The organism is Serratia proteamaculans (genome assembly GCF_013337185.1).
In the GTDB taxonomy this organism is placed as follows: domain Bacteria; phylum Pseudomonadota; class Gammaproteobacteria; order Enterobacterales; family Enterobacteriaceae; genus Serratia; species Serratia proteamaculans_D.
Genome location: NZ_SWDE01000003.1, coordinates 344591 through 459933, shown reverse-complemented (window position 1 = coordinate 459933; position 115343 = coordinate 344591). Strand labels below are relative to the sequence as shown.

Genomic DNA, 115343 nt, shown 5'->3' with positions numbered 1-115343 from the left:
GCTGCCTACCGGCAGAGTACCGATTTCCGCCCGGAAGGATGCAAAGCTGGAGATGGCTTTACCGTTCATGGTAACAATCACGTCACCGGCCTTGATACCCGCCTTGGCGGCAGAAGATTTCGGCATCACCTGGCTGACAAAGGCCCCACGCTGCGCGTCCACTTTCATCGCTTTCGCCAGCTCAGAATTCAGCTCGGTCCCCATAATGCCCAATTCGCCGCGTTTCACCTGGCCATATTCGACCATCTGCGCCGTCAGGTTTTTCACCATGTTGCTCGGAATGGCAAAGCCGATACCGATGTTGCCGCCGTCCGGTGCCAAAATGGCGGTGTTAATGCCGATCAGTTCGCCGTTCAGGTTAACCAACGCGCCGCCGGAGTTACCGCGGTTAATCGCTGCATCGGTCTGGATAAAGTTCTCGTAATTTTCGATATTCAGCCCGCTACGACCCAGCGCAGAAACAATGCCTGAGGTAGCGGTCTCACCCAACCCATACGGGTTACCAATCGCAACGGTGTAATCGCCGACGCGCAGTTGTTCGGAGTCCGCCATCTTGATCGCCGTCAGATTTTTAAAGTCTTTCAGCTGGATCAACGCGATATCGGAACGCGGATCCTTACCGATTACCTTGGCGTCAAATTTACGGCCATCGCTCAGTTGGACCTGAATTTTGTTGGCGTTCTCCACCACGTGGTTGTTGGTCACCACGTAGCCTTTCGCGGCATCAATCACCACCCCGGCACCCAGCGCCTGGAATTTCTGCTGAGTCCCCTGGCCTGGTGCACCCGGCTCACCGCCAGGCCCGCCGCCCTGGCACATCGGCGAAGCCTGGAATGGCGAACCGTCCTGGCAGAACGGCGAGTCTTCACCGAAGAACTGTTGGAACTGCGGTGGCATCTTCGCCGTGTTGACCGTGGTGCTGCCTTCAACATTAATGCTCACCACGGAAGGCATCACTTTTTCCAGCATCGGTGCCAGACTTGGCAATTGCTGAGTGCTGGAAGAAGCGCTTTCTGCGGCGCTGGCCGTCATCGGGCCCATCGCCATACCAATACTGAATGCCAATGCGCTCAGAACTAATGCGGTTTTTTTCATCTGTGTGTCTCTTATAAAAGTCGTTCAGAAAATATTAGGGTCTTTGTGCATAATCAGAACCTATTAATACCGCTAAGTTCCGGCGCAGGTTATTGGTAATAGTAAACAAATATTGTCCGTCTTTACAAAACTCGAAATAGATCCTGCGCCGCCAGGCAAAATGCTTAAAATAATATTTATTAGCTGAATGAATTATTCCGCTGCCATTAATCGTCGGTATTCGTCATAGGCATAAAGGTCGGTCATGCCGCTGATATAATCCTGCAGTAAACGCGCACGGAAATAATACTCGCGGATCGCCAACTGCTCTGATGACAGATGCTGCAGGCCCTCAATCGCTTCGATATAGGCCAACCGATGTTTGGTTGAAAGCTTATGAAACAGACGCGTTTCGATCGGATAGGCACGATGGCTGTCTTCCTGCACCAGCAGGGTAAAGTCCGCCAGCGGCATCGCCAACAGTGGGCTGTATATATCCAGCAGGCCGCTGATAACCCGGTAGCCCTGCAGCTCAAGCTGTTCCACTTCCGGGTGATTGAACACGTGTTTGAATGCGACATTTTTGAAGATTTTCAGCAATTTGTAAGCCGGGCTGGAGTCCTCCAGCAGCGCCTGATTAAAGTTTCCCTGATAGACCGCCTCCAGGTTATCAATAAAACGCTGCGCCGCATGCGGGACCAACCGCGCCACGGTAAATACCCGTAAATACATGAAGAACTGATCTTCACTACTGCGCCGCGCGCCACCGCGATCGATTTTACGAAATGCGCTGGCCACGGTTTTATCAAACAAATCACCCGGCGTAACCTCGCCCCATTCCTGAGTTAAATGCTGGTAAAGCTGCTCGACGGTGAAAATATTTTTTTCCACCGCATCTTCCAAATCGGCCACGCAGTACGAAATATCATCAGCCGCCTCCATAATATAGGTCAATGGGAAGCGGTCGAACTCGCCCATATTCAACTCGCGACGCAGTCGATCGACAAACGCCTCTTCTGCCAGATAAAAGCCCGGTTTTTTCATCAGGTAGTTATGGCTGGCAGGAATAGCGCTGGCCCAATAGGCCGGGCGGGTATATTTCAGGATACAGCCCACCTGCGCGTAGGTCAGGTTAAGCTTCAGCAGCGTGTGCACCAACCGGATAGCCTGGGCATTGCCTTCAAAATGGCTGAGATCCTGACGGATACGGCTACGCAGGCGGTTAAGATCGCTCTCGCCTTCATGCAGCCGCAGTGCACTGACCTGGCAACGATCGTTGCTGGCCGGCTCGCTGCCACAGCTGGCGGGATCGAGGCGCTGGGAAAACCAGTTGTTGATCGCCGACTCGCCAAAGTGCCCGAAAGGCGGGTTGCCGATGTCATGCATCAGGCAGGCCATCTCGACAATGCTCTCAAAGGGATCCAGCAGTTTGGTCAGGCCGAGTTCGTCGACTCGCCCGTCTTGTTTAAAACGATTGAGGATCTCTTTGGCGATATGCCTTCCGACCTGTTGCACCTCCATCGAGTGCGTCAGGCGACTGCGCACCGCGGCATTACGCTCGAGAGGAAACACCTGGGTTTTTTGCTGCAGACGGCGAATGGCGGCGGAATTGACTATGCGTCCGCGATCGCTCTCGAACTGCCGGACAATGTCGTACTCTTCCTCAGCTTCAATTGGCTTGCTGAATGGCCGCTGGAAGCTGATTTTCTGCTTAAAGTCGATCCCGGACATCTGTTTCTCCGCCGTTGCACCCTGCCTCCGTGATAACAATTCCCGGCGGCATATGCAACGGATTATCTCTCTATGAGAGCCATGATAGACTATGGCGAAATTCCCACAGCCAATCAGTGAGTGTTATTTATGAAAGTAGGCATCATCGGCGCAATGGAGCAGGAAGTCACCCTGCTGCGCGATCAAATTGAAAACCGTCAAACCCTTCAACGCGCGGGCTGTGAAATCTACACCGGCCAAATCGGTGGCGTTGACGTGGCGCTGCTCAAATCCGGCATCGGTAAAGTTTCTGCCGCAATGGGCACCACCCTGCTGCTGGAACACTGCAAGCCGGATCTGGTGATCAATACCGGTTCCGCCGGTGGCCTGGCCAGCACGCTGAAGGTAGGCGATATCGTGGTATCTGAAGAAGTGCGCTATCACGATGCCGACGTGACCGCCTTTGGTTACGAGCCAGGCCAGATGGCCGGCTGCCCGGCGGCATTTGTGGCCGACGACGCGCTGATTGCCCTGGCGGAAGACTGTATCAAACAGCTGGGCTTGAACGCGGTGCGCGGTCTGATCTGCAGCGGTGATGCATTCATTAATGGTGCCGAGCCACTGGCACGCATCCGCGCTACCTTCCCAAGCGTGGCAGCGGTGGAAATGGAAGCAGCGGCAGTCGGGCACGTCTGCCACCTGTTCGGTACGCCGTTTGTGGTAGTGCGCGCTATCTCTGACGTTGCCGACAGCGAATCGCACATGAGTTTTGAAGAGTTCCTTACCGTGGCGGCCAAGCAATCTACGCTGATGGTCAACGCCATGCTACAAACCCTGGCTAAGCGCGGTTGATGTGACGCGACGCTTTTCAGCCCTGCTGTGGCTGCTGGCATTAGGGATGGCGCTGCCTGTCGGCGCCGCCCAACGGGTGATCAGCCTGGCACCCAACACCACCGAGCTGGCCTATGCTGCCGGTATGGGCGATACCCTGCTGGCAGTGAGCGCTTATTCCGACTATCCCCCGGCGGCCAAGAAGCTCGAGCAAGTCGCCTCCTGGCAAGGCATCAACCTGGAGCGGGTGCTGGCGCTGAAGCCGGATCTGATCCTGGCCTGGCGCGGCGGCAATCCGCAACGGGTGCTGGATCAGCTCGCCGCTTTTGGTATCCCGATCTTTTATGCCGATGCCACCACCATCGATGACATCGCGCAGCGGCTGGATGACCTGGCGCAATACAGCCCGCATCCTGAACAAGCACACCAGGCAGCGGAGGCGATCCGTCAGCAAATTGCCGCGCTGAAAGCAAAATATCCCCATAGCCAACCGCGACGGGTGTTGCTGCAATTCGGCACCCAGCCGCTGTTCACCAGTTCCGGAGCCACCTTGCAAAGTCAGGTGCTGTCACTGTGTGGCGCTGAGAACATCTTTGCCGACAGCCGCATGCCGTGGCCGCAAATCAGCCGCGAACAGGTACTGGCTCGCCAACCACAGGCCATCGTCATTACCGGTGACCAAAAAGAAATCGCCAGCGTGAAAGCCTTCTGGGCTCCGCAATTAGAAGTGCCGGTACTGGCAGTGAATGGGGACTGGTTCAACCGCGCCGGTCCGCGCATCATGCTGGCGGCGCAGCAACTGTGCAGTCAACTGGCGGAGATTCATTAATGCTGGTGTTTTGGCTGGATATTCTCGGCACTGCGGTTTTCGCCATCTCCGGGGTATTGCTGGCGGGCAAGCTACGGATGGATCCGTTCGGCGTGCTGGTGCTGGGCGTGGTCACGGCGGTCGGCGGCGGTACAATTCGCGATATGGCACTAGCCAACGGGCCGGTATTTTGGGTGAAGGATCCCACCGATCTGGTGGTCGCCATGATCACCTGCGTGCTGACGCTGCTGCTGGTACGCCAGCCGCGCCGCCTGCCCAAGTGGATCTTGCCGGTACTGGACGCCGTTGGGCTGGCGGTATTCGTCGGCATTGGGGTCAATAAAGCCTTCGCTGCCGACGCCAGTCCGCTGGTGGCAATCTGCATGGGAGTGATCACCGGGGTGGGTGGCGGTATTATCCGCGACGTCCTGGCGCGAGAGATTCCGATGATCCTGAGAACCGAAATTTACGCCACCGCCTGCATCATCGGCGGCATTGTGCATGCTACGGCCTATGCGACCTTCGGTATGCCGCTGCAACAGGCAATGATGCTCGGCATGGGCATCACGCTGGCGATCCGCCTGGCGGCCATTCGCTGGCACCTGAAACTTCCCGCCTTTATCCTCGAACGCTAACTCCTCCGCCTGTCTCTACGGGCGGAGTCTTATCTGCCCGTCACATTTCAAAACAGAATTTTCGACTAATTAATGAGCAAAGTGTTATTATCAACGCCTGAAAAGCTCAGGGAAAACAATGTAATAAACTTTTTAACCCCAGGTTAATTATTATCCCACCCTGTTAAATCTTATTAACTTTTTGCCGATAAGCCATTATGTGATTGCTTACGGATGGCTATTCCCCAAATGATGAAAAACATTCTCTTTTTATTCAGTGTAATACTGTTCAGTCCTTTCGTTTACGCCGGTGCCACCAGCGGACAAATCGGTGTCAGCCTGACTATTACCCCAAAGTGCAGCGTGCATATCGATGACTCGGTGCCTCAGGTAAAGTGCGGTGCAACCGATAATCAGCCTAAAGTCACCCGCAGCCGGTTGCTGGCCGAAGGTGAAAACGAGCCTAATCAGGAACTGGTCACCGTGGAATGGTAGCAATAAAAAAACCCGCAAACCGGTGAGGTTGGCGGGTTTAATACTACGGCAGGCAGGATCAGACGCTGAACGAAGACCCGCAGCCGCAGGTGGTTTTGGCGTTCGGGTTGGTCACCACGAAGCGTGAGCCTTCCAGCCCTTCGGTGTAATCGACCGAGCCGCCGACCAGGTATTGCAGGCTCATTGGGTCAACCACCAGCGCAACACCCTGCTTCTCGATGGTCATGTCGCCATCGTTGACCTTATCGTCAAAAGTGAAGCCGTACTGGAATCCGCTGCAGCCGCCACCGGTAATATAAACCCGCAACTTCAGATCCGGATTTTCTTCATCAGCAATCAGGACTTTAACCTTGCTTGCTGCTGCCTCGGTAAATTGCAGGGGCAGTGCTGTTTCATCACTCATACTCTTTACTCCCAACATTGTTCTGCATCAGGCCGCTACAATGGCGACCGGATTAATGTTATTGATTATCTAATACCTGAGTGTTGCGTTCAAGTATTCACCGCATTTGTTGTATCTTCTTTACCTGTTTTATCTGCCGCTTCGCGCGCCTGCCGTGCTTCCTGCCGCTGTAAGGTTCGGGCCAATATGGAGGAATACAACGGCTTACCTCCAAGGAACTGTGCCACCAGGGTAGCGCCCAGGCAGGTAATAATCATTGGCAGTATCAGCTGGTAGTTATCGGTCATTTCCAACACCAGCACGATGCCGGTCAGGGGCGCACGCACCGTGGCAGCAAACAGGGCACCCATGCCGGCAATGGCAAAGGTACCGGCCTCGATGCCGTACGCGGGGAACAAATGGGCACCGGCCAGACCAAAGGCGGTACCAAACAGCGTGCCCAACGCCAGCATTGGCGCAAAAATCCCGCCCGGTGCGCCGGAGCCGAAACATAACAGCGTGGTGATCACCCGGGTAATAAAAATAAACATCAGCATGCCGACGCTATAGTTACCGGCAGCGGCGATCGGGATCAGCCCAAACCCCCCGCCTGCGGCTTCCGGCTGGATCAGCCCCAAAATGCCGCAGATACCGCCGAGCAAACCGCCTATCAGCAAAACCTTGCGCATTTTGCCGCCGTGCAGACGAGCGAACATGTCCTGGGTACGGAAAATCAGCGCGTTGAACATGACCCCCACCGCACCAAAGATCGCCCCGAGCACCAGATACAGCCAAAGGGTATTAATCGGTGCCGAAGAAAGCTTGCCCACCGCAATCACCGACCCTTCACCGTTGAACAGCTGGAACACCACGCTCGACATAATGACGCCGATAAACACCGCTTTAATTGAGATCAGGTTATAGCGGAACTGCGGACGCATCTCTTCAATGATAAACAGAATGCCTGCCAACGGCGCATTAAAGGCGGCGGAAAGGCCGGCTGCCGCACCGGTAGCCAACAACGAATGGCGCGCCTCTGCGCCGCGCAGGCGGAAAATATCCAGCACCATGCGCCCGACGTTGCCGCCCATTTGCACCGTAGGCCCTTCGCGGCCCAGCACCATGCCCGCCCCCAGCGTCCCCATGCCACCGATAAACTTCACCGGGATCACTCGCCACCAGCGCACCGGGCGCAGCTCTTCCAGCGCTCCTTCGATCTCCGGGATACCCGAGCCACCTGCCTCCGGGGCAAAGCGGTGTACCAGGTAGTATCCCAATACTGCCAGTAAGGCGGAAAGAATAAAGGCCAGCGGCCAAACCAGGATCCAATAATCGGCGACCTGTGCCAGCCCGGATAAACGCTGCTGCTGCACCCAATCTACCGCTTTATCGAACGCCACGCCGAGCAAACCCGCCAGGGCTCCCACCACTGCCGCCATGAGCAGGATCACCACCGGCGTTTTATCACGGCGCATAAGCTGACGTACCGCATCACTGCGTTTCAGGCGTGGGGCCCGCGCTAGCGGCGGCTGTTGCTGTAATTCAGTCATAATGGGTTATTCATTAATGGAATTAAATGTAATACAAATAGGTCAGCCGATTATTCTAGCCTACCTGCCAACTGACCGCCCCTCAAAATAGGTATCTGTCTGTGATCGTTTCATATCGACGAACACTTCACTAGAATAGCGCGGTCAAATCATTCAAACAGAATCCAGGAGCCGATTTATGAGCTTACACAGCAAGTCCGAAAGTCTGTATGCCCAGGCAAAACAGGTAATCCCAGGCGGGGTTAACTCTCCGGTGCGTGCATTCAACGGCGTTGGCGGTGTGCCACTGTTTATCGAACGAGCGGACGGGGCTTACCTGTTCGACGTCGACGGCAAAGCCTATATCGACTACGTCGGTTCCTGGGGCCCAATGGTACTGGGGCACAACCACCCGGCGATCCGCGACGCGGTCATTGAAGCGGCACAGCGCGGTCTGAGCTTTGGCGCCCCTACCGAAATGGAAGTCAAAATGGCGGAACTGGTCACCGAACTGGTGCCGACCATGGATATGGTACGCATGGTGAACTCGGGGACCGAAGCCACCATGAGTGCCATTCGCCTGGCGCGCGGCTATACCAACCGCGATAAAATCATCAAGTTTGAGGGCTGCTACCACGGCCACGCCGACTGCCTGCTGGTGAAAGCCGGCTCCGGCGCGCTCACTCTGGGCCAGCCAAACTCGCCGGGCGTACCGGCCGACTTCGCCAAGCACACCCTGACCTGCACCTTTAACGATCTGGACTCGGTACGCACCGCATTCGAGCAGTACCCTTCCGAGATCGCCTGCATCATCGTCGAACCGGTCGCCGGTAACATGAACTGCGTACCACCGCTGCCGGAATTCCTGCCGGGCCTGCGCGCGCTGTGCGACAAGTACGGTGCGTTGCTGATTATCGATGAAGTCATGACCGGCTTCCGCGTGGCGCTGGCCGGAGCACAGGCCTATTACGATGTGGTGCCTGATCTCACCTGCCTGGGTAAAATCATCGGTGGCGGCATGCCTGTCGGCGCGTTTGGCGGCCGTCGTGAAGTGATGGCCGCGCTGGCCCCTACCGGCCCGGTCTATCAGGCGGGCACGCTGTCCGGTAACCCGATTGCGATGGCGGCCGGCTTTGCCTGCCTGACCGAAGTTTCGCAGGTGGGTGTCCACCAGACGCTGACCGAACTGACCGATATGCTGGCCAGCGGCCTGCTGCACGCGGCTAAAGAAGAAAACATCGCACTGGTGGTGAACCACGTTGGCGGTATGTTCGGCCTGTTCTTTACCGATGCGCCGTCAGTCACCAGCTATCAGGACGTGATGCAGTGCGATGTAGAGCGCTTTAAGCGTTTCTTCCATCTGATGCTGGAGGAAGGGGTTTATCTGGCACCTTCGGCCTTCGAGGCCGGCTTTATGTCCATTGCTCACAGCAAAGAAGACATTCAGCGCACTATCGATGCCGCGCGTCGCTGCTTCGCCAAGCTGTAAGTTTTGGCTAGCCAATAAAAACGGGCGCTAAGCGCCCGTTTTTATTTTCAAACTTTGCCGTCAGAGCAAAGTGCCGTAAATCGTCAGCAGCGCCACCACCACCACGATAATCATCGTCACCTTACGTGCCAGGGTTACCGCCGCCCGCGGGGTCTGCACCGGGTCCATATGGGGGTCACGTGCCAGTGAGAACTGCGCCAGTCGCGTCAGCACCTGATACTGCGAAGAATGGAGATCGCCTAGCGACGCAAACCATGCCGGCAGCGCTCTCTCACCATGTCCAAACAGGGCATAAGCCACACCGGCCAGACGCACCGGGATCCAGTCCAGCCAGTTCAACAGATGATCGATACCCGACTGCGAACGCTCCAGCGGGGTATTATGGCGCGCCAACCAGGTCTGGTAAGCACGCAGGAAAGAGTAGCCTGCCAGCGCGATCGGCCCGTAAGGCCCACAGACCACGAACCAGAACAGCGGTGCCAGATAATAACGAAAGTTAATCCACAGCAACGCATTTTGCAATTCACGCAGGCGCAGCTCTTCACTGCAATCCACCGGCAAACCGTGGATCAGTGCCAGTTCCTCCGCCATCTGGTCGCTGGCATGAACATCCCCCTGCCGCGCCGCTTTCAGATAGGCACGATAGTGTTTGCGCTTGATGCCCGCACCCACACACAGCAAATCAATAACGATCCACAGCAACAGCGTCACTACGCCGAAAAACAGCCCTTGAGCCAGCCACAGAATGCCCCCAACCACCACCATCCAGGCCAGGGTCATCAGCAACGTCTGCGCCAGCGAGAACCGGTGTAACCGATGAAAAACCACCTCCAGGCGATGGTCCAACTGCCAATGCTCACCCAGCTTGAACAAACGTTCCCACGCCAGAACCAGTAACAGCGTAAACAGCGTCATTAGCGACTCCTCTCCCTTTCCATTGTTCCAAGCATAGCGTCATCGGGCTTGCCGGGTTGTTCCAGAGATGCCAGATTAAACCCCGACCAAATATCTACCCTGGATCGGATTAATGCCAGATTAGCGGCGCAACCACCGCGCTGCGGTGGTACAGATTGTTAACAAGCCTCATTCCGTTACAGAACGTGTAGAGATCGAAAAACAAATAACCAGAAAAATCAATTTATTGATTTTTGGCTGATCACCACAAAGCAGGAAAAACCACGTTTTTTCCTGCTTTGTCAGCAATCGAAACCACCGCGCTGCAGTGGTACTTATCATGGCAACAGAGTAGCATGTTCCCCCTACGATCTTACCGTCCATTTCGGAGTTTTCTATGCCGACACGCCGCTACAGTGCTGACAGTCGCCGCACCGAGCTTCTTGAACGAATTGAAAGCGATATCCCCTATGCCGTTGCCCAGGCGCTGCGTGAAGACCTGGGTGGTGAAGTCAATGCCGAACGCGATATTACCGCGCAATTATTACCGGCCGACACCCAAGCCGAAGCCACCATTATTACCCGCGAGCCCGGCATCTTCTGCGGCCAGCGCTGGCTGAATGAAGTCTTCATTCAACTGGGTAACCAGGTGAAAGTGGAATGGCAGGTGGAAGACGGCGATAGCCTGGTTCCAGACCAGCCACTCTGCAAACTGACCGGCCCGGCGCGGATATTGTTGACCGGTGAGCGCACCGCACTGAATTTTGTCCAGATGCTTTCCGGCGTAGCGACCGAAGTCAGCCGCTACGTGGCGCTGTTACAGGGCACGCAAACCCGCCTGCTGGACACCCGCAAGACCCTGCCAGGGCTGCGCACCGCGCTGAAATATGCCGTGCTGTGCGGCGGCGGCAGTAACCATCGTCTGGGGCTTTCCGATGCCTTCCTGATCAAGGAAAATCACATCATTGCCTCCGGCTCAATTAAAAAGGCGGTCGAGAAGGCATTCTGGCTGCATGCCGACGTGCCGGTCGAGGTGGAAGTCGAATCGCTGGACGAACTGCAGCAGGCATTGGATGCCGGTGCCGACATCATCATGCTGGATAATTTCAGCGTTGAGATGATGCGTAGCGCCGTGGCGCAAACTCAGGGGCGTGCCCAACTGGAAGTTTCAGGTAACGTGACCAGTGAAACCCTGCGCACCTTCGCCGAAACCGGCGTGGACTACATCTCTGTTGGTGCCCTGACCAAACACGTGACCGCGCTCGATCTGTCAATGCGCTTTAAATAAACTCCGTCATCCCTGCCTCCCTGTCTATCAGGGAGGTATTTTCTCGTCAGAATTGCGAAGCCCGCCCCATCCTTTTTCCTTCTGTTGCAATGCTGATAAATTGCTGTGGAACTGCGCCCCAAAACAGCCATAACCCGCTCGAAGCCCACGCCCTGTACGCTTACCTTTGCTTCCACATTCACACGGAGGCAACAACAGATGGAAACACAGCGCGGTTTTACCCTGATTGAACTGATGGTGGTGATCGCCATTATCGCCATCCTGAGCGCCATAGGCATTCCCGCCTACCAGCGCTATATCCAAAAAGCAGCGATGACCGACATGCTGCAAACCATGACACCGTACAAGCTGGCCGTTGAGCTATGCGTGCTCGACAGCGGTGCGCCCACTGGCTGTAATGCCGGCAGCAAAGGTATCCCTGCCGGTGACGCCTCACGTTACGTCAGCGCGGTTCAGGTAGACCAAGGGGTGATCTCATTGACCGGTACGCAAACGCTGCAAGGGCTGACGGTCGCTCTGACCCCGACCCAAAACGCCAGCGGACTGACACGCTGGACACGTCAGTGCACCAGCAGCAACGCCAATCTGCAGGAAACCTGTCAGGAAGTTTTCCGTTTTGACACTACCGCCACGGCGCCAACGCCATGAGTACGGCAATCAGCGACGAAATCCATGCATTGTGCCGGCGTTACCAGGCGCTGGCGCTCAGCGAAGATCAGTACTGCCTGAATGTGGCTCTGACAGCGGAGGCGCCACAGGCGCTGCTGTCGGCGCTGCGTTTCGCCACCGGCAAGCGTATTCATCTGGAACAGTGGCCGGCAGCCCGGCTGGAAATGGAACTGAACCAACGGCAAATACAAGGCGATCGACTCCCGCAAGCAGCGCCGGAGACACAGCCTGACGCGGCCTCGTTAAACGACGACAGTGACGCCCCCGTTGTGCAGTTTATCAATCAGACGCTGCGTATCGCCATTCAACGGCGTGCCTCGGATATTCATTTCGAGCCTTACCAACAGACGCTGCGTATCCGGCTACGTATCGATGGGGTACTGCAGGCGATAACCTCACCGCCGTTCACGCTCGCCGCCCGTCTCACCGCCCGACTGAAGATCATGGGGCAATTGGACATTGCTGAACGTCGCCTACCGCAGGATGGCCAGCTCAGCGTGCAATTGGATAACGCCAGTTACTCAATGCGCATCGCCACTCTGCCCACACTGCACGGCGAAAAAGTGGTGCTGCGAGTCCTGCAAACCGAACGCCAGGAGCTGCCGCTGGATCGGCTGGGAATGGATCCGGCGGCATTGGCGGAGTTTGCCGCGGCATTATCCTGCCCACAGGGTATGATCCTGGTCACCGGCCCGACCGGTAGCGGTAAAACCGTCACCCTGTACAGCGGCCTGCGCCAGTTGAATGATGCGCAAAGTAATTTATGCAGCGTAGAGGATCCGATCGAGATCCCGCTGTTCGGCGTTAACCAGACGCAAATTAATGCCAAAACCGATCTGGATTTTTCCCGCGTTTTACGCGCCTTGCTGCGACAAGATCCGGACGTGATCATGATCGGTGAAATCCGCGACAGGGAAACGGCAGAGATAGCGGTTAAAGCCGCGCAAACCGGTCATCTGGTGTTGTCCACATTACACACCAACTCCACCAGCGAAACCCTGACGCGCCTGACCCATATGGGTATTCCCGGCTATCTGATTGCCGCCTGCCTGAAGCTGGTGATCGCCCAGCGGCTGGTGCGCAAACTTTGCAGCCACTGCCGCTATCAGCAAAGCCAAGCGGTTCGGTTCCCCGCCGCAATTTGGGCTATACCCTTGTTGCCCTGGCAAGCCGACGGCTGCGAGCACTGCTTTGGCGGCTACTACGGCCGCATTGGGGTGTATGAATTGCTCACGATCACCCCAGAGGTGCAGGCCGGTCTGTTACAGGGCGCAGCTCCTGGTCAACTGGCGGACATCGCCCAACAGCAAGGGCAGACAACGCTGCTGCAAGCCGGGTTAACACTGGTTTCGCAAGGTATCACCTCGCTGGAAGAGGTGTATCGCATTGTCGGTATCATTGCCAGTGAGGAGGCACCGTGAAAGCGCTGCGCCTTTTCCTCTGGCAGGCGGTTGATCCACAGGGCCAACTGCGCGAGGGCGAGCTGATGAGCAGCGAAAAAAATTTGGTCAGCCACTGGCTGATTGAACAAGGGCTACAGCCCTGCCAGATTAACCGCGGGAAACGTATTGCTCCCAGTCAGTGGCGCGGGGAACCCTTAATCGAGTTCACCCGTCAACTTGCCACCTTGCTGCAGGCCGGGCTGCCGCTGGTCAGCGGGTTGGAATTGCTGGCGACAGAACACCCGTCTACCGCCTGGCGCTGCCTGCTGCGAGACATCAGCGAACAGGTGCGACAAGGCCAACCCTTTTCCGAGGTTATCGCCGGACAACATGCCATCTTTCCTCTGATCTACCGCCAGTTGATCGCCATTGGGGAACTGACTGGTCACCTGGATGAGTGCTGTCGACAACTGGCCCAACAACAGGAAGCGCAGCAAAAATTGCAAAAGAAAGTGGTTAAGGCGCTGCGTTATCCCTTGTTTATCTGCGCAGTCGCGCTGTTGGTGAGCATTCTGATGTTGGTGATGGTGCTGCCGGAATTTGCCGGCGTCTATCAGTCCTTCAATGCGCCACTACCCTGGTTTACTCAGGGGCTGCTTAATCTTTCCAACGGGTTAATCCACAGCGGCCCCTGGCTGGCGCTGGCTCTGGGCTGCACGATATTGGCTTATTTTCGAAGACTGCATCCGCAGCCACACTGGCGCAGACGCGAACAGGCAGTATTACTGCGCCTGCCGTTGATTGCCCAGCTGATCAAAGGCGGTTGCCTGAGCCAAATATTCCGCATTCTGGCCATGACCCAACAGGCCGGGCTCACGCTGGTGGAAGGATTGAACGCCGCAGCGCTGTCGGTGGACAACCTGTTTTACCGCCAGGCGATGGAGAAAGTGCAGCAACAAATAGCGCAGGGCCAGACTTTCCACAGCGCGTTGGGGGAGCAGGCACTTTTCCCCGCGCTTTGTCAGCAGTTAGTCCGGGTGGGCGAAGAATCAGGTTCGTTAGATACGCTATTGGGCAAACTGGCGCTGTGGCATGAACAGCAAACTTTTGAGTTGGCTGATACGCTGGCGCAAACGCTGGAACCGATCTTGATGCTGGTGGTGGGCGGGATCGTCGGCACGCTGGTGATCGCCATGTATTTGCCGATATTCCAGTTGGGGAATGTTTTGGGATAACGCTGGAGAACCCTGGGCACAGCATCAATAAGCTGCACCCGAGGTTTGGTCAGGCTAAATCAGTTACTGCCGAACACGCGGTTTTCCTGCTCCGCTACGCGGATGAAGGTGGTGCGTTTAGTCAGCTCTTTCAAACGCTCTGCACCGACATAAGTACAGGCGGAGCGCAGGCCACCCAGGATGTCACGGACGGTAAACTCAACCTCGCCACGCAATGGCAGTTTGACGGTTTTGCCTTCAGCCGCACGGTACTGGGCAACACCACCGACGTGGCGTTTCATCGCCGACTCGGAACTCATACCGTAGAACAGCATGAATTTCTCGCCGTTTTCTTCCACTACGGTGCCTTCACACTCGTCATGACCGGCCAGCATGCCACCCAACATGACAAAATCTGCGCCGCCACCAAAGGCTTTCGCTACATCACCCGGCACCGAACAACCGCCATCACTGACGATCTGACCGCCAAGGCCGTGTGCCGCATCGGCGCACTCGATCACCGCAGACAGCTGCGGGTAACCTACGCCGGTTTTCACTCGAGTGGTGCAGACTGACCCAGGACCAATACCCACTTTGACGATATCGGCACCGGACAGGATCAACTCTTCTACCATTTCACCAGTGACTACGTTACCGGCACAGATTACGTGGTTCGGACAGGCTTCACGCGCTTTCTGCAAGAAGGCGACAAAATGCTCTGAGTAACCGTTGGCGACGTCGATGCAGATAAACTTCAACCCCGGCGACAGGGCCAGAATTTGCTGCATCTTCACAAAATCAGCTTCTGAAGTGCCGGTTGAGACCATAACGTGGCGCAGCACCGATGCCGGTACGCGCTGCACAAATGCGGCCCATTGTTCAAGGGTGTAGTGTTTGTGTACGGCGGTGAGTACGTCGAAGGAAGCCAGGGCCTCTGCCATGCTGAAGGTACCGACCGAGTCCATGTTGGCGGCGATAATCGGCACGCCGGACCAGCTCAAGCCAGAATGTTTGAAGGTAAACTGGCGCTCCAGTTCAACTTCTGAACGGCTTTTCAGCGTGGAGCGCTTAGGGCGAATCAGCACATCTTTAAAGCCTAACTTCAAATCTTCTTCAATACGCATGACTTATGATTTCCTGGTTTATGGCGACGGATCGCAGGGTTGTGATCGAACGTTGTTTGTGCCAGTTCCAGTGACGCTATCATACTCGCTAAAAATCGCCGGACAAGACTGCGAATTCTCCTTTATTTACGCTACAATCCGACAAATTTACCTGCGAATGCGCAGTGTGACCGCCCGCTCATTTTCTCTTTCCGACTGCGTTTTTTATCACCGGACAGCGCAAGCTGCCAGACAAGCGCTGCCTGCTGACTTGCACTTCTGCGCGATCGCTTTATGATTCGTCTATTATTTTTTTATGAACATCAGGTGTATTCCCTACCATGGCCTACATTGTTGCGTTGACAGGGGGTATCGGCAGCGGTAAGTCGACCGTGGCAGACGCCTTTGCCCGCCATGGCGTGACTGTGGTCGATGCAGACGTTATCGCCCGGCAAGTTGTCGAGCCTGGCACCCCAGCGTTGGCGGCTATCGCCAAACGTTTTGGTAATGAAATGTTGCAGCCTGATGGCACGTTAAACCGCGCCGCACTCCGTCAGCGTATCTTCAGTAACGCTGATGAAAAGAGCTGGCTGAACCAACTGCTGCACCCGCTGATTCATCAGGAAACCCAACGCCAACTGGCGCAAGTGACCAGTCCTTATGCACTGTGGGTGGTTCCCTTGTTGGTTGAAAACAACCTGCAGGCACGCGCCGATCGCGTCCTGGTGGTCGACGTTGACGGTGAAACTCAGTTGGCCAGAACCATCGCCCGCGACGGCATCAGCCGTCAGCAGGCACAGAACATACTGTCCGCGCAGGTCACGCGTGAGCAGCGCCTGGCCGCTGCAGATGACATAATTGATAATAGCGGCACCGCTCAGGGGATAGAGCCATTGGTTGCCGCACTGCATCGCCGTTACCTTGAGCTGGCGGCATCAGCGACCCGACAGGATGAAACTGAATGAGTGATGTTTCCCCAAGCGTTCTTTTTGAACACCCGTTGAATGAAAAAATGCGCACCTGGTTGCGTATGGAGTTTTTACTGCAGCAATTGCACGGCCAGCGGGCATTGAGCGAAACCGCCATCGCCCTGACCTTCTTCCGTACCGTCGCCGATCTGCTCGACGTGCTGGAACGCGGCGAAGTGCGCACAGAGTTACTGAAAGAGCTGGAACGGCAACAGCAAAAGCTGTTGGCCTGGGCCGATGTGCCAGGTGTCGATATGTCGCTGGTAGATCAGTTGCGTAGCCAGTTGAAACAGCGCGGGTCAGCATTGATGTCTGCTCCGCGTCTTGGCCAGTCGCTGCGTGAAGATCGGCTGATCAGCCTGGTGCGTCAACGCCTGAGCATCCCCGGCGGGTGTTGCAGTTTTGACTTGCCGACGCTGCACATGTGGATGCATGCGCCCCAGCAAGAACGGGATGATGACGTAGCCAAATGGCAGCAAACGCTGGAGCCATTGAACCAGGCGCTGACCATGGTGCTGGACCTGATCCGCCAGTCCGGGCAGTTTCGCAATCAGATCAGTTTGAACGGTTTCTTCCAGGATAACGCAGAAGGCGCCGATCTGTTGCGCTTGCGCATCAATCTGGCACACCAACTTTATCCGCAGATTTCCGGCCATAAGACGCGCTATGCGATCCGCTTCCTGCCGCTGGACAGTGAGCTTGGCGTGGTGCCGGAACGATTAACCTTTGAGTTGGCCTGTTGCTAACCCAATGACATAAAAACCTTTCACCTGTTGGAAGGGAGTAAGGAACAGATATGACGACCGTAGTGAAATGCCCAACCTGTGGCAAAGGTGTAGTTTGGGGTGAAGTGAGCCCGTTCCGTCCGTTTTGCAGCAAACGCTGTCAGTTAATCGATTTGGGCGAGTGGGCCGATGAAGAGAAGCGCATTCCCAGCAACAGCGATCTGTCGGAAAGCGAAGAATGGAGTGAAGAGGACGATCGCTGATCTCCTCTGTAGCCCGGCTTACGCCGGGCCTTTTGCCTGACTACTGTGCAGCGTTCGCCTGTGCCACCAGCAGCTTGATAATACTAACATTGGCCTCCGGGAATTCCTCTTCCCGTAAATCAGCCTGTTTCACCCAGCGCATTGGCTGACCTTCACGGCCAAAGGGTTCGCCCGCCCAACCTTCCACCAGATAAAAATTCAGCGTCACGATACGATCGCTAAAACGGTGCTCAAGCACTTCCAGTAACTCTGCACGCTCGGTTTCAATACCGGTTTCTTCCTGCAACTCACGGCTAAGTGCCTGCTCCGGTGTCTCGCCCGGCTCAATCTTGCCGCCAGGGAACTCCCAGAAACCAGCCATATGCGAATCGGCGGCGCGTCGGGTAATAAAGATTTCCTGCTGGGCGTTTCGAATGATGCCAACGGCGATGTTCAGATGTTTCATCGCATCCTCCTGATTGATCCATCGGGGCACGGGCTTCACCCCAAAAAAACAGGGGCTCAGCACGCTGAACCCCTGGGTTTTATTGATTAAACATTGCCGGGCTTAGTTCTGCAGACGGCCGTGGCACTGTTTGTATTTTTTACCGGAACCGCATGGGCAAGGATCGTTACGCCCTACTTTGCGTTCTGCCGTTGCCGGCGCATTCGGATCTTCGGTAACCAGCGCATTTTCTTCATAGTGGCTCAGCTGTTGCTGCTTGGCCAGGCGCTCGGCTTCTTCACGACGCTGCAGCTCCAGCGCTTCAACCTCTTCCGGCATCCGCACCTGTACCTTGCTCAGTACGCTGATCACTTCATGCTTCAGCGATTCCAGCATGGTGGCAAACATGTTGAAGGACTCGCGCTTGTACTCCTGCTTAGGATCTTTCTGCGCATAACCACGCAGATGGATGCCCTGACGCAGGTAGTCCATCGCCGCCAGATGCTCTTTCCACAGGGAATCCAATGTCTGCAGCATCACGCCTTTCTCGAAGTTGCGCATCATCTCGACGCCAACCACTTCTTCTTTACGCTGGTACTCTTCTTTAGCCTTTTCCAGAATACGCTCACGCAGAGTTTCTTCGTGCAGCTCAGGCTCTTTGTCCAGCCATTCGGCGATTGGCATATCCAGATCGAAGTCGTTTTTCAGGCGCTCTGTCAGCCCCTGAATATCCCACTCTTCTTCCAGCGACTGTGGCTGAATGTAGCCGTCGATAGTGGTCTTGAACACGTCTTCACGGATGCTGGTGATGGTTTCGCTAACGTCAGACACGTCCAACAGTTCGTTACGCTGGCTGTAGATAGCGCGACGTTGATCGTTGGCCACGTCATCGTATTCCAGCAGTTGCTTACGAATGTCAAAGTTGCGGCTTTCCACTTTGCGCTGTGCATTGGCAATCGCCTTGGTGACCCACGGGTGCTCAATGGCCTCACCTTCTTTCATGCCCAATTTACGCATCATGCTGGAAACGCGATCCGAGGCGAAAATACGCATCAGGGCATCTTCCATCGACAGGTAGAAGCGGGATGAACCGGCGTCACCCTGACGACCTGAACGGCCACGCAGCTGGTTATCGATACGGCGTGATTCATGGCGCTCGGTACCAATGATGTGCAGACCACCTGCGGCCAGTACCGCATCATGGCGGATTTTCCAGGCTGCCTTAATTTCGGCAATTTGCTCTTCAGTCGGATCTTCCAACTGTTCAATCTCGGCCTGCCAGCTGCCGCCCAGCACGATATCGGTACCACGACCCGCCATGTTGGTGGCGATAGTGACCGCACGGCTTTGGCCTGCCTGAGCTACGATGTCCGCTTCCATGGCGTGGAATTTGGCGTTCAGTACCTTATGCTCGATGCCGGCTTTGGTCAGCTCGCGAGAAACCACTTCGGATTTTTCAATCGAGATAGTCCCCACCAACACCGGTTGCCCGTTGACGGTACGTTCACGGATATCTTCAATGATGGCACCAATCTTCTCCAGCTCGGTCATGTAGACCAGATCCGGCATGTCCTTACGGATCATCGGACGGTTAGTCGGCACCACTATGGTATCGAGCTTGTAGATAGAGCTGAATTCAAAGGCTTCGGTGTCGGCGGTACCGGTCATCCCCGCCAGCTTCTCGTACAGACGGAAGTAGTTCTGGAAGGTGATGGAGGCCAGCGTCTGGTTCTCGTTCTGGATTTCCACGCCTTCTTTGGCTTCCACCGCCTGATGCAGACCATCAGACCAGCGACGTCCTTGCATGGTACGGCCGGTGTGTTCGTCAACGATGATAACCTCACCGTCTTTTACAATGTAGTCAACGTCACGGGTAAACAGCACGTGGGCACGCAGTGCGGCGGTCACATGGTGCATCAGCATGATGTTGGTCGGGGAATACAGTGACTCGCCTTCATCCATGATGCCGGCTTCCATCAACATTTCTTCGATCAGGATCAGACCGCGTTCGGTCAGGTGCACCTGACGCGCTTTCTCGTCAACCGAGAAGTGGCCTTCGCCCTGGAAGGAATCGGAATCTTCTTTTTCCTGACGGATCAGCTTAGGGATCAGCTTGTTGACCCTGATGTACATCTCGGAGCTGTCTTCAGCCGGGCCGGAGATGATCAACGGGGTACGCGCTTCATCGATCAGGATGGAGTCAACCTCATCCACCAATGCATAGTGCAGCTTGCGCTGAACTCGCTCTTCCGGACTGAACGCCATGTTGTCGCGCAGGTAGTCGAAGCCGTATTCGTTGTTGGTACCGTAGGTAATGTCGGCGGCATAGGCTTCACGCTTGGCCGGTGCCGGCATACCTGGCAGGTTGATACCGATGCTCAGGCCGAGGAACTCGAACAGTGGGCGGTTATTTTCGGCGTCACGCTGTGCCAGATAGTCGTTCACTGTAACCACGTGCACGCCACGACCGCTCAGGGCGTTCAGATAGGCCGGCAGGGTTGCGGTCAGGGTTTTACCTTCACCGGTACGCATCTCTGCGATACAGCGATCGTTCAGTACCATACCGCCCAACAGCTGCACGTCGAAGTGACGCATGCCAAACACGCGCTTGCTCGACTCGCGCACTACAGCGAAGGCTTCCGGCAGCAGGTTTTCCAGCACTTCACCCTTTTCCAGGCGCGCACGGAACTCGTTGGTCTTGGCTTTCAGTTCGTCATCGGACAGTTTTTCCATGTCCGGTTCCATCTGATTGATCTGCTCAACCGCTTTACGCATGCGGCGCAGTGTACGATCGTTACGGCTACCAAAAACTTTGGTCAATAATTTCACTAACATGATGTTTGATATCTCTGTCATGACAGCCAATACAGACCGTCAACTTGCTGTTATTTTTAGGTTTTTTTGTCGCCCGACGGGCAAGAAATCAGCTTAAGGCTACGGGTCCGGCGCGAATGCCCTGCACCTGTGCCAGCCACAGCCCCGTCTGATGCTGCGCAAAGGCAGGCAGTACGGCATGGTGGGTATTACGAATGATGGTCGGCGGCTTCGACTCATGCGTCAGCAGCGCGTTGAGAGTAGAAAGCAGCGCCAGTTGCGCTACCTGTAATGGGGGTTCGGTCGCTTCCGCTTCTCTTTCCTGCCCCCGAGCGAAAACCGCCTGCGGTGCAAGAGCAAAAGAAAGGTGACGAATGACGGTGCGAAGCGCATGCTGGTGCCAATAATCGACACTAAAGGTCGGGCGGCGGTGCGCTTCCTGCAACAATGCCAGGCTATTAAAGGCACCGCTGACGGAATTTTGCCGGTTAAGGCTGGACGAAGTGCTCGGCAGAGCGGCTTGATCGGGCGTGCCGGACAGATTTGTAGGTACGCCAAGCGTGGCCGCGACCATCCCTAACAGGAGATGGGGCCAGAAATAACGTCTGCCAAATTGTCGCCAACGATTTAGAATACCGATCACGAGTTTATTATCCGCCGGAGCCCATTATGCGCGATAGCCGTCCACAATTATTAGATTCCCTGTTTGACGACGCTAACACAGAAGACAAAGGCCCGCTGCATAACGTCCAGCAACGCGCAGTGGCGCTGCTTAAGCTTAACCGTGCAGTGAAAGGCGTGTTGCCGGTTCAACTGCATCCCTGGTGCCGCGTCGCAAATTTCCGACAGGGTATTTTAGTGCTAGAAACGGCAAATGCCAGCTGGATGATGCGTCTACGCTACGAACAACCGGCTTTATTATCTGCACTACGAGCGCAAATTCTACCATCATTGTCGTCGATCGACATCAGGATTAATCCGGCCTTGATGGCAAAAGGGAGCAACCTTGTGCAGAACGCCGCAAAAACCGCAGGAAATACGCAGGCGAAGGTGCCTATGCGTCATCTGAGTCAGGAAAGTGCTGAGGAATTAAGGGGATTGGCGAGCCGTAGCCCAGAAAAACTGCGCAAAATATTGGAACGACTGGCATCGCTGGCCGGAGAAGGTGCCAACGCTACCAGTCGTGATAAGTAATCAGCGGTATCAGCTTATGCCAATACGGTGGACGGGGCTTTGAATGCCAGTGGCATTTCGGCTTCGTCCTGGAAGGTGACAAATTCCCACGCTTCCTGTTTCGCCAGAACCGCTTGCAGCAGTTTGTTGTTCAGCGCATGACCAGACTTGTACGCGGTGAACGCGCCAATGATGTTATGGCCGCACATGAACAGGTCGCCGATGGCGTCCAGCATTTTGTGGCGTACGAATTCGTCTTCAAAGCGCAGGCCGTCTTCGTTCAGAACGCGGTAATCATCCACCACGATAGCGCAGTCAAAGCTGCCACCCAGCGCCAGGCCACGTGACTGTAAATACTCGATGTCACGCATAAAACCGAAGGTACGCGCACGGCTGATTTGACGCACGAACGAGTCGGCAGAGAAATCAAGGCGGTAGCGTTGCGTACTGGCATCGATAGCCGGGTGGTTGAAGTCGATGGTGAAGTCCAGGCGGAACCCGTTATGCGGGGACAACTCGGCCCACTTGTCGCCATCTTCAACACGCACGGTGTCTTTCAGACGCAGGAATTTCTTCGCAGAGTTCAGTTCTTCAATGCCGGCATCCAGCAACAGGAAGACGAACGGGCTGGCACTGCCGTCCATGATAGGAATTTCGGCGGCGTCAACTTCGATAACGATGTTGTCGATACCCAAGCCAGCCAGCGCGGCATTAAGATGCTCAACGGTAGAAATACGCACGTCATGCTCGTTCACCAGGCAGGTGCACAGCATGGTATCACGCACGGATTTTGCATCAGCCGGAAAATCAACCGGGGGATTCAAGTCAGTGCGACGATAGATGACCCCGGTATTAGCCGCCGCGGGGCGCATTGTCAGCGTGACTTTCTTGCCGGTATGCAAACCGACACCAGTCGCCTGAACAATACGTTTTAATGTCCGTTGTTTGATCATCGTTTTATCTCGCAATGTTATCAATCCTACCGACCAAGCATACAGCATGGCCGGCGGGACAGTTTAGCACAAAGAGCGGAGATTCCAAATTCTCAGGATATTCTTAGTCTGCCTGCTTGCGCAGGAAGGCAGGAATATCGAGATAGTCGGGCTCTTTATTAGGCTGCGCAGTCGGATCGTTAACTACCTTGGCGGCAGGTTTCACTTCCTGCGGCAACGGCGACATGCCGTGCTGCTGGTAGCGATGATCCATCACTGGCTGGCTGGCCTGTTTGTTGGTCACCAGAGTGATTTCCGGACGTTTGTCCATGCCGATACCGGTCGCAACCACGGTCACGCGCAGTTCGTCGTTCATTTCCGGATCCAGCGAGGTACCGATAACTACGGTCGCATTGTCGGAAGCGAAAGCACGAATGGTGTTACCCACGGTTTCGAACTCATCCAAACGCAGGTCGAAACCGGCGGTGATGTTGACCAGAACGCCGCGAGCGCCGGACAGGTCGATGTCTTCCAGCAGTGGGCTGGAGATCGCCATTTCCGCTGCTTCTTCAGCACGGTCTTCACCACAGGCAACGCCGGAACCCATCATCGCGTAGCCCATTTCGGACATTACGGTGCGCACGTCGGCGAAGTCGACGTTCATCAGGCCCGGACGGGTGATCAGTTCGGCAATACCCTGCACCGCGCCTTTGAGCACGTCGTTAGCCGCGCCGAACGCGTCCAGCAGAGAAATACCGCGACCCAGAACTTTCAACAGCTTGTCGTTCGGGATAGTGATCAGTGAGTCCACATGTTTGGACAACTCTGCAATACCCTGCTCAGCGAACGCCATGCGTTTCTTGCCTTCGAAATTGAAAGGCTTGGTAACCACGGCCACTGTCAGAATACCCAGATCTTTAGCAACTTCTGCGACGACTGGCGCTGCACCGGTACCGGTACCGCCGCCCATGCCGGCTGCAATGAAGACCATGTCTGCACCATCGAGTGCGGCACGCAAGGCTTCACGGTCTTCTTCCGCTGAATTGCGACCCACTTCAGGGTTCGCGCCCGCACCCAGACCTTTGGTAATACCGCTACCGATCTGGATGGTTTGGCCAACTGCCGTTTTACGAAGCGCCTGAGCGTCTGTATTAACGGCGAAGAATTCAACACCTTCGATGCGCTCGCGCACCATGTGCTCAACGGCGTTGCCACCGCCACCGCCGACGCCGATGACTTTAATCACCGCGTCATTGGTTAGTTCCATTGGTTCAAACATAGTTTCTCTCCGTTTTGTGCCTGTCGCTGCGAGATCATAAAAAGATTACTCAGCATGATCTCTTTGTTGAAACATTAAAACTCTTTTCTCAGCCAGCTATTGATACGTTTAAACCAATTGCCCACCGAGGCGCGTTTTTCTACTTCTGCCTCACCACTCAGGTGAGACTCTTTTCCATAGTGCAGCAGACCTACCGCCGTAGAGTAGTAAGGCTCCTGCGCATAATCCGTCAGACCCGTGATGTTCAAGGGTTGGCCGATGCGTACCTGGGTATGGAACACCCGTTGCGCACAAGCTGCCAGGCCATCAATCTGGGCGGCGCCACCGGTCAGCACAATACCCGCTGCCAGATGATGCTTCACCCCTTGCTGACGCAGTTGCTCCTGCAATTGCAATATTTCATCGTTAACCAGATTCAACAGTTCGGTGTAGCGTGGCTCAATAACTTCAGCCAGTGTCTGTCTTTGCAGACTACGAGGAGGACGCCCCCCAACGCTTGGCACCTCTACACTTTCATCCTTGCTAACAATCGACCCAAGCGCACAGCCGTGTCGAACCTTGATCGCTTCCGCATCGGTCGGCGGTGTGCCGAAGGCGTAGGCGATATCGCTGGTGACCACGTTCCCGGCGTAAGGGATCACTTTGGTGTGGCGCAGAGCACCGCCGGTGTACACCGCCATATCCATGGTGCCGCCGCCGATATCCACCACACAAACGCCGAGTTCGCGCTCATCTTCGGTCAGTACCGCATAGCTGGCGGCCAGACCGGCGAAAATAAGTTGGTCTACTTTCAGACCGCAACGTTCTACTGCCTTGACGATGTTCTTTGCCATATCGTTATGACAGGTGATCAGGTGCACCTTGGCTTGCATACGCACGCCGGACAACCCAACCGGGTTTTTGATGCCTTCCTGATAATCGATGGCGTATTCCTGAGGGATGACGTGCAGGATGCGGTGTTCATCACGTACGCGTACCGATTTGGCGGTATGCACCACGTTCTCCACATCTTCCTGTGTCACTTCCTCTTCGGAAATAGGAACCATCCCTATTTCGTTCTGGCAACTGATGTGTTTACCCGATAATGCGAGGTAAACCGAAGAAATCTGACAATCAGCCATCAGTTCGGCCTGATCGATAGCGCGCTGTACGCACTTCACTACCGACTCCAGGTCGTTAACGCCACCCTTATCCATACCGCGAGACGGGCAGCTGCCCACCCCGATAATGTTGACCATGCCATCGGGCAGAACTTCCCCTACCAATGCGGAGACTTTTGCAGTACCGATCTCCAGTCCAACTACCAGTTTTCTGTCCGTCGACTTGATCATTGTTGTTTTGCCTGTGCCTGATTCTGTTGCTGATTACTGTTTTGCTGATCGCCTGCTGCCTGCGGGTCGATTAACACTGGGGCCCAACCTACCGATGCACCGGCCTCATAGCGTAAGTCGACATAGCTGACTCGCTTGCTTTCTGCCTGCCCCTGCTGCTGCAATACCGGATAAAGCTCGATAAAGCGCTGCAGGCGTCCGGTGCGATCGTCGCGTCCCAGCTCCAGCCGAACATCATTATCCAAAGCCAGCTGCCAGGAATGGCGAGCACTCATGGCTGCCATTTTCAGCGTATATTTGCTGGCCGCTAACATGCTGCTCATGGTCCGATATCCGTCCAGAACATCCTGTTCGCTCCCTTCCGGGCCATAAAGCAACGGCAACTTCTGTTTGCCAATTCGTTCTGCCGGCACGCTGAAGGATTTGCCTTCGGCGTCCACCATGTGCAAATCATTCCAGCGCGCCACCGGGACATATTCCACCAGGTGGATTTTCAGCTCGTCCGGCCACTGCTTGCGTACGCTGGCCTGCTTGATCCACGGCAGGCGTTCAATCTGTTGCTGGATGATATCCACATCCTGCGTCATGAAAGTACCCGGCGATCCCAGCGCCAGGATCGCCTGGCGAATATCGTCGTTGGTGGTGTAATGGCGTTCACCGGTCACCACCAGTCGTGACAGCGGCAGGCGGCTGGCGTCTTTCATCCAGCCAATCACCGCCCAGCCACTCCACAGGACCGTTCCCAATACCATCAGCAGGAAAACCATTCCCGCCAACTGGGTTCCATTGCTGCGGCGCGGGTTGTTATCCACCTCGCGTTCACGCGCATTCAGGGCAGCTTGCGACATATCAGTCGGCCAACTCCAAAATTCTCGCTACCAGCTGCGAGAAGCTTAAACCAGACTGGCGCGCTGCCATCGGCACCAGACTATGACTGGTCATGCCCGGCGAGGTATTCACCTCAAGCAGATAGAAGCTGCCATCGCTATCCTGCATTACATCCACGCGGCCCCAGCCGCTGCAGTCCAGCCCACGGTAGGCGCGTAACGCTAGGGCAGCCATCTCGGCTTCCTGCTGCGCACCCAGGCCACTCGGACAGAAATACTGGGTATCGTCCGAAATGTACTTGGCCTGATAGTCATAAAATACGCCGGCCGGTTGAATGCGGATCGAAGGCAATACCTGGTCGCCCAACATCGCTACCGTATATTCCGGGCCGCTCAGCCACTTTTCGACCAGCACGTCGTCGTCATGGCGGAAACCTTCTTCCAAAGCTGCTTCGAGCGCGTCACGCTCGGTGACCTTGCTCATGCCGACGCTGGAACCTTCACGGCTCGGCTTGACGATTAACGGCAGGCCAAGGGCCTCGACGCGAGCAATCAGCGCCGCCTTCTCTGCACCGGCATACTGCTTGCGGTTCAGCGCTACATAAGGCGCTACCGGCAAGCCCATCGACTGCCACACCATCTTGGTGCGCCATTTGTCCATGGTCAGCGCCGAAGCCATCACGCCGCTGCCGGTGTATGGCAGCTCGAGGAACTCCAGCATCCCTTGCAGGGTGCCGTCTTCGCCACCGCGACCGTGCAGCGCGATAAAGACTTTGGTAAACCCGTGTTCTTTCAACTGGGTTACCGGGAAGTCACGGATATCAATGCCGTGGGCATCGATACCGGCTTCACGCAGCCCGGCCAGCACGGCGGCGCCGGATTGCAATGACACTTCACGTTCAGCAGAGGTGCCACCCAGCAGTACGGCAACTTTATCGGCCATGGTGTTCCTCCTCTTTTTTCTGTGGCTGCAGCTTCAGCTCAGCCAGTTTGCGGGCAACTTTGCCCACGTTGCCGGCGCCTTGCACCAGCACTAAATCGTCGGCCTGCAGCAACTGCGCCAGGGTTTCCGGCACGGTATCCGCATCGGAAACCAGAATCGGATCCAGCTTGCCGCGGCTGCGGATAGTCCGGCACAGTGAGCGACTGTCCGCCCCTGGGATCGCCGTTTCACCCGCCGAATACACGTCCAGCATCAGCAGCACGTCCACCTGCGACAGTACGTTGGCGAAGTCGTCATACAGATCGCGCGTACGGGTGTAACGGTGCGGCTGGAAGATCATCACCAGACGCTTGTCCGGCCAACCGGCACGCGCCGCTTTCAGCGTTGCGTCAACCTCGGTCGGGTGGTGACCATAGTCGTCCACCAGCATCGCACTGCCAGTTTTGCCGTTGACCGGCTCCAGCGGGAATTCGCCGAGGAAATCAAAGCGGCGACCGGTACCCTGGAAGCCGGCCAGCGCACGCAGGATATCTGCGTCTTCAATGCCTTCCTCTGTTGCCACTGCCACTGCCGCCGCGGCGTTCAACGCATTGTGACGGCCCGGCGCGTTCAGGGTGACCGTCATTAACGGTTTGTCCTGACGGCTCAGCGTAAAGTGGCCCTGCGGCCCAACCTGGCGATAGTTCTCGATGCGTACGTCGGCATCGTCACTGAAACCGTAGGTGGTGATATGGCGGCCCACGCGTGGCAGCAGTTCGCGCACCACCGGGTCATCGACACACATTACCGCACGGCCGTAGAACGGCAGGTTGTGCAAAAAGTTAATAAACGTCTGCTTCAGATTTTCGAAGTCGCCCTGGTAGGTCTCCATATGGTCGGCTTCGATATTGGTGACAATCGCCACCATCGGCTGCAAATGCAGGAACGACGCATCGCTCTCATCCGCTTCCGCAATCAGGTAACGGCTGGAACCCAGACGCGCATGGGTACCCGCCGCCTTCACCAGCCCGCCGTTGACAAAGGTCGGGTCCAGGCCGGCTTCGGCATAAATGCTCGACACCATCGCCGTGGTGGTGGTCTTGCCGTGCGTACCGGCAACGGCGATACCGTGGCGGAAGCGCATCAGTTCGGCCAGCATCTCTGCGCGGCGGATCACCGGGATACGCGCCTCACGGGCGGCGACGAGCTCCGGGTTGTCGGCGGAAATGGCGGTAGAAACCACCACTACGCTGGCATCCAGCACGTTTTCCGGGCGGTGATGGAAGTAAATCGTCGCCCCGAGCGCACTCAACTGTTGGGTTACCGGATTCGGTGCCAGATCGGAACCGCTGATTTGATAACCTTCGTTAGCCAACACTTCGGCGATACCACCCATGCCGGCGCCACCGATGCCGACAAAGTGAATGTGCCGGACGCGTCGCATCTCGGGCACGATAGTACGTAGTTTCGCCAGTTGTTGTGTATTCATCACTCTCTCTAATCCGGGTCCGGCATACCGGGCCCCTGTATGACATTCTTTAATTCAGGCCCGGCGTACCGAACCCCTGCAAATTATTTGGCGACCCGCACCAGCTCCGCCGCCACGCGCTCGGTGGCATCCGGAATGGCTACTGCGCGCGCCTTTTCAGCCATCGCCAACAGCGTTGGACGATCCCAGCCGGCCAGCAGTTCTGCCACCACATCAGCGTTAAACTGCGGTTGTTCGATAATCTTCGCCGCGCCGGCTTCTTCCAGCGGGCGAGCATTCCAATATTGCTGACGGTCTTTGTGCTGGAATGGCACAAAGATCGCCGGCAGGCCCGCGGCAGCAATCTCGCTGACGGTCAACGCACCGGAGCGGCACACCACCACATCAGCCCAGGCGTAGGCGGCAGCCATGTCATCAATAAACTCGGTCACCTTGTGCTGTGTCTGCCCTACCCTCTCGTAGTCGCGCAACACGTTTTCCAGCGCACCTTTACCTACCTGATGCCAGAGCGTTATTTTATCGCCCAATCTCGCCGCGACTTCAGGAACTGTCTGATTCAGTACCCGCGCCCCCTGACTTCCGCCAATCACCAGTACGCGGATTGGCCCTTCACGACCCATCAAGCGTTCTGCCGGCAGCGGTAACGCCAGTACGTCGGTACGAACCGGGTTACCCACCACCTCGGCGTTCGGGAACGCACCTGGGAATGCCTGCAGCACGGTTTTGGCAATACGCGCCAGCCAGCGGTTGGTCAGCCCGGCAATACCGTTTTGCTCGTGCAATACCACCGGGACACCGCACAGCCATGCCGCCAAACCGCCAGGGCCAGAAACATAACCGCCCATGCCCAGCACCACGTCCGGCTGGTAGTTGCGCATTATCGCTTTTGCCTGGCGTACCGCATGCCAGATCCGCAGCGGTGCGCTCAACTGAGCCTTCAGCCCTTTGCCGCGCAGGCCGGAAATACGGATGAAATCAATCTCGATCCCGTGCTTTGGCACCAGATCGGCTTCCATTCGGTCTGCGGTTCCAAGCCAGCGCACCTGCCAGCCCTGCGCCATCAGATGATGTGCGACCGCCAGTCCCGGGAACACGTGTCCGCCGGTACCGCCTGCCATCACCATTAAACGCTTAGGTTTCCCGCTCATCCCTTACCTCTTCACAAACGCCTGGGCTTTCGCCAGACGCGTTTCATAATCAATACGCAATAACAGCACGATCGCCGTCGACATAATCAGCAGGCTCGAGCCGCCGTAGCTTATCAATGGCAGCGTCAGACCTTTGGTCGGTAACATGCCTGCGGCGGCGCCGACGTTAACCAGCGCCTGGAAGCTAAACCACACGCCAATTGAGCAGGCCAAAAAGCCGGAAAAACGTTGATCAAGCTCCAGCGCACGGCGGCCAATCGACATAGCACGAAAAGCGACGCAGAATACCATTAACAATGCAAAAACCACACCGATATAGCCCAGTTCTTCGCCTAAAATCGAGAAGATAAAGTCGGTGTGCGCTTCAGGCAAATACTCAAGTTTTTGGACCGAGTTACCGAGTCCCTGTCCCCAGAACTCACCGCGGCCAAAAGCCATCAGCGACTGGGTCAACTGGTAGCCGCTGCCGAACGGATCGGCCCATGGATTCCAGAACGACGTCACGCGGCGCATACGGTAAGGTTCGGCAATGATCAACAGCACCACCGCGAAAGCACCGGAGCCGATAATCGCCAGGAACTGCCACATTTTGGCACCGGCCAGGAACAGCATTGCCAGCGTGGTAATGAACAGCACGACTACGGTACCGAGGTCAGGCTGGGCCAGCAGCAATACCGCCAGCACTACCATCACACCCATCGGCTTGCAGAAGCCCCAAAAGTTGGTACGCACCTCTTCAACCTTGCGCACCAGGTAACTCGCCAGGTAGCAGAACAGTGACAGCTTGGACAGCTCTGCCGGCTGAATACGCAGCGGGCCCAGCGCGATCCAGCGCGATGCCCCGTTTACCGAGCTGCCGACCACCAATACGATCAACAGCATCACAATCGACATCAGCAGCATGACGTTGCTGTAGCGCTGCCAGACTTCCATCGGAATGCGCAGCGTCACCATCGACAGGCCGAACGCTAGGCCGAGGTACAGCGCATCACGCTTGGCGAACAGGAAAGGATCGTCTGCCAGGCGCTGACCGATCGGCATCGACGCCGAGGTCACCATCACAAAACCGATAATGGCCAACCCAAAGGTCAGCCACAACAGGGTACGGTCGTACAGCACCATATTGACCGAGTCGTTATCGCGCGATCCCGCGACCCAGTTTTTAAACAGTTCGGTCAGCCCGAAGTTCGGCAAGCGTAGTCTCATCCGCCGAGCTCCTGTGCCAGGCGGGCGAACTCGTCGCCGCGCACTTCAAAATTACGGAACTGGTCCAGACTGGCGCATGCCGGTGACAGCAACACCATATCGCCGGACTGCACCCGACCGGCTATCGCCTGCATCGCCTGTTCCATGGTCTCGGTCAGGGTTGCGACCTCCGGCCGCAGCTGCGCCAGCTGTTCGCCGTCACGGCCAAAGCAGTAAAGGCGGACGTTATCGCCCTGCAGATACTGCGCCAACGGGGAAAAGTCGGCAGACTTGCCGTCGCCGCCCAGCAGCAGATGTAAAGTGCCGTCAACCTGCAAACCATTTAACGCCGCTTCGGTGCTGCCGACGTTGGTGGCTTTGGAATCGTTAATCCAGCGCACACCGTTATGTTCCCACGCCAGCTGGAAGCGATGCGCCAGGCCGGTAAAGGTGGTCAGCGCTTTCAGACTGGAGGCTCGTGGGATATTGACCGCATCGGCCAATGCCAACGCCGCCAGCGCATTGGTGTAGTTGTGACGGCCGGTCAGCTTCATCTCACGGGTATTGAGGATTTTCTCGCCGCGTACGCGCAGCCAGGTTTCACCCAGTTGACGGTTCAAATGGTAGTCGCCCACATCGGCACCGAAGCTGATGCAGCGCTCATCGGCACCGCGTACCGGCATGGTCAGCGCGTCATCCGCATTCACCACGCAGACTTCAGCATTTTCATAAACGCGCAGTTTGGCAGCACGGTACTGCTGCAGGCCAAACGGGTAACGGTCCATGTGATCTTCGGTGACGTTCAAAATGGTCGCCGCGGCCGCATGCAGGCTGAAGGTGGTTTCCAGTTGGAAACTTGATAACTCCAGCACGTACAGTTGGCACTCCTGGCGCAACAGACTCAGCGCAGGCAGGCCGATATTGCCGCCAACGCCCACCGCCCAACCGGCCGCTTTCGCCATCTCACCCACCAGGGTAGTGACGGTGCTTTTGCCATTAGAGCCGGTGATGGCTACGATCGGTGCCTGTGCTTCGCGGCAGAACAGCTCGACGTCGCCGACGATCTCCACGCCGGCATCCGCAGCGGCGCTTAATGCCGGGGTGGCCAGCGCCATGCCCGGGCTGGCAACGATCAAATCCGCCGCCAACAGCCAGTCCTGATTCAAATCGCCCAGATGACGCTCAACGCTTTCAGGCAGCTTGTCCAGCCCTGGCGGTGAGATGCGGGTATCCATAACGCGTGGCGTCACGCCGCGCGCCATAAAGAAATCAACACAGGACAGGCCGGTAAGGCCCAGCCCGATGATGACCACTTTTTTACCCTGATAATCCGCCATAATTACCGCACCTTCAGCGTCGCCAGGCCAATCAGCACCAGCATCAGCGAAATAATCCAGAAGCGCACGATCACGCGCGGCTCTGGCCAGCCCTTCAATTCATAGTGGTGGTGAATCGGTGCCATGCGGAAAATACGTTGTCCGCGCAGCTTGAACGACCCCACCTGCAAAATGACCGACAGCGTTTCAACCACGAACACGCCGCCCATAATCAACAGTAAAAACTCTTGGCGCAGCAGCACCGCGATAGTGCCCAACGCGCCGCCCAGTGCCAGTGAGCCAACATCGCCCATAAAGACCTGAGCCGGGTAGGTGTTGAACCACAGGAAGCCCAGGCCGGCACCCACGATGGCGGTACAGACAATCACCAGTTCGCCGGCGTGACGCAGATACGGAATGTGCAGGTAGTTGGCGAAGTTCATGTTACCGGTCGCCCAGGCCACCAGCGCAAAGCCCGCCGCCACGAACACCGTTGGCATAATCGCCAGGCCATCCAGCCCGTCGGTCAGGTTGACCGCGTTGCTGGTGCCGACAATCACAAAGTACGCCAACAGCACGTATAACAGGCCCAACTGCGGCATGATGTCCTTAAAGAACGGCACAACCAGCTCGGTGGCTGGCGTGTCTTTTCCTACGGCATACATGGCGAAAGCAACCACCAGCGCAATCACCGACTGCCAGAAGTATTTCCAGCGGGCAATCAACCCCTTGGTGTCTTTGCGAACCACCTTGCGGTAGTCATCAACGAAACCGACGATGCCGTAGCCCACCAGGACGAACAGTACACACCACACGTAAGGGTTGGACGGATAGGCCCACATCAGCACCGAAACGGTGATGGAGGTCAGGATCATGATGCCGCCCATGGTCGGCGTGCCGCGCTTGCTGAAATGCGACTCTGGACCGTCGTTACGCACCACCTGGCCGAAGGACATCTCCTGCAGGCGTTTAATCACCCGCGGCCCCATCCACAAGGAGAGGAACAGCGCGGTCAGCAGGCTGACAATGGCTCGGAACGTCAGGTAGGAAAAGACGTTGAAGCCGGAATAATATTTGACCAAATGTTCGGCCAGCCAAACTAACATGGTGCTTTCTCCTGTAACGCGCGTACTACCTGCTCCATTGCGGCACTACGTGAACCCTTGATTAACACGGTAATTACCGCATGTTCTGACAGTAATTCCGCCACGCGCGCGATCACTGCTGCCTTATCCTGTAAATGTTCGCCATTGCCCGAAGCTTCAACCAGCACCTGGCTTAACGGGCCGACGCCCAATACTTTGTCGACCCCGGCCAACCGGGCGGCTTCGCCCACCTGACGGTGACACTCTTCGGCTTCTGCCCCCAACTCGGCCATGTCGCCCACCACCATCACGCGGTAGCCCGGCATTTCCGCCAGTACCTGTGCGGCGGCGGTCATTGAACCGACGTTGGCGTTATAGCTGTCATCCAGCAGCAGTTGATGGTCAGAAAGTGCAATCGGGAACAAACGCCCCGGCACTGCCTGTAATTGCTTGAGCCCCTGACGCACGGCCTCCAGCGATGCTCCGGCCGACATGGCCAGCGCCGCAGCGGCCAACGCATTGGCTACGTTATGGCGACCCGGCAACGGCAGCGCGATCTCTGCGGTGCCGAACGGGCTGTGCAGCCTAAACTGCGTACCCTTGCCGTTCACCTGCACATCACTGGCAAAGAAATCAACGCCTTCCGCTGCCTGCGGCGAGAAGCGCCAGACGGTTTTGCCGTCCAGCATGCTCTGCCAGTGCGGCCAGTCGTTATTGTCGGCGTTAATGATCCCCACGCCGTCAGCCGGCAAACCGGCAAAAATTTCCCCTTTCGCCTGAGCGACGCCGGCCAAAGAGCCAAAGCCTTCCAGGTGGGCGGCCGCCAGGTTATTCACCAGGGCGGTCTGCGGACGGGTTAATGCGGTGGTATATGCAATCTCGCCAATATGGTTGGCACCCAGCTCAATCACGGCAAAGTCATGCTGCGGCTGCAAACGCAACAGCGTCAGCGGCACGCCGATATCGTTGTTGAAGTTACCGGCGGTATACAGCACTTCACCGCATTCACGCAGAATGGCCGCGGCCATTTCCTTCACCGAGGTCTTGCCCGATGAACCGGTTAACGCCACTACGCGAGTTGGAACCTGCTGGCGAACCCAGGCAGCAAGCTGTCCCAGCGCCAGACGGGTGTCTTTCACCACCAGTTGCGGAACCTCCACCAATAAGCGCTTACTTACCAGCAGTGCTCCGGCACCAGCGGCTACCGCATCAACAGCAAAATCGTGAGCATCGAAACGCTCGCCTTTCAGTGCCACAAACAGGCAACCTGCGGTTACCTGACGGGTATCTGTCGTCACCTCAACGATTTGGCAATCGGCGCCGATTAACTCAGCGTCCAATACATCGGCCAGTGTCCGTAGAGAGACAGGAATCATGCCACTACCCCCAGCAGACGCGCGACGGTGGTACGGTCGGAGTAATCCAGACGGCGATTCCCCACCAGTTGGTAGTCCTCATGGCCTTTACCCGCCACCAGTACCACGTCTTGTTCTTTAGCTTGCATGATGGCGCTGGTTACCGCTTCCGCACGACCGTGGATCACCAGAGCGCGTCCGGCGTCCAGCAGGCCGGTAAGGATATCGGCGATAATCGCCTGCGGCTCTTCGGTACGAGGGTTATCGTCGGTCACGACCACGCGATCGGCGAACTGTTCTGCGATACCGCCCATCAACGGACGCTTGCCTTTATCACGATCGCCGCCGCAGCCAAACACGCACCACAACTGCCCCAGGCAGTGCAGACGCGCGGCTTCCAATGCTTTTTCCAGCGCGTCCGGGGTGTGGGCGTAATCGACCACTACCGTCGGTTTACCCGGCGCGTTGAACACTTCCATGCGACCACAGACCGGCTGCAGCTGATTGCCGGTGGCAACCAATTTGTCCAGCGGATAACCCAGCGACAGCAGCGTCGCCAGTGCCAGCAGCAGATTGCTGACGTTGAAGGCCCCCATCAGACGGCTTTCAATCTCGCCGTCGCCCCAGCTTGAGCTGAAGTGGATAGTCGCGCCGTTATCGTGATAGTTGACCGCGGTAGTCTTCAGCCAGCGCCCATGGCAGCCTGGCTGCAGGTTATCCTGCATGGTGACAGCCACCGCATCCGGCAATTGGCTCAACCAGCGCTGACCGACTTCATCATCGGCATTGATAATCGCCTGGCCCACTTCGTGACCGGCGAACAGCGACCACTTGGCCGCTTCGTAATTGGCCATGTCGCCGTGGTAATCCAGATGATCTCGGCTCAGGTTGGTAAACACGGCAGCGGCAAACGGCAACGCCGCCACACGGTGTTGCACCAGGCCGTGGGAAGAGACTTCCATCGCGGCAAGGGTCGCGCCCTGATCGACAAGTTCGTTTAATACGTGCTGAATATCCACCGCAGAACCGGTGGTATTCTCCGTTGGACATACCTGGCCCAGCAGACCGTTGCCCACGGTACCCATCACTGCGCTGGTTTCACCCAGCAGTTGGCCCCACTGTGCCAGCAGTTGAGTGGTGGTGGTCTTGCCGTTGGTCCCGGTGACGCCGACCAGACGCAGACGCTCTGCCGGCTCCTGATAAAAACGACCGGCCAACGCGGAAAGACGCTGATTGAGCTGGCTCAGATAAATCACCGGCACGCCGTGCATTTCAGCGATAGTACCGTCTTCAGCCTGACCTTCAGCTTCGGCAATCACAGCGGCAACGCCCTGCGCGATAGCCTGCGGAATATAGCGGCGTCCATCTGCCTGATGGCCAACAACGGCGACAAACAGATCCCCGGCAGCCGCTATACGGCTGTCTAATGTCATTTCCCGCAGCGCGCGCCCGGGCGCCGTTGGCACCCACGGAGCGAGTAAGTCGCGCAAATTACGATCGGCCACCTGAACCCTCTTTTCTGTTAATTACAAAATCGCTTTTCTCACCGGTAGGTAACGCGTCCGGCTCGACGTTCATGGTGCGCAACACGCCGCCCATGATGGCGCCAAATACCGGTGCGGAGATCGCACCACCGTAGTATTTCCCACCCTGCGGGTCATTGATGACTACCACCAGAGCAAAACGGGGATTACTCGCCGGCGCAACGCCGGCGGTATAAGCGATGTATCGGTTGACGTATTTGCCGTCCGGCCCCACCTTTTTGGCGGTACCGGTTTTGATGGCAATTCGGTAGCCCTTGATCGCGGCTTTCACCCCACCGCCGCCCGGCAGGGCAACGCTTTCCATCATGTGCACCACGGTGCGCACCAGAGGTTCAGGGAACACGCGCTCACCGGCAACCGGTGGGTCAACCTTGGTAATCGACAGCGGACGATAAACGCCCAGGCTGCCGATCGTGGCGTAGACTCGCGCTAACTGTAACGGGGTTACCATTAGCCCATAGCCGAAAGAGAAGGTGGCCCTCTCTATGTCAGACCACCGTTGTTTTTTTGGGTATATGCCACTGCTTTCTCCGACCAGCCCCAAATTGGTCGCTTTTCCCAATCCAAAACGAGAGTAAGTATCTACTAACGCTGAGGACGGCATCGATAACGCCAGTCGTGAAACACCGACGTTACTCGACTTCTGCAAGATCCCGGTCAGGGAGAGTTCCGCGTAACGCGCAACGTCCCTGATTTCCTTGCCGTTGATACGGTAAGGGACGGTATTGAGCACGCTGTTTTCTTTCACAATGCCGTGCTGCAATGCCGTCATGACCACCATAGGTTTTACGGTGGAGCCGGGTTCAAAAATATCGGTGATAGCACGGTTACGCATGGTTTCTTTCGGCGTACCGGCCATATTGTTCGGGTTGTAGGACGGGCTGTTGGCCATCGCCAACACTTCGCCGGTGTTCACGTCCACCAGTACCGCAGTACCGGATTCAGCCTTGTTGAACGCCACGGCGTTGTTCAGTTCACGATAAACCAGCGCCTGCAGGCGTTCGTCGACGCTCAGCACCAGGTTATGCGCCGCCTGGCTATCGACCGAAGATATGTCCTCGATCACCCTGCCAAAACGGTCTTTACGTACGGTTCTTTCACCCGGTTGCCCGGTCAGCCAGCGGTCGAAGCTCTTCTCTACGCCTTCAATCCCCTGACCGTCGATATTGGTTACGCCGATGATATGCGAGGTCACCTGGCCGGATGGATAGTAACGGCGAGACTCCTGACGCAGGTAAATCCCCGGCAGCTTCAGTTTGTGGATGTAGTCGCCAATCGCCGGGTTAACCTGGCGCGCCAGGTAGACAAAGCGCCCTTTCGGGTTGGCGTTAATGCGGGTAGAAAGCTGATCCAGCGGGATATTCAGCGCATCCGACAGTGCCTTCCAGCGGCTGTCCAGCGTTATGCCACCGCGCTCATTGAGCTCTTTCGGATCGGCCCAAATGGCGTTCACCGGCACGCTCACCGCCAGCGGCCGCCCTGAGCGATCGCTGATCATGCCGCGCGAAGTGGGCACTTCCTGCACGCGCAGTGAACGCATGTCGCCTTCTTTCACCAGGCGGTCCGGATTAATCACCTGCAGATAAGCCACACGCAGCATCAACCCAACCAACGCCAGCAAAATACAGCCGCACAGCAACGCAAAACGCCAGCTTACAAAGCTGGCCTGATCTTCCTGGCGTTTCAACTTACCGGGCCGTGCTGCTTTCATGCGTTCCCTTTCTACTCCGTGTAGTGATTTCAGTTAAACCATTCATTGTTTAACGATGATATTTTCCTGCGATGGATCAACATGTTGCATCTGCAGTTTTTCAGTAGCGATGCGCTCTACCCGACTGTGGTCCCCAAGAGCATTCTCTTCCAGGATCAGGTTGCGCCACTCAATGTCCAGAGCATCTCGCTCTAAAACCAGCTGCTCGCGCTCGGCGGTCAGCAAACGGGTGCGGTGCGCGGTAGTCACCACAAACACCGCTGACACCAGCGAGGCAATCAGTAAAATCAACGGGATCTTGGCGTTACGCAGCAGATCGCCGCCAATCACCCCGACCAGGCCGTGGCGCTCGTTACCAATCACGCGGGCATCCTCTCGGCAATACGCAGCACCGAGCTACGTGCGCGCGGGTTTTCCGCCACTTCGGCATCCCCTGGCATCATCTTGCCCAGCGCTTTCAGCGTGCGTCCGCCCATACTGCGCAATTGCGCTTCGGTCAGCGGAATACCGGCCGGTACCTGAGCACCGCGGCTGTGATGGCGCATAAAGCGCTTAACGATACGGTCTTCCAGCGAGTGGAAGCTGATCACCGACAGGCGCCCCTGCGGAGCCAGCACTTCCAGCGCGCCGTCCAGCGCACGTTCGATTTCTTCCAACTCACTGTTGATGTAGATACGGATCGCCTGGAAACTGCGGGTTGCCGGGTGTTTGTGCTTGTCCCGGAACGGGCTGGCGTTGGCGATCAAATCGGCCAGCTGTTTGGTACGAGTCATCGGGTCGACCTGGTTTCTTTCCACGATGGCGCGAGCGATACGCTTGGCGAAACGCTCTTCGCCAAAGGTTTTCAGCACCCAGGCAATGTCGTCGGCTTCCGCTTTCATCAGCCACTCGGAGGCGGACTGACCGCTTGAGGAGTCCATACGCATATCCAGCGGCCCGTCACGCATGAAGGAGAAACCGCGTTCCGCGTCATCCAACTGCGGCGACGAAACGCCCAGATCGAGTAAAATGCCGTCAATCTGCCCCACCAGTTCGCGTTCCCGCACATAGTGTGACAAATCAGAAAAAGGGCCGTGTACGATGCTAAAACGAGGATCTTCAATAGACTTGGCGGCTGCAATCGCCTGTGGGTCGCGGTCAATTGCCAGCAAACGCCCTTCCGGCCCCAACTGGGACAGAATCAGACGCGAATGGCCACCGCGGCCAAAAGTACCGTCGATATATATGCCGTTACTGCGAATATTAAGGCCGTTAACCGCCTCATCCAACAGTACGGTGGTGTGTTTATAATTTTCCAACATGCTTATAGCGACAAGTCCTGTAGCCGCTCAGACAACGGTTCCTGAGTCGACTGTTCTGCGTCAATATCATCCTTGACTTGTTGATACCAGGTCTGTTCATCCCACAGTTCAAACTTGTTGAACTGCCCGACCAGCATCACTTCTTTGGTAAGCCCGGCGTGTTGGCGTAGCGTTGTCGCTAACAGCAACCGACCGGCGCTATCCATCTGACACTCACTGGCATGTCCCAACAGCAAACGCTGAACGCGGCGCTCGGCGGGATTCATACTCGACAGACGGGATAACTTTTGCTCAATAATTTCCCATTCGGGCAGTGGGTAAAGCAGTAGGCAGGGCTGATGGAGGTCAATGGTACAAACCATTTGGCCTAGCGATTGCTCGTTCAGCAATTCCCGGTAACGGGTGGGTACGGCAAGCCGCCCTTTGCTGTCGAGATTAACCATCGTTGCTCCACGGAACATGCCTGAGCTACCCCTCCACGACCGTTTTCACCACTTTACCCCACAAATTCCCACATAATGGAGTTTACGGAGGGTATGAAAACCTTGTCAAGCCAGAGCGCCAGCGCTTTGGCAATATTTCTTCGGTCATTTTGGGAGCTAGCTCGCGAAAGGAACGCTATTTATTAGATGATTAAAAATTAACATCATGATAAACGGGGAGAAATTTCTAAGCGGAAAGAGCGTGATTAAAAACCTGACAAATTGGCGATTAATTAACTCAATACTTCCTTCTGCAATCGATGTCTCATTTTTTAGCTCGGCAATCACATCCCTGTAACCCGGTGCGACCCGCACCGGACAAGGCTCGGCGCAAACTCGCCCTAAAGTCGAAATAGGGCTTAAGCCATTGAGTTAATAACACTCAACGGTTATTAGGCTCCGGGCCGGCCGTTATTTTACTTCAATTAAAGCCTTGGTGATAAGTTCACTGAAAAAATAAATGACTCGGATATTACGAGCAGAGCTATTTTCTATTTAAATCAATTTAGTAAGATTATTCTCAAAATACCTGTTTACAATTATGGTTTCATTTCCTTACATCATTTATTCCCACAATTTTTACTGTGAAAAAGCGCCCCTTCGCAACAAATAATGCAACTCATTGTTTTTAATTGAATAATTTAAACTCATCCACTTTTAATCCCTTCGCGCCATATTCCCTAGCCTGAGCTCAGCACAAAAACCACGCAACGCCCTTAAATAAAAATATTCAGCTACTTAGCCAATTCAAGACAGAAGTGTAAACTACAAGAAGAAGAAAACACCAGATTTAACAACTAAAAAATAACAAATTAACAGAATATTAACCAATAATCATGGAGATTGCATCATGCTTTCGCCTGTTGCTCACTGGCGCAGCGCCGCTGCCGATACCTTTGCACTGGTGGTGTACTGCTTCATCGCCGGTATGGCGATAGAAATTCTGGTGTCCGGCATGAGCTTTCAACAATCACTCTCGTCCCGTTTGCTGTCGATCCCGGTAAATATCCTGATCGCCTGGCCTTATGGGCGCTATCGCGATCTGTTTATTCGTGTCGCCAGGCGCTTCCATCGCCCCCCCTTTTTACTGCGTAACCTGGCCGATCTGTTGGCCTATGTCAGTTTCCAATCACCGGTCTATGCCGCCATCTTATGGAGCGTCGGCGCTGATGGGCAACAAATCATCACGGCGGTGACCAGCAACGCAGTGGTATCAATGGCAATGGGCGTGGTGTATGGCTATTTTCTCGAATACTGCAGAAGGTTGTTCAGGGTGGCGGGCTACGTGTGAAGCAGGAGCGCAACGGGGCGCTCCTGTTTGGGCTTATTTCCGGCTAAGGCTGCCGCGGCGGAACAAATTACGGCGAATACGCGTCAGACCCGGCTTGGGTTTACGCGGCTCATCCAGGCTGGCCAGTACCAGTTCAAGTACCCGCTCGGCCACGTCACGGTGGCGCTGAGCGACCGCCAGAACCGGACACTCAAGGAAGTCCAACAGCTCGTGATCGCCGAAGGTAGCGATGGCCAGATCGGTCGGCAAACGGCCTCGTTGCTTCAGCGTCACATCCATCACCCCTTGCAGTAAAGAGAATGAGGTAGTGAACAACGCCTGGGGCATTGGATGGGTTTTCAGCCATTCGGCAAACAGTACGCCGGCCGCCTCACGCTCATAGCTGTTGGCATACAGATAATCGACGTGTCTTTCGTCATCCTGCCAGGCTTCGCGGAAGCCCTGTTCACGCAGGAAGCTGACGGAAAGCTCCGGCAATGCTCCCAGATACAGTACCGACTCCGCCGGGAAGGTGCGAAGTTCTTGCGCCAGTGCGAAGGAGTCCTCTTGATCGGCCCCTACCACGCTGATGAAATGCTCGCGATCCAGCGCCCGATCCAGTGCGATAATCGGCAGCGGATCATTGGCCCAGCGTTGATAGAACGGATGCTCCGGCGGCAAGGCGGTGGAAACAATCAACGCGTCGACCTGGCGTTGCAACAGATGCTCAATACAGCGCATTTCGTTATCCGGCTGATCTTCCGAACAGGCAATCAACAGTTGGTAACCGCGCTGACGGGCCTGACGCTCCAGATAATTGGCGATGCGGGTATAGCTGGTGTTTTCCAGATCCGGTATCACCAGACCGATAGAACGAGTTCGCCCGGCGCGCAGCCCTGCCGCGACGGCATTCGGGTGATAGTTGTGCTCCCTGACCACGGCCATCACTTTTTCGACGGTTTTATCGCTGACACGATACTGCTTCGCCTTGCCGTTGATGACATAACTGGCCGTGGTGCGCGAAACGCCTGCGAGACGCGCGATTTCATCCAGTTTCACGTAAACCCCTTAATGACGCTGAAAATAGAAGTGAAAGCCATGCTCGGATTAACCATCGCATCCTGTGCGGTTATTCAATCCAGCCTCTGCGATCTAACAGCAGAAAACACTGCCTAGCAACCGCTTTTGCCGAAAGGTGCCAGCAAACGGGCAAAAAACACCGAAAAACAAAGGGCGCACCCTGGCTGCGCCCTCAGACTGATGACAAACCTCATTCCTGCCCAGAGCGAGTAGAGGTTGATAAATAAAAAATCAGGAAAATCAATTTATTGATTTTCGTCCGATCACCACAAAACAGGAAAAACCACGCTTTTTCCTGTTTTGTCAGCAACCTAAGGGCGCAGCCTGGCCGCGCCCTTAGATTATGCCAATATCACGCCTCAGCGCATGATTCTATCGCCGCGTGACACGCCGACCACACCGGAACGCGCCACTTCAACAATTTCGGCCACTTCACGCACCGCGCTCAGGAACGCATCCAGCTTGTCGCTGGTGCCCGCCAACTGAACGGTGTACAGCGTGGCCGTGACGTCAACGATTTGACCGCGGAAAATGTCGGCGCAGCGTTTCACCTCTTCACGGCCATACCCGCTGGCCTGCAGCTTCACCAGCATGATTTCACGCTCAACGTGAGCACCCTGCACCAGTTCGCTAACGCGCAGCACGTCTACCAGCTTATGCAGCTGTTTTTCGATCTGCTCCAATACCTTTTCATCGCCGACGGTTTGAATCGTCATACGTGACAAAGTGGGATCGTCGGTCGGTGCTACCGTCAGGCTTTCAATGTTGTAACCGCGCTGAGAGAACAAGCCCACCACCCGCGATAACGCACCGGATTCATTTTCCAGCAATACAGATAAAATACGGCGCATGATCAGGTCCTCTCCGTTTTGCTTAACCACATTTCGTCCATGCTTCCACCACGAATCTGCATTGGGTAAACATGTTCGGTTTCATCGACGGTCACGTCGACAAACACCAGGCGCTCTTTCTCGGCCAGCGCCTGAGCCAGTTTGCTTTCCAGTTCATCCGGCGTGCGAATGGCGATGCCCACGTGGCCGTAAGCCTCCGCCAGTTTGACGAAGTCGGGCAGGGAATCCATATAAGACTGGGAGTGACGGCCGGAATAAATCATGTCCTGCCACTGCTTCACCATGCCCAGATAGCGGTTGTTAAGATTCACCACGATCACCGGCAGGTTGTATTGCAACGCGGTGGACAGCTCCTGAATGTTCATCTGGATGCTGCCATCGCCGGTGACACAGACCACGGTTTCGTCAGGTAGCGCCAGCTTCACGCCCAGCGCCGCCGGCAAACCAAAGCCCATGGTGCCCAATCCGCCGGAGTTGATCCAACGGCGTGGTTTGTCGAACGGATAGTAGAGTGCGGCGAACATCTGGTGCTGGCCGACATCGGAGGTGACATAAGCGTCCCCCTTGGTCAGCCGATGCAGCGTTTCGATCACTGCCTGCGGCTTAATGGTGCCGCTGTTTTTGTCGTAGCCCAGGCAATCACGCGCACGCCACTGTTCGATAGACTGCCACCAGTCGCGCAATGCGTCGTGATCCTGCGCCTTATCTTCCTGCGCCAGCAGTTCCAGCATCTGGGTCAACACCTGTTTGGCGTCGCCGACAATCGGAATATCGGCATCTACCGTCTTGGAAATTGAGGTAGGGTCAATGTCGATATGCAGCACGGTAGCATTCGGGCAGTATTTGGCCAGGTTGTTGGTGGTGCGATCGTCAAAACGCACGCCGACGGCAAAGATCACGTCAGAATTATGCATGGTTTTGTTGGCTTCATAAGTCCCATGCATGCCGAGCATGCCCACGCTCTGACGATGTGTGCCGGGGAAGGCCCCCAACCCCATCAGGGTACAGGTGACCGGCAGATTCAGCTTCTCCGCCAGTTCCAGCAGCTCTGCGTCACAGGCCGAGTTGATCGCCCCGCCGCCAACGTACATGACAGGCTTTTTAGCCGTCAGAATGGTGTGCAATGCCCGCTTGATCTGCCCGCGATGCCCTTGCACCGTCGGGTTATAGGAACGCATGCTCACTTCCTGCGGATAGGCATAAGGCATTCTCACTGCCGGGCCCACGATGTCTTTCGGCAAGTCGATCACCACCGGTCCAGGTCGACCGGTTGAGGCCAGATAAAAAGCCTTTTTCAGGATGCCGGGGATATCTTCGGTACGTTTGACCAGGAAGCTGTGTTTCACCACCGGGCGCGAAATCCCGACCATGTCGCATTCCTGGAAGGCATCATAGCCAATCAGCGAACTGGGAACCTGACCGGAAAGCACCACCATCGGAATGGAGTCCATATAGGCGGTTGCAATACCGGTGATAGCATTGGTCGCTCCAGGGCCAGAGGTCACCAGCACCACCCCCACTTCACCGGTCGCACGCGCATAGCCATCGGCCATATGCACCGCGCCTTGCTCATGGCGCACCAATATGTGGTCGATACCTCCGACCGTATGCAGGGCGTCGTAAATATCGAGTACCGCCCCGCCCGGATAACCGAATACATGCTTAACGCCTTGATCGATCAACGATCGGACGACCATCTCGGCTCCTGACAACATCTCCATGGGTTTGCCTCCAGGCTAACTTATTCTTATCTGGCACCGGAACGTGGCACCTGTTGTGGGGCAATACCCCAAAATTTTTATGGATTGACTATAACCCATTAACATAACGTCAGAAGATAAGGCAGGCAAACGGCAAAATGGCACAATAACAGAAAGGTTACTGGCAACGGGCTGGGGATCGGGGATTTACAAAAACAATGCACTAGCCGCCGGCAAATCGGGCTAGGCATTGTTTCAGTCAGGTGGAGAATTACAGAACTATATCAGGCAAGAATGATGCTGTTTTTTTAACCGGCTCATCTGTCCCGGCAGCAGGATTAAGTTTTATCCTGGTACATCGAGTCAATCTCACTCTGGTAGCGCTGCAAAATCACCTTACGACGCAACTTGAGTGTTGGCGTCAGCTCACCCAACTCCATCGAAAAGGCCGCCGGCAGCAGGGTAAACTTCTTCACCTGTTCGAACCGAGCCAACTCTTTTTGCATCTCACGCAGACGGCTTTCAAACATTTCCAGAATATGGCTATGGCGCAGCAGTTCAAGCCGATCCTGGTATTTCAGGTTGATGGACTTGGCATATTCTTCCAGCGATTCAAAACTGGGCACAATCAAGGCGGAGACAAATTTGCGGGCATCGGCGATGATCGCCACCTGTTCGATAAAGCGATCCTGCGCCAGCGTGCCTTCAAGCATTTGCGGGGCAATGTACTTGCCGCCAGAAGTTTTCATCAGATCCTTAAGACGCTCGGTGATAAACAGATTTCCCCCTTCATCTATGGCACCGGCGTCACCGGTCTTCAACCAGCCATCGGCAGTAAAGGAGGCGGCGGTTTCCAGCGGCTTATTGAAATAACCACGCATTACCACCGGCCCACGCACCTGAATTTCATTTTCCTCGCCAATACGCACCTCAACCCCCGGCAGCGGCTTGCCAATCGAGCCAAAGCGGAAATTGCCCTCTTCCCAGCAGGAAACGGTGGCGCAGGTCTCGGTCATTCCATAGCCATATTTGATGTTGATGCCCATCGCCTGGAAAAACAGAATGACGTTGTCGTCCAGTTTGGCACCGGCGGCCGGCAAGAAGCGCACCCGCCCACCGAGGATCCCGCGCAGTTTGCTCAGCACCAGTTTGTCGGCCCAGCGGTGGGAAAGATCAAACAGCTTGCCCAGGGGTTTACCGGCACGTTCCTGTAAAAACTTGCGTTCACCACAGACAATCGCCCAATGGAACAGAGCGCGACGCAACCAGGGGGCACGCGCAACTTTCTCGTGCACCGCACTGAAGATTTTTTCGTAGAAACGCGGTACCGCGCACATCAGCGTCGGGCGTACCGCCGTCATGGCTTCACGCACCCAGTCTGTATTCGGCAAAAACACGTTTTGCGCGCCGGAATGCATAATGAAGAAGCTCCAGGCGCGTTCAAACACATGCGACATCGGCAGGAAACTGAGAGAGACATCTTCTTCATTTACCGTCAGCCGCTCATCGTGCAGATAAAGCTGTGCCGCCAGGTTACGGTAATCCAGCATCACCCCTTTGGGTTCGCCGGTGGTACCGGAGGTATAGATCAGCGTGAACAGATCCCGTAAATCACAATCGGCAATACGTTGCTGTAACTGCGATTCAAACGCCGCCAGATCGGCTTCGCGCTCAAAAGTACTCAGGTGCTGAGCAATTTCACAACCGCGCAGATCGGCAGCGTCATCAAATACAATAATGTGGATCAGTTGCGGACAGACACCGCGTAATGCGATGGCTGCGTCCAGTTGAGCCTGCTCGCCAACAAACAGAATGCGGATATCGGCGTCATTAATGATAAAAGCCGCCTGGGCCGGCGTATTGGTGGCATACAGCGGTACGCTGACCCCACGTAACCGCAGCACGGCCAAATCCGCCAGCGACCAGGGCATGCAGTTATTGGCAAAGATCGCGATACGTTCCTGCACGTCGGTACCCAAAGCCAGCAGCGCACTGGCGATGCGGTTGATATGCGTATCGACCTGCCGCCAGGTCAGTTGGCTCTCGCCGCTGGGAGACCATTGGCGAAAAGCTGTGCGATCGGCACGCTGGGAAATTTGGTGCTGTATACGGTGAGTTAAATGGTATTGCAGCAGATTATTGATCATAGCGCCCTGAGCCTGAAATGAATCAAACAGTTAGCGTTGAGCAGGACATCTGGCTCTGCATCTCAGCTTACACGTGTTTACTTTTTTTCGCGCAGTCTACCTACTCTGTGGCGGCGGGAAAAGAGATTTCAGCGTAGAACTGTGAGCTAAAACTCAGGTTAATTTCACCGCATCCTCCAGTTGGACAGAAGGGCAATGAAAAGGTTTTATTTAGCTCACAAAATGGGGGGTCGACAGGCTTCGGGGGAAACAGATAAAAACACCAGCTGGAATAAATATATCAGCATATAATTTTATAATGGTAATTTTTAATGAAACTATCGAAATATTTCGGAAGCGGTTAATTTAGCTCAGGTAAGCCAAGATATATCTTAGATAAACCCAAGATAATTCTTAGCTAACGCACGGAAAAATTATTCCCCCAATGGAAAACTACCACCTCGGGGGTAATAACAAGCTAATTTATTCAGTCAACTCTGACTGGCCAAGCATCACTTTCATCCATTGATGCCCCTTATCCCGTTCAGCCGACTCATGCCAGGAAAGATAACAGGTCACCTTGTTTTCATTCCAGGGTAAAGGAATAAAACGCAGCTTCAATAATTCAGCCTGCTGTCGAGCCAGCCAGGCCGGAACAATGGCAATCATGTCAGTACTGGATACTATATTCAGCACGCTGTATAAATCAGTACACTGTTGAGCCACGACTCGTTGCATGGCTTCTTCTATATAGTAGGGTTTGCTGAAAGAGTAAAAACTCTCGAGTGAAACCACTGCATGTTGCTCCGCCAAGATTTGTTCCGGCGTGATGGACTTATCTAGTCTCGGATGTTTCCTGGAAACCACCAGCACCAACTCGTCATCAAAAAGCGCCATACTTTTAAACTCTGAAGATTCAAAGCTGGCATAGCCAACAACGAACTCAACCTCCTGGTAGCGTAATTGGTTATCGATGTTATTGGTTATATATGATTTTATTTTCAAATGGGTATGAGGCGCTATTTCTCTCATGTGATTGATTATGGTAGCCCCCAAACGCAAATCAAGCGGGCTGCAAATGGCGATAGAGAAGACTCGCTCGCTGGTAAAGGGCTCAAACTCCGCGCCGGGCAACTCATTTTGCACCAACTGCAACGCCTGACGAACCGGCCCAAACAGTTGCTTAGCCCGCACCGTGGGCTGGATCCCACGCCCACAGCGGACGAACAGCTCATCATTAAACATCAGCTTTAAACGTGCAACGGCGTTGCTCACTGCCGGCTGCGACATCCCCAAAAAACTCGCTGCCCGGGTAATATTCTGCATCTGCATAACGGCATCAAACACGGTGAGCAAATTCAGATCGACGCTGCGTAAATGCAGTTCGCTGGTTTCTTTATCGATAACAACTCCTGAATTACATTCCGACATATCCCACTCCACTAAGTCCTGTGTAGATAATTCCCCGCGCATAATAAAAATGACAAGGCATCGCCATCTTAATCTCATACGGTAGAATTAGTTATCTCTTGCTCCATTCATTTAAAACCGAGCTCAAGCATCATCCTATATACAAACATGGTTAAGGTTTTGTTCTAATACATATTAAGTTCATTTCTTCTAACAGAGAGTAATCTCGTACTGCATCAAAATAGACGTTACTGCAATAGACCATAGTCTCGCTATCATTTACCAGTTATCCTTAATCACATCGTTAAATACAGCGTTCACGATCACACTCCATTCATTAGCGCACATTATCTTCATCCTCTAATACCAATCAGATTTATGATTAATTCACAAAATACATAACTGACTGCCAACGCATTGATATCAAGAATACAAAACTCACACTTTTAATTTTCCCTAGCACGCCTTCAGCAGTTTTGCATCTTTAATTTTAACCCAATCAACATCAGAAGCAATTGCGGCGATATATATTCATTTAATTTATGCTAACAGGCTCGCAAATCCTCCCTTACTTTTTATCTGACAATACCATTTTTTACCGAATTATCCTCTGATCGCACAGGCCCGTTAATCTGAAGGTAAAGGAGTACCCTCATTTTCAATCAGGTGTTGACATAACCAAGCCAATAACGTATCAAATTAGGCAACGAAACTATTTTAGAGAAGCTGAACCGCCATGAACTCTACTTTCCGTCTACTAGGCCTACTACTTAACGCATCTTGTTTGCGCGGTATGCCGGTGGACGCAGTTCAGAGCTGATTCAGCCCACCTCATAACAAACCCGCGCTACTGCGCGGGTTTTTTTTTACCCGCTTAGCGTGAAATAAACACGATAAGGAACCACCCTGATGAGCCAACAAGTCATTATTTTCGATACAACGCTGCGTGATGGTGAACAAGCGCTGCAAGCCAGCCTGAGCGTGAAAGAGAAGATTCAGATCGCGATGGCGCTGGAAAGAATGGGTGTCGACGTCATGGAAGTCGGCTTCCCGGTCTCCTCGCCGGGCGATTTTGAATCGGTGCAAACCATCGCCCGCCAGATTAAAAACAGCCGCGTATGTGGCCTGGCCCGTTGCGTGGATAAAGATATCGACGTCGCAGCCGAAGCATTGCGCGTAGCCGAAGCCTTCCGTATTCACGTGTTCCTGGCCACCTCAACCCTGCATATTGAATCAAAACTGAAGCGCTCGTTCGACGAAGTGCTGGAGATGGCGATCCGCTCGGTGAAACGCGCCCGTAATTACACCGACGACGTAGAATTCTCTTGTGAAGACGCAGGCCGTACACCAATCGATAACCTGTGCCGCGTGGTAGAAGCCGCCATTAACGCCGGTGCCACCACCATTAACATTCCTGATACCGTGGGTTACACCACGCCGAACCAGTTTGGTGGCATTATTACTACCCTGTATGACCGCGTACCGAATATCGATAAAGCCATTATCTCTGTGCACTGCCACGACGACCTGGGTATGGCGGTCGGCAACTCCATTGCCGCGGTGCAGGCGGGTGCTCGCCAGGTAGAAGGCACCTTGAACGGCATTGGTGAGCGCGCGGGTAATACCTCGCTGGAAGAAGTGATCATGGCGATCAAAGTGCGCCAGGACATCATGAACGTGCACACCAACATCAACCATCAGGAAATCTTCCGCACCAGCCAAATCGTCAGCCAGCTGTGCAACATGCCGATCCCTGCCAACAAGGCTATCGTGGGTTCCAATGCCTTCGCTCACTCTTCTGGCATTCATCAGGACGGCGTGCTGAAAAATCGTGAAAACTACGAAATCATGTCACCACAGACCATAGGTCTGAAAGATGTGCAGTTGAACCTGACCTCTCGTTCCGGCCGCGCCGCGGTGAAACACCGTATGGAAGAGATGGGCTACAAAGAGCAGGACTACAACCTGGACAATCTGTACGCCGCCTTCCTGAAGCTGGCCGATAAGAAAGGTCAGGTATTCGATTACGATCTGGAGGCTCTGGCCTTCATTAATAAACAGCAGGAAGAACCCGAGCATTTCAGCCTGGACTACTTCAGCGTGCAGTCAGGCAGCAGCATCATGGCCACCGCATCGGTGAAATTGATCTGTGGCGAAGAAGAAAAGGCCGAAGCGGCCACCGGTAATGGGCCGGTTGACGCGGTTTATCAGGCCATCAATCGCATTACCGGTTATCCCATCGAACTGGTGAAGTACCAGTTAACCGCCAAAGGCCAGGGCCGTGACGCACTGGGCCAGGTAGATATCGTGGTGTCCTATAACGGCCGCCGCTTCCACGGCGTGGGTCTGGCGACCGACATCGTGGAATCCTCCGCCAAGGCGATGGTGCACGTATTGAACAACATTTGGCGCTCCCAGCAGGTAGAAAAAGAAAAACAGCGTCTGCAGCAAAGCAAACATCAAAATAATCAGGAAACGGTGTGAACATGACGAAGACTTACCACATTGCCGTCTTGCCCGGAGACGGAATCGGCCCGGAAGTAATGGCCCAGGCGCGTAAAGTGTTGAACGCAGTGCGTCAGCGCTTTGATATCCGCATCACCGAATCAGAGTATGACGTCGGTGGCATCGCCATCGATCGCCATGGCAGCCCGCTGCCCCCGGCCACCCTCGCCGGTTGCGAGCAGGCCGACGCTATCCTGTTCGGCTCGGTCGGTGGCCCGAAGTGGGAACACCTGCCGCCAGCGGAACAGCCTGAGCGTGGCGCTTTGCTGCCGTTGCGTAAACACTTCAAACTGTTCAGCAACCTGCGCCCTGCCCGTTTGTATCAGGGTCTGGAAGAGTTCTGCCCACTGCGCGCCGATATCGCCGCCCGCGGTTTCGATATTCTGTGCGTGCGTGAACTGACCGGCGGCATCTACTTTGGCCAGCCGAAAGGCCGCGAAGGCCAGGGCCAGCAGGAGCGCGCCTTCGATACCGAGGTGTATCACCGCTTCGAGATCGAGCGCATTGCCCGCATCGCCTTCGAGTCTGCCCGCAAGCGTCGCAACAAAGTGACCTCGATTGATAAGGCCAACGTACTGCAAAGCTCCATTTTGTGGCGCGAAGTGGTTAATCAGGTCGCCCAGGATTACCCGGACGTGTCGCTGTCGCACATGTACATCGACAACGCCACCATGCAGTTAATCAAAGACCCGTCGCAGTTCGACGTGCTGCTGTGTTCCAACCTGTTCGGCGACATTCTGTCCGACGAATGCGCGATGATCACGGGTTCGATGGGCATGCTGCCTTCCGCCAGCCTGAACGAACAGGGCTTTGGTCTGTATGAGCCGGCCGGTGGTTCAGCGCCGGATATCGCGGGTAAAGGCATTGCCAACCCGATCGCCCAAATCCTGTCTGCCACCCTGTTGCTGCGTTACAGCCTGGGCGCTACAGAGGCGGCCGACGCCGTTGAGCACGCCATCAATCAGGCACTGGAACAAGGTTACCGCACCGCCGATCTGGCCGGTGTCGGCCCAGCTATCAGCACCGATGAAATGGGTGACATCATCGCCCGCTTTGTCGCCCAGGGGGCATAACATGTCTAAAACTTTATATCAGAAATTATACGATGCCCACGTGGTCTACTCAGCACCGGAAGAAACCCCGCTGTTGTATATCGATCGCCACCTGGTACACGAAGTGACTTCACCGCAGGCATTCGACGGCCTGCGTGCCATGGGCCGAAAAGTGCGCCAGCCGGGCAAGACTTTTGCCACCATGGACCACAACGTCTCTACCCAAACCAAAGACATCAACGCCAGCGGCGAGATGGCTCGCATTCAGATGCAGGAACTGATCAAGAACTGCGAAGAGTTTGGCGTCTTGCTGTATGACCTGAACCACCCGTATCAGGGCATCGTACACGTGATCGGCCCAGAGCAGGGCATGACGCTGCCGGGTATGACCATCGTCTGCGGCGACTCCCACACCGCGACTCACGGGGCTTTCGGTTCGCTGGCGTTTGGTATCGGCACCTCTGAAGTGGAGCACGTGCTGGCAACTCAAACCCTGAAGCAGGGCCGCGCCAAGACCATGAAAATTGAAGTAACCGGCGACGCGGCCGATGGCATCACCGCCAAAGACATCGTGTTGGCGGTGATCGGCAAAACCGGCAGCGCCGGCGGCACCGGCCACGTAGTGGAATTCTGTGGCAAGGCCATTCAGGCGTTGAGCATGGAAGGCCGCATGACGCTGTGCAATATGGCGATCGAAATGGGTGCCAAAGCCGGGCTGGTTGCGCCGGACGACACCACCTTTGATTACCTGAAGGGCCGCCAGTTTGCGCCAACCGGCGACAACTGGGAACAGGCCGTTGCCTACTGGCGCACGCTGAAATCCGATGACGATGCCAAATTCGATACCGTCGTCACCCTGCGCGCGGAAGACATCGCGCCACAGGTGACCTGGGGCACCAACCCTGGGCAGGTTATCGCCGTCAACCAGACCATCCCCGCCCCTGAGTCATTCAGCGATCCGGGTGAGCGTGCCTCGGCCGAAAAAGCCCTGGCCTATATGGATCTGAAACCGGGCATCAAGCTGACGGAAGTGCCGATCGACAAAGTATTTATCGGTTCCTGCACCAACTCACGCATTGAAGACCTGCGTGCAGCGGCTGCCATCGCCAAAGGCCGCAAGGTTGCCAGCGGTGTTCAAGCCATCGTGGTTCCCGGCTCCGGCCCGGTAAAAGCGCAGGCGGAAGCCGAAGGCCTGGATAAAATCTTTATCGATGCCGGTTTTGAATGGCGCCTGCCGGGCTGTTCGATGTGTCTGGCGATGAACAACGACCGCCTGAACCCCGGCGAACGCTGTGCCTCCACCAGCAACCGTAACTTTGAAGGGCGTCAGGGCCGCGGTGGGCGTACTCACCTGGTCAGCCCGGCAATGGCCGCTGCGGCCGCTATTGCCGGTCATTTCGCCGATATCCGTGACATTCACTAAGGAAGGCTACCGTGGCTAAATTTACTCAACATACCGGTTTAGTGGTGCCTTTGGATGCGGCGAACGTCGATACCGATGCCATTATTCCAAAACAGTTTTTGCAGAAGGTGACACGCACCGGTTTTGGTCAGCACCTGTTTAACGACTGGCGTTTTCTGGATGATGCCGGCCAGCAGCCAAACCCGGAGTTTGTACTGAACAAACCGCGCTACAAAGGTGCCAGCATTTTGCTGGCCCGTGAAAACTTCGGCTGCGGCTCATCACGCGAGCACGCGCCCTGGGCGCTGACCGACTACGGCTTTAGAGTGGTGATTGCCCCCAGCTTTGCCGATATCTTCTACGGCAACTCGCTCAACAACCAGCTGCTGCCGGTTAAGCTGAGCGAACAAGACGTGGAAGCGCTGTTCCAGCTGGTGGCTGCCAACGAAGGCATTGAATTTGAAGTTGATTTGGAAAACCAGACGGTCAAGGCCGGGGACAAAAGCTATCCGTTCGAGATCGACAGCTTCCGCCGCCACTGCATGATTAACGGGCTGGACAGTATCGGCCTGACGCTGCAACACGAAGCGGATATTTCCCGCTACGAGGCGCAGCAGCCCGCCTTCCTGAACTGATATGAATCACCCGCCGCCAGGCGGGTGTTTATTTATTACCAGTACCCCAGCCACTTCCACCAGGCCCCGCCAATCAATATCCAAATCAGCAGGTTGACCACGCTCATCACAAAACCGGCTTTCCACCACTCACCCAAGGTCGCATAGCCGGAGCCAAAGACAATCGGTGCCGTGCCGGTACCATAGTGGGTCAGCGACATCATCAGCGAGGAAGAGAACGCCAGAATCAGGCCCAGCAGCGCGGGCGGAGCGCCGAGTGCAATCCCTGCGGCAAAGAACGCGGCAAACATCGCGGTGACGTGCGCAGTGGTGCTGGCAAAGAAGTAATGCGAATACAGATAGATAAGGGTCAGCAGGATAGTGCCGCCAACCCAACTCATCCCCATATGATCAATCCCACTGCCCACGGTTTGCGACAGCCAGCCGATCAACCCCAACTTGCCGAGGAAGCTGGCCATCATCACCAGCGCGGAGAACCACACCACCGTGTCCCAGGCTCCCTTGTGCTTAAGCACATCTTCCCAGCTCAACACCCCGGTCGCCAGCAGTACCGCCAACCCAATCAGCGCCGCCGTGGTTGGGTTAACCGCCAGCGCCGGGCCGAAGAACATCGCCGGAATACCGGCCCACAGCACTAACAGCAGGGCAAACACCGCCAGCGTGATTTTCTCCGGCAGCGTTACCGGCCCCAGGGCCTGCAGCTTTTCACGGGCGAAACGCGGCGCGTCCGGGGTGCTTTTCACCTCCGGCGGGTAGATCAAATAAATCACCAAGGGCATGACAATCAGTGAGCACAACCCCGGTACCAGTGCCGCCACGGCCCACATTGACCAGGACAGCTCGAAGTTGCCATGAGTGCCCTTGGCAATCAGGCTGACGATCAACGGGTTCGGCGCGGTAGCGGTGATAAACATCGCCGAAGTGATCGGGTTGATATTGTAATTCACCAGCGACAGATAGCGGCCAATCTTGCCGGAGGTATTAAGCTCGGGTTTGGAGCCAAAGCTGTCGGCAATCGACTTCATGATTGGATGGATAATCCCGCCGCCACGCGCGGTGTTACTTGGGGTCACCGGTGCCAGGGTGGTTTCCGCCAGCGTCAATGCATAGGCGATCCCCAGCGTCTTTTTACCGAACAGCGAAATGAAGTAATAACCGATACGCGCCCCCAGCCCGGTTTTGTTCAGGCTGAGTGAGATCATGATCGAAAAACCAATCAGCCAGATCAACTGATTGGAAAATCCGCTGAGCGCATCATTGAGCGCAGCACCGGGTTTGCCAGGGTTGGTAACGCCGGTTACCGCCACCAGCGCGATCGCCACTACCGAAACGGCACCGATAGGCATGGCTTTGCCGATGATGGCAATGATGGTGCCGATAAACAGCGCCAGCAAATGCCAGGCATTGGGTTCCACGCCTTCAGGCACGGGGATCACAAACCAGATGAGTAAAGCGGCGACGACGGCACACAGGGAAGGAACAGGCTTGAGCGGCGTTAGTTTATCCATAACATACCCACTTTTCTAAACGGATCGGCATCTTGGCAGCAAGATGTTCGGGAACGCGCTCATCGCGTTCCGGGTCCGTTCAGCTTGGGGGGTTGGCGTAATGTTCTCAATGACATGCGTCAAGGATGGTGACGTTTAAGCTCACACTTCCCGCACGCGGGCACTCATCCACAGTGCCGCTACCGCCAGGAGAGTCGCCAACCAGTAAACCGCATAGTGCCCGAGGTTTTCCACCAGCGCCCCCTGCAGCACCCCGGCCAGGATCACCCCGGTGGAAATACTGTTGGTAAACAGCGTGGTTGCCGCGCCCGGTCGCCCCGGCATCAGGTCCTGGAAATAGAGCATGCCAATACCGGCGATGATGCCGATAAATATGGCGTTGAACAGCTGTAGTACCATTAACGCCAGCTTAAATTTAAACACCACCAATCCGGCATAAAACAGGATACCGGCCGCCACGGCGAACAGCATCATATTGCGCTTGCCGAACCTTTTGACGTAGTAACCCGCCAGTAACATCGCCGGGATCTCCAGCCCGGCGGCCGTGCCCATCAGCAGCCCGGCAAGGTTTTCCGGCAGGCCCAGATCGGCGGTGATATACAGCGGCATATCGATGATATACATGGTGTTGCAGGTCCACATCAGCATCGAGGCAATAAACAAACGGCGTACATCGCGGTTGCGCCAGGCGCTGACGGGGGCAATCGGAGCCGAAGCCGTGGCATTCAGCGTCGCACTATTCTGCTCCGCACGCGGCACCGAAGGCAGGGTAAACCACACCAGCAATGCACAGATCGCGAAGGTCGCAGCGGCAATCATGAACATCGCGGTAAATCCGTAGTTCAGCGCCAGCGTAAACGACAACGGCGGGCCAATCACCCAGGCCAGAGACAGTTGCGCACGCATCACCGAGCTGAACATCACCACTTCGCGCGCCGAGCTGTCGGCATATTCCCGTGCCAGCGCAAAAATCTGCGGCATCGCGGTATTGGCAATCGCCGACAGCAAGACCCCGGCGGTGATCAGCGTCAGGTAGTCACGGTTAAAGGCAAACAGCAGGCAGTTACCGACCGCCATCAGGCAGCACAGCAAAATCAATTTACGTCGATCGCCGCGCGTATCCGAACGCTTGGCCAACAGGAAACTGACCGCGATGCCGACGATGGCATTAACGGTATAAAACAGGCCAACCCACAGCGGCCGCACCTTAACCTCGGTGGTCAGGAACAGGCTCAGCGTCGGCGCCAAAAGCGCGCCGGCAATGCCGGAAAGAAAGGCAATCAGCAGGAATGCGGCAAAGACTGGATTAAAGCGGCGTGGCAGCCAGCGCTGACGTTTCATCTCTTCGTTCCTGACCCTAAAGCGGAAGACAGAACCTTAGGCTACGGTGACAAAATTGCAAGAACATCCCCGCGACCGAGAATAAAAAAACCAGTGGGTATGACCCCACTGGCTGGTGAACAACACCATTACTCAGAAACCTTTTCTACCCGAGCCTCACAGGTGCTCACGGTATTGCTTATCCGTCATGGAGTGGATGTCCCACTGGGTCAGATGGGCCAGCATCTCCAGCCGCGCCTGCTCAGGCACCAGCTTCAACCAATCGGCCCGCTGGCGACGCACCGCGCTGAAATAGCGCTGATAGAACTGTTTTGACAAGAAAACTTTCATCCGTCGCCCTCCCCCTTTCATTGAAGAAAATTATCGGCGTAATATAGGGAAAGATAAATTGATGGGTTGATGCCGGAGCGTTCCTCTTTTATGTCCACCTCCAGATTGCAACAGCAGTTCATTCGCCTGTGGCAGCGCTGCCACGGCGAGCCGACCGAAACTACCCTGCAGGAGCTGGCCGAAGTGCTCAGCTGTTCGCGCCGCCATGTGCGTTCGCTACTGGGTGCCATGCAGCAGCAGGGCTGGCTGACCTGGCAGGCCGAGTCCGGGCGCGGCAAGCGTTCACGTCTCACCTTTCACTACACCGGTCTGGCACTGCAACAGCAACGGGCGGAAGAGTTGCTGGAGCAAGACCGTATCGATCAACTGGTGCAACTGGTCGGCGATAAAAACGTGGTGCGCCAGATGTTGCTGTCCCAACTGGGGCGCAGCTTTCGTCAGGGGAAACACATCCTGCGGGTACTCTACTATCGCCAGTTGTATAACCTGCTGCCCGGTTCGGCGCTGCGACGCTCGGAAACCCATCTGGCACGGCAGATTTTCAGCGGCCTGACGCGCATAAATGAGGAAAACGGGGAACTTGAGTCTGACCTTTCGCATCACTGGCAGGCTTTAACCCCGCTGCATTGGCGTTTTTATCTCCGCCCGGCAATTCATTTTCACCATGGGCGCGAGCTGGAAATGGAGGATGTCATCAGTTCGCTCAATCGATTGATGCCGCAGCCGTTGTTTTCCCATATTGAACGAGTGACCTCACCGACGCCTTATGTGATCGACGTGCATCTGCACAGTCCCGATTACTGGCTACCGTGGCTGCTGGGCAGCGTACACGCGATGATCCTGCCGCGCGAATGGCAGAGCCTGCCGGAATTCTCTCGCCACCCGGTGGGCACCGGGCCGTATAGCGTGGTACGCAACCACCGCAGCCAGATGAAAATCCACGCTTTTGACGATTACTTTGGCTACCGCGCGCTGATCGATGAGGTAAATATCTGGGTACTGCCGGAAGTGACCGAAGAACTGGTGCATTCCGGCGTCCAGTTGCAGGCGGACGACACCGGCAAAAACGAACTGGAAAGCCGGCTGGAAGAAGGCTGTTATTTCCTGCTGTTCGATCAGCGTTCGCCAGTGGCGGCCGATCCGGCCATTCGCAATTGGCTGTGCGAGTTGATCAACCCCATTGCGCTGCTGAGCAATGCCGGGCCGGTTTATCAACGCTATTGGTCACCGGCCTACGGCCTTCTGCCGCGCTGGCATCACAACCGCGCACTGGCACAACTCCCCAAACCGGACGGGCTGACCGAACTGACGTTGACTTACTACAGCGAGCACTCGGAGTTCCACGCCATTCAGTTGGCGATCGAACCCCTGCTGGCGCAGCAGGGAATCAAGCTGAAGATACAAGTCGTGGATTACGACACCTGGCATAAAGGCGAAGCCAGCAGCGATCTGTGGCTAGGCAGCGCCAACTTCTATCTGCCACTGGAGTTTTCGCTGTTCGCCACCCTGTATGAACTGCCGTTGATGCAGCACTGCATGAATGAAGATCTCGCTGAGGATGCCGCGATGTGGCGCGCCAATAGCCTGCCGCTGGCCGATTTTTGCCAGCGCCTGGTCAGCAACCATCAGTTACACCCGCTGTTCCACCACTGGTTGCAACTGCATGGCCAGCGCAGCATGCGCGGCGTGCGGATGAATACCCTGGGCTGGTTTGATTTTAAATCCGCCTGGTTTGCGCCGCCGGAAGCATAAGCGCCTTTCACCGACGCCCGTTAGTCTTTACAATGGCGCCGTCTCAACGGGGTGCAAAATGCGGCGTGCCGATTTTGCTGAGAACAAACCCGTCGAACCTGATCCGGTCAATACCGGCGGAGGGATTTGAGCCCAGCGAACCGGCAGCCGCCGCTAGCCCCCTCAGATACCCTTGCCCCCCTAAATTTTCAGGAGTGCAAAGTGGTCAAGAAAAGCCTGCCCTTATTACTGTTGTTGTGCGCTGCACCGGTGTTCGCCAAACCGGTGCTGACGGTCTACACCTATGATTCCTTCGCTGCCGACTGGGGCCCCGGCCCGGCGGTCAAAAAGGCTTTTGAAGCCCAGTGCGACTGTGAGCTGAAGTTTGTCGCGCTGGAGGACGGCGTTTCGCTGCTTAATCGCCTGCGCATGGAAGGAAAAAACAGCGCCGCCGACGTGGTGTTGGGGTTGGACAACAACCTTCTGCAGGCCGCACAACAAACCGGTTTATTCGTGCCGAGCAACGTCGACAGCACCAAGCTGAGCGTCCCCGGTGGCTGGCAGGATAAAACCTTCGTGCCTTATGACTACGGCTATTTTGCCTTCGTTTACAACAAAGAAAAGCTGAAGAACCCGCCCAAAAGCCTGCAGGAACTGGTCGACAGTGACCAGAACTGGAAAGTGATTTACGAAGATCCGCGTACCAGCACGCCGGGCCTCGGCCTGCTGTTGTGGATGCAGAAAGTCTATGGCGACAAGGCTTCCGAAGCCTGGCAAAAGCTGGCGAAAAAAACCGTCACCGTGACCAAGGGCTGGAGTGAAGCCTACGGCCTGTTCCTGAAGGGCGAAGGCGACCTGGTACTCAGCTACACCACCTCTCCGGCCTACCATCTGATTGAAGAAAAGAAAGACAGCTATGCCGCCGCTAACTTCAGCGAAGGCCACTACCTGCAGGTCGAGGTAGCTGGCAAACTCAAGGCCAGCAAACAGCCGGCGTTGGCAGAGCGCTTTATGCAATTTATGGTGACCCCGGCGTTCCAGAACAGCATTCCCACCGGCAACTGGATGTATCCGGTGATCAAAACCCAGCTGCCGGCCGGGTTTGAGCAAATGACCGTACCGCAGACCGCGCTGCAATACAGCGCTGAAGAAGTGGCCAAACAACGCGGCAACTGGATCCGGGCATGGCAAACCGCCGTCAGCCACTGATCCCGCGCTGGCTATGGCCGGGGCTGCTGGCTTCCGGTCTGATCCTGACCATCGCCGTACTGGCGATGGGTTCGCTGTGGCGACACGCGCCGGAAAGCGACTGGCAGGGTCTGTGGCAGGACAGCTACCTGTGGCATGTGGTGCGTTTCACCTTCTGGCAGGCGTTGCTGTCGGCACTGATCTCGGTGCTGCCCGCTATCCTGCTGGCGCGAGCGCTGTTCCGCCGCCGTTTCCCCGGCCGCCAGTTACTGCTGCGGCTGTGCGCCATGACGCTGGTGCTGCCGGTGCTGGTGGCGGTATTCGGCCTGCTTAGCGTGTATGGCCGACAAGGCTGGCTGGCCGAAATATGTGGTTGGCTCGGCATTAACTACAGTTTCTCCCCCTATGGCCTGCAGGGCATTCTGCTGGCCCACATGTTCTTCAACCTGCCGCTGGCGACCCGCCTGCTGCTACAGGCGCTGGAAAACATCCCGGTCGAACAGCGTCAACTGGCAGCGCAGCTTGGCATGAATGGGCGGCAGCAGTTCCGCTTTGTCGAATGGCCGGCGCTTCGCCGCCAGATCCTGCCGAGCGGCGCGCTGATCTTTATGCTGTGCTTTGCCAGCTTTGCCACCGTGTTATCACTGGGCGGCGGGCCGCAGGCCACCACCATCGAACTGGCGATCTACCAGGCGCTCAGCTATGACTACGATCTCAGCCGCGCCGCGCTGCTGGCGCTGATCCAACTGGCCTGCTGCCTGGGGCTGGTGGTGCTCAGCCAGCGGTTAAGCCAGGCACTCCCCGTAGGCAACACTCACGCTCACATCTGGCGTAATCCGCAAGACAGCCTGTGGCGTCGCGTTAGCGATTTTCTGCTGATCGCTGCCGCCCTGCTGCTGCTGTTACCCCCGCTGCTGGCGGTAATTGCCGACGGCGCCAACCAAAGCCTGGTCAGCGTGCTGCAACAACGGGTGCTGTGGCAGGCCTTATTCACCTCGTTACGTATTGCTCTCGGTGCCGGTGCGCTGTGCGTGGTACTGACCATGATGCTGCTGTGGAGCAGCCGTGAGCTGAAGTTGCAACAGCGGCTGCGCTGGGGCCAGCGACTTGAGCTGAGCGGTATGGTGATCCTGGCAATGCCGGGCATCGTGCTGGCGACCGGTTTTTTCCTGCTGTTGAGCGATACCGTCGGGCTGCCGCAGTCGCCGTATGCGCTGGTGATCCTCACCAATGCGCTGATGGCGGTGCCCTACGCGCTGAAAGTGCTGGAAAACCCGATGCGTGACCTGGCCGAACGCTACAACCCACTGTGCCTGTCGCTGGATATCCACGGCTGGCAGCGACTGCGGCTGATCGAACTGAAAGCCTTGCGCCGCCCACTGGCCCAGGCACTGGCCTTCGCCTGCGTACTGTCGATTGGCGATTTCGGCGTCGTCGCCCTGTTTGGCAACGAACACTTCCGCACTCTGCCTTACTACCTGTATCAACAGATCGGTGCCTATCGCAGCAATGATGGCGCGGTCACCGCCCTGTTGTTGCTACTGTTGTGTTTCCTGCTGTTTACCCTGATCGAACGCTTACCGGGCCGCCATGATAGAGCTTGAAAAACTGACCTACCTGTATGAACACCTGCCAATGCGCTTTGACCTGCGCATTGCGCCGGGCGAACGTGTCGCGGTGCTTGGCCCCAGCGGTGCGGGCAAAAGCACGTTGCTCAGCCTGATTGCCGGGTTCCTGCCGGCTGCCAGCGGCAGGTTGCGGCTCGACGGCAGCGATCACACCGCCACGCCACCGGCCAAACGTCCGGTCTCGATGCTGTTTCAGGAAAACAACCTGTTTGCTCACCTGACGGTAGAACAGAATATCGGGCTGGGTCTGGATCCGGGGCTGCGGCTCAATGAGCAGCAAAAGCTGCAGTTGGCGCAGATTGCCCGCCAGGTGGGGTTGGAAGAACATCTGCCGCGTCTGCCGTCTCAGCTTTCTGGTGGCCAGCGCCAGCGTGCCGCGCTGGCGCGCTGTCTGATCCGTCAGCGGCCGATCCTGCTGCTCGACGAACCTTTTTCGGCGCTCGATCCGGCATTACGCAATGAGATGCTGCAACTGCTGCAGGAGGTGTGCGACCAACGTAACCTGACGCTGCTGATGGTATCGCACAATCTGGATGACGCTGCGCGTATCGCCCCGCGTACCTTGCTGGTGGTCGATGGCCGCATTTTTTACGACGGTCCCACCCAGGCGCTGCTGGACGGCAGCGCACCGGAAGCCAGAGTGCTCGGCATTTCACACAAAGCGTGATCCGCAGCGCGTTTTTTATGCTGCGCAAATAAACCTGTTGTGCGAATTTTGCGCCTGTGGTTTTATAAAATCCTGACTTTTTTTACTGATGATAAGGTTCCCTGTGATCGCATCCTCGCTGACTTCGACCCTACTAGTTACCGCGCTACCAGCCGCGGTGATGGTCGTCGTGCGTGTGGTGGTGGTCGTCGGCAATGCGCCGTAGGGTCCGAATCAACGCATCGATTCCCAAACCCCGCCGGCGCAAACCGGGCGGGGTTTTTAGTTTCAGCCCCCTGCCCAGAAAAGCGAACCGGCCTTGAGAAAGGATAGGAACATGGCAATTTCGGGCACGCCACAGCAAGGCAACAGCTTCACCGGCGCACAGTTGATCGTCCACCTGTTGGAGCGTCAGGGCATCACCACCGTTGCCGGCATTCCCGGCGGCGCTGCGCTGCCGCTGTATGACGCACTGAGCCAAAGCACCCGCATTCATCACGTACTGGCACGCCACGAACAGGGCGCGGGCTTTATGGCACAGGGCATGGCACGCGCCAATGGCAAGGCGGCGGTGTGCATCGCCTCCAGCGGGCCGGGTGCCACCAACCTGGTCACCGCCATCGCCGACGCCAAGCTCGATTCCATCCCGCTGGTATGTATCACCGGCCAGGTGCCGTCTTCAATGATTGGTACCGACGCCTTCCAGGAAGTTGATACCTACGGCATCTCGATTCCTATCACCAAGCACAACCATTTGGTCCGCGATATCCGTGAACTGCCGCAGGTGATCTGCGACGCGTTCCGTATCGCCGAATCCGGCCGCCCTGGCCCGGTGTGGATCGACGTGCCGAAAGACGTGCAAACCGCAGTGATCACTCTGGATGAGCTGCCGCCGATCGCCATTCCCGATGCGGCACCGGCCTTTGAAGCCTCTGCCGTCACCCAGGCCGCCGCGATGATCAACCAGGCCAAACGCCCGGTGCTGTATCTGGGTGGCGGCATCATCTGCGCCAATGCTTACCAACAGGCGATTGAGCTGGCGGAACGCGCCAACCTGCCGACCACCATGACGCTGATGGCGTTGGGTGCGATGCCGGTGCAGCACCCGCTGTCGCTGGGCATGCTGGGGATGCATGCCGCACGCAGCACCAACTTTATTCTGCAAGAGGCCGATCTGCTGATCGTACTGGGCGCCCGCTTTGACGATCGGGCGATTGGCAAAACCGAACAGTTCTGCCCGAACGCCGCCATCATCCACGTGGATATCGACCGTGCCGAACTGGGCAAGGTGAAACAGGCCAACATTGCCATTCACGCCGACGTTGGCCAGGTATTGCAACAGTTGTTACCACAGATTGAGGCACAGCCGCGCAGCGAATGGCTGGACACCGTCAACGGCCTGAAGCGCGAGTTCCCATTCAACATGCCGGATGCCGAAGATCCGTTGAGTCATTACGGGTTGGTGCTGGCTGCTGCGCGCTGCGTGGATGAAAGCGCCATTATCACCACCGACGTGGGCCAGCATCAGATGTGGGTGGCGCAGGCCTACCCGCTGAGCCGTCCGCGCCAGTGGCTGACCTCCGGTGGATTGGGCACCATGGGCTTCGGTCTGCCGGCAGCGATAGGGGCAGCCCTGGCCGAACCGCAGCGCAAGGTGCTGTGCTTCTCCGGTGACGGCAGCCTGATGATGAACATTCAGGAAATGGCCACCGCCGTCGAGCATGATCTGGACGTGAAGATTATCCTGATGAACAACCAGGCGTTGGGGCTGGTGCATCAGCAGCAGACGCTGTTCTACCAGCAGCGCATCTTTGCCGCCGCCTATCCCAAGCGTACCGACTTTATCAAGATTGCCGCCGGTTTCGGGCTGGACACCTGTGATTTGAATGCCGCAGAAGATCCGCAAGCCGCGCTGGCCGAGGCGATCCAACGGCCTGGCCCTTGTCTGATCCACGCGCTGATTGATATCAATGAAAAAGTCTTCCCGATGGTGCCGCCGGGTGCCGCCAACATCGACATGATTGGAGAATAAGCCATGTCAGAACAATTCAATAATCCACAGGTGATCCTGGAACTGACGGTACGTAACCATCCCGGCGTGATGTCGCACGTGTGCGGTCTGTTTGCCCGCCGTGCCTTCAACGTAGAGGGTATTTTGTGTCTGCCGCTGAAAGACGGCAAACAGAGCCGTATCTGGCTATTGGTGGCGGACGATCAGCGGCTGGTGCAGATGATTAGCCAGGTAGAAAAACTTGAAGATGTACTGCAGGTAAAACGCCACAGCGAGGACGTGCGGGTGTTCGAACAGTTGGAAGCCTTCTTCCAGTAAAGCACAGAGGGGCGTTACGCCCCCTTGTTACTGCCCCGCCAGCACCTTCCAAAGTAAATGCCGGTAAACCGGCATCAGCGGCTGTTGGGACAGGTAATAAAAGGCGCCGAGCGCCAGGATCCAGCTCAGCACGCAGGCTATCCGCAGCCGCAGTGGCGACAAAAAGTTGCTCAAGCGGTCGGCGCTGCGTTTACCTTCACGCCACCAGCGCCAGCTCAGCCAGGCGGCCAGCCAAATCAGCATCGCCACCGCAAACAACAACCATTTGAATAAGGCGCTGTTGGCGCTGGCAGGAATGTCGATGGCCACGCCGGCCAGAATACCCGGGAAGAAATAGACCGGTGGCCAGGTGATGCAACCGATAATGTTCGGCAATGCGAATTTGTACGGCGGTAAGTCCAGCATCCCGGCCACCATTGGCACCAGCGGACGCGTCGGGCCGATAAAACGACCAATCAGAATGGTTGCCATACTGTGTTGATGGAGCGCATGCTCAGTCTTGTCGAGCATCGCCTTGTTCTTTTTCAGGAACGACCAGCGGTGCAACGGCCCCTTGAATGCGCGGCCGATAAAGTAGGAGATCCAGTCCCCCAGCAGGCAACCGACGATCCCCGCCGCCCAGGCATAATAGAAGTCGACCTGGCCGCTGCCGATCAGCGCGCCGATGCTGGCCATCATCACCGTACCGGGCAGCAACAGCCCTACCAGCGCCAGTGATTCCAGAAACGCGACGAACATGACGACCATCAAAGTGAAAGCCAAAGACTGGGTAATCAAATGCTGTAAATAGGCTTCCATTAAACCTCTGTTGGTTATCCAAAGCGCGTGGGCGTGGGATTGTCAGGTGCGGCCGGGAACGAGTCAACCGGTGAATTGTATGCGTTTTTGGCAGAACTGTGCGGCAATGGACAATTACTGTATAAAAACCCATACTATAATTTATCTATTCCCCCCCTTTAGCTTAGCTTGTCAGGAACTGCGTGATGTCACTCCAACAGGGTTTCTTGCTCACCCGCCACTGGCGTGATACGCCCGCCGGCACCGAGGTGGAGTTTTGGCTGGCGACCGAGAACGGCCCGCAGCAACTTCGCCTGGCACCGCAGACTTCGGTCGCCTTTATCCCGGCCGAACAGCGCCAACGCGCCGAGCTGTTGCTGCGGGAAGAGCGGCAATGGGAGCTGAAACCGCTGCCGCTGACCGATTTTCATCATCGCCCGGTGCTGGGGCTGTATTGCCGTCAGCATCGTCAGTTGATCAAACTGGAAAGGCTGCTGAAAGACGGTGGCGTCAATCTCTACGAGGCCGATATCCGCCCGCCGGAACGCTACCTGATGGAGCGTTTTATCACCGCGCCGGTGTGGTTCAGCGGCCAGGCCAACGGCAACGGCCCGCTGATCAACGGCCAAATGAAACCGGCACCGGAATATCGCCCAACCTTGAAACTGGTCTCGCTGGACATTGAAACCACCGCCCACGGCGAGCTGTACTCGATCGCGCTGGAAGGCTGCGGTCAGCGCCAGGTGTACATGCTCGGGCCGGCCAACGGGGGCAATGAACCGCTGGATTTTGACCTGGAGTACTGCGTCAGCCGCCCGCAAATGCTGGAACGGCTGAATCAGTGGCTGGAGCAGCACGATCCCGACGCCATCATCGGCTGGAACCTGGTGCAGTTCGATTTACGGGTCCTGCAAAAACACGCTGAGCGTTACCAGATCCCGTTAAAACTGGGCCGCGGGGGCAACCTGCTTGAATGGCGTGAACATGGCTTCAAGCAGAACCACTTTTTCGCCTCCGCCGCCGGGCGGTTGATTATCGACGGTATCGAGGCGCTCAAATCCGCCACCTGGAACTTCCCTTCTTTCAGCCTCGAACATGTGTCGCAGACGCTATTGGGAGAAGGCAAGTCGATCGACAATCCCTACCAGCGAATGGCGGAAATCGACCGGCGCTTTGCCGAAGATAAACCGGCGCTGGCGCGTTACAACCTGAAGGACTGCGAGCTGGTCACCCGAATCTTTGCCAAAACCGATTTGCTGACCTTCCTGCTGGAGCGCGCCACGGTGACCGGGCTGGCGGCCGATCGCAGCGGTGGCTCGGTGGCCGCTTTCAGCAATCTGTATATGCCGCGTATGCACCGGCTGGGTTTTGTCGCACCCAACCTTGGCGAGCAGCCGGAAGAACACAGCCCCGGCGGCTTTGTGATGGATTCACAGCCCGGCCTGTATGACTCGGTACTGGTGCTCGATTACAAGAGCCTGTACCCATCAATCATCCGGACCTTCCTGATCGACCCGGTCGGGCTGGTGGAAGGCATGCAACATCCCGGCGACGCCGATTCGGTGCCCGGTTTCCGCAACGCCCGTTTCTCGCGCAACAAACACTGCCTGCCGGCGATTGTTGAGCAGATCTGGCAGGGCCGCGAAGCGGCTAAACGACAACAGAACAAAGCATTATCCCAGGCATTGAAGATCATCATGAACGCGCTTTACGGCGTACTGGGATCGAGCGGCTGCCGCTTTTTCGATCCCCGGCTGGCATCGTCGATCACCCTGCGTGGTCATGAGATCATGCGCCAGACACGCGAACTGATTGAGGCTCAGGGATATCAGGTGATCTACGGCGATACCGATTCCACCTTCGTCTGGCTCAAACAGCCGCATGACGAGCAGCAGGCGGCGCAAATAGGCCGGAAATTGGTCGAACAGGTGAACCAATGGTGGCAACAGCATTTACAGCAACAGTACGGGCTGGAAAATGCGCTGGAACTGGAGTTCGAAACCCATTACTCACGTTTCCTGATGCCCACCATTCGTGGTGCCGAACAGGGCAGTAAAAAACGTTATGCCGGGCTGATCGCCAAGCCGGATGGCAGTGAAGAGATGGTGTACAAGGGGCTGGAAACGGTGCGCACCGACTGGACACCGCTGGCGCAGCAGTTCCAGCAGCAGCTTTACCAACGCATTTTCAAGCGCCAGCCGTATCAGGATTTTGTGCGTGAATACGTTAGCCAAACGCTTAACGGCGATTTCGACGATCGGCTGGTCTACCGCAAGCGCCTGCGCAGAAAGCTGGACGAATATCAACGTAACGTCCCGCCACATGTTCGCGCAGCCCGCATCGCCGACGACTATAATCGTCAGCAGGGGCGACCGCTGCAATACCAGAACGGCGGCTGGATCAGCTATGTGATGACCGTGGCCGGGCCGGAGCCGCTGGAAACCCAACAGTCGGCGATTGATTACCCCCATTATCTGGAGCGCCAGTTGGAACCGGTGGCTGACGCCATACTGCCATTTTTGCATGACGATTTTACTACGCTGGTGACAGGGCAGATGGGCCTGTTTTAGCATTAACCCCGCTCAGCGGGCGTTGGCGAAGGGTTAAGAAAATTCATCGGGTTTTGCAGGTGACGAACGCGCCGCCTTCCATTACCATAGCGCCCTTCCCAAATTCTGGACCACACTCCACCCATGCCGTCTCACGATGTATGCATGGGATGAATAGCTATTGCCCGCCATATTAAAATAAATCGGGATTAGCAGACGTTTGATACGGGTGCCGCGGCCCTCTCGCCCGGTAACAAGACTTACTTAAAGAATCGAGCCGACAATATATGCCTTTTACACTTGGTCAACGCTGGATCAGCGACACGGAAAGCGAATTAGGATTGGGAACCGTCGTAGCGCTGGATACGCGCATGATTACCCTGCTTTTCCCCGCCACCGGCGAAAACCGCCTGTATGCCAGAAATGACTCGCCAATCACCCGCGTGATGTTCAACCCGGGCGACACCATCAGCAACCACGAAGGCTGGGAGCTGCAGGTGGAAGAGGTCAAAGAGGAAAACGGCCTGCTGACCTATATTGGCACCCGCCTGGATACTCAGGAAAGCGGTGTGGCCATGCGTGAAGTGCTGCTGGACAGCAAACTGACCTTCAGCAAGCCGCAGGACCGTCTGTTTGCCGGCCAGATCGACCGTATGGACCGTTTCGCCCTGCGTTTCCGTGCGCGCAAATACCAAAGCGAGCAGTATCGTCTGCCGTTCGCCGGCCTGCGCGGCATGCGCGCCAGCCTGATCCCGCATCAGTTACACATCGCCTATGAAGTCGGCCAGCGCCATGCGCCGCGCGTACTGTTGGCAGATGAGGTGGGTTTGGGTAAAACCATCGAAGCCGGGATGATCATTCACCAGCAATTGCTGGCAGGCCGCGCCGAGCGCGTCCTGATCGTGGTGCCGGAAACCCTGCAGCACCAGTGGCTGGTCGAAATGATGCGCCGCTTCAACCTGTATTTCTCACTGTTCGACGACAGCCGTTACTCCGAGGCCAAGCTCGACAGCAGCAACCCGTTTGAAACCGAACAGTTGGTGATCTGCTCGCTGGACTTCGTCCGTCGCAACAAGCTGCGTCTGGAAGAACTGGCCGACGCCCAGTGGGATCTGCTGGTGGTCGATGAAGCCCACCACCTGGCCTGGAGCGAAGAGGCACCCAGCCGCGAGTACCAGGTCATCGAGCAACTGGCGGAGCACATTCCCGGCGTGCTGCTGCTGACCGCCACCCCGGAACAGCTCGGCCAACAAAGCCACTTTGCCCGCTTGCGCCTGCTGGATCCGAACCGTTTCCACGACTACCAGGACTTTGTCGCCGAACAGCAGAAATATCGCCCGGTGGCCGATGCCGTCACGCTGCTGCTGAGCGGTGAACGCCTGGCCGATGACAAGCTGAACCTGCTGGGTGAGCTGATCGACGAACAGGACATCGAACCGCTGCTGAAAGCGGCCAACAGCGACAGCGACAACAGTGAACAGGCGCGTCAGGAACTGGTCACCATGCTGATGGATCGCCACGGCACCAGCCGCGTGCTGTTCCGTAACACCCGTAACGGCGTCAAAGGCTTCCCGCACCGTTTCCTGCACCAGATCAAGCTGCCGCTGCCGACCCAGTACCAGACCGCGATTAAAGTGTCCGGCATCATGGGCGCGAAGAAAACCGTTGAGGCGCGCGCACGCGATATGCTGTACCCGGAGCAAATCTATCAGGAATTCGAAGGCGAGAACGCCACCTGGTGGAACTTCGATCCGCGCGTTGAGTGGCTGCTGAATTACCTGGTGGCTAACCGCCACGAGAAAGTACTGGTGATCTGCGCCCATGCCGCCACCGCGCTGCAGCTTGAACAAGTGCTGCGTGAACGTGAAGCGATCCGCGCCGCCGTATTCCACGAAGGCCTGTCGATTATCGAACGCGACCGCGCCGCCGCCTACTTCGCCTCTGAAGAAGATGGCGCCCAGGTGCTGTTGTGCTCGGAGATCGGCTCAGAAGGCCGCAACTTCCAGTTCGCCAGCCACCTGGTGATGTTCGATCTGCCGTTCAACCCGGATCTGCTGGAACAGCGTATCGGCCGTCTGGACCGTATCGGCCAGATGCATGACATTCAAATCATGGTGCCTTATCTGGAAAACACCGCTCAGGCGGTGCTGGGCCGTTGGTTCCACGAAGGGCTGGATGCCTTCGAGCATACCTGCCCGACCGGCCGTACCATTTATGACAGCGGCTACGAGCAACTGATTGGCTTCCTGGCGGCACCGACCGAGCAGGAAGGGCTGGATGAGTTCATTCACCACTGCCGTCAGCAGCACGACCACCTGAAAGTGCAACTGGAGCAGGGCCGTGACCGCCTGCTGGAAATGCACTCCAACGGCGGCGAGAAAGCGCAGGCGCTGGCAGAGGCCATTGCCAATCAGGACAACGACGTCAATCTGGTGGGCTTTGCGCTTAACCTGTTCGATATCGTCGGCATCAACCAGGACGATCGCAGCGACAACCTGATTGTCCTGACGCCATCCGACCACATGCTGGTGCCGGACTTCCCGGGCCTGCCGCAGGACGGTTGTACCGTGACCTTCGATCGCGAGCAGGCGCTGTCGCGTGAAGATGCGCAGTTCGTCAGTTGGGAACACCCGATTATTCGCAACGGCCTGGATCTGATCCTGTCCGGCGATACCGGTAGCTGTGCAGTTTCCCTGTTGAAAAACAAAGCGCTGCCGGTCGGTACCCTGCTGGTCGAACTGATCTACGTGGTTGAGGCGCAGGCACCGAAGCACCTGCAACTGACCCGCTTCCTGCCACCGACACCAATCCGTATGCTGATGGACCGCAAAGGCACCAATCTGGCAGCACAGGTTGAATTCGAAAGCTTCAACCGTCAGTTGAACGCGGTTAACCGCCATACCTCCAGTAAACTGGTCAATGCGGTACAACAGGATGTGCATGCCATGCTGCAACAGGCGGAAAGCCTGGTTGAAGAGCAGGCTCGTGCATTGATAGAGCAGGCGAAACAGGAAGCGGATGACAAACTCAGCACCGAGCTGGCGCGTCTGGAAGCCCTGAAGGCGGTCAACCCGAACATCCGTGATGACGAAGTCGAAGCGCTGGAGTTCAACCGCAAGCAGGTGCTGGTTAACCTCAATGAAGCAGGATGGCGTCTGGATGCGATCCGTCTGGTCGTTGTGACCCACCAGTAATCTGTGCGACGGGGAACTGCAGTTCCCCGTATCGTCACTTTCAGCGGAGCCAACAAGATGGAACCCTACAATCCCCCGCAAGGCCCGATGCATATTCTGTATCAGGATGAGCACATTATGGTGGTCAACAAACCGAGTGGCCTGTTGTCGGTACCTGGCCGCGCCCCGGAAAATAAAGACAGCCTGATGACGCGCATCCTCGCGGATTACCCGGCGGCAGAATCGGTGCATCGCCTGGATATGGCAACCAGCGGTGTGATTGTGGTGGCACTGAACAAGGCGGCGGAGCGTGAGCTTAAGCGCCAGTTCCGCGATCGCGAGCCGAAGAAGTCTTATATCGCCCGCGTATCGGGCCATCTGGAGCACGATGAAGGCCTGGTGGATTTACCGCTGATTTGTGACTGGCCGAACCGGCCGTTGCAGAAGGTGTGTTTCGAGACGGGCAAAGCGGCGCAAACCGAGTATCTGGTGCTGTCACGCGACGCCGATGGCAGCACGCGGGTAAAACTCATGCCGATTACCGGCCGCTCGCATCAGTTACGTGTGCATATGCTGGCGCTGGGCCACCCGATCCTCGGTGACGGTTTCTACGCCCCGCCGGAAGTCAAAGCCATGGCGCCCAGGTTACAGCTGCATGCCCAGGAACTGCGGATTACCCACCCGGCGTTCCAGACGCCAATGCACTTTCGCGCCGAACCGGATTTCTGAAAACGGGCCCAGCATGCTGGGCCCCTATCGGGCATTCAGAACCCAGACTTACTTGAAGCCTTTCTCACGCTTGATCAGGTCATATGCGGCCTGAATTTCCTGCGCTTTCTGCTTGGCCATTTCCATCATTTGCGGCGGTAAACCTTTTGCCACCAGCTTATCCGGATGGTGTTCGCTCATCAGCTTGCGGTAAGCGCGCTTGATGGTGGTGGCATCGTCGCTGCTGCTGACACCCAGCACTTTGCAAGCATCCTCCAGCGTCGGCCCACGTTGCGCCTGCTGGAAACCACCGTGCGAGTAACCGCCCTGCTGACCGCCGCCAAACTGGCGCCCGCCTTCCATCATGCTGAGGAATTGATCGAACTGCGCACGCGAAATGCCCAGCTCTTCAGCAATCACATACAGCACCTGCCGCTCGTTGGGATGCAGCGAACCGTCGGCGAATGCCGCCTGGATTTGAATTTCCAGAAACATCCGAATCAGGTCAAAACGGCCAAAACAAATGCTGCGGAACTGCTGCAGCGTTTCTCTCAGCGGAAACTGGCTCTGCTTGCCTTCACGAAATGCCTGCTGCGCCGCGGTACGGGCTTCTCCGTGCAGTTGCAGACGATCCATAAACAGGCTGGCGATCTGAATATCCGCCTCGGTAACACGTCCTTTTGATTTGGTCAGGTGACCCATCACCTGAAAAGTGGTGCGGAAAAACAGCGTTTGCCGCGTTTGCTGGCCGGCGAAAAAGCCCCGGCTACGCTTATTACTGCGCGCAGTATCGATCATATGACCGACAATCAGCCCCAAAACTACACCCCAGAATCCCGCGCCAGCCCAAACGGCCACGATGACCCCGAGCAGTTTTCCCCAATACTGCATATACTCCTCAATTATCATGCCGAAAGCCGACTGCTCCCTTCCGTCTTAGGTAAGGGTTAAGGCGATTTTTCTCAGGATTTGGATTATCATACCTGTCATTTATCTTTGCGCCTATCGACGACGCAAGTAAACGGCCGGATTTAACACTAGCGCAACGCAGATGAGTAATATAGTCTCTGACCGTTTGCCGGACATGACGCCTCTGATGACGGAACACCAAAACCGCGTATGAAAAAAAGTTTCCCAACACTGCTGGCCACACTGATTTGGACGGCACTCTACAGCCAGCACGCTCTGGCTGACCTTGCTGAGCAATGCATGCTTGGCGTTCCTGTTTATGATAAACCGCTGGTCAGCGGGGATCCCAACAGCCTGCCTGTCACCATTCACGCCGATGACTCCCGCGCGGACTATCCGAAAAGCGCGCTGTTCACCGGTAACGTGAATATTGAACAAGGCAACAGCACCCTGACCGCCAAACAGGTGGAGCTGAACCAGACGCAAAATCCGGGGCAGACCGATCCGGTGCGCACCGTGACCGCTACCGGTGACGTGCACTACAGCGACAATCAGATCAAACTGAAAGGCCCGAAAGCCTGGTCGAACCTGAACAACAAAGATACCGACGTCTATGAGGGTGACTACCAGATGGTAGGCCGTCAGGGGCGTGGCGACGCCGACAAGATGAAGATGCGCGGCGCCAACCGTTACACCATTTTAGAAAACGGCACCTTTACCTCCTGTTTGCCTGGCGACGACAGCTGGAGCGTGGTGGGTTCCGAAGTGATCCACGACCGCGAAGAGCAGGTAGCGGAAATCTGGAACGCCCGCTTTAAAATTGGTGGCGTGCCGGTGTTTTACAGCCCGTACCTGCAATTGCCGGTGGGTGATAAACGTCGCTCCGGTTTCCTGATCCCGAACGCAAAATATGGCAGCAGCAATGGCTTTGAATTTATGCTGCCGTATTACTGGAACATTGCGCCGAACTTCGACGCCACCATCACGCCGCACTACATGTCGCGACGCGGCCTGCAGTTGCAGAACGAATTCCGCTATCTGGTGCAGCCTGGCCTGGGCCTGATGGAATTCGACTGGTTGCCGAACGACAAGGAATACAGCAAGGATAACCCTGACGACAGCAAACGTTGGTTGTTCTACTGGAACCACAACGGGGTGATGGACCAGGTGTGGCGCTTCAACGTCGACTACACCAAGGTCAGCGATTCTAAATACTTTACCGATCTGGACTCCAAATACGGTTCCACCACCGACGGTTATGCGACGCAGAAATTCAGCCTCGGCTACGCCATCGACAACTGGGACGCAACGTTAAGTTCCAAACAGTTCCAGATCTACGACGATACCGATCGCAGTCGGTCAGATTCGTATAAAGTTCAGCCACAGTTGGACCTGAACTACTATAAAGACGATCTCGGCCCGTTCGATTTCCACATTTACAGCCAGGCGGCCAAGTTTATCAGCGTCAACCCATACAGCCCGGACGCAACACGTCTGCATATGGAACCGACGCTGAGCCTGCCGCTGACCAACGGCTGGGGCAGTCTGAACACCGAAGCCAAACTGCTGGCGACCCACTATCAGCAGGATATTCCTGACGGTTTTGCCGCCAACTACAAGAGCCGTACCGGTAACAATGCGCCTGGCCTTGAAGACTCGGTGAACCGTGTGCTGCCGCAGTTCAAGGTCGACGGCAAGATGGTGTTCGATCGTCCAATGGACTGGTCAGAAGGCTATACCCAGACCCTCGAGCCGCGCATGCAGTACCTGTATGTGCCGTATCGCGACCAGAGCAACATTTACACCTACGACACCACGCTGCTGCAAACCGACTATTCCGGTCTGTTCCGTGACCGTACTTACAGCGGCCTGGATCGCATCGCTTCACAGAACCGCGTTTCAACCGGTTTGACCACGCGAATTTATGATGACGCGCTGGTTGAACGTTTTAACGCTTCCGTGGGTCAAATCTACTACTTCAGCCGTTCCCGTACCGGTGACCAAACCACGGGCTACGATAACAATGATGATACCGGCAGCCTGGCTTGGGCCGGTGACACCTATTGGAAGATTGACGATCGTTGGGGCCTGCGCGGCGGCCTGCAGTATGACACGCGCCTCAATAGCGTTTCATTGGGCAACGGCGTACTGGAATACCGTCAGGATTCTGAACGCGTCCTGCAGTTGAACTACCGTTACGCCACGCCGGAGTATATTGAAACGGCACTGAACACCACGCAGGTTCCGGCCTATCAGGACGGTATTTCGCAGGTGGGCGTCACCGGCAGTTGGCCAATCGCCGATCGTTGGGCCGTCGTTGGGGCTTATTACTACGACACCCGTGCCAAGCAGTCCGCCGATCAGTTGCTCGGTGTGAAGTACAACACCTGCTGCTGGGCAGTGACCTTGGGCTATGAGCGTAAGATCACCGACTGGAATGGCAGCAACAATACCAGCGTTTATGACAACAAAGTTTCGTTCAACGTCGAACTGCGTGGCCTGAGCAGCGATCACAGTCTGGGCTCCGCAGAAATGTTGCGTGGCGGCATTCTGCCTTACCAGCGTGCATTTTGATGCTTTGTAACACTTTGAAAACGAGAACTTTAACCCGCATTTGCGGATTACATAATGGGAAATGTATGAAGAACTGGAGAACGCTTATTCTCGGATTGGTGGTTTGTGCCAATACCGCGTTCGCAGCACCCCAAGAAGTGGATAAAGTCGCCGCCGTCGTGGATAACGGCGTGGTCCTTGAGAGCGACGTAAGCACCCTGTTGCAGTCGGTGAAACTCAATGCACAGCAGGCCGGCCAGCAATTGCCGGATGACAAAACGCTTCGTCACCAGATCCTTGAACGTCTGATTATGGATAACATCCAGCTGCAGATGGCCAAGAAAATGGGGATCAACGTTTCTGACGCCGATCTGGACAAAGCTATCGGCAACATCGCCGCACAGAACAAAATGAGCATCGATCAGATGCGCAGCCGTCTGGCGTATGAAGGCCTGAACTACAACACCTACCGTTCGCAGATCCGCAAGGAAATGCTGATTTCTGAGGTGCGTAACAATGAAGTGCGCCGCCGCGTCACTATCCTGCCTCAGGAAGTGGACTCACTGGCCGCTCAGGTTGGCGCTCAGAACGGCAGCGATACCGAAATGAACATCAGCCACATCCTGATCCCGCTGCCGGAAAACCCGTCGCAGGCGCAGGTAGACGACGCGGAAGCGCTGGCTAAAAAACTGATGGGTGAAATTAACGGCGGCGCCGACTTCGGCAAGCTGGCGATCTCCTACTCTGCCGACTCCCAGGCGCTGAAAGGCGGCAACATGGGCTGGGGCAAGCTGCAGGAAATCCCGACCCTGTTCGCCGAAAGACTGGTTAACGCCAAAAAAGGCGACGTGGTTGGGCCAATCCGCTCCGGCGTCGGCTTCCACATCCTGAAAGTGAATGATATCCGTGGTGCCAACCAGTCGGTGTCTGTTACCGAAGTTCACGCTCGTCACATTCTGCTGAAACCTTCTGTGGTACTGACCGACGATCAGGCACGTGCCAAGTTGCAAGAGGTGGCCGAAGCCATCAAGAGCGGCCGCGCCAAGTTTGCTGACGAAGCCAAACAGCTTTCTCAGGATCCGGGTTCTGCATTGCAGGGCGGCGATCTGGGCTGGGCTTCTCCAGACATCTACGATCCGGCCTTCCGCGACGCGTTGATGAAACTGAGCAAAGGCGAAGTCAGCCAACCGGTGCACTCTTCCTTCGGCTGGCACCTGATTCAGTTGCTGGATACGCGTCAGGTAGACAAAACCGATGCGGCGCAGAAAGATCGCGCTTACCGCATGCTGTTCAACCGCAAGTTTGCTGAAGAAGCGCAGACCTGGATGCAGGAACAACGTGCTCAGGCTTACGTGAAGATCCTTGACGGTAATGCACAACAATAATCGTATCGTAATCACCCCCGGCGAGCCTGCCGGGGTTGGGCCGGATTTGGTGGCAGCGCTGGCGCAACAGGATTGGCCTGTTGAACTGGTGGTGTGCGCGGATCCGGCCTTGTTGCTTGAACGCGCCCGGCAATTGAACCTGCCGCTGCAACTGCGCACCTATCAGCCACAGCAGCCGGCTCAGCCGCAGCGTGCGGGTACCTTGACGGTATTACCGGTCACTACCGCTTATCCGGTAGTCGCGGGTGAGCTGAACGTAGGCAACAGCGCCTATGTGGTAGAAACTTTGGCGCGGGCCTGCGACGGTTGTCTGAACGGTGAATTCGCCGCACTGATCACCGGCCCGGTGAACAAGGGCGTGATCAACGACGCCGGCGTGCCGTTCATTGGCCATACCGAATTCTTTGCCGATCGCAGCGGTTGCGATCGCGTGGTGATGATGTTGGCGACCGAAGAGCTGCGCGTGGCGCTGGCGACCACCCACCTGCCTTTATTGGCGGTGCCTGGCGCGATCACCCGGCAAAGCCTGCATGAAGTCATCCGCATTCTCGACCACGACCTGAAAACCAAATTTGGCCTCGCCCAACCGCAGATCTATGTCTGCGGCTTGAACCCGCATGCCGGGGAAGGCGGCCATATGGGGCGCGAAGAGATAGATACCATCATTCCGGCGCTCGACGCGCTGCGTGCTGAAGGCATCAATCTGATCGGCCCACTACCGGCAGACACCCTGTTCCAGCCCAAATATCTGCAACATGCCGATGCGGTGCTGGCGATGTATCACGATCAGGGTCTGCCGGTGCTAAAATACCAAGGGTTCGGCCGGGCGGTAAATATTACCCTCGGTTTGCCTTTTATCCGTACCTCGGTCGACCACGGTACCGCTTTGGAACTGGCCGGCACCGGCACCGCCGATGCAGGCAGTTTTAAAACGGCCTTGAATCTCGCCATTAAAATGATAATTAATTGTAATGAATAATAAAGTCCACCAAGGGCACTTTGCCCGCAAACGCTTTGGACAGAACTTTTTAACCGATCAGTTTGTCATCGACAGCATTGTCTCCGCTATTCACCCGATGCCGGGTGAGGCGGTCGTTGAAATCGGCCCCGGCCTGGGCGCATTGACCGAGCCGGTCGGCGCACGTATGGATCGCATGACGGTGATTGAACTGGACCGCGATCTGGCGGCCCGCCTGGCAAACCACCCGCAGCTGAAAGACAAACTGACCATTCACCAGCAAGATGCCATGACGGTGAACTTTGCCGAAATGGCCGAGCAGGCTGGCCAGCCACTGCGCGTGTTTGGTAACCTGCCGTATAACATTTCGACGCCGCTGATGTTCCACCTTTTCAGCTATACTCAGGCCATTCGCGACATGCACTTTATGTTGCAGAAAGAAGTGGTTAACCGCCTGGTTGCCGGCCCGAACAGCAAGGCCTATGGGCGTTTGACCGTAATGGCGCAGTACTACTGCAACGTTATTCCGGTGCTGGAAGTGCCACCGACTTCGTTCACCCCGGCGCCGAAAGTGGATTCCGCCGTGGTGCGTCTGGTGCCACACCTGGTGAACCCGAACCCGGTGGGCGACGTGCGCATGCTGAGCCGTATTACCACTCAGGCGTTCAACCAACGCCGGAAAACCGTCCGCAACAGCCTGGGCGACCTGTTCACCCCAGAGCAGCTGACGGAGTTGGGTATCGATCCGATACTGAGAGCAGAGAACATTTCTGTGGCGCAATACTGTAAGCTGGCCAACTGGCTTTCAGCCAATCCCGCGCCGCAGCAATAAGGAGTAGAGGTCATGATTGATTCGCCCCGCGTATGTATTCAGGTACAAAGTGTCTATGTGGAATCACAGTCGATACCTGAGGAAGAACGTTACGTCTTCGCTTATACCATCACCATTCGCAACCTGGGGCGTTTCAATGTGCAACTGCTGGGCCGCTACTGGCTGATCACCAACAGCAATGGCCGTCAGACCGAAGTACAGGGCGAAGGTGTCGTCGGCGAACAGCCGCTCATCCCGCCCGGTGGAGAATTCCAATACACCAGCGGCGCGATCCTTGAAACGCCATTGGGTACCATGGAAGGCCATTACGAAATGGTTGATCATGAGGGTCAGCCATTCCAGACCGCTATTCCGGTGTTCCGCTTAGCTATCCCAACGCTGATTCACTAATTATGTCGACATATCTTATCGGCGACGTTCATGGTTGTTTTGATGAACTGAAATCGCTATTGGCCCAGGTGGCATTCGATCCTCAGCATGACCAGCTGTGGCTGACCGGCGATTTGGTCGCCCGCGGCCCCGGCTCGCTGGATGTGTTGCGCTACGTGCGTTCACTCGGCCCTGCGGTGCGCATGGTGCTGGGCAACCACGACCTGCACCTGCTGGCGGTCTACGCCGGTATCAGCCGCAACAAGCCCAAAGACCGCATCACCCCGTTGCTCGAAGCCCCTGACGCCGACGAATTGATCAACTGGCTGCGCCGCCAACCGGTATTGCAGGTAGATGAACAACTCAAACTGGTGATGGCGCATGCCGGTATCACACCGCAGTGGGACATTGAAACCGCACAACTGTGTGCCCGTGAAGTGGAAGCGGTTCTGAGCAGCGACAGCTATCCGCTGTTCCTGGATGCCATGTACGGCGATATGCCGAACAACTGGAGCCCGGAACTGAGTGGGCTGGCGCGCTTGCGTTTCAGCACCAATGCCCTGACCCGCATGCGTTACTGTTTCCCGAATGGCCAGCTCGACATGATCTGCAAAGATGCACCAGGCACCGCGCCTGCGCCGCTGAAACCCTGGTTTGAATTGCCACGATTGGTCGATGCCGATTACACCATTATCTTTGGTCACTGGGCATCACTGGAAGGCAGAGGCACACCGGCAGGCGTTATTGGCCTCGATACCGGCTGTTGCTGGGGAGGTGACCTGACCATGCTGCGCTGGGAAGATAAGCAGTACTTTACCCAACCGGCCAATCGCCGGGATCTGCTGGACAGCGTGCACCAACAGGTAGCGTCATAATCAAGCCGGGGCGGTCAACACCGCCCCGCTATTTTCTGGTTAAGCCCCGATCACCCCACCGTCTTCACGCGTAATCATCAATACTGACGAGCGCGGACGAGGACTATTGTTCGGGAAATGCGAGTCACCTTCTTCCCCCGGATGCTGTACGTTGACGAACATCGTCTTGTAATCCGGCGTAAAGGTAATCCCGGTCAGCTCGCACGACTTTGGCCCGACCATAAAGCGGCGGATCTCGCCACTGAGGGGATCGCCCACCAGCATCTGGTTGTTCCCCTGCCCGGCATAGTCGCCCTTGTTACTGTATTTACCGTCGGTGAGGATCCACAGGCGCCCGGTCTTATCAAAGCCCAGCCCGTCCGGACTGTTAAAGGTATTGTCTGCCGTGATATTTGGCGTACCGCGGTTCACCCCTTCCGGGTGCGCGATCGGGTTGCCACACAGCGCATAAATATCCCAGGTGAATGACGCTGCCGTTGCATCGCCGCCCTCATCCCAACGGATAATCTGGCCATAGACATTGTTCGGGCGCGGGTTAGCCGCGTTCAATGGCATACCTTCTTCGCCGCGCTTGCTGTTGTTGGTCAGTGTGCAGTAGGCGCGACCATCATGCGGGTTGACTGCAATCCATTCCGGACGGTCCATTTTGGTGGCGCCCACCTGTGCCGCAGCCTTGCGGGCGAAGATCAGCACTTCGGCCTCATCACGGAAACCGTTTTCCGGCGTCAGGCCATTTTTGCCGAACTCCAGGGCAATCCAGCGCCCGGTGCCTTTCAACGGTGTGCCGGCAGCATCACCGTCAAACTGCGCCACATACAGCGTGCCTTCGTCCAGCAGACTACGGTTATTGGCCGGGTTAGCCACGTCGACCACGCCTTTGGAAACGTATTTATAAATGTGCTCGCCGCGCTCATCGTCGCCCATGTAAACCACCAGGCGACCATCCTTGGCAACGGTTACCGCGGCATTTTCATGTTTGAAGCGGCCCAGCGCCGTGTGTTTGATTGGCGTCGAGGTCGGATTCATTGGGTCGATTTCGACGATCCAGCCGTGGCGGTTAAATTCATTCGGGTTCTTCGCCACGTCAAAACGCTCGTCGTAATCCGGCCAGTTGCGTTCCGGTTCGCTGACTTTTAGCGTATAGCGCTTTTGCTCCGCCGTGGTCTTATAGTCGGCCTGATGGGTGCCAAAATAGGTATCGAAGTTCTCTTCGCAGGTCAGGTAAGTGCCCCAGGGGGTTTTACCGTTGGCACAGTTGCCGAAGGTGCCCAATACCTTGCGCCCGGTCGGGTCGGCAGCCGTTTGCAGCAATGCATGACCGGCGGCCGGGCCGCGGAACTGCATCTCGGTGTTGGCCGTAATGCGGCGGTTATAGCGCGAAGGACGCTCTACTTCCCATCGCTGGCTGTCACCGGCGCGCTTCACTGCCACAATGGAGACACCGTGCGCGGCCTGAGATTTACGCACATCTTCCAGACTGGTGGCTTTGCTGCCGCCATGGGCAAACAGATACTGCTCGTTAACATATTCATTGTTGATGGCCATCACGCCGTGATTGTCATCAATCGGGAAGAAGCTCATGCCATCGTTATTGTCGCCGAACTGCTTTTCCTGGTCGGCGGCACTGTTGTTGCCCTGCGGGTCAAAAGCGGCTGCGCCCTCTACCAGCGGCTCGCCCCAGGAGATCAGCACCTCGGCGCGGTACCCCGGTGCAATCACCACCTCATCGGCCGTTGAGGCCGCAATGCCTTTGAAACCCAGCAGCTTGTTCGGCGGTAAATCCTCGGCCAGTGCTTCGGCGGAAACCGTCCAGATGCCGCCGCCGAGGAAACCGGCCAGGCCTACGGCTCCGGCACTGCCCAGCAACAGTTTACGACGGGTGGGATCGGTCAGGCGGTCGGCATCTAATTGCTCAATTTTGCTCGTCATTGCTTTGCTTCCTTTTTTAAATGGCGCCGCAGTCAAGATTCACCAGAGTTGCCGGGCGCTCAGAGTTGGGCTTCATACTAATCAGGAAGTGTGACGAAAATGTTACAATCAGAAGTCGGCGGAGGTTTGTCGCAGAAACGACAAAGGGCGCAATCTCTTGCGCCCTCAGGAAGGTCTGACTAACACCCAGCAATCAGCGGTGTTCTAAAATCTCGAAGCAATAGCTGTGAGAATTCACTTCGTCAGCATCGTGGAACTCGCTGAACGAAGTTTCCCATTCATCCGGCTCATAGTCCGGGAAATGGGCGTCGCCACCGACTTCGGCATCGATATGCGTCAGATACATGCGATTGGCGCGCGCCAGGAACTGGCTGTAGATACGCCCACCGCCAATCACCATCACTTCTTCCACATCCCCGGCAGCGGCCAGCGCTTCGTCGATAGACGTGGCCCAGGTCACTCCGGCATCGGTGCCGGCGCGGCTGCTTAAAACGATGTTATGGCGGCCCGGCAACGGACGACCAATCGACTCGAAAGTTTTACGGCCCATAATCACCGGTTTATTCAGCGTGTTACGTTTAAACCACGCTAAGTCCGCCGGCAGGTGCCACGGCATGGCGTTTTCCATGCCAATAACGCGATCCGCCGCCAAGGCAGCGATCAGGCTGATAATCATTGTTAAACCCTGTGTAGGCAGCAAAATTGCTCACACTATACGTAAAGCCCCAACTGCCGTCGATAGGCTAATCAAGCAATATGAATATATAAGATAGCTCTTATCAGTATATCTAATAATCAATTTTACCGGCTGGTCATGCTTAAACGCCAGGGCGTTTCCGGTACAGCCACAGTCCGGGTAATGACAGCCCGATCGATAACGCGCCGACGATAAAACAGGCCTTGAGAAAGTTGCTCATCAGGGTGGCCATTAGCGCCTCGCTGTACCCCAGATGCGAGATTTCCACCACCGAGATCATCGCGGTATAGGCCGAGATACCCGGGAACATCGGGATCACCGCCGCCACGGTAAACACCTTCGGGTGTGCCAGCAGCCAGCGCGACCAGTAAATGCCGATCATGCCGATCAAAATCGCCGCCAAAAACGTGGCCCATTCGATGTTCATTCCTGCGTGCATCAGCAGCATGCGTGAACCGTGGCCTACTGCGCCAAGTAGCGCACAATAGCGCAGCGCGCGCACCGGAACGTTGAATACCATGGCAAAACCCAGCGCCGGTACCGCCGCCAGCAGCATGTCCTGCAGCAAAGCCCAAAGCAGATTCATGACCACCCCCGCAGATCCCACAGCGACATTGCCATTACCACGCCAATGCAGGTCGCCAGCGTCAGCAGGCTGGCCATCGCCCACCGCGCCAGCCCGGTATTGATGTGGCCCTTGAACATGTCCGCCACTGCGTTAATCAGCGGGAACCCCGGCACCAGCAGCAACACGCTGGCAGCCATCGCCACCGTGGAGGTTTGGCTGAACACCGGCAACCGTAGCAACAGACCGGAAACCGAGGTGGCGACAAACGCCGTCAGGCAAAAATTGATCAGCGGATTCATGTGACGGGCGGTCAGCATTTGGCGCACCGACATGGCCAGGCCGCTGGCGATAAAGGTCACGGCAAAGGCTTTTTGATCGCCACCGTTGAGCATGCTGAAGCAACCGCAAGACAGCGCCACCATCAACACCACCAGCCAGCGTGGGTAGCGTAGCGGGCGAATTTTCTGCAGGCGGCGGGCCACGTCGTGTGCGTCCGCCAGCCGGTGTTCCGCCAAAATAACGATATGCTGCACCTCGGTCACCATCTGCATATTGATGCCGCGATCGACGTTCTTGCGCGTCGTGGTCAGGCATTCACCGTGACTGAGGGTGGTCAACACCACCGCGTTGGCCGATATCGAACTTTCCACGCTGTCCATGCCTAACGCCAGCCCCAGCCGGGTCGACAACTGCTCCACCACCATGCTTTCCGCCCCGTGCTGTAACAACAGCAAGGCGCATTGAATACACAGGCGGGTGATTTCACGCTGTTGCCGCTGCGGCGGCGACAGGTCGGTGGTGGTCGGCTGCTGCATGGGGGCCTCTGATTGAGAGAAACAAAGTTTATCTTATTGCCAAACATTACCTCATTTGGTTGATGCGCATCAGGAGAAGCGGCGTTATTATCAGCGCAATTAGGCCTTTTGTGCAGAGAGTCAAATCATGCTTGAAACTTCGCTGTTCGTTGCCGGTATTGCCACCCTGGGGATGCTGTCGCCCGGCCCGGATTTTTTCATGGTGATCAAGAATGCCGCCCGCTATCCGCGGTTGGCTGCCATGATGACCGCTTTAGGCGTTATCTGCGGCGTCGCGACCCATATGTCTTACTGCGTTGCCGGTCTGGCGGTGGTGATCACCACCACGCCATGGCTGTTCAACGTGCTGAAATACGCCGGTGCGGCCTATCTGGTCTGGATTGGTATTCAGGCGCTGTTGTCACGCGGTGGCGGCAAAATGAACGTCAGCAATTTACCGCAGCAGCAGGTGAGCCTGAGAAGTGCCTTTGTGCAGGGCTATCTGTGTAATCTGCTCAATCCGAAGGCCACGCTGTTCTTCCTGGCGGTATTCACTCAGGTATTGCAGATCGACTCTGGGTTGGGTGAAAAGCTGTGGTACGCGGGGATTATCCTTGGTCTGTCTGTCCTGTGGTGGCCAGCGCTGGTGTTCCTGATCCAAAGTGGCCCGGTACGTCGCGGGCTGGAAAAGACCCAGAAGATAATTGATAAATTATTGGGCGGGATGTTGATTGCCCTGGGTATCAAGGTCGCACTGAGCTAACTCTGCCTTGCGGGGCGCAGCATCACACTGCGCCCACTGGGTTTATCCCTTGGCTTCTACCACTTCATCCTCTGGGGCCTTGCCGTCAATACTGCCCCGCCAGCCGCTCTGCTGAACCCGTGCCAACCGATTCTGATCCTGCTCGATAGCCGCACTGAGCATCTCTTTGGTGCGTTGCAAACTGGCCAGACGGAATTCGGTATCCTGGTAATTATCCACCGTCTCCTCGAGCATTTTCAGGTTGTAGCGCCGGAAGGTATCGGCTTTTTCGCGCGCCTCGTAGGCATCCAGCCCCAACAGTTCCAGCGTTTCACGGCCAACGCGCAACGAGCTTTCAAAGGTTTCACGCTCCGGTTTTTCCACTCCTAATTGACGCAACTGATACCAGTGATCGACGTCACGAGCTCGCGCCACCACCTTCAGGTGCGGGAAGTGCCGCTTGGCCAGTTCGGTCAATTGCAGATTGGCCTCGACATCATCGATAGCGTTGATCAATACCTTGGCATGCTGGGCGCCTGCGGCCTCAAGCAGATCGGCGCGGGTGGCATCACCATAAAACACCTTGGCATCGAATTTGCGCAGCGTTTCAATATGATCCGGGTCGTGATCCAACACCACGGTATGGACACCGTTAGCCAACAGCAAGCGGCCGGCAATTTGACCAAAGCGACCAAAGCCGGCAATGATGACGCTGGCATTCTCATCATCAATTTCATCCGCCGGTCGTTCATCTTTCGGCGCGTTTTTCTCAATCCTTGCCGCCAACACCAGCAACAACGGCGTCACCGCCATCGACAAGGCTACCGCCAGCGTCAAGGATTTTGCCCACTCCGGCGGCAACACCCCGGCCAGCTGGGCGGCCCCGAAGATCACAAAGGCAAACTCACTGCCCTGACCTAACAAAATGGCGAACATGCCGCGCTGACGCTTCGGCACGCCGAGCCAGGGAGCAATCAGCCACAGCAGCGCCGCCTTGATCAGCATAAAGCCCAGCAGCAGTGAGGCAATCAACAACGGATGGTGGAACAGGGTGCCGAAGTCGATCGACATGCCAACACCGATAAAGAACAGCCCGAGCAACAGGCCCTTGAACGGCTGAATATCACTTTCCAACGCATGGCGATATTCAGAACTCGCCAGCATCACCCCGGCAAGGAAGGCGCCCATCGCCATCGACAGCCCGGCCATCTCCAGCAGGATGCCAAAACCGAACACCAGGAACAGTGCCACGGCGCTAAAGACTTCACGCATGCCGGAGCGGGCGACAAAGTGCAGCAGCGGCCGGGTCACATAGCGGCCGAGCAACACTACCGTGACCAAGGCCCCCACTACCTTCGCCGCCGACAGGGCAAAGGTCGCCAAGGTGGTGACGGCACCGCTGCTGGCCATCAATGGGATCATCGCGACCAGCGGGATCGCTGCAATATCCTGGAATAACAGGGCGGCAAAGGCGCTGCGACCAATCGGTGACGGCGTCAGGTTACGTTCGCTCATGGCCTGCATGGCTATCGCCGTAGAGGACAACGCCAGCGTCAGGCCAATCAGCAACGCCACCTTCCAATCCAGCCCAAGGAAATAACAAAAGGCGCTGAGCGCCAGCCCACAAGCGGCCATCTGGATAATACCACCGCCAAACACCGAAGCACGCAGTGTCCACAGCCGCTTCGGATCCAGCTCCAGCCCGATGATAAACAGCATCAGCACCACGCCAATCTCGGCAAAGGTGAGGATCGACTCGGCATCGGAGACCAGCTTCAACCCCCAGGGGCCGATAATACAGCCGGCGATCAGGTAACCCAGCACCGAGCCCAACCCAAGCCGTACCGCTATCGGCACGAACAGCGCGGCCGATCCCAGATAGATCAGCCCCTCAATCATCATATGGTGATTATCCATGCTCGACTCCCTGCTCCGCCGGTTCACTGTGTTCCATCAGGTAGTCCACCAGCCGCCGCCGGTAGGCCTCGCCGGCGGCAATCAGCGCCGGTTCATTGCAGGTAAAGGTGTTATGCACGGCAAAATAGGGCTGCCAGTTCATCCCACAATACAGCGCCGTGGCCTGCAGCGGTTGCCCCAGCGCGGCAAAGTTGGGGTAATCGCCCAGTTCGAAATGGTGCTCGTCACCGCCGCTGGTTACCGCCCACAAGACATCTTTGCCCACCAGCGCTTCGCCTTCATGGCCGTAAGCCCAGCCATGTTCCAGTACCTTGTCGATCCACAGTTTCAGCAACGGCGGCTGGCTGTACCACTGCATCGGATGTTGCAGCACCACAAGATCGGCACGCTCCAGCGCTTGCTGCTCGGCGTTGATATCGATATTGAAATCGGGATACAGCTCGTACAGCGAACGGACTTCCACCTCGGGAAGGTCCTTCACCGCCTGTAACAGCCGATGGTTGGCATGAGAATGCCGGGGATAAGGATGGGCGTAAATTATCAGGATCATGGTTGTTGTCGTTCCTTCGTTCCTTGCCAATATATCAAGCATATACCAATCACACAGAGTGACAGTTTGCTGAATGATTGATAGCGGAAATTTTTAACGCGAGGCAACAAATTGGCTGAAGGAGATAAAAAAAGGGCGCTGCAGTTAACTGCGGCGCCCTGATGTTATGGCAATACGGGATTACTTGGCGATGCGTGCGTGCATCTCCTGCACCGAGGTCACCTGTTCGGTCGGGTCAGCCTTCAGCGCCATCGCGGTGGCGAAGCCGCCGTTCAGGGTAGTGTCGTAATGCACCTTGTACTGCAGCGCACTGCGGCGAATCAGCTTGGAATCCTCAATCGCCTGACGACCGGCCGTGGTGTTAACGATGTAGGTGTACTCGCCATTCTTGATACGGTCCTGAATGTGCGGACGGCCTTCATGCACCTTGTTGACCAGGCGTGGGTTAATCCCCGCTTCGCCCAGTACCACGGCGGTCCCGTGGGTCGCATCCAGTTCAAAGCCCTGTTTCAGCAGGCTTGCCGCCAGATCCACCACCCTGGCTTTATCGCCTTCACGCACCGACAGCAGTGCACGGCCCTGTTTCTTCATGCCTGACTGGCTGCCGAGCATCGCCTTGGAGAAGGCTTCCGCAAAGGTGCGGCCAACGCCCATCACTTCCCCGGTAGAGCGCATTTCCGGCCCTAAGATCGGATCGACGCCCGGGAACTTGTTGAACGGCAACACCACTTCTTTCACCGAGTAGTAAGGCGGGATAACTTCTTCCGTTACGCCCTGCTCGGCCAGCGTTTTGCCTGCCATCACGCGTGCTGCCACCTTGGCCAGCTGTACACCGGTCGCCTTGGAGACGAATGGCACAGTACGCGCAGCACGTGGGTTGACCTCAATCAGGTAGACTTCGTTGTTCTTCACCGCAAACTGCACGTTCATCAGACCACGAACCTGCAGCTCGAACGCCAGTTTCTCAACCTGCTGACGCATCACGTCCTGAATCTCTTTGCTCAGGGTGTAGGCCGGCAGTGAGCAAGCGGAGTCACCGGAGTGCACGCCCGCCTGTTCGATGTGTTCCATGATGCCGCCAATCAGCACCCGCTCGCCGTCGCAAATCGCGTCGACGTCGACTTCTACCGCGTCATCCAGGAAACGGTCCAGCAGCACTGGCGCGTCGTTAGAAACGCTAACCGCGTTCTGGAAGTAACGGCGCAGGTCGATATCGTCATAAACGATCTCCATCGCGCGGCCGCCCAGTACGTAGGAAGGACGAACCACCAGCGGGTAGCCGATACCGGCGGCCTTTTCTACCGCCTGTTCGATGGTAGCGACGGTGGCGTTAGCCGGCTGTTTCAGGCCAAGACGATGTACCGCCTGTTGGAAACGCTCACGGTCTTCGGCGCGGTCAATCGCATCCGGGCTGGTCCCGATAATTGGCACACCTGCGGCTTCCAGCTCACGCGCCAACTTCAGCGGAGTCTGGCCGCCGTACTGTACGATCACGCCTTTCGGCTTCTCGATACGCACGATTTCCAACACGTCTTCCAGCGTGACCGGCTCGAAGTACAAACGGTCGGAAGTGTCGTAGTCGGTAGACACGGTTTCCGGGTTACAGTTGACCATAATGGTCTCGTAACCGTCTTCGCGCAGCGCCAGCGAGGCGTGTACGCAGCAGTAGTCGAACTCAATGCCCTGGCCGATACGGTTCGGACCGCCGCCCAGCACCATGATTTTCGGACGGTCGTTGGTCGGATTGGACTCGCACTCTTCTTCATAGGTGGAGTACATGTAAGCGGTGTCGGTGGCGAATTCCGCCGCGCAGGTATCCACACGCTTGTAAACCGGGTGCAACCCATAACCGTGGCGCAGTTTGCGGATTTCGCTTTCGGCAACCCCGGCCAGGGTGGCCAGACGCGCATCGGCAAAGCCTTTACGCTTCAGGGTACGCAGGAACTCTTGCGTCAGACCGTTGATGCCGGTTTCGGCTACCTGTTCTTCCAGACGGACCAGCTCTTCAATCTGCACCAGGAACCAGCGGTCGACGTTGGTCAGGTTGAATACGCCGTCCACCGACAGACCGGCGCGGAAGGCGTCGGCGATGTACCAGATGCGGTCAGAGCCGGCATCTTTCAGTTCACGGCGGATTTTGGTCAGCGCTTCCGGGTCGTCCAGGCTCACTTTAGGGTCAAAACCGGTAGCGCCCACTTCCAGGCCGCGCAATGCTTTTTGCAGCGACTCTTGCTGGGTGCGACCAATCGCCATCACTTCGCCGACGGATTTCATTTGGGTAGTCAGACGGTCATTGGCACCGGCAAATTTCTCGAAGTTGAAACGAGGAATTTTGGTTACCACGTAGTCGATGGACGGTTCAAACGAGGCTGGCGTGCGGCCACCGGTGATGTCGTTCATCAGTTCGTCGAGGGTGTAGCCCACCGCCAGCTTGGCGGCGATTTTGGCAATCGGGAAGCCGGTGGCTTTCGATGCCAGCGCAGAAGAACGGGACACGCGCGGGTTCATTTCGATAACGATCAGGCGGCCGGTTTTCGGGTTAACCGAGAACTGCACGTTGGAGCCGCCGGTTTCCACACCGATTTCACGCAGCACCGCCATCGAGGCGTTACGCATGATTTGGTATTCTTTGTCGGTCAGGGTCTGCGCCGGAGCCACGGTGATGGAGTCACCGGTATGGATGCCCATGGCGTCAAAGTTTTCAATCGAGCAGACGATGATGCAGTTATCATTTTTATCGCGCACCACCTCCATCTCGTACTCTTTCCAGCCAATCAGCGACTCGTCAATCAGCAGCTCTTTGGTCGGTGACAGATCCAGGCCGCGTTCGCAGATCTCTTCGAACTCTTCGCGGTTATAGGCGATACCGCCGCCGCTGCCGCCCATGGTAAAGGAAGGACGGATGATGCACGGGAAGCCAACGTCAGCGGCAACCGCCAGCGCTTCTTCCATATTGTGCGCGATGCCGGAGCGCGCGGTGTCCAGGCCGATTTTCTTCATTGCCACGTCGAAACGGCGACGGTCTTCGGCTTTATCGATCGCATCTGCGGTGGCGCCAATCATGGTTACGCCAAATTCGGCCAGCACGCCCTGACGTTCCAGCTCCAGCGCGCAGTTCAGTGCGGTCTGGCCGCCCATGGTCGGCAGCACGGCATCCGGACGCTCTTTTTCGATGATTTTGCGCACCACTTTCCAGTGAATCGGCTCGATGTAGGTCGCATCCGCCATTTCCGGATCAGTCATGATGGTGGCCGGGTTGGAGTTCACCAAAATAACGCGGTAACCCTCTTCGCGCAGCGCTTTACACGCCTGAGCACCCGAGTAGTCGAACTCACACGCCTGGCCGATAACAATCGGGCCAGCGCCGAGGATCAGGATGCTTTTTATGTCTGTACGTTTTGGCATTTTTACTGCTCCTGATTATTTGGCGTTAGAACGGTAAGTCTCGATCAGTTCGATAAAGTGATCGAACAGCGGCGCGGCATCGTGTGGGCCCGGGCTGGCTTCAGGGTGGCCCTGGAAGCTGAACGCCGCTTTGTCGGTGCGGTGAATACCCTGCACCGTATGGTCAAACAAGGATTTGTGCGTTACGCGCAGTTCCGCCGGCAGGTTATTTTCGTCCACGGCAAAACCATGGTTCTGCGCAGTGATCATGACGCAGTCTTTATCCAGGTCTTTTACCGGGTGGTTGCCGCCGTGGTGGCCGAGCTTCATCTTCACGGTTTTCGCGCCGCTGGCCAGTGCCAGCAACTGGTGGCCGAGGCAGATGCCAAACACCGGAATGTCGGTTTCCAGGAACTGTTTGATGGCGGTGATGGCGTAATCACAAGGCTCCGGGTCGCCCGGGCCGTTGGACAGGAAAATGCCGTCCGGATTCATTTTCAACACTTCATCTGCCGGGGTCTGGGCCGGCACTACCGTCAGGCGACAGCCGCGATCCACCAGCATGCGCAGGATGTTGCGCTTGGCGCCGAAGTCGTAAGCCACCACGTGGAACGGCAGCTCGGAGGCCGCTTTGGCTTCCGGCAGTTCGCCTTCAAGCGTCCAGCTGCCTTGCTGCCAGCTGTAAGCTTCCTGGGTGGTCACTTCTTTCGCCAGATCCATGCCTTTCAGGCCCGGGAAACCTTTGGCCTTGGCCAAGGCCAGGGCAGCATCCGGGGTATCGGCAGCAATGATGCAGCCGTTCTGTGCACCCTTCTCACGCAGCAGACGGGTCAGCTTGCGGGTATCAATATCGGCGATCGCCACGATGTTATGACGCTTCAGGTAGTCAGACAGGCCTTCTTCGTTGCGGTAGTTGCTGGCAATCAGTGGGAGGTCGCGAATGACGAGGCCTTGGGCGTGTACTGCGGAGGATTCTTCGTCAGCAGCATTGGTGCCGACATTGCCGATATGAGGATAAGTAAGAGTAACGATCTGGCGGGAGTAGGAAGGATCAGTGAGGATTTCTTGATAACCGGTCATCGACGTATTGAAGACCACTTCTCCTACTGCCGTACCCTCTGCCCCGATGGCCCGACCGTGGAATTGGGTTCCGTCTTCGAGAACCAATAGCGCTGACTTAATCAAAACACCCTCCAAGGAATAATCAATCACAATATTTGCATATTAATTCAGATATCGCGATCTAAATCAATGCAAAAACCGCCCTCAAGGTCAATTTTTGGCAAATTGGGCGCATTCTAATGATGAGAGCTCCGCTTGTCTACCCAAAGCGCCACTTTTTCTCTTATTTTTGCACTTCTCAACGTTTAATAGGGTTAGCAGCCATAAAAACACCGCTAAACTCGGGCTAGTAAACGGTTGCGGGGATGAATGACAAAAAAGCGCAATTATGAAGACCAAATCCAGGGTAAAAAACATCACCACCGGAGGATTCGGGTTAAAAAACACAGGAAAATACATAAAAATACCAATCACACATATAAACAATAGTGAAATCCACATTTTATATGTTAAAAAAAAGGACAATAATATTATTGTCCATTAATCATAACATTAAGACCAACACAACCACATCACGATGGTATAAAAATCAATTATAACTGGTCAAGATTGAGCACATCTCGCATATCAAACAGGCCTTTATCACGGTTATGTACCCATGATGCCGCCCGTACCGCCCCGCTGGCAAAAGTCATGCGGCTGGAGGCCTTATGGGTAATCTCAACCCGCTCGCCAATGTCGGCAAACATGGCGGTATGCTCACCGACGATATCGCCGGCACGAACAGTGGCAAAGCCAATGCTCTTCGGATCGCGCTCGCCGGTATAACCTTCACGCGCATACACCGCGCACTCTTTAAGATCGCGCCCCAGTGCGCCGGCAATCGCCTCGCCCATAGCCAACGCCGTGCCCGAAGGGGCATCCACTTTATGGCGGTGGTGCGCTTCAATAATCTCGATATCGGTATAGTCGCCCATCACCTGAGCGGCTTTTTCCAACAGTTTCAGCACCAGATTGACGCCGACGCTGAAATTGGCGGCGAACACGATAGCTATCTGCTGCCCGGCGGTTTTGATGGCATCTTTACCGGCGTCATCAAAGCCGGTCGTACCAATCACCATGGCTTTTTTATGCTCGACGCAGAATGCCAGATAGGCCAGGGTGCTTTCCGGGCGGGTGAAGTCGATCAGAATATCGAAATCGTCGACCACCTTTTCCAGACTGTCGCTAACGGTCACACCCAGCGCGCCAACGCCCGCCAGTTCACCGGCATCGGTACCGATCAGACTTGAACCTGGCCGCGATATCGCTGCCCCCAGCACCACACCCGGTGCCTGCTGTACCGCCTGGATCAATTGACGGCCCATACGGCCGCCGGAACCCGCAACCGCTATGCGGATTAATGAATCAGTCATACTTGCTCTCTTGTTGATTTGACGCCTATCCCATTAGGCTATCGGTTCAGGGTAACTGTGCCACCTTATCATCGCCAGAGGATTCATTTCATAATTAGAAAATTATGATATCTCCCGCATTTCATCAGCAATACTGTCAATGGGTTAACAATTAACCTAAAAAGTGCCCATGCCTTTATTTACATAATCATGCAGTTTTAACCGGTATAACCTGCATGAAAAACCGCTTTTAGCTGGGGATTCAATGGGTCAAAACGGCCACCTCATCGGCAATTGCCGTCAGTGCATCATGACGGGCGTAATCGGCCTGCACCACCGCCGCACGCTGCCGATAAGCCGGCTGCGCCAGAATTTGCTGCACCGCCTGACGCAACTGCCCCTCATCCGGAGTGCTGGTATGCAGGCTAATGCCGCAGCCCGCTGCCACCACTCTTGCGGCGGCTTCGAGTTTATCCTCACCGGTTCCGGCGACAATCAAGGGTATCCCCTGATCCAGGGCATAGTTGATTGAGCCATAGCCACCATTGGTGATCAGCAGCTCCGCCTGCGGCAGCCAGTGTTCGAAAGAGATGAACTCCCGCACTCTGGCATTCGCGGGCAACAGCGCCAACAACTCGTCAATCGGGCGGCCCCCCGTGGTCGCTAAAACCCGAACCGGCAATTCAGCCATTGCCTTCAGCGTCGGGACAATCAGCTGGTGCAGATCGACGTTCGCCAGCGTGCCCTGCGAAACAATCACCAACGGCCGCCGGTCGGCCTCATCCCATTCATCGGTGGCTTCAACCGCCGCCACCGCGCTGCGCAGCGGCCCGATAAAGCGCACGCTGTCCGGCAGATCTTCACGCTGATACTCCAGCGCCGGGGTGGCCAGTTGCAAAAAGCGATCGCAGCCGCCAATCAACGCATCGGTAAAGGGCTGCTGCAACGGCTGGCCGCCAGATTGTGCCATCGCAATATCAAAACTCTGTTGCACCTCATCAATTAACGCGCGGGTGTCTTCGTCCACCAACTGTTCACGCCGCAGCTCTCGTGGCAACAACGCCGGAGGGATACGCGGCCCATAGAAGATCGAATCCCTAGAGGAATACGACAGCGGCGTGACCCCAATGCCGACCACCGGTGGACGATCCGTTCTCTGCAACAACGGCAGCGCCCCATAAAAGCAGTTTTCCACCATCAACAGGTCAGGAGTCTCGGCAGCCATCACGCTTCGCAACTGCTGATCCAACAACGGGATCGGAGCGGCGAAGAAGTCTTTCAGCGCCAGTGCCATCTGCGCATTGCCCGGCGGCAGCGCTGCCCGTTCGGGAAAGTGCTGCTCAAGATAGCGGTAGTCGAAATCCACTCGCTCATCAAAGGCGATAAACTGCGCACCCGCCGCCTCAGCACGTTGACGGAACAGCGCACCGGTCATCACCCGCACCTGGTGCCCTTGTGCAATCAGGTATCGGGCAATGCTCAGCATCGGATAAACGTGGCCGGGCGTGGCCACGGCGGTCATCAGAATACTTGCCATAGGGTTTAAACCTCTGCGTTAGCCGGCTTCAGCGCCTGATTGGCGCACACCGGGTTACTCTGAATATGCACCCGCTGTAAATGGCGAGCAGAACGCGCGGTAAAGCCTTCGCGCCCGTGCAACAGCGAGAAGTTGTCCGCTATCACCACGTCGCCCTGCTGCCACTGATGGGCGTAATAATGACGAGGATCGTAGAGATGCTGTTGCAGGGTCTGATGGAATGCCTCTTGCTGCTCTTGTGGCACCCCGTGATATTCCAGCGCGTGCTGGTTAAGGAACTTTTTGCCTTCGGTCGGCGGCTCGTTGTAGCGCATGATCTGCCCGTTGCCGTTCGGATGATCCACTACCAATGGCGAACAAACTTCACCACCATAATGCACCACCTGCTTGATGCGATAAGAGATCGACACTTCCCGCCACTGCGCCAACAACGACTCATCGGCATTCGCCAGCAGGCACGTGGTGTCGACAAAAGTGGTGCGGCCGCCCTCATCCTGCGAAGGGGCTGCTACACAATGGAACAGTTGGAATTCCGGGATGGTCGGCTTGTACATGCCGTCCCAGTGCAGCGGCACATAGCTGCTGTCGAAAATATGATCTTTGGCATCCGGATGTTCTTTCACGTCCAGCACTGCCCCGAACGGCCACATCATGATCTCGCCCCAGCCTTCGGCATAGCGGGTCAGCAGCTGCGGATCGGTAAAACCAGAGTCGAAGCCGCGCAACACCAGCAGGTGATGCTGCTGGGCCAGTGAACGCAGCGTTGCCACCGGCAGTTCGCTAATAGGTTGGCCAGGGTACTGCGGGGTCAGCACTGCGCCAAAAGGGGTATTGAGTTCAATGCGGCAGTTCAGCGTTTGATTTTCCATAGGTCACTCTCCTTGAATCGAATTTGCTGCTCACACGGCCACCGTGCCGTTAAAAGACGCCCGTTAAAATGGCGGGCGCAAGGTGCTGCATTACGCCATCTGTGGCTGTTCGACCAGGTAATGGCTGGGTGTTCCGCGGATCGCCACCAGTTCGCCCGCCAACTGCTGTGCGTCTTTGCGCTTCATCAGCACAAACTGTCCGTTAACGTTGGCTGCCACGCCATGCCAGGGGGTCAGCCAGTCGTCTTTGGTCGGCATCATGTGGATGCCCATTTTCAGGCTATCGGCGGGCTGTGGGTGAATCGACAAACGTATTGCCAGCGGGAAATGCTGGGCCAGCAAATTGCCCCAGGCCCAGCTGCGCTGGATCACGCCACAGGCGCGCTGCTTGGCGTCTTTCTGCAGCGCGGCATTGGAGCCGCTGTAGCCCGGCAGTTGGCTGTCTTCATACAGGAATCGGGTGATCGCACGATATAGCTGCAACCCCTGCTCGTCCTGCATCAACCGGTGTTTGATCGTTTCCTCCGGCTCAGCATAGCCGTCAACCAGCAACTGACGCAGCAGGTCATAGTCGCCGGTATGCTCGGCCAACCCTTCCACGTCACCCAGATTGAAAACGCTCAGGTGAGTCGCTCCCACCTCGTGCAACAGGTTTTCAATTTCATGTTGATAATGGTTGATCGCATCGTCGCTGACGCGGATCAAATCACCGAAAACGTGACCATCGGAGCAGATGATGATATGAGCACCCGGTGGGTAATAAAGCTGAATGCGCTGACAGAGAGAATTAAGAAATATCAATGATAGTCGTTCGGCCATATCTGGCAGTGAACCGATCACCTTATTAGTATTGGGTGATTTTGTCGGGAAGGCAGGCAGGACAAATTCAATTCGCTGCTCGTTTTCAATAAATGCCCGAATACGCGGTAATTGCACCAGAGAAACCACCTGTTCCTCTTCAGCGTTTGAACTTTCCAACCCCGGAAATCGACGACGATATTGCAATAGCTCATGAAGGATTTTTAACGATATTTGTTCAATACGAGCACTATCCACAATTAACTCCTGTTCAGATGTGGCGCAGGCAACTTATTTGCAAACGCAATAAGACTTATCAAAAAGAGAGAGGCCGAAAGGGAAATCGGACTTACCTCACTATTTATCTGCTTCAGGCAATATAGAAGAGATAATGCTATATTATTAGCCCTTATAATTAACAATCTTGGTTAAGTTGAACTTAACAAACTATGAGTAATATTCTAAAACGCATGGCTATTTTTTCTAAAGTTGTCGATTGCGGCGCATTCAGCACGGCAGCTAAAGAATTAGGCATTACTACCTCCGCCGTTAGCCAACATATCCGCCTGTTGGAAAACGAGCTGGGCATTCAATTACTTCTGCGTTCTACCCGTTCACTGAGCCTGACCGAGGCCGGGCTGTGCTTTTATGAGGATTGCGTATTGATGATCCATGCCGCCGAACGCGGACAACAACGTATTGCCGCGCTACGGGGTGAACTGGCCGGAGAACTGCGCGTCGCTACCTCTACGGAGTTTGCCACTCATTACCTGGTGCCGGCACTGCAAAGCTTCCTTGACGAGCACCCGCGCATCACGCTGAGGCTGGAAATTCATGATGAAAAGATCGACCTGATAAACCAGCGTATTGATCTGGCGATCCGTGGCGGCGTGATGGCTGACTCCAGCTATGTCTCTACCCGTCTGGCGCGCTTTCGCGAAGTGCTATGCGCCTCGCCAGCCTACCTTGCCAACCACGGTATGCCAGAAACTCCGCAGGCGTTGATGCACCATCAATGGGTCACTTTTACCCCCCTGGGGAACCCACAATTTGTTCGTCTGCTCCATCCTGATGGCGACGAACATCGGCTGCGTATGACCGGACGTTTATTTACCAATAACGGCATGGCGATGAAAGAATTGGCGCTGGCCGGTAAAGGCATCATCCGTAATTTCTTCGTCAATGTTGAAAAGGAATTGAACCGGGGTGAGTTGGTCGAGGTACTGCCAGAGTGGCGGCTACCGGATATTAGTTGCTATGCCATTATGCCGCGCAGGGACAGCCAACCCGTAAAGGTTCGTCGTTTACTTGAACATATGAAAATTCATTTACAGAAGAAAGAGCAAACTTCCGTAGACCAGCTACGAACTTAATAAAATAAGAAACATCTGTAACGCCAATTAATTTAGTTATTTAACCTTTCAGCCCATTGCTGACCAGCACCAGAGTTTATTTAGATTGCAGCCTAATGATATTAACCTTAATAACTTTATCACTGTCTATATAATCATTCCCTCTGCCGTTAATTCAAATTGTCAGAACAAATTTGACTTTAAGTAACAGAAAATTTGAATCAGTCATCCCTCAAACTCATTTTTAATAATTGCATTGCCGGGTACCGTGCCCTAAAAAAAAACGGAGAGCCGAAGCTCCCCGTTATCTTATTATGCCCGATGCTGATTAATCGACCTGTTTGATATCAACCCGCAGCTCTTTCGGTACTTCGAACACGATGTTCTCTTCACGTCCGCTGACTTCCTGCACGTTGACACCGCCCAGCGCTTTCAGACGGCTGATCACATCCTGTACCAGCACATCAGGGGCCGAAGCTCCTGCGGTAACGCCGATATTATGCGCGTCCTTCAGCCAGACTTCCTGAATGTCAGCGGCGGAATCGATCAGGTATGCCGGCTTGCCAACACGCTGCGCCAATTCTGCCAGGCGGTTGGAGTTGGAGGAGTTTTTCGACCCCACCACCAGCACCACGTCCGCATCCCCGGCCAGGTTGCGTACCGCTTCCTGACGGTTGGTGGTGGCGTAGCAGATGTCGTCCTTGCGCGGCCCGATAATGCTCGGGAAACGCTGGCGCAGGGCATCAATCACCTCAGAAGTGTCGTCCACCGACAGCGTGGTTTGCGTCATAAAGCACAGGTTGCTTTCATCCTTCACCTGCAGCTTCCACACGTCGTCCGGTGACTCCACCAGGTACATGCCGCCCTTCGGGTTGCTGTACTGGCCCATGGTGCCTTCCACTTCCGGGTGGCCGGCGTGACCGATCAGGATAGCCTCGGTGCCACGGCGGCTGGCTCGCGCCACCTCCATATGCACCTTGGTCACCAGCGGGCAGGTGGCGTCAAACAGCATGGTTAAATCACGCGCCTTGGCCTCTGCCCTTACCGCCTGGGAAACCCCGTGCGCCGAGAAGATCAGAATCGACCCGTCCGGCACTTCGGTGATTTCCTCAATAAACACCGCCCCGCGCTCACGCAGGCTGTCCACCACGTAGCGGTTATGCACCACTTCGTGACGCACGTAGATAGGCGCACCGTAAATTTCCAACGCGCGTTCAACGATACTGATCGCACGATCAACCCCGGCACAAAAGCCGCGTGGGTTAGCCAGCAATATTTGCATGCGTCTCCTCCTGCTGCGGGTCGATCTCCAGCACTTCAATATCGAAGGTGACCGGATGGCCCGCCAGCGGATGGTTGAAATCAACGGTAATCGAATCTTCCGCCACTTCGCGCACTACGCCCGGCATTTCGCTGCCGTTGACAGCGGTAAACAACATGATGGTGCCCGCGTCCGGTACGCCGGTTTCCGTGAAGTCACGGCGTGAGAAGAACTGGACCAGGTCCGGGTTCTCTTCGCCGAACGCCGCTTCCGGTTGCAGGGTAAAGGTGCACTTGTCGCCCGCACTCAGACCGAGTAACTGCGCTTCCAGCGGCTCGGACAGGCTGCCGTCGCCCAGACGAAACAGTGCCGGTTTACCGTTGCCACGAGTGGATTCTGCCGTCGTTCCGTCTTCCAGTTTCAGCGTGAAGTGAACCAATACTTCGCTGTCGCCCTTAACCTGAGCCGTCATATTACTCACCTTTGCTCTTTGCGCTTTTTTTCGCCGGCGACAAGAAGCCTTCCAGCACGATCATGGCCGCCCCTACGCAGATAAAGCTATCTGCCAGGTTGAAGGTCGGGTAGTGCCAGTTGCCGACATAGAAGTCGATAAAATCGACCACAAATCCGTGCCACAAGCGATCGAACAGGTTGCCGAGCGCTCCACCGATGATAAATGCGTAGGCAATGTTGTTCAGCTTTTGCTGCGCCGAACTGCGGTACATCATCACCAGCAGCACCGCCACGATAGCGACGGCAATACCGGCGAAGAACCAGCGCTGCCAGCCGCCGTGATCGGCGAGGAAGCTGAACGCGGCACCGTAGTTACGCGCATAAAACAGATTGAACGACGGGATCAGCGGCTGGGACTGGCCCAGCGCGAAGTTACCGAGGATCCACTGCTTGCTGGCAAAATCCAGCACCAGCACTACCACTACCAGCCACAGCCAGCGCAAGCCGGTCGAACAAATAGGTTTACTCATTAGGCAAACTTACGCTTTTCGCCGTCGCCGGCTACGTTGACAACACAGCGGCCGCAGAGATCTGCGTGCTCCGCCACCAGGCCGATATCGGTGGTGTAATGCCAGCAACGCGGGCACTTCTCACCTTCTGCGGTGCTGAAGGCAATTTTCAGGCCTTTCACCAGCTCTGCAGCTTGTGCTTCCGCCGGTGCATCGGCCAGAGGTGCAACGCGTGCGCCGGAGGTCAGCAGCACAAAGCGCAGTTCATCCTGCAGGCTGTTGAGGCGTTCAGCCAGTTCGCTATCAGCATATAGCGTCACCGCGGCTTCCAGAGAACCGCCGAGGCGTTTGTCAGCACGGGCCTGTTCCAGCACCTTGTTCACTTCGCCACGCACTTTGAGCAACTCGGCCCAGAAGCTATCGTTCATGCCTTCGCCTTCGGCCAGACCGAACAGGCCGTCGTACCACTCTTCAGTGAATACGTACTGCGCGCGTTTGCCCGGCAGGAAGGCCCAGATTTCATCGGCAGTGAACGACATGATCGGCGCCATCCAGCGAACCAGCGCTTCTGCGATATGGAACAAGGCAGTCTGGCAGCTACGACGGGCGACGCTGTCGCTCTTCGCGGTGTACTGACGGTCCTTGATGATATCCAGATAGAAGGAGCCCATCTCAACCGAACAGAACTGCATCAGACGCTGTACCACTTCATGGAAATCGTAATTGGCGTAAGCCTTTTCGATATCCTGCTGCGCCGCCAGTGCACGGCCCACTGCCCAGCGATCCAGAACTACCATCTCTTCCGGTGCCACGCAGTCGGTGCTCGGCTCAAACCCGTTCAGGTTGGCCAGCAGGAAGCGCGCGGTGTTACGGATACGGCGGTAAGAATCGGCGGAGCGTTTCAGGATCTCGTCCGACACGGCAATTTCACCGGTGTAGTCGGTAGAAGCGACCCACAGGCGCAGGATGTCGCCACCCAGCTTGTTCATCACGTCTTGTGGACTGATGGTATTGCCGATCGACTTGGACATCTTGCGGCCCTGACCGTCCACGGTGAAGCCGTGGGTCAGAACTTCTTTATACGGCGCCTTGCCCTTCATCGCAGTGGAGATCATCAGTGATGACATAAACCAGCCGCGGTGTTGGTCGGAGCCTTCCAGATACATGTCGGCGCCGTGGCCATTGAACTCAGGGCGAACGTCGACCACGGAAGAGTGGGTCGAACCGGAGTCGAACCAGACGTCCAGGGTATCTGGCACTTTCACGTAATCGGCAGCATCCGCGCCGAGAATATCGGCCGCGTCCAGATCCCACCACGCCTGAATGCCGTCCTGCTCAACGCGCTTGGCCACTTCTTCCATCAGCTCAACGCTGCGTGGGTGCAGTTGCTCAGTGTCTTTGTGCACAAACAGTGACATCGGCACGCCCCAGGTACGCTGACGCGAAATACACCAGTCCGGACGGTTGGCAACCATGGTTTCGATGCGTGCCTGGCCCCATTCAGGGATCCACTGCACGTCTTTGATCTCTTCCAGCGACTGCTTACGCAAGCCTTTCTGATCCATGCTGATGAACCATTGAGGGGTCGCGCGGAAAATGATCGGCGTTTTGTGGCGCCAGCAGCATGGGTAGCTGTGAACCAGTTTTTCCACGTGCAGCAATGCGCCTTTCTCACGCAGCAGCTCAACGATCAGATCGTTGGCCTTGAACACAAACTTGCCATCCAGCAGCGGGTATGTGCCGGTCAGGTAGCAGCCGTTCGGCCCTACCGGATTGGCCACTTCCAGGCCGTACTTCTGGCCGATGACAAAGTCATCCGGGCCATGGCCTGGCGCGGTATGTACCGCACCGGTACCGGCATCCAGCGTGACGTGTTCGCCGAGGATTGCCGGCACGTCGAAGCCCATGAACGGGTGTTCGAAACGCATCAGTTCCAGATCGGCGCCTTTGCAGCTGCCCAGCACTTCCCAATGGGTAATGCCGGCGCGTTTCATCACGCTTTCCACCAGTTCGGCCGCCAGGATCAGGCATTGGCCTTCTACCTGTACCAGCTGATAAGCAAATTCCGGGTGCAGTGAAATGGCGCGGTTCGCCGGCAAGGTCCACGGGGTGGTGGTCCAGATAACCAGAGAAACCGGGCCGTTGAAGCTGGCGACATCAAACTTGGCCGCCACGGCAGCCGCATCTACCGCGTGGAAAGCCACATCGATAGACGGTGAAGTTTTGTCGTAATACTCCACTTCCGCTTCCGCCAGGGAAGAACGGCAATCGGTACACCAGTGCACCGGCTTGGCGCCTTTCAGCAGGTGGCCATTGCTGATGATTTTACCCAGCGCACGGATGATGTTGGCTTCGGTTTTGAAGTCCATGGTCAGGTACGGGCGATCCCAGTCACCCAGCACACCCAGGCGGATGAAGTCTTTCTTCTGGCCTTCAACCTGCTCGGCGGCGTACTCACGACACTTGATACGGAATTCTGCCGCGGTGAGTTTTTCACCCGGCTTGCCGTACAGTTGCTCGACCTTCAGTTCGATCGGCAGGCCGTGGCAGTCCCAACCCGGAATGTAAGGCGAGTCGAAACCGGACATCCCTTTCGACTTGATAATAATGTCTTTGAGAATCTTGTTTACCGAGTGACCAATGTGAATGCTGCCGTTCGCATACGGAGGGCCGTCATGCAGAATGAAGGATTTCTTGCCCTTTTTGGCAGTACGAATCATCCCGTACAGATCCTGTTCATACCAACGTTGCAGCATGCCAGGTTCACGCTTGGCCAGATCGCCGCGCATCGGGAACCCTGTTTCCGGCAAGTTCAGGGTATTCTTGTAGTCACTCATTAGATTCTCGGTTCCGTTTTCGGCTATAGAGATTAAACCGGTGTCTGTAGCCCGAAGAACTTCCGGGCCGTCACCACATCATTGGCGATTTGCTGCTTCAGCGCATCGAGCGAAGCAAAACGCTGTTCATTGCGCAATTTCGCGCGGAGCACCACGTCTATATGGCGCCCGTAAAGATCCATTGTGACATCCAGCAGGTGGACTTCCAGCTGCTGTCGCACGCCGGCAACGGTTGGGCGTGTACCAATATTGGCCACGCCGGGGAGCGGCTGGGGCCCCAGGCCATAAACTTCTACCGCATAGACTCCCTTCACCGGGGCAACCAGGCGTTTCAGCGGCAGGTTGGCGGTAGGGAAGCCAATGGTACGGCCCAGTTCATCGCCGTGTACCACCCGACCAGAAATACTGTACGGATGGCCAAGCAGCGTTTCGGCCGATGCCAGGTCGTCATCGCGCAGCGCATTGCGGATTGCCGTGCTGCTGATACGTTGATCGCCCTCGCGGAAGGTCGGCGTGCTGATCACTTCAAAACCGTATTCTTTCCCGGCTTTTTGCAATAGCGGAAAATCGCCCTGGCGGGTCGCGCCAAAGCGAAAATCATCCCCGACCATCAGGAATTTCACCCCCAGTTTCTCCACCAGCAGTTCGGCAACAAATGCCTGTGCCGTATTGGCAGCGAAACGCGGGTCGAACTTGACGCACAACAGGTAGTCAACGCCCGCCTGCGCCAGGTATTTGGCCTTGTCACGCAAACGCGTGAGACGGGCCGGTGCCTTGTCCGCTGCAAACATTTCCAGCGGCTGCGGCTCAAAAATCATGACCATCACTGGCAGCCCGAGGCGTCGCCCCTCTTGTTTCAGCTGCTCCAGCAACGCCTGGTGACCGCGGTGTACGCCGTCAAAGTTGCCGATGGTGAGCACGCAACCATGGTGGCGTGCCCGGATATTGTGAATGCCGCGAATTAGCTCCATAGCTGGCTCAAAACAGTGGAAATCGCCGGATTATACCTTGTACAGCGGTTAAGGTTAACCCGCGATTGGTGCCTTTATGTAATAGACATACCATACCGGAGATAATCTGCAGGTGAAACGCTCTCGCCGCAGTTTATCCGGTGACTCAAAGCTGATTATCGACCACGACCAATAGCTTGCGACCAATGCACCAACTCATTGCTGAATTTTCTCGCGAAACACTGTATTCCCATGGCCGAAGCTGGTAAAATCCTGCCCCATCACAACGTAGCAAGTGCCGCCAGTACAAACGGCGCTTATTTGCACAAATCCGTTGACAAACGAAGTCTAAAAGGGGATATTCCTCGGCCTTCGAATTGTCCTCAATAGAATATATTTGGGAGTTGGACCTTGGCTAATATCAAATCAGCTAAGAAGCGCGCCGTACAGTCTGAGAAGCGTCGTAAGCATAACGCTAGCGGCCGCTCAATGATGCGTACCTACATCAAGAAAGTAGAAGTTGCTATCGCAACTGGCGACAAAGAAGCTGCAAAAAATGCATTCCTCGTAATGCAACCAATCGTGGACCGCAAGGCAGCTAAAGGCCTGATCCACAAAAACAAAGCTGCACGCCATAAGTCAAACCTGACTGCGCGTATCAACGCAATGCAATAAGCATTACGTTGTCAGCTTGATAAAAAAACCGGCTCAGGCCGGTTTTTTTACGTCTGCAATACCCGGTCTAGTAAGCAAACAATGCAGAGAAGTCCTTGTTGCACACCCGCTGTACCGCCGGATGCTGGATCATGCGCTCGGCAAAGATGATGTAGTACTCTTCCTGCACGCTATCAATACGCCCAATCTCCACCACGTCATCATCGTTATAGGTATCCTGCGCATACAGCGTCGGCGCAACGAAGATCGCGTTGTGGTACATGCCAAAAGTTTTCATCAGGGCCGCATCATCAAACTCGCCCAGGATCTCCACCTGAATGCCCTGGGTGTTAAACCAGTTCAACAGTTTACGGCCCAACATCGAACGTCGACCCGGGATCAGCAGTTTTCGCTGTTCCAGGCAGGCGGGGAATGGCAGATCCGGTGCCGGTTGGCGGCAGAAGAAGCTGATGCCGCATTCACCCAGCTTGAGCGAAAACAGCCCTTCCTGCTGGCTGGAGTCCACCGGGCAGTCTGACAGGATCATATCGAGCTTATGCTGGCTGAGCTGCTCCAGCAACATCTCGTGCGTCGACTCAAAGCACCGCAGGTGAATTTGCTCATTATCCACCACTACCGCTGTCTCCAGCACCTGGCTCACCAAACGTTTGGACAGCGCATCCGCTACTCCGACGTCAAACAGCAGATTGGATTCCTTGCGGTAATTAACGATATCCAGCATTTCCTGGCTGAGCATAAACATCTTGTCGGCATAGCGAAAAACCAGTTGCCCCAATTCGGATGGCACCAGCCCACGCCCCTGACGTTTGAACAGCTTGCCGTCCAAACGCTCCTCCAGCGCTTTGATCTGGCCGGTGATGGTCTGCGGTGTCAGAAACAAGGCTTCGGCAGCGCCGACCACCGAACCTTCCTTGCAGACCTGCCAGAAGTAGTAAAGGTGATTAAAGTTGATATGCGACATCCTCACGAGGTGCTCTCCTTAACATTTCGTTATGGCAAAACTGCGGCCGTAACGAGCGACTAATGTCCTTTCCCTGTTTCAGACAACCTGTTGCTGCATTCGTCCCAAACAGAACGGCCGGAGCTGCGCATATTTTATCCTGCGCAGCTCCGACCAGCTATTGTATTGTAGTGAGTCCCCACGAACAGGGGATCCCCTAAAAGGGTTATCTGACTCGCGGTAACGACATGCGTAACAGACCGTACCCGACTACCGCCGCCGTGGTAGAGCCAATCAGGATCCCCAGCCGCGAATAGGTGCTCAGAACAACATCCGCATCGCCAAAGGCCAGCGAAGCGATAAATATCGACATGGTAAAACCAATACCACAGAGCACGGAAACGGCAAACACCTGTTTGAAACCAATTCCTTCAGGCAGCTTGGCAATGCCCAGTTTCACTGCCAGCAGGCTAAAGGTGAAGATGCCCAACGGCTTACCGATAAACAGACCGGCTGCAATGCCCACTGGCAACAGAGAGGTCAGCCCGCTCAGTGACACGCCTTGTAATGAAACCCCGGCATTGGCAAAGGCAAACAGCGGCAGTATCAGGAACGCCACCCACGGATGCAGTTCATGCTCCAGCGTCTCTGACGGCGACGGCCCTTTCTTCACGTTCAGCGGGATCATAAAACCGATAATGACCCCAGCCAGCGTCGCATGGACCCCGGACTTGAGGATAGCCACCCACAATACCAGGCCGACAATCATATACAGCGAGGTTTTGCCCACGCCGCGCCAGTTCATAAACGCCAGCACGGCGATGGAGGCTGCCGCCACGCCCAATGCCACCATCGAGACTTCATGGGTATAGAACAGCGCGATAATCACGATGACGCCCAGGTCATCGATAATCGCCAGCGCCAACAGGAACACCTTCAGGCTGGTCGGCACGCGGTTACCCAACAGCGCCATCACCCCGAGGGCAAAGGCAATATCGGTCGCTGCCGGGATTGCCCATCCCTGACGAGCAACCTCGTCCGCACCGTTGAACATCAGGTAAATCAATGCCGGTGCCAGCATGCCGCCCAGTGCGGCAATCGCCGGGAACACCGCCTTGTCGCGCCCGGCCAATGACCCTTGCATCAGCTCACGCTTGACCTCCAGGCCGACCACCAGGAAAAAGATCGCCATCAGGCCGTCGTTAATCCACAGCAGCAACGGCTTGGCAATCTCCAGTGAGGACACTTTCACCATCACCGGTAAATTGAGGAAGGCGTGATAAATCCCCTGGGCTGGGGTATTGGCCATGATCAACGCGATAATCGCGGCTACGATCAGGATGATGCCGCCCGCGGCTTCCTGACGTAAAAATTGACGAATGATGTTGGTCACAATACATCTCTCCAGAGCAGCGCAAGGCACAGACGGCCCTGCAGACAAAGTAATGGAATGAGTATAGACGGCGAATCACTTCGATAAAATACGTTTATAAATGCTTAAAGCATCGATAAAACCGATCTATAAGCGATATATATCACACTTTAACCAGGGGTATTAGCGGACGTTCAGCAATAAAAAAACCCCGGTTTTGACGCCGGGGTTATGCAGTACGCTAACAGAAACAGGAGTTTAGCGCGTCAGGTCGTCAAAAAACTTTTTCACCCCGTCGAAGAAGCTCTTCGAACGCGGGCTGTTTTTGTCACCGGAAGGGCCACCCAGGCTCTCCTCCAGTTCCTTCAGCAATTGCTTCTGTTTGTCGTTCAGGTTAACCGGGGTTTCTACTACCACACGGCACAGCAGGTCGCCCTGGCTGCCACCACGAACCGATTTAACACCCTTGCCGCGCATGCGGAACAGTTTTCCGGTCTGAGTCTCTGCCGGCACTTTCAGCTTCACACGGCCATCCAGCGTCGGGACTTCAATCTCGCCGCCCAATGCCGCCATCGCGAAGTTAATCGGCACTTCACAGTACAGGTTATTACCTTCGCGCTCGAAGATAGGGTGCGCTTTCACCTGAACCTGAACGTACAGATCGCCTGCCGGCGCGCCGTGCTCACCCGCTTCACCCTCACCCGCCAGGCGGATGCGGTCACCGGTATCAACGCCGGCCGGGATTTTCACCGACAGCGTTTTGGCTTTCTCTACCCGGCCGTGGCCGTGGCAGCTATTGCATGGGTCTTTGATGATCTGACCACGACCATGACAGTGCGGACAGGCCTGCTGCACGGTAAAGAAGCCCTGGCGCATCTGCACCTGGCCCTGCCCGTGACAGGTTGGACAGGTCACCGGCGAGCTGCCCGGCTTCGCGCCGCTGCCGTGGCAAACGCCACACTCTTCCAGCGTCGGGATGCGGATCTCTTTGGTCACGCCACGAACCGCTTCCTCGAGGGACAGCTCCATGTTGTAGCGCAGATCGGAACCGCGGCTGGCGCGCTGACGGCGGCCACCACCGAAGATGTCGCCAAAGACGTCGCCAAAGATATCGCTGAACTCGGCACCGCCGCCACCAAACCCGCCGCCGCCGCCCATACCGCCCTGTTCAAAGGCCGCATGGCCGTATTGATCGTAGGCCGCACGTTTTTGATCGTCGGTCAGGATTTCGTAGGCTTCCTTGATCTCTTTAAACCTGGCTTCGGCGTCTTGTTCCTGGTTGCGGTCAGGGTGGAATTTCATCGCCAGACGTTTATACGCCTTTTTGATCTCACGTTCTTCCGCCGTCTTGGAGACGCCGAGAATCTCGTAATAGTCTTTCTTCGCCATTATTTCTGTAACCCTTAACATGCGTGCACGGGCGTAGAGTTGCCTCGACGCCCGTGCTGGTTTGCGGTAACGGCCTCTCGACCGTTCCGTGCCCGCTTAAGGGCGATTATTTTTTGTCTTTAACTTCTTCGAACTCAGCGTCAACCACGTCGTCGTCTTTCTGCGCCGCGTTGTCAGCACCGGCATCAGCACCTTGCTGAGCCTGCTGCGCCTGAGCCATTTCCAGCAGCTTGCCGGAAACCTGCACCAGAGCCTGGGTCTTCGCTTCGATCTCGGCTTTATCTTCGCCTTTAACCGCCACTTCCAGATCTTTCAGCGCCGCTTCGATAGCCGTTTTGTCTTCCGCCGGCAGTTTATCGCCCGCTTCTTCCAGCTGCTTACGGGTGCCGTGGATCAGGTGGTCGGCCTGGTTACGGGTCTGCACCAGCTCTTCGAACTTACGGTCCGCTTCGGCGTTCACTTCGGCATCACGCACCATTTTCTGGATTTCTTCTTCGTTCAGACCAGAAGAAGCCTTGATGGTGATTTTCTGCTCACGGCCAGTATTCTTGTCTTTGGCAGACACGTGCAGAATACCGTCGGCGTCGATGTCGAAGGTTACTTCGATCTGCGCCATACCGCGTGCAGCAGCCTGGATGCCGTCCAGGTTGAACTGGCCCAGTGACTTGTTATCGTTAGCGCGTTTACGCTCACCCTGCAGCACATGGATGGTTACCGCAGACTGGTTGTCTTCAGCGGTAGAGAACACCTGGCTGTGCTTGGTCGGGATAGTGGTGTTTTTGGTGATCAGCGGAGTCATCACGCTGCCCATGGTTTCGATACCCAGCGACAGCGGGGTAACGTCCAGCAGCAGAACGTCCTTCACATCACCGGCCAACACGCCGCCCTGTACCGCAGCACCCACCGCAACGGCTTCGTCCGGGTTAACGTCTTTACGCGGTTCTTTACCGAAGAAGTCAGCAACTTTCTTCTGAACCATTGGCATACGGGTCTGGCCACCCACCAGGATCACGTCCTGAATGTCGGAAACCGACAGGCCTGCGTCTTTCAGAGCGACTTTCAGCGGCTCGATAGAACGCGCAACCAGATCTTCAACCAGCGACTCGAGTTTTGCACGGGTCACTTTGATGTTCATGTGTTTTGGACCGCTCGCATCTGCAGTGATGTACGGCAGGTTAACGTCGGTCTGCTGAGCGGAAGACAGTTCAATCTTCGCCTTCTCAGCGGCTTCTTTCAGACGCTGCATCGCCAACGGATCGTTGCGCAGATCGAAACCTTGTTCTTTCTTGAACTCTTCCACCAGGTAGTTGATCAGGCGGCTGTCGAAGTCTTCACCACCCAGGTGGGTATCACCGTTGGTTGCCAGAACTTCGAAGGTTTTTTCGCCGTCAACTTCGTCGATTTCGATGATAGAGATATCGAAAGTACCGCCACCCAGGTCATAAACCGCGATGGTACGGTTGCCGACTTCTTTGTCCAGGCCGTAAGCCAGGGCCGCAGCGGTCGGTTCGTTGATGATACGTTTTACTTCCAGACCTGCGATACGGCCGGCGTCTTTGGTCGCCTGACGCTGTGCATCGTTGAAGTAGGCAGGTACGGTGATAACCGCTTCAGTTACTGGTTCACCCAGGTAATCTTCCGCCGTTTTCTTCATTTTCTTCAACACTTCAGCAGAGATCTGCGGAGGTGCTACACGCTGGCCTTTCACTTCAACCCATGCGTCGCCGTTATCAGCAGCCACAATTTTGTACGGCATGATGTCTTTATCACGCTGCGCTTCTTCATCCTGGAAGCGACGGCCAATCAGGCGCTTAATCGCAAACAGGGTGTTTTGTGGGTTGGTAACAGCCTGACGCTTAGCAGGTTGGCCAACCAGAATTTCACCATCCTGGGTATATGCGATGATCGAAGGTGTTGTACGGTCGCCTTCGCTGTTCTCCAGCACGCGCGCTTTACCACCATCCATAATTGCTACACAAGAGTTGGTAGTACCCAGGTCGATACCAATAATTTTGCCCATCTAAACGTCTCCACTAATAAATTCATATTCGGTCAGGTTGCTAACCTATATGTGGGCAATTTTTTGTTTTTCAACTGCCCAACATTTCAGTCTTAGCCGCGGTCAGCAACTGCGGTTGCAAATAAGATGGGGTCATACAAGCGAGCATCAAGGGGCAGGACAAAAAAAATTTCTTTTTTATCGTCACTCAGATCATTGTTTCCTGTTCTGGGGATCATTATGATGCCGCGCGCTCTGATGGAAGTTATCAACTTTTCGGCCATTCAGACCATATATGAATTTACTTCACTATTTTCGTTAATTTTCTGTTATTGCAGAGGACTTATGCACACCAACAAGTTGGCGAATCCCGGCCCTCTCGGCCTGATGGGCTTCGGGATGACCACCGTCTTGCTGAACCTGCACAACGCGGGCTTTTTCCCATTGAACTCCGCCATTATCAGCATGGGGATTTTCTTCGGTGGACTGGCCCAGATTATGGCCGGCCTGCTGGAATACAAGAAAGGCAACACCTTCGGCATGACGGCCTTTATCTCTTACGGCAGCTTCTGGCTGAGCCTGGTCGGGTTGCTGTTGCTGCCGCGTCTGGGTCTGGCTGAACCGACCGACGCCGGCGTACTGGGTATCTACCTGGCACTGTGGGGCGTCTTCACGCTGTTCATGTTCTTCGGCACTCTGCGCGCCAACCGCGTGCTGCAGTTCGTATTCGGCAGCCTGACGCTGCTGTTCGCCCTGCTGGCCATCGGTAACATCACCGGCAACCATGCGCTGCTGAACTTTGCCGGCTACGAAGGCATTATCTGCGGTGCCAGCGCCATCTATCTGGCCATGGCAGAAGTGCTCAACGAGCAGTACGGCCGCACAGTGCTGCCGATTGGCGAGCCAAAAGTCGACAATGTGGAACCTATTCGGGCAGTGGCATAAACGTCATTGGCCTGAAACAAGAAGCCCTGCGGTTGATTGCAGGGCTTTTTTTTAGCTGTAGGAACCGGCGCGCTGTGCCCTGGTTTCGCTGTTTAGATCGCGATGCAGGTAAATCCCCAGCAGCAGTCCTATGCCCGATAACGCCAATACATAGTAAGCGGGTGCTAACGGGGTTAACTTCATGATCAATGTCACAAATATTGGGGTTAAACCGCCAAAAATGGCGTATGCGACATTGTATGAGAACGAAATACCGGTAAATCGTACTTCCGCCGGGAAAGCCCGTACCATCACGTACGGCACCGCCCCCACAATTCCCACGCTGAAGCCCACCAGCGCATAGCAGGCGAACAACATTTCCGGGTGTTCACCCACCGTCCGATAAAATAACCAACTGCAACCGGCCAGCAGCAGGCTGCCGACGATAAAGGTTTTACTGGCGCCAAAGCGATCCGCCGACAACCCGGCGATGATGCAACCGGCAATCAGCATGATGGTGGCGATGCTATTGGCCTGCAACGATAACGCCGGAGCGATGCCAAACTGTTTTTGCAGATAGGTCGGAGTCATCAGGATCACCACCACAATACCGGCGGACAGCAGCCAGGTCAGCAGCATCGACACCACCACTTCCTTACGATGATTGAGCACCACCGCTTTCAGCGGCAGCTCCTCCGCCAGGGCTTTACGCGCCTGCATTTCGAGGAAGATGGGTGTTTCCTGCAGCCAGCGGCGCAGGTACATCGCCACCAGGCCGAAAATGCCGCCAAGCAGGAACGGGATACGCCAGCCACCGTCAATGATGGTCTGTTGACTGAGCGTAGTGTTGACAACCGTCGCCACCAGCGAGCCCAGCAGGATGCCGACGGTCAGGCCGGCAGTCAGCGTGCCGCAGGCAAAACCGATGCGCCGACGCGGCACGTGTTCAGCAACAAACACCCAGGCCCCCGGCACCTCGCCGCCGATCGCCGCCCCTTGCAGCACACGCATCAGCAGCAGCAACAGCGGTGCGGCAATACCGATGCTGGCATAGGTCGGTAACAGGCCCATCGCCAGCGTCGGCAACGCCATCAGCAAAATACTCAGGCTGAACATTTTTTTGCGGCCGACCAGATCGCCGAAGTGCGCCATCACGATGCCGCCCAGCGGGCGGGCCAGATAACCGGCGGCAAAAATGCCGAAGGTTTGCACCTGACGTAGCCATTCCGGCATATCCGCCGGGAAAAACAGCTCGCCCATCACCGCCGCAAAGAAGACAAAAATGATGAAATCATAGAACTCCAGCGCACCGCCAAGGGCAGCTAACGTCAGAGTTTTGTAGTCTTGCCGGTTTAACCGGCGATTATTATCGTGAGGCATAGGGTACCGTCGGAGGAAACTGTGAAAATAAAAGCCATCGGCTTTCTGTAAACGAATCCTTACTATAACGGCAAATTATTTTCACACCAGATCGGCTAGCGCTTATCTCACAAAAGGCTGAAATTTAGAGGTTTATCTCGCGACGCGCATTCTTCGGGCGAAATGCTGCTACCACTGCCGCCTCGGTTTCCACATAGGGCCCCTCAAGCAACTGTATGCAGTACGGCACGCTGGCGAAGATGCCATGCACCACCACCTTGCCCTGCTCGTCCTTAACCCCTTCCAGCGTTTCCTTGATCGACTTGGGCTGCCCCGGCAGGTTGATGATCAATGCCTGCTTGCGGATTGCCCCCACCTGACGTGAAAGAATGGCCGTTGGCACATAGTGTAGGCTGATTTGACGCATTTGCTCGCCGAAGCCGGGCATCACGCGATCGGCAATCGCCAGCGTGGCGTCAGGTGTCACGTCGCGGCGCGCGGGGCCGGTACCTCCGGTGGTCAGCACCAGATGGCAGCCCATTTCATCCACCAGCTCACACAGGGTTTGTTCGATCAACGTCTGCTCATCGGGGATCAGGCGGGTTTCCAGCTTAAACGGAGTGGTCAGCGCGCCAGTCAGCCATTCCTCCAGCGCCGGGATGCCCTTGTCCTGGTAAACGCCGCCGGAAGCGCGGTCAGAAACAGAAACCAAACCAATACGTAATATGTCCATGCGTAACCTCTACAGCCTGATGGGGTTCGGACGGGTTCGCTTCCCGCCCTATTTTCAATCTTGAGAGTATAAAGTGTCTGCCTGCCTGCGGGATCTGCAAGCATAAAAAAAGGCGGCCTAAGCCACCTTTTTCTGCGCTGATTGCCGGAATTACAGCAGGTCGGCGATCATTTTTTCCAGCTTGCCCTGGTCTACGGCAAACTTGCGGATACCGTCGGTCAGTTTCTCAACGGCCATTGGATCCTGGTTGTGCTGCCAGTAGAACTCAGGCTCGGTCAAAGCGGCAGGACGCACTTGCACTTCGCCGGTGTAGGCCAGTTTACGCTCCAGCGTGCCTTCGCTCTCTGCCAGCTCTTTCAGCAGTGCAGGCGCGATGGTCAGGCGGTCACAACCGGCCAGTTCGATGATTTCGCCGACGTTACGGAAGCTGGCGCCCATCACCACGGTTTTGAAACCGTGTTGTTTGTAATACTGGTAGATCTCGGTAACGGAAACCACACCTGGATCTTCGTTTGGCGCGAACTCTTTCTTGTCGCCATTGGCTTTGTACCAGTCGAGGATACGGCCAACAAACGGAGAAATCAGGTAAACGCCGGCTTCGGCACAGGCGCGAGCCTGGGCAAAGGAGAACAGCAGCGTCAGGTTACAGTTGATGCCTTCTTTTTCCAGCTGTTCCGCCGCGCGGATACCCTGCCAGGTAGAGGCCAGTTTGATCAGGATGCGATCGTTGCTGATGCCGGCATCGTTGTACAGTTTGATCAGGCGCTTGGCCTTGGCAACGCTGGCGACGGTGTCGTAGGACAGACGCGCGTCCACTTCGGTGGAAATGCGGCCTGGAACCAGCTTCAGGATTTCCAGACCAATATTAACGGCCAGCTTGTCGGCGGCATCGGCGATCTGCTGTTCGCGATCGCTGCTCTGCTCGCGTGCCCAGGCAATGGCTTCGTCAATCAGTTTGCGGTATTCAGGAATTTGGGCTGCATTGAGGATCAGCGAAGGGTTGGTCGTAGCATCTTGCGGTTGATACAGCTTCATAGCCGCGATATCGCCCGTATCTGCAACCACGGTAGTCAGTTGGCGCAGGGAAGTTAATTTATCGGTCATGTTGGCATTATCTCATCGTGTGTGCATGAACTTTTGGCATCGTTCAACCATGCCCTGCCCTGATAATAACATGCGCAAGGCCCGGTGCAAGGCTGGAAAATCACGCCCCGGCGGTGCTGGTTTTATCCTTGAGCGAGCAACCGTTTACGCTGCTATCTTTCGTCATTCCCGAGCTGATGAAAAGGCAATAACGTGCTATCGCTTGAATAAATTATGTTAAATTCGCGAAAATTAATGCAATAGGTTTCGAAATCTGAGAAAAGTCTCAATTGCTCGGAACCGGGCTGATTTCAGCTAAGCTCTTGTAAAAACTCAGTCAATATATTTTCACCCGCGGTGGATATGGCGCGGTGCGCAACAAATTTCAACAAGGAGGGATCCGTGACGGACCTGATAAACTTTATAAATAATATTCTGTGGGGTTCGGTACTGATTTATTTGCTGCTCGGTACCGGCATTTATTTCACCCTGCGCACGCGTTTTATCCAGGTTCGCCATTTCGGCCACATGTTCTCGCTGCTGAAAAACAGCAACAAGAGCGACAGCGCTGGCATCTCCTCCTTTCAAGCCTTGTGCACCACCCTCGCCGCTCGCGTCGGTACCGGTAACCTGACCGGCGTGGCCATTGCCCTCACCGCCGGTGGCCCCGGTGCCATCTTCTGGATGTGGGTAGTGGCCTTTATCGGCATGGCCACCTCCTTTGTCGAAAGCAGCCTGGCACAGCTCTACAAAACCAAAGATGACCGGGGTAACTACCGCGGCGGCCCGGCCTATTATATGGAGAAAGGGCTGGGCATGCGCTGGATGGGCGTGCTGTTCTCTATCTTCCTGATCATCGCCTTCGGCCTGGTGTTCAACGCCGTACAGGCCAACTCTATCGCCCAGGCTTCCGCCGTCGCCTTCCACGCGAAACCGCTGTATGTCGGTCTCGGCCTGGTGGTCCTGAGCGGTATCGTGATCTTTGGCGGTATTCGTTCCGTGGCTCGCGTTGCCGAGCTGGTGGTGCCAGTGATGGCTGCAGCTTATTTACTGCTGGCCCTGTGGGTGATTGGCCATAACATTGAGCATATGCCGGCGATCCTCTCGCTAGTGGTTAAAAGCGCCTTCGGGTTGCAGGAAGCGGCGGCCGGTGCCGTCGGCTACGGCATTTCACAGGCGATGACTCAGGGCGTGCAGCGCGGCCTGTTCTCCAACGAAGCCGGTATGGGCTCTGCGCCCAATGCCGCGGCCTCCGCCTCACCTTACCCACCGCATCCGGCCTCGCAGGGCTACGTACAGATGCTCGGTGTGTTTGTCGACACTATCGTGATTTGCAGCGCAACCGCCGCCATTATTCTGTCTTCGGGCGTATTGGATCAGCCGGTAGACAACATCAGCGGTATCGACATGACCCAGCGTGCGCTGTCCGCAGCCGTCGGCAGCTGGGGCTCGCCCTTTGTCGCCATCGCCATTTTCTTCTTCGCCTTTACCTCGATTATCGCCAACTACGCCTATGCCGAAAGCAATCTGGTGTTCCTGGAGCGCAACCACCCGGCCGGCCTGCTGATTTTCCGTTGCGCCGCACTGGGTATGGTGATGTTTGGTGCGCTGGCCGAACTGCCGGTGGTATGGAAAATGGCCGATACCTCTATGGCTTTGATGGCCATCACCAACCTGACGGCGATCCTGC

At 56.1% G+C, this 115343-nt stretch carries 98 protein-coding genes and 1 riboswitch (2 of these 99 running past the window's edge); of the genes, 39 read left to right on the top strand and 59 right to left on the bottom strand.

The features are described 5' to 3' along the window. Positions 1-1095, bottom strand: partial view of a serine endoprotease DegP gene (degP, locus tag FCL49_RS15700; protein WP_174354283.1) — the 5' portion only. 348 nt of this gene lie to the left of the window's left edge; only the first 1095 of its 1443 coding nucleotides appear in the window; it begins with the start codon at positions 1093-1095; the stop codon falls past the left edge of the window. A 192-nt stretch (positions 1096-1287) separates the two neighbouring features. After that, positions 1288-2805 carry a dGTPase gene (gene dgt / locus FCL49_RS15695; RefSeq protein ID WP_174354282.1) on the bottom strand — a complete coding sequence of 506 codons (1518 nt, stop codon included), beginning with the start codon at positions 2803-2805 and terminating at the stop codon, positions 1288-1290. Between the two features lie 129 nt (positions 2806-2934). Here dgt and mtnN point away from each other — a divergent pair, with 129 nt between their 5' ends. The 4 genes from mtnN to FCL49_RS15675 all read left to right on the top strand — a co-directional run bounded on the left by mtnN (position 2935) and on the right by FCL49_RS15675 (position 5532). Further along, entirely contained in the window at positions 2935-3636 is a 702-nt protein-coding gene (gene mtnN, locus FCL49_RS15690; RefSeq protein ID WP_153858022.1) for a 5'-methylthioadenosine/S-adenosylhomocysteine nucleosidase, read from the top strand. 46 nt (positions 3637-3682) lie between these two features. Next, entirely contained in the window at positions 3683-4444 is a 762-nt protein-coding gene (gene btuF, locus FCL49_RS15685) for a vitamin B12 ABC transporter substrate-binding protein BtuF (protein WP_254611091.1), read from the top strand. After that, positions 4444-5058, top strand: a complete 615-nt coding sequence (locus FCL49_RS15680; RefSeq protein ID WP_012005233.1) for a TRIC cation channel family protein — start codon at positions 4444-4446, stop codon at positions 5056-5058. The genes btuF and FCL49_RS15680 overlap by 1 nt, the downstream gene beginning before the upstream one ends. A 228-nt stretch (positions 5059-5286) precedes the next feature. Beyond that, positions 5287-5532 carry a hypothetical protein gene (locus tag FCL49_RS15675; RefSeq protein WP_174354280.1) on the top strand — a complete coding sequence of 82 codons (246 nt, stop codon included), beginning with the start codon at positions 5287-5289 and terminating at the stop codon, positions 5530-5532. Between the two features lie 58 nt (positions 5533-5590). On the opposite strand, the gene erpA is transcribed toward FCL49_RS15675, so the two are convergent. Next, positions 5591-5935, bottom strand: a complete 345-nt coding sequence (gene erpA / locus FCL49_RS15670) for an iron-sulfur cluster insertion protein ErpA (RefSeq protein WP_012005231.1) — start codon at positions 5933-5935, stop codon at positions 5591-5593. Between the two features lie 89 nt (positions 5936-6024). Continuing rightward, positions 6025-7464 carry a H(+)/Cl(-) exchange transporter ClcA gene (clcA, locus tag FCL49_RS15665; protein WP_174354279.1) on the bottom strand — a complete coding sequence of 480 codons (1440 nt, stop codon included), beginning with the start codon at positions 7462-7464 and terminating at the stop codon, positions 6025-6027. Positions 7465-7642: 178 nt separating this feature from the next. Here clcA and hemL point away from each other — a divergent pair, with 178 nt between their 5' ends. Then, positions 7643-8932 (top strand): glutamate-1-semialdehyde 2,1-aminomutase, encoded by a 1290-nt coding sequence (gene hemL, locus FCL49_RS15660; protein WP_174354278.1) that lies wholly within the window; start codon positions 7643-7645, stop codon positions 8930-8932. Positions 8933-8992: 60 nt separating this feature from the next. Here hemL and ampE read toward each other — a convergent pair whose 3' ends face one another. Beyond that, positions 8993-9847 (bottom strand): beta-lactamase regulator AmpE, encoded by an 855-nt coding sequence (gene ampE, locus FCL49_RS15655; protein WP_085120245.1) that lies wholly within the window; start codon positions 9845-9847, stop codon positions 8993-8995. Between the two features lie 376 nt (positions 9848-10223). Between ampE and nadC the strand changes: the two genes are divergently transcribed. From nadC to hofC, 4 genes are all read left to right on the top strand, one after another. Further along, a complete protein-coding gene (nadC, locus tag FCL49_RS15650) occupies positions 10224-11114 on the top strand; it encodes a carboxylating nicotinate-nucleotide diphosphorylase (protein ID WP_174354277.1) in 891 nt (296 codons plus the stop codon). Positions 11115-11312: 198 nt separating this feature from the next. After that, complete coding sequence (ppdD, locus tag FCL49_RS15645; RefSeq protein ID WP_174354276.1) at positions 11313-11762, top strand: prepilin peptidase-dependent pilin; 450 nt, start codon at positions 11313-11315, stop codon at positions 11760-11762. Further along, positions 11759-13204, top strand: coding sequence for a type II secretion system protein GspE (gspE, locus tag FCL49_RS15640; RefSeq protein ID WP_174354275.1), 1446 nt, complete (start codon positions 11759-11761; stop codon positions 13202-13204). The genes ppdD and gspE overlap by 4 nt, the downstream gene beginning before the upstream one ends. Beyond that, positions 13201-14400 (top strand): protein transport protein HofC, encoded by a 1200-nt coding sequence (hofC, locus tag FCL49_RS15635; protein ID WP_174354274.1) that lies wholly within the window; start codon positions 13201-13203, stop codon positions 14398-14400. The genes gspE and hofC overlap by 4 nt, the downstream gene beginning before the upstream one ends. A gap of 59 nt (positions 14401-14459) precedes the next feature. Here hofC and FCL49_RS15630 read toward each other — a convergent pair whose 3' ends face one another. Beyond that, on the bottom strand, positions 14460-15503 hold the full coding sequence (locus FCL49_RS15630) for a GMP reductase (protein WP_012005223.1): 1044 nt from the start codon (positions 15501-15503) through the stop codon (positions 14460-14462). A gap of 320 nt (positions 15504-15823) precedes the next feature. On the opposite strand from FCL49_RS15630, the gene coaE reads away from it, so the two are divergent. From coaE to yacG, 3 genes are read left to right on the top strand one after another with little or no spacing between them, the layout of a single operon-like run. After that, the gene (gene coaE, locus FCL49_RS15625) at positions 15824-16447 is read left to right on the top strand and encodes a dephospho-CoA kinase (RefSeq protein WP_174354273.1); all 624 of its coding nucleotides are present in this window, start codon (positions 15824-15826) and stop codon (positions 16445-16447) included. Beyond that, positions 16444-17196, top strand: coding sequence for a cell division protein ZapD (zapD, locus tag FCL49_RS15620; RefSeq protein ID WP_174354272.1), 753 nt, complete (start codon positions 16444-16446; stop codon positions 17194-17196). The genes coaE and zapD overlap by 4 nt, the downstream gene beginning before the upstream one ends. Positions 17197-17246: 50 nt before the next feature. Next, positions 17247-17438: a DNA gyrase inhibitor YacG gene (yacG, locus tag FCL49_RS15615; protein ID WP_013811502.1), complete on the top strand. Its 192-nt coding sequence runs from the start codon at positions 17247-17249 to the stop codon at positions 17436-17438. A gap of 40 nt (positions 17439-17478) precedes the next feature. Here the strand turns inward: yacG and mutT are convergent, their stop codons facing one another. The 3 genes from mutT to secM form a co-directional block, all read right to left on the bottom strand. Further along, the gene (gene mutT, locus FCL49_RS15610; RefSeq protein WP_174354271.1) at positions 17479-17883 is read right to left on the bottom strand and encodes an 8-oxo-dGTP diphosphatase MutT; all 405 of its coding nucleotides are present in this window, start codon (positions 17881-17883) and stop codon (positions 17479-17481) included. A gap of 102 nt (positions 17884-17985) precedes the next feature. Next, positions 17986-20697: a preprotein translocase subunit SecA gene (gene secA / locus FCL49_RS15605; RefSeq protein WP_174354270.1), complete on the bottom strand. Its 2712-nt coding sequence runs from the start codon at positions 20695-20697 to the stop codon at positions 17986-17988. 88 nt (positions 20698-20785) lie between these two features. Further along, positions 20786-21319, bottom strand: a complete 534-nt coding sequence (secM, locus tag FCL49_RS15600) for a secA translation cis-regulator SecM (protein WP_174354269.1) — start codon at positions 21317-21319, stop codon at positions 20786-20788. 26 nt (positions 21320-21345) lie between these two features. Here secM and FCL49_RS15595 point away from each other — a divergent pair, with 26 nt between their 5' ends. Further along, positions 21346-21870 (top strand): DUF721 domain-containing protein, encoded by a 525-nt coding sequence (locus FCL49_RS15595; protein WP_135315109.1) that lies wholly within the window; start codon positions 21346-21348, stop codon positions 21868-21870. A gap of 14 nt (positions 21871-21884) precedes the next feature. Here FCL49_RS15595 and lpxC read toward each other — a convergent pair whose 3' ends face one another. The 16 genes from lpxC to mraZ form a co-directional block, all read right to left on the bottom strand. After that, positions 21885-22802: a UDP-3-O-acyl-N-acetylglucosamine deacetylase gene (gene lpxC, locus FCL49_RS15590; protein WP_017891607.1), complete on the bottom strand. Its 918-nt coding sequence runs from the start codon at positions 22800-22802 to the stop codon at positions 21885-21887. A gap of 103 nt (positions 22803-22905) precedes the next feature. Beyond that, positions 22906-24060, bottom strand: coding sequence for a cell division protein FtsZ (ftsZ, locus tag FCL49_RS15585; RefSeq protein ID WP_004950150.1), 1155 nt, complete (start codon positions 24058-24060; stop codon positions 22906-22908). 74 nt (positions 24061-24134) lie between these two features. After that, complete coding sequence (ftsA, locus tag FCL49_RS15580; RefSeq protein WP_004950148.1) at positions 24135-25391, bottom strand: cell division protein FtsA; 1257 nt, start codon at positions 25389-25391, stop codon at positions 24135-24137. After that, positions 25388-26239, bottom strand: a complete 852-nt coding sequence (gene ftsQ / locus FCL49_RS15575) for a cell division protein FtsQ (RefSeq protein ID WP_099063078.1) — start codon at positions 26237-26239, stop codon at positions 25388-25390. Before ftsQ ends, ftsA begins: the two co-directional genes overlap by 4 nt. Position 26240: 1 nt before the next feature. Beyond that, a complete protein-coding gene (locus FCL49_RS15570) occupies positions 26241-27161 on the bottom strand; it encodes a D-alanine--D-alanine ligase (RefSeq protein ID WP_061807350.1) in 921 nt (306 codons plus the stop codon). Continuing rightward, complete coding sequence (murC, locus tag FCL49_RS15565) at positions 27151-28629, bottom strand: UDP-N-acetylmuramate--L-alanine ligase (RefSeq protein WP_174354268.1); 1479 nt, start codon at positions 28627-28629, stop codon at positions 27151-27153. Before murC ends, FCL49_RS15570 begins: the two co-directional genes overlap by 11 nt. A gap of 83 nt (positions 28630-28712) precedes the next feature. Then, complete coding sequence (gene murG / locus FCL49_RS15560; protein WP_135315107.1) at positions 28713-29777, bottom strand: undecaprenyldiphospho-muramoylpentapeptide beta-N-acetylglucosaminyltransferase; 1065 nt, start codon at positions 29775-29777, stop codon at positions 28713-28715. Positions 29778-29780: 3 nt separating this feature from the next. Beyond that, positions 29781-30983: a cell division protein FtsW gene (gene ftsW, locus FCL49_RS15555; RefSeq protein WP_135315106.1), complete on the bottom strand. Its 1203-nt coding sequence runs from the start codon at positions 30981-30983 to the stop codon at positions 29781-29783. Further along, positions 30980-32299, bottom strand: coding sequence for a UDP-N-acetylmuramoyl-L-alanine--D-glutamate ligase (gene murD, locus FCL49_RS15550; RefSeq protein WP_174354267.1), 1320 nt, complete (start codon positions 32297-32299; stop codon positions 30980-30982). Before murD ends, ftsW begins: the two co-directional genes overlap by 4 nt. A gap of 2 nt (positions 32300-32301) precedes the next feature. Further along, entirely contained in the window at positions 32302-33384 is a 1083-nt protein-coding gene (gene mraY / locus FCL49_RS15545) for a phospho-N-acetylmuramoyl-pentapeptide-transferase (RefSeq protein ID WP_012005208.1), read from the bottom strand. Beyond that, complete coding sequence (gene murF, locus FCL49_RS15540; RefSeq protein ID WP_174354266.1) at positions 33378-34739, bottom strand: UDP-N-acetylmuramoyl-tripeptide--D-alanyl-D-alanine ligase; 1362 nt, start codon at positions 34737-34739, stop codon at positions 33378-33380. The genes mraY and murF overlap by 7 nt, the downstream gene beginning before the upstream one ends. Then, positions 34736-36223, bottom strand: a complete 1488-nt coding sequence (gene murE / locus FCL49_RS15535) for a UDP-N-acetylmuramoyl-L-alanyl-D-glutamate--2,6-diaminopimelate ligase (RefSeq protein ID WP_174354265.1) — start codon at positions 36221-36223, stop codon at positions 34736-34738. The genes murF and murE overlap by 4 nt, the downstream gene beginning before the upstream one ends. Continuing rightward, positions 36210-37973 carry a peptidoglycan glycosyltransferase FtsI gene (locus FCL49_RS15530; protein WP_012005205.1) on the bottom strand — a complete coding sequence of 588 codons (1764 nt, stop codon included), beginning with the start codon at positions 37971-37973 and terminating at the stop codon, positions 36210-36212. The genes murE and FCL49_RS15530 overlap by 14 nt, the downstream gene beginning before the upstream one ends. Positions 37974-38015: 42 nt before the next feature. Continuing rightward, positions 38016-38336 carry a cell division protein FtsL gene (gene ftsL, locus FCL49_RS15525; RefSeq protein WP_012005204.1) on the bottom strand — a complete coding sequence of 107 codons (321 nt, stop codon included), beginning with the start codon at positions 38334-38336 and terminating at the stop codon, positions 38016-38018. Continuing rightward, a complete protein-coding gene (gene rsmH / locus FCL49_RS15520; protein WP_135315102.1) occupies positions 38333-39274 on the bottom strand; it encodes a 16S rRNA (cytosine(1402)-N(4))-methyltransferase RsmH in 942 nt (313 codons plus the stop codon). The genes ftsL and rsmH overlap by 4 nt, the downstream gene beginning before the upstream one ends. Positions 39275-39276: 2 nt before the next feature. Next, positions 39277-39735, bottom strand: a complete 459-nt coding sequence (mraZ, locus tag FCL49_RS15515) for a division/cell wall cluster transcriptional repressor MraZ (protein ID WP_135315101.1) — start codon at positions 39733-39735, stop codon at positions 39277-39279. A gap of 871 nt (positions 39736-40606) precedes the next feature. Between mraZ and FCL49_RS15510 the strand changes: the two genes are divergently transcribed. Continuing rightward, the gene (locus FCL49_RS15510) at positions 40607-41047 is read left to right on the top strand and encodes an L-alanine exporter AlaE (protein ID WP_174354264.1); all 441 of its coding nucleotides are present in this window, start codon (positions 40607-40609) and stop codon (positions 41045-41047) included. 33 nt (positions 41048-41080) lie between these two features. Here FCL49_RS15510 and cra read toward each other — a convergent pair whose 3' ends face one another. The 5 genes from cra to leuO all read right to left on the bottom strand — a co-directional run bounded on the left by cra (position 41081) and on the right by leuO (position 48214). After that, a complete protein-coding gene (gene cra / locus FCL49_RS15505) occupies positions 41081-42085 on the bottom strand; it encodes a catabolite repressor/activator (RefSeq protein WP_085120221.1) in 1005 nt (334 codons plus the stop codon). A 380-nt stretch (positions 42086-42465) separates the two neighbouring features. Continuing rightward, a complete protein-coding gene (ilvN, locus tag FCL49_RS15500) occupies positions 42466-42957 on the bottom strand; it encodes an acetolactate synthase small subunit (protein WP_174354263.1) in 492 nt (163 codons plus the stop codon). A 2-nt stretch (positions 42958-42959) separates the two neighbouring features. After that, positions 42960-44678, bottom strand: coding sequence for an acetolactate synthase 3 large subunit (ilvI, locus tag FCL49_RS15495; RefSeq protein ID WP_174354262.1), 1719 nt, complete (start codon positions 44676-44678; stop codon positions 42960-42962). A gap of 317 nt (positions 44679-44995) precedes the next feature. Beyond that, positions 44996-46804 (bottom strand): AMP-dependent synthetase/ligase, encoded by a 1809-nt coding sequence (locus FCL49_RS15490; protein ID WP_174354261.1) that lies wholly within the window; start codon positions 46802-46804, stop codon positions 44996-44998. 462 nt (positions 46805-47266) lie between these two features. Further along, positions 47267-48214 carry a transcriptional regulator LeuO gene (gene leuO, locus FCL49_RS15485; RefSeq protein WP_174354260.1) on the bottom strand — a complete coding sequence of 316 codons (948 nt, stop codon included), beginning with the start codon at positions 48212-48214 and terminating at the stop codon, positions 47267-47269. A gap of 888 nt (positions 48215-49102) precedes the next feature. Between leuO and leuA the strand changes: the two genes are divergently transcribed. Genes leuA through leuD form a run of 4 tightly spaced genes read left to right on the top strand, consistent with a single transcriptional unit; the run spans position 49103 to position 53787 of the window. Then, positions 49103-50677: a 2-isopropylmalate synthase gene (gene leuA, locus FCL49_RS15475; protein ID WP_017891594.1), complete on the top strand. Its 1575-nt coding sequence runs from the start codon at positions 49103-49105 to the stop codon at positions 50675-50677. 2 nt (positions 50678-50679) lie between these two features. After that, positions 50680-51771: a 3-isopropylmalate dehydrogenase gene (gene leuB, locus FCL49_RS15470; RefSeq protein WP_174354259.1), complete on the top strand. Its 1092-nt coding sequence runs from the start codon at positions 50680-50682 to the stop codon at positions 51769-51771. Between the two features lies 1 nt (position 51772). Further along, positions 51773-53173: a 3-isopropylmalate dehydratase large subunit gene (gene leuC, locus FCL49_RS15465; RefSeq protein WP_174354258.1), complete on the top strand. Its 1401-nt coding sequence runs from the start codon at positions 51773-51775 to the stop codon at positions 53171-53173. Positions 53174-53184: 11 nt separating this feature from the next. Next, complete coding sequence (gene leuD / locus FCL49_RS15460; protein ID WP_174354257.1) at positions 53185-53787, top strand: 3-isopropylmalate dehydratase small subunit; 603 nt, start codon at positions 53185-53187, stop codon at positions 53785-53787. 35 nt (positions 53788-53822) lie between these two features. On the opposite strand, the gene FCL49_RS15455 is transcribed toward leuD, so the two are convergent. The 3 genes from FCL49_RS15455 to sgrT form a co-directional block, all read right to left on the bottom strand. Beyond that, positions 53823-55295 carry a DASS family sodium-coupled anion symporter gene (locus tag FCL49_RS15455; RefSeq protein ID WP_174354256.1) on the bottom strand — a complete coding sequence of 491 codons (1473 nt, stop codon included), beginning with the start codon at positions 55293-55295 and terminating at the stop codon, positions 53823-53825. A gap of 141 nt (positions 55296-55436) precedes the next feature. After that, complete coding sequence (locus tag FCL49_RS15450) at positions 55437-56636, bottom strand: sugar efflux transporter (protein WP_174354255.1); 1200 nt, start codon at positions 56634-56636, stop codon at positions 55437-55439. Between the two features lie 156 nt (positions 56637-56792). After that, a complete protein-coding gene (gene sgrT, locus FCL49_RS15445; RefSeq protein WP_174354254.1) occupies positions 56793-56966 on the bottom strand; it encodes a glucose uptake inhibitor SgrT in 174 nt (57 codons plus the stop codon). A 90-nt stretch (positions 56967-57056) separates the two neighbouring features. On the opposite strand from sgrT, the gene sgrR reads away from it, so the two are divergent. From sgrR to ilvN (FCL49_RS15410), 7 genes are all read left to right on the top strand, one after another. After that, positions 57057-58718: an HTH-type transcriptional regulator SgrR gene (gene sgrR / locus FCL49_RS15440; RefSeq protein WP_174354253.1), complete on the top strand. Its 1662-nt coding sequence runs from the start codon at positions 57057-57059 to the stop codon at positions 58716-58718. 37 nt (positions 58719-58755) lie between these two features. Continuing rightward, positions 58756-58861: riboswitch (TPP riboswitch) on the top strand. 58 nt (positions 58862-58919) lie between these two features. Further along, a complete protein-coding gene (thiB, locus tag FCL49_RS15435) occupies positions 58920-59906 on the top strand; it encodes a thiamine ABC transporter substrate binding subunit (protein WP_174354252.1) in 987 nt (328 codons plus the stop codon). Continuing rightward, complete coding sequence (gene thiP / locus FCL49_RS15430) at positions 59882-61489, top strand: thiamine/thiamine pyrophosphate ABC transporter permease ThiP (RefSeq protein ID WP_174354251.1); 1608 nt, start codon at positions 59882-59884, stop codon at positions 61487-61489. Before thiB ends, thiP begins: the two co-directional genes overlap by 25 nt. Further along, positions 61476-62180, top strand: coding sequence for a thiamine ABC transporter ATP-binding protein ThiQ (gene thiQ, locus FCL49_RS15425; RefSeq protein WP_135315086.1), 705 nt, complete (start codon positions 61476-61478; stop codon positions 62178-62180). Before thiP ends, thiQ begins: the two co-directional genes overlap by 14 nt. A gap of 88 nt (positions 62181-62268) precedes the next feature. Then, complete coding sequence (gene ivbL / locus FCL49_RS15420; protein ID WP_208295193.1) at positions 62269-62385, top strand: ilvB operon leader peptide IvbL; 117 nt, start codon at positions 62269-62271, stop codon at positions 62383-62385. Between the two features lie 111 nt (positions 62386-62496). Beyond that, positions 62497-64191, top strand: coding sequence for an acetolactate synthase large subunit (gene ilvB / locus FCL49_RS15415; protein WP_174354250.1), 1695 nt, complete (start codon positions 62497-62499; stop codon positions 64189-64191). Between the two features lie 3 nt (positions 64192-64194). Further along, entirely contained in the window at positions 64195-64488 is a 294-nt protein-coding gene (gene ilvN, locus FCL49_RS15410; protein WP_174354249.1) for an acetolactate synthase small subunit, read from the top strand. Positions 64489-64515: 27 nt separating this feature from the next. Here ilvN (FCL49_RS15410) and FCL49_RS15405 read toward each other — a convergent pair whose 3' ends face one another. After that, a complete protein-coding gene (locus tag FCL49_RS15405) occupies positions 64516-65286 on the bottom strand; it encodes a DedA family protein (RefSeq protein WP_174354248.1) in 771 nt (256 codons plus the stop codon). A gap of 185 nt (positions 65287-65471) precedes the next feature. Between FCL49_RS15405 and FCL49_RS15400 the strand changes: the two genes are divergently transcribed. The 3 genes from FCL49_RS15400 (at position 65472) to rluA (ending at position 71716) form a co-directional block, all read left to right on the top strand. Further along, the gene (locus FCL49_RS15400; RefSeq protein WP_174354247.1) at positions 65472-67835 is read left to right on the top strand and encodes a DNA polymerase II; all 2364 of its coding nucleotides are present in this window, start codon (positions 65472-65474) and stop codon (positions 67833-67835) included. Between the two features lie 266 nt (positions 67836-68101). Next, positions 68102-71008 carry an RNA polymerase-associated protein RapA gene (rapA, locus tag FCL49_RS15395; RefSeq protein ID WP_174354246.1) on the top strand — a complete coding sequence of 969 codons (2907 nt, stop codon included), beginning with the start codon at positions 68102-68104 and terminating at the stop codon, positions 71006-71008. 57 nt (positions 71009-71065) lie between these two features. Next, positions 71066-71716, top strand: coding sequence for a bifunctional tRNA pseudouridine(32) synthase/23S rRNA pseudouridine(746) synthase RluA (rluA, locus tag FCL49_RS15390; protein WP_174354245.1), 651 nt, complete (start codon positions 71066-71068; stop codon positions 71714-71716). Positions 71717-71764: 48 nt separating this feature from the next. On the opposite strand, the gene djlA is transcribed toward rluA, so the two are convergent. Beyond that, positions 71765-72586 carry a co-chaperone DjlA gene (gene djlA / locus FCL49_RS15385; RefSeq protein WP_135315080.1) on the bottom strand — a complete coding sequence of 274 codons (822 nt, stop codon included), beginning with the start codon at positions 72584-72586 and terminating at the stop codon, positions 71765-71767. 228 nt (positions 72587-72814) lie between these two features. Here djlA and lptD point away from each other — a divergent pair, with 228 nt between their 5' ends. From lptD to apaH, 6 genes are all read left to right on the top strand, one after another. After that, positions 72815-75178: an LPS assembly protein LptD gene (lptD, locus tag FCL49_RS15380; RefSeq protein WP_174354244.1), complete on the top strand. Its 2364-nt coding sequence runs from the start codon at positions 72815-72817 to the stop codon at positions 75176-75178. A gap of 65 nt (positions 75179-75243) precedes the next feature. Further along, positions 75244-76542: a peptidylprolyl isomerase SurA gene (gene surA, locus FCL49_RS15375; protein WP_012005177.1), complete on the top strand. Its 1299-nt coding sequence runs from the start codon at positions 75244-75246 to the stop codon at positions 76540-76542. Further along, positions 76529-77521, top strand: a complete 993-nt coding sequence (pdxA, locus tag FCL49_RS15370) for a 4-hydroxythreonine-4-phosphate dehydrogenase PdxA (RefSeq protein WP_174354243.1) — start codon at positions 76529-76531, stop codon at positions 77519-77521. Before surA ends, pdxA begins: the two co-directional genes overlap by 14 nt. Continuing rightward, positions 77514-78332, top strand: coding sequence for a 16S rRNA (adenine(1518)-N(6)/adenine(1519)-N(6))-dimethyltransferase RsmA (rsmA, locus tag FCL49_RS15365; RefSeq protein ID WP_012005175.1), 819 nt, complete (start codon positions 77514-77516; stop codon positions 78330-78332). The genes pdxA and rsmA overlap by 8 nt, the downstream gene beginning before the upstream one ends. Positions 78333-78344: 12 nt before the next feature. Beyond that, positions 78345-78722, top strand: coding sequence for a Co2+/Mg2+ efflux protein ApaG (gene apaG, locus FCL49_RS15360; RefSeq protein WP_174354242.1), 378 nt, complete (start codon positions 78345-78347; stop codon positions 78720-78722). A 2-nt stretch (positions 78723-78724) separates the two neighbouring features. Next, on the top strand, positions 78725-79576 hold the full coding sequence (apaH, locus tag FCL49_RS15355) for a bis(5'-nucleosyl)-tetraphosphatase (symmetrical) ApaH (protein WP_174354241.1): 852 nt from the start codon (positions 78725-78727) through the stop codon (positions 79574-79576). Between the two features lie 39 nt (positions 79577-79615). On the opposite strand, the gene FCL49_RS15350 is transcribed toward apaH, so the two are convergent. From FCL49_RS15350 to FCL49_RS15335, 4 genes are all read right to left on the bottom strand, one after another. Next, a complete protein-coding gene (locus FCL49_RS15350; protein WP_174354240.1) occupies positions 79616-81505 on the bottom strand; it encodes a PhoX family protein in 1890 nt (629 codons plus the stop codon). Between the two features lie 193 nt (positions 81506-81698). Continuing rightward, complete coding sequence (gene folA, locus FCL49_RS15345) at positions 81699-82181, bottom strand: type 3 dihydrofolate reductase (protein ID WP_012005171.1); 483 nt, start codon at positions 82179-82181, stop codon at positions 81699-81701. A gap of 142 nt (positions 82182-82323) precedes the next feature. Then, on the bottom strand, positions 82324-82788 hold the full coding sequence (locus FCL49_RS15340; protein ID WP_174354239.1) for a threonine/serine exporter: 465 nt from the start codon (positions 82786-82788) through the stop codon (positions 82324-82326). After that, the gene (locus FCL49_RS15335) at positions 82785-83585 is read right to left on the bottom strand and encodes a threonine/serine ThrE exporter family protein (protein ID WP_174354238.1); all 801 of its coding nucleotides are present in this window, start codon (positions 83583-83585) and stop codon (positions 82785-82787) included. The genes FCL49_RS15340 and FCL49_RS15335 overlap by 4 nt, the downstream gene beginning before the upstream one ends. 127 nt (positions 83586-83712) lie before the next feature. Between FCL49_RS15335 and FCL49_RS15330 the strand changes: the two genes are divergently transcribed. After that, entirely contained in the window at positions 83713-84327 is a 615-nt protein-coding gene (locus tag FCL49_RS15330) for a LysE family translocator (RefSeq protein ID WP_174354237.1), read from the top strand. Positions 84328-84369: 42 nt separating this feature from the next. Here the strand turns inward: FCL49_RS15330 and kefC are convergent, their stop codons facing one another. From kefC to pvcA, 8 genes are all read right to left on the bottom strand, one after another. Then, positions 84370-86223, bottom strand: a complete 1854-nt coding sequence (kefC, locus tag FCL49_RS15325; RefSeq protein WP_174354236.1) for a glutathione-regulated potassium-efflux system protein KefC — start codon at positions 86221-86223, stop codon at positions 84370-84372. After that, positions 86216-86773 carry a glutathione-regulated potassium-efflux system oxidoreductase KefF gene (gene kefF, locus FCL49_RS15320; RefSeq protein WP_135315071.1) on the bottom strand — a complete coding sequence of 186 codons (558 nt, stop codon included), beginning with the start codon at positions 86771-86773 and terminating at the stop codon, positions 86216-86218. The genes kefC and kefF overlap by 8 nt, the downstream gene beginning before the upstream one ends. A gap of 180 nt (positions 86774-86953) precedes the next feature. Beyond that, positions 86954-90178 carry a carbamoyl-phosphate synthase large subunit gene (carB, locus tag FCL49_RS15315; RefSeq protein WP_174354235.1) on the bottom strand — a complete coding sequence of 1075 codons (3225 nt, stop codon included), beginning with the start codon at positions 90176-90178 and terminating at the stop codon, positions 86954-86956. A 15-nt stretch (positions 90179-90193) separates the two neighbouring features. Continuing rightward, positions 90194-91342: a glutamine-hydrolyzing carbamoyl-phosphate synthase small subunit gene (gene carA, locus FCL49_RS15310; protein WP_174354234.1), complete on the bottom strand. Its 1149-nt coding sequence runs from the start codon at positions 91340-91342 to the stop codon at positions 90194-90196. A 470-nt stretch (positions 91343-91812) separates the two neighbouring features. Next, positions 91813-92634: a 4-hydroxy-tetrahydrodipicolinate reductase gene (gene dapB / locus FCL49_RS15305; protein WP_174354233.1), complete on the bottom strand. Its 822-nt coding sequence runs from the start codon at positions 92632-92634 to the stop codon at positions 91813-91815. 241 nt (positions 92635-92875) lie between these two features. After that, positions 92876-94135, bottom strand: a complete 1260-nt coding sequence (locus FCL49_RS15300) for a glycosyltransferase (protein WP_174354352.1) — start codon at positions 94133-94135, stop codon at positions 92876-92878. Positions 94136-94155: 20 nt separating this feature from the next. Further along, on the bottom strand, positions 94156-95019 hold the full coding sequence (locus FCL49_RS15295; RefSeq protein WP_174354232.1) for a TauD/TfdA dioxygenase family protein: 864 nt from the start codon (positions 95017-95019) through the stop codon (positions 94156-94158). Between the two features lie 90 nt (positions 95020-95109). Continuing rightward, the gene (gene pvcA / locus FCL49_RS15290; RefSeq protein WP_174354231.1) at positions 95110-96075 is read right to left on the bottom strand and encodes an L-tyrosine isonitrile synthase; all 966 of its coding nucleotides are present in this window, start codon (positions 96073-96075) and stop codon (positions 95110-95112) included. 191 nt (positions 96076-96266) lie between these two features. On the opposite strand from pvcA, the gene FCL49_RS15285 reads away from it, so the two are divergent. Continuing rightward, positions 96267-97190 carry a LysR family transcriptional regulator gene (locus tag FCL49_RS15285; RefSeq protein ID WP_174354230.1) on the top strand — a complete coding sequence of 308 codons (924 nt, stop codon included), beginning with the start codon at positions 96267-96269 and terminating at the stop codon, positions 97188-97190. Positions 97191-97497: 307 nt separating this feature from the next. Here the strand turns inward: FCL49_RS15285 and ispH are convergent, their stop codons facing one another. From ispH to ribF, 5 genes are read right to left on the bottom strand one after another with little or no spacing between them, the layout of a single operon-like run. Next, positions 97498-98451: a 4-hydroxy-3-methylbut-2-enyl diphosphate reductase gene (gene ispH / locus FCL49_RS15280; RefSeq protein WP_174354229.1), complete on the bottom strand. Its 954-nt coding sequence runs from the start codon at positions 98449-98451 to the stop codon at positions 97498-97500. Further along, on the bottom strand, positions 98432-98902 hold the full coding sequence (gene fkpB, locus FCL49_RS15275; RefSeq protein ID WP_153858083.1) for an FKBP-type peptidyl-prolyl cis-trans isomerase: 471 nt from the start codon (positions 98900-98902) through the stop codon (positions 98432-98434). Before fkpB ends, ispH begins: the two co-directional genes overlap by 20 nt. Before the next feature lies 1 nt (position 98903). After that, entirely contained in the window at positions 98904-99413 is a 510-nt protein-coding gene (gene lspA / locus FCL49_RS15270; RefSeq protein ID WP_174354228.1) for a signal peptidase II, read from the bottom strand. Beyond that, positions 99413-102229 carry an isoleucine--tRNA ligase gene (ileS, locus tag FCL49_RS15265; RefSeq protein ID WP_174354227.1) on the bottom strand — a complete coding sequence of 939 codons (2817 nt, stop codon included), beginning with the start codon at positions 102227-102229 and terminating at the stop codon, positions 99413-99415. Before ileS ends, lspA begins: the two co-directional genes overlap by 1 nt. 32 nt (positions 102230-102261) lie before the next feature. Then, on the bottom strand, positions 102262-103200 hold the full coding sequence (ribF, locus tag FCL49_RS15260) for a bifunctional riboflavin kinase/FAD synthetase (RefSeq protein ID WP_174354226.1): 939 nt from the start codon (positions 103198-103200) through the stop codon (positions 102262-102264). A 390-nt stretch (positions 103201-103590) separates the two neighbouring features. On the opposite strand from ribF, the gene rpsT reads away from it, so the two are divergent. Then, positions 103591-103854, top strand: a complete 264-nt coding sequence (gene rpsT, locus FCL49_RS15245) for a 30S ribosomal protein S20 (RefSeq protein ID WP_037420676.1) — start codon at positions 103591-103593, stop codon at positions 103852-103854. 67 nt (positions 103855-103921) lie between these two features. Here rpsT and nhaR read toward each other — a convergent pair whose 3' ends face one another. The 4 genes from nhaR to dnaK form a co-directional block, all read right to left on the bottom strand. After that, positions 103922-104821: a transcriptional activator NhaR gene (gene nhaR / locus FCL49_RS15240; protein ID WP_004950031.1), complete on the bottom strand. Its 900-nt coding sequence runs from the start codon at positions 104819-104821 to the stop codon at positions 103922-103924. Positions 104822-105020: 199 nt separating this feature from the next. Then, complete coding sequence (gene nhaA, locus FCL49_RS15235; protein WP_174354224.1) at positions 105021-106187, bottom strand: Na+/H+ antiporter NhaA; 1167 nt, start codon at positions 106185-106187, stop codon at positions 105021-105023. A 237-nt stretch (positions 106188-106424) separates the two neighbouring features. Next, entirely contained in the window at positions 106425-107555 is a 1131-nt protein-coding gene (dnaJ, locus tag FCL49_RS15230) for a molecular chaperone DnaJ (RefSeq protein ID WP_174354223.1), read from the bottom strand. A 106-nt stretch (positions 107556-107661) separates the two neighbouring features. Further along, complete coding sequence (gene dnaK / locus FCL49_RS15225; protein ID WP_012005144.1) at positions 107662-109575, bottom strand: molecular chaperone DnaK; 1914 nt, start codon at positions 109573-109575, stop codon at positions 107662-107664. A gap of 324 nt (positions 109576-109899) precedes the next feature. On the opposite strand from dnaK, the gene satP reads away from it, so the two are divergent. Then, on the top strand, positions 109900-110499 hold the full coding sequence (satP, locus tag FCL49_RS15220) for an acetate uptake transporter (RefSeq protein WP_174354222.1): 600 nt from the start codon (positions 109900-109902) through the stop codon (positions 110497-110499). A 51-nt stretch (positions 110500-110550) separates the two neighbouring features. On the opposite strand, the gene FCL49_RS15215 is transcribed toward satP, so the two are convergent. The 3 genes from FCL49_RS15215 to tal form a co-directional block, all read right to left on the bottom strand. Further along, on the bottom strand, positions 110551-111858 hold the full coding sequence (locus tag FCL49_RS15215) for an MFS transporter (RefSeq protein ID WP_174354221.1): 1308 nt from the start codon (positions 111856-111858) through the stop codon (positions 110551-110553). A 124-nt stretch (positions 111859-111982) separates the two neighbouring features. Then, the gene (gene mog, locus FCL49_RS15210) at positions 111983-112570 is read right to left on the bottom strand and encodes a molybdopterin adenylyltransferase (RefSeq protein ID WP_153858086.1); all 588 of its coding nucleotides are present in this window, start codon (positions 112568-112570) and stop codon (positions 111983-111985) included. A 150-nt stretch (positions 112571-112720) separates the two neighbouring features. Next, entirely contained in the window at positions 112721-113674 is a 954-nt protein-coding gene (gene tal, locus FCL49_RS15205; protein WP_174354220.1) for a transaldolase, read from the bottom strand. Between the two features lie 381 nt (positions 113675-114055). On the opposite strand from tal, the gene FCL49_RS15200 reads away from it, so the two are divergent. After that, on the top strand, positions 114056-115343 hold the 5' portion of the coding sequence (locus FCL49_RS15200) for an alanine/glycine:cation symporter family protein (RefSeq protein WP_174354219.1). 137 nt of this gene lie beyond the right edge of the window; only the first 1288 of its 1425 coding nucleotides appear in the window; the start codon lies at positions 114056-114058; its stop codon lies off the right edge, out of view.

Coding starts and splice junctions, on each gene's coding strand:
- dgt (WP_174354282.1), bottom strand. CDS start 2,805: ATGTCCGGGATCGACTTTAAGCAGAAAATCAGCTTCCAGCGGCCATTC.
- mtnN (WP_153858022.1), top strand. CDS start 2,935: ATGAAAGTAGGCATCATCGGCGCAATGGAGCAGGAAGTCACCCTGCTG.
- btuF (WP_254611091.1), top strand. CDS start 3,683: ATGGCGCTGCCTGTCGGCGCCGCCCAACGGGTGATCAGCCTGGCACCC.
- FCL49_RS15680 (WP_012005233.1), top strand. CDS start 4,444: ATGCTGGTGTTTTGGCTGGATATTCTCGGCACTGCGGTTTTCGCCATC.
- FCL49_RS15675 (WP_174354280.1), top strand. CDS start 5,287: ATGATGAAAAACATTCTCTTTTTATTCAGTGTAATACTGTTCAGTCCT.
- erpA (WP_012005231.1), bottom strand. CDS start 5,935: ATGAGTGATGAAACAGCACTGCCCCTGCAATTTACCGAGGCAGCAGCA.
- clcA (WP_174354279.1), bottom strand. CDS start 7,464: ATGACTGAATTACAGCAACAGCCGCCGCTAGCGCGGGCCCCACGCCTG.
- hemL (WP_174354278.1), top strand. CDS start 7,643: ATGAGCTTACACAGCAAGTCCGAAAGTCTGTATGCCCAGGCAAAACAG.
- ampE (WP_085120245.1), bottom strand. CDS start 9,847: ATGACGCTGTTTACGCTGTTACTGGTTCTGGCGTGGGAACGTTTGTTC.
- nadC (WP_174354277.1), top strand. CDS start 10,224: ATGCCGACACGCCGCTACAGTGCTGACAGTCGCCGCACCGAGCTTCTT.
- ppdD (WP_174354276.1), top strand. CDS start 11,313: ATGGAAACACAGCGCGGTTTTACCCTGATTGAACTGATGGTGGTGATC.
- gspE (WP_174354275.1), top strand. CDS start 11,759: ATGAGTACGGCAATCAGCGACGAAATCCATGCATTGTGCCGGCGTTAC.
- FCL49_RS15630 (WP_012005223.1), bottom strand. CDS start 15,503: ATGCGTATTGAAGAAGATTTGAAGTTAGGCTTTAAAGATGTGCTGATT.
- coaE (WP_174354273.1), top strand. CDS start 15,824: ATGGCCTACATTGTTGCGTTGACAGGGGGTATCGGCAGCGGTAAGTCG.
- zapD (WP_174354272.1), top strand. CDS start 16,444: ATGAGTGATGTTTCCCCAAGCGTTCTTTTTGAACACCCGTTGAATGAA.
- yacG (WP_013811502.1), top strand. CDS start 17,247: ATGACGACCGTAGTGAAATGCCCAACCTGTGGCAAAGGTGTAGTTTGG.
- mutT (WP_174354271.1), bottom strand. CDS start 17,883: ATGAAACATCTGAACATCGCCGTTGGCATCATTCGAAACGCCCAGCAG.
- secA (WP_174354270.1), bottom strand. CDS start 20,697: ATGTTAGTGAAATTATTGACCAAAGTTTTTGGTAGCCGTAACGATCGT.
- FCL49_RS15595 (WP_135315109.1), top strand. CDS start 21,346: ATGCGCGATAGCCGTCCACAATTATTAGATTCCCTGTTTGACGACGCT.
- lpxC (WP_017891607.1), bottom strand. CDS start 22,802: ATGATCAAACAACGGACATTAAAACGTATTGTTCAGGCGACTGGTGTC.
- ftsZ (WP_004950150.1), bottom strand. CDS start 24,060: ATGTTTGAACCAATGGAACTAACCAATGACGCGGTGATTAAAGTCATC.
- ftsA (WP_004950148.1), bottom strand. CDS start 25,391: ATGATCAAGTCGACGGACAGAAAACTGGTAGTTGGACTGGAGATCGGT.
- ftsQ (WP_099063078.1), bottom strand. CDS start 26,239: ATGTCGCAAGCTGCCCTGAATGCGCGTGAACGCGAGGTGGATAACAAC.
- FCL49_RS15570 (WP_061807350.1), bottom strand. CDS start 27,161: ATGGCCGATAAAGTTGCCGTACTGCTGGGTGGCACCTCTGCTGAACGT.
- murC (WP_174354268.1), bottom strand. CDS start 28,629: ATGAATACACAACAACTGGCGAAACTACGTACTATCGTGCCCGAGATG.
- murG (WP_135315107.1), bottom strand. CDS start 29,777: ATGAGCGGGAAACCTAAGCGTTTAATGGTGATGGCAGGCGGTACCGGC.
- ftsW (WP_135315106.1), bottom strand. CDS start 30,983: ATGAGACTACGCTTGCCGAACTTCGGGCTGACCGAACTGTTTAAAAAC.
- murD (WP_174354267.1), bottom strand. CDS start 32,299: ATGGCGGATTATCAGGGTAAAAAAGTGGTCATCATCGGGCTGGGCCTT.
- mraY (WP_012005208.1), bottom strand. CDS start 33,384: ATGTTAGTTTGGCTGGCCGAACATTTGGTCAAATATTATTCCGGCTTC.
- murF (WP_174354266.1), bottom strand. CDS start 34,739: ATGATTCCTGTCTCTCTACGGACACTGGCCGATGTATTGGACGCTGAG.
- FCL49_RS15530 (WP_012005205.1), bottom strand. CDS start 37,973: ATGAAAGCAGCACGGCCCGGTAAGTTGAAACGCCAGGAAGATCAGGCC.
- rsmH (WP_135315102.1), bottom strand. CDS start 39,274: ATGTTGGAAAATTATAAACACACCACCGTACTGTTGGATGAGGCGGTT.
- mraZ (WP_135315101.1), bottom strand. CDS start 39,735: ATGTTCCGTGGAGCAACGATGGTTAATCTCGACAGCAAAGGGCGGCTT.
- FCL49_RS15510 (WP_174354264.1), top strand. CDS start 40,607: ATGCTTTCGCCTGTTGCTCACTGGCGCAGCGCCGCTGCCGATACCTTT.
- ilvN (WP_174354263.1), bottom strand. CDS start 42,957: ATGCGCCGTATTTTATCTGTATTGCTGGAAAATGAATCCGGTGCGTTA.
- ilvI (WP_174354262.1), bottom strand. CDS start 44,678: ATGGAGATGTTGTCAGGAGCCGAGATGGTCGTCCGATCGTTGATCGAT.
- FCL49_RS15490 (WP_174354261.1), bottom strand. CDS start 46,804: ATGATCAATAATCTGCTGCAATACCATTTAACTCACCGTATACAGCAC.
- leuO (WP_174354260.1), bottom strand. CDS start 48,214: ATGTCGGAATGTAATTCAGGAGTTGTTATCGATAAAGAAACCAGCGAA.
- leuA (WP_017891594.1), top strand. CDS start 49,103: ATGAGCCAACAAGTCATTATTTTCGATACAACGCTGCGTGATGGTGAA.
- leuB (WP_174354259.1), top strand. CDS start 50,680: ATGACGAAGACTTACCACATTGCCGTCTTGCCCGGAGACGGAATCGGC.
- leuC (WP_174354258.1), top strand. CDS start 51,773: ATGTCTAAAACTTTATATCAGAAATTATACGATGCCCACGTGGTCTAC.
- FCL49_RS15455 (WP_174354256.1), bottom strand. CDS start 55,295: ATGGATAAACTAACGCCGCTCAAGCCTGTTCCTTCCCTGTGTGCCGTC.
- FCL49_RS15450 (WP_174354255.1), bottom strand. CDS start 56,636: ATGAAACGTCAGCGCTGGCTGCCACGCCGCTTTAATCCAGTCTTTGCC.
- sgrT (WP_174354254.1), bottom strand. CDS start 56,966: ATGAAAGTTTTCTTGTCAAAACAGTTCTATCAGCGCTATTTCAGCGCG.
- sgrR (WP_174354253.1), top strand. CDS start 57,057: ATGTCCACCTCCAGATTGCAACAGCAGTTCATTCGCCTGTGGCAGCGC.
- thiP (WP_174354251.1), top strand. CDS start 59,882: ATGGCAAACCGCCGTCAGCCACTGATCCCGCGCTGGCTATGGCCGGGG.
- thiQ (WP_135315086.1), top strand. CDS start 61,476: ATGATAGAGCTTGAAAAACTGACCTACCTGTATGAACACCTGCCAATG.
- ivbL (WP_208295193.1), top strand. CDS start 62,269: ATGATAAGGTTCCCTGTGATCGCATCCTCGCTGACTTCGACCCTACTA.
- ilvB (WP_174354250.1), top strand. CDS start 62,497: ATGGCAATTTCGGGCACGCCACAGCAAGGCAACAGCTTCACCGGCGCA.
- ilvN (WP_174354249.1), top strand. CDS start 64,195: ATGTCAGAACAATTCAATAATCCACAGGTGATCCTGGAACTGACGGTA.
- FCL49_RS15405 (WP_174354248.1), bottom strand. CDS start 65,286: ATGGAAGCCTATTTACAGCATTTGATTACCCAGTCTTTGGCTTTCACT.
- FCL49_RS15400 (WP_174354247.1), top strand. CDS start 65,472: ATGTCACTCCAACAGGGTTTCTTGCTCACCCGCCACTGGCGTGATACG.
- rapA (WP_174354246.1), top strand. CDS start 68,102: ATGCCTTTTACACTTGGTCAACGCTGGATCAGCGACACGGAAAGCGAA.
- rluA (WP_174354245.1), top strand. CDS start 71,066: ATGGAACCCTACAATCCCCCGCAAGGCCCGATGCATATTCTGTATCAG.
- djlA (WP_135315080.1), bottom strand. CDS start 72,586: ATGCAGTATTGGGGAAAACTGCTCGGGGTCATCGTGGCCGTTTGGGCT.
- lptD (WP_174354244.1), top strand. CDS start 72,815: ATGAAAAAAAGTTTCCCAACACTGCTGGCCACACTGATTTGGACGGCA.
- surA (WP_012005177.1), top strand. CDS start 75,244: ATGAAGAACTGGAGAACGCTTATTCTCGGATTGGTGGTTTGTGCCAAT.
- pdxA (WP_174354243.1), top strand. CDS start 76,529: ATGCACAACAATAATCGTATCGTAATCACCCCCGGCGAGCCTGCCGGG.
- rsmA (WP_012005175.1), top strand. CDS start 77,514: ATGAATAATAAAGTCCACCAAGGGCACTTTGCCCGCAAACGCTTTGGA.
- apaG (WP_174354242.1), top strand. CDS start 78,345: ATGATTGATTCGCCCCGCGTATGTATTCAGGTACAAAGTGTCTATGTG.
- apaH (WP_174354241.1), top strand. CDS start 78,725: ATGTCGACATATCTTATCGGCGACGTTCATGGTTGTTTTGATGAACTG.
- FCL49_RS15350 (WP_174354240.1), bottom strand. CDS start 81,505: ATGACGAGCAAAATTGAGCAATTAGATGCCGACCGCCTGACCGATCCC.
- folA (WP_012005171.1), bottom strand. CDS start 82,181: ATGATTATCAGCCTGATCGCTGCCTTGGCGGCGGATCGCGTTATTGGC.
- FCL49_RS15340 (WP_174354239.1), bottom strand. CDS start 82,788: ATGAATCTGCTTTGGGCTTTGCTGCAGGACATGCTGCTGGCGGCGGTA.
- FCL49_RS15335 (WP_174354238.1), bottom strand. CDS start 83,585: ATGCAGCAGCCGACCACCACCGACCTGTCGCCGCCGCAGCGGCAACAG.
- FCL49_RS15330 (WP_174354237.1), top strand. CDS start 83,713: ATGCTTGAAACTTCGCTGTTCGTTGCCGGTATTGCCACCCTGGGGATG.
- kefC (WP_174354236.1), bottom strand. CDS start 86,223: ATGGATAATCACCATATGATGATTGAGGGGCTGATCTATCTGGGATCG.
- kefF (WP_135315071.1), bottom strand. CDS start 86,773: ATGATCCTGATAATTTACGCCCATCCTTATCCCCGGCATTCTCATGCC.
- carB (WP_174354235.1), bottom strand. CDS start 90,178: ATGCCAAAACGTACAGACATAAAAAGCATCCTGATCCTCGGCGCTGGC.
- dapB (WP_174354233.1), bottom strand. CDS start 92,634: ATGACTGATTCATTAATCCGCATAGCGGTTGCGGGTTCCGGCGGCCGT.
- FCL49_RS15300 (WP_174354352.1), bottom strand. CDS start 94,135: ATGACCGCCGTGGCCACGCCCGGCCACGTTTATCCGATGCTGAGCATT.
- FCL49_RS15295 (WP_174354232.1), bottom strand. CDS start 95,019: ATGGAAAATCAAACGCTGAACTGCCGCATTGAACTCAATACCCCTTTT.
- FCL49_RS15285 (WP_174354230.1), top strand. CDS start 96,267: ATGAGTAATATTCTAAAACGCATGGCTATTTTTTCTAAAGTTGTCGAT.
- ispH (WP_174354229.1), bottom strand. CDS start 98,451: ATGCAAATATTGCTGGCTAACCCACGCGGCTTTTGTGCCGGGGTTGAT.
- fkpB (WP_153858083.1), bottom strand. CDS start 98,902: ATGACGGCTCAGGTTAAGGGCGACAGCGAAGTATTGGTTCACTTCACG.
- lspA (WP_174354228.1), bottom strand. CDS start 99,413: ATGAGTAAACCTATTTGTTCGACCGGCTTGCGCTGGCTGTGGCTGGTA.
- ileS (WP_174354227.1), bottom strand. CDS start 102,229: ATGAGTGACTACAAGAATACCCTGAACTTGCCGGAAACAGGGTTCCCG.
- ribF (WP_174354226.1), bottom strand. CDS start 103,200: ATGGAGCTAATTCGCGGCATTCACAATATCCGGGCACGCCACCATGGT.
- dnaJ (WP_174354223.1), bottom strand. CDS start 107,555: ATGGCGAAGAAAGACTATTACGAGATTCTCGGCGTCTCCAAGACGGCG.
- dnaK (WP_012005144.1), bottom strand. CDS start 109,575: ATGGGCAAAATTATTGGTATCGACCTGGGTACTACCAACTCTTGTGTA.
- satP (WP_174354222.1), top strand. CDS start 109,900: ATGCACACCAACAAGTTGGCGAATCCCGGCCCTCTCGGCCTGATGGGC.
- FCL49_RS15215 (WP_174354221.1), bottom strand. CDS start 111,858: ATGCCTCACGATAATAATCGCCGGTTAAACCGGCAAGACTACAAAACT.
- mog (WP_153858086.1), bottom strand. CDS start 112,570: ATGGACATATTACGTATTGGTTTGGTTTCTGTTTCTGACCGCGCTTCC.
- tal (WP_174354220.1), bottom strand. CDS start 113,674: ATGACCGATAAATTAACTTCCCTGCGCCAACTGACTACCGTGGTTGCA.